This window comes from Neotamlana sargassicola (genome assembly GCF_020523965.1).
Lineage (GTDB): Bacteria > Bacteroidota > Bacteroidia > Flavobacteriales > Flavobacteriaceae > Neotamlana > Neotamlana sargassicola.
Genome location: NZ_JAJAPX010000002.1, coordinates 288,356 through 403,698 on the forward strand (window position 1 = coordinate 288,356; position 115,343 = coordinate 403,698).

The following is a 115,343-nucleotide window of genomic DNA, read 5'->3' on the forward strand; positions in this document are numbered from 1 at the left end:
TTGTTACTTCTAATTCCGTTTAGTTTAACAGCAGTAGCTTGGGGGCATTGGTTATTAGGGTTTCAAGTAAATATTTTGTCGCTTTTGGGTATTATAGCCTTAATAGGAATTATGGTTAACGACGGATTGGTGTTAATTGGTAAGTTTAATGCCAATTTAAAAGAAGGTATGAACTTCGATTTAGCACTATCTGAGGCAGGAAAATCTAGGTTTAGAGCTATATTTTTAACATCATTAACAACTATGGCTGGTTTGGCGCCATTGTTACTTGAAAAAAGTAGACAAGCCCAATTTTTAAAACCTATGGCCATCGCCATATCATTTGGTATAGGTTATGCTACTGTTTTAACATTATTAGTGTTACCGCTGTTTTTATCGTTTAGTAACAGTATAAAAAAGAATGCAAAGTGGTTATATACAGGAGATAATGTAACTAAAGAAGAAGTAGAACGCGCTATAAAAGAGCAAAATGAAGCCCATGAACACTAAGTTTTTATATATTTTATTATTGTTTTGCCCAATTTTAAAGGCTCAAGAGTTATTAACGCCAAGTAAGGCCGTTAGCTTAGCTTTAGAAAATAATTATGGAATAAAGGTGGCTAACAGTAACTTAGAAATTGCAAAAAATAATGCCGATATTTTAAATTCAGGTTACTTGCCAACCCTTACAGGCGTTGCAGGAGGTTCCATAAACAAGCAAAATTCCGAAGGTCAATTAGCTAGTGGAGAAGTTAGGGTAGCTAACGGTGCCGAAACTAGAAATTACAATGCCTCTGTAAATTTAAATTATACTTTGTTTGATGGTTTAGGGCGCATGTACGATTATAAACAGTTAAAACAAACACGTGATTTAACCGAATTGCAAGCCCGCGAAACTATAGAAAATACCATAATTCAATTGTTTGCTGTTTACTATAGTGTTGCCGAGTTAGAAGAAAACACCAATGCGATTAAAGAAACCCTGCAAATATCTAAAGAAAGGTTAGTTCGAGCTCAATATCAGTTTGATTATGGGCAATCTACAAAGTTAGAAGTATTAAATGCCGAAGTAGATATAAATAACGACAGTATTAGTGTTATGAATTCGAATCAAGAATTAATAAACTTTAAGCGCGATTTAAATCTAGTTTTAGGGAATAGCATTACCGAAAATTTTAATGTAGATACCACCATTAATTTTAACCAGTTGTTAAATAAAGACGAATTATTTAATAAAGCAAAAACCTATAATAATAGCTTGTTACAATTAAATAAAAGTATTGAAATTAATAAGTTAACTGTAAAATCTGAAACATCGGCCTATTTACCAACCATTGGTTTAACAGGTAGTTACGGTTGGAATGAAACTACAAATAATAGTCCGTTGGCTTTTGTGCTTCAAAATACGAATACTGGTGTATCTGGCGGAATTAATTTAACATGGAATTTATTTGATGGTGGTAGCACCATAACAAGTGTAAAGAATGCCAAAATTAATCTTGATATTCAAAATATTCAAAAAGAAGAATTGCTTGTAACTTTAGAGCGGGATTTTAACAACGCTTGGGACGATTATCAAAACAAGCTAAATATTTATCATTTGCAAGAAGCTAATATTGCGACTTCGCAAAATAACTTCCATAGAACTCAGGAAAAATTTAAACTTGGGCAAGCAACGTCTATAGAGTTTAGGCAGGCGCAAATAAATTTATTAAACGCAGAGTTAACGAGAAACAGTGCCAAGTACGATGCCAAAATAGCCGAACTCCAATTGTTGCAATTAAGTGGTGAAATATTGAATGTTAACTTCTAAAAACCAGCGAAATACTCGTTAAAATACAGTTTATCTTAAAAATATGTATTTCAACGATGTTAAAATGTTAAAATTTAGTGGTGTTTGTCGGAAATATTAACAATTAATCGAGGTCTCTTGTATCTTCGTAGTGTGTTAATCCAAATCTAACATCTATGAAAACTTTAAATTTAACTTTCGCCTTTATTTTTGCAACCTTTTATTCGTTTGCAAATGTATCAACTTCAGAAAAAGAAGCTTTATTAGCTATTTACAATGCAACCAATGGTTCACAATGGAACGTGACTTGGGATTTAAATGCATCTGTTTCCAACTGGTACGGTGTAACTATTGAAAACGATAAAGTGGTAGAATTAAATTTACAGTTTAACAATTTAGAAGGTGAGTTGCCAAATGAAATTGGAAGTTTGGTTAATCTTAAAAAAATCAATCTTGGTTTTAATAAAATTTCAGGAACTATTCCTAGTTCAATTCAAAATTTAGAAGAATTAGTTAATTTAGAATTGTTTATGAATAGATTTGAAGGTGAAATTCCAGTAGAGTTAGGGAGTTTAACTAAGTTAGAATCGTTAAAGTTATACAGTAACCAATTAACAGGCGAAATACCATTAAGTTTAATGGATTTAGTTAATTTGAAAGAATTGTTATTAGGTAGTAACTTTTTAACTGGAGAAATACCTTTAGAAATTAGTGCGCTAGAGAAATTACAAAAGTTAAGTTTAATGGATAACCAAATGTATGGTGAAATTCCAGTTGAATTAGCACAACTAAAAGATTTAGAAGAGTTACTATTATCTACAAACCAGTTTACCGGTGATATGCCAATGGAGTTTTTAAGTCACCAAAAGTTAAACACAGTAATGGTAAGTGATAATAATTTAAATGAAGAATACGTTACAATATCGGGTAAAAACCCGCCTGCATTAGGTGTTTTACAAATAGAGAACGCAACGGCAACAATGGATATTGAAAAAGAATAATTTAAAAGTATTTTATGGTAAAGGTAGTCATCAATTTTTTTGATGACTATTTTTTTTACCTTTATTTAATGTTGGAACAATTTTTTACATGTCCTTATTGCTGGGAAACTATATCTATGTTATTAGATACTTCTGTTTCGCGGCAAACCTATATTGAAGATTGTGAAGTTTGCTGTAACCCAATACAAATCGAAACTAATTTTTTTAATAAGGAACTTATAGATTTTCAAGCATCTAGCATAGAGCAGTAATATTTTTTTAAATTTATTATTGTAGAATGTAAAAAGGATTGTATATTTGCAGTCCGAAACAATTTGGTCGGCATTATGAACCGAAAGTTAGAAGCTAAGAAAAGTTGTTAAAGGATTTATATCGCGGGATAGAGCAGTAGGTAGCTCGTCGGGCTCATAACCCGAAGGTCACTGGTTCGAGTCCAGTTCCCGCTACTACTTTAAGGAGATTCAGAAATGAGTCTCCTTTTTTTATGGGTTTAGTTTTTTAATACCATAATTTATTAATTTTCTCGTTGCTACAAATTAATAGCTTCGCTTAAGCTATCAAATCAATACATACCCAATAAAATGTAGTATTCAATAGTCCTCAAAAACCTACATTTCATTTATTTCATACAGTTTATAATTCGCATTATTTTATATTTAACTAGGTTAAATAAATTATTTCATTATATTTGGTACACCAAATTGGCGCACCAATTTTATTTTAAATAAAAGTCTATTAAGGGTGTTGCTTATATCAACTAATAATTAAATGAGAAACAATGAGTTATAGTGTTTTTTTTAAGTCTTTAAAATTAAGTGTTTTCCTTAGTTTGCTAATTTGTTTTTCTAGTTGTAAGGATTCCGAAAGAAAGGTTCAACTAAAGTTAAAGGAAAAGAATGCTCATAAAGCCATATATCCAAGCGACGTTATTCCTTTTATGGATAAATGGAAAATTCTGCTTGGTGATGGTACTAAATCCGATTCATTAATTGGTTATGCCAAAAGCGATTTTTTTTATGTTGAAAAAGATGGAGAGACCAATTGGGTGGTTTATAAAACACCAAATTCAGGTATAACATCCAGAACTTCAAGTAATACCAGAACCGAACTTGGTGAAAAAAGACATTGGATTCCAGAAACGGGCGGGAAGTTAACAGGAACTTTAAAGGTTATGCATGTCTCTACATCTGGAGATGCGCGAGTAGCGGCTTCATACTCTGTTGTTGTTGGGCAAATTCATAGCGATGAAGGTCATGAAAACGAACCGTTAAAAATATTTTACAAAAAATTTCCAGGGCATACAAAAGGGTCGGTATTCTGGAATTACGAAATTAATACAGCAGGAGATAATGCGAAGCGTTGGGATTTTTCTACTGCTGTTTGGGGTAACGATATGTCTGTGGTTGGTAAAACTGCAGACACCTACCCGGACGAGCCAGAAGATGGTATTGCACTTGGTGAAACCTTTAGTTACGAAGTAAATGTGCACCAAGGTATTATGTATTTAACTTTTACAAGCGAAGGCCATGAAACCGTTAAGTTTACAAAGAATTTACTAAAATCGGATTTTGCAACTAAAGCAGATATTCCAGAACAAATTTTAAACTTATATGCGCCTATTGAACGCGATGGCATTGAGCGCGATTCGGCTTACGCAGGAGAAATTCAATATTTTAAACAAGGCGCTTACAACCAAACCAACGGAAAAGACCCAGAGAAAAATATAGTTTGGAGTACAGGCTCAGAAACATATGGCGGCGATATTGCAAAACAATATGAAAACGGTTGTTATGCCGAAGTTTGGTTTAGCAATGCCACCGTTGGCCCAAGTGAAGCACCATAATTAACATAGGTATGAATACTGTATTTTATGTTATGGGTGTGTCTGGTTCTGGAAAAAGTACCGTAGGTAAGCTATTAGCAGAATCTTTAGAAATACCATTTTTTGATGGTGACGATTTTCATCCGAAGGAAAATATAGAAAAAATGAGCAGCGGTATTCCTTTAAATGATGATGACAGACAAGGCTGGCTATTAACGTTAAATGATTTAGCTAAAAAGGAGTTAAAACAAAATAGTTGTGTTATTGTTTGTTCGGCTTTAAAAGAAAAATATAGAGAATTGTTAAGTACAACTATTGAAGCTCATGTTAAATGGATTCATTTGGTTGGTTCATACAATCAAATTTTAGATAGAATGAATAAGCGCGAAAATCATTTTATGTCATCAAGCATGCTTCAGTCGCAATTCGATACATTAGAAGCGCCCGAACGAGCCATAAATGTGGATATCAATTTAAACCCAAACGACATCATAAAACATATTATAAAACAAATTTGAATTTAAAATTAAGCAATCTTATATAAGTCACCACCTTATGTCTGCTTAAAGTTCAAAAAATAACCAACAAACTAAATAAGTATAACATGTCTGAAACTGTTCAAAAAAAATCACTTTTAAAAAAAATAATAGCCCTGGTACTAAGTTTTGGTCCGGGTATTTTTGCAATAGGTTATACTATTGGAACCGGAAGTGTAACATCGATGATAGTAGCCGGAAGTAAGTACAATATGCAATTACTTTGGGTGTTATTACTAAGTTGTTTGTTTTCTGGGGTTTTAATGTTTGTATATGGTAATTATGCTTTAATAACAGGCGAAACGGCTCTTTATGGTTTTAAAAAGCATTTAAAGTACGGAAAAGCTTTAGCGATATTAATTATTGTAGGCATTACATTTGGGCAATGGAATTCCTTAATGGGTATTTTAGGAATTTCTTCCAATATTATTTACGAAATATTAGCTATAAATTATCAAGGTTTAGAAGGCTTAAAATACGAAACCGTTTTAGTTACCGCTATTGTAATTATTGTTGTTTTCTATTTACTAATGTTAGTTGGTAAGTACACGTTTTTCGAAAAAATACTAGTCATTTTTGTTACTTTAATGGGGCTTTCGTTTGTATTGTCCTTGTGTTTAGTGCAACCTTTACCACTTGATGTTGTTAAAGGCTTAATCCCTTCAATTCCTAATGTACCCGACGGTAAAATGTTGGTGGCGGCTTTTGTTGGAACAACTATGGCAGCGGCTACATTTTTATCTAGACCTTTATTTGTTAAAGGAAAAGGGTGGACAATTAGTAATTTAAAAGATCAGAAAAAAGATTCTATTACTGCAGCTATTTTAATATTTGTAATTAGTGGCACTATTATGGCAGTAGCTGCAGGCGCACTATTTTATCAAGGTAAAGAAGTAAATCATGTTTTAGATATGGCAAATACTTTAGAGCCTGTTGCTGGTAAATGGGCGGTAACTATTTTCTTTTTTGGCGCCTTAAGTGCAGGTTTGTCATCTATTTTTCCATGTTTGTTAATTGCTCCTTTATTAATAGCCGATTATCAATCCGGCGAGCTCGATACCAACTCTAAGCAATTCAGGATAATTACAGCAATTGCTTGCTTGGTAGCTTTAATTGGTCCTGCTTTTGGAGCAAACCCTATCGAAATTCAAATTCTATCACAGGTGTTTAATGTGTTTATATTGCCATTGGTGGTATTAGGCATTATTCTAATGGTAAATAATAAAAAAATAATGAAAGAATATAAAACATCGTTAGCCATAAATATTGGTTTATTTGCAGCCTTGTTTTTTTCATGCCTAGTGTCGTATACAGGTGTGGTAGGAATTATGACTAAATATTTTTAAAAAAACTTAAATGAAAACTAAACTTAAATTTTCTTTTTTAGCTCTTGCTTTAATCGTCCTTATTTCCTGTAATAAAAAGGATGAAAATAGTAGTTCAAATGATGTGTTGGTAAACGATTTATCGGAGTTTAACAATGCCGTAAAACAAGCAAAACCAGGAGATGTTATAACATTAGCTAATGGTGTTTGGAAAGATGCAGAACTAGTATTTGAAGGTAGAGGAACCAAAGACAAACCGATTACGTTAACCGTTGAAACTAAAGGAGAAGTTACCTTAGAAGGCAATTCAAACTTACAACTTGCAGGCGAATATTTAATTGTAGATGGCTTGGTGTTTAAAAACGGATATACACCAACAAATGCTGTAATTTCTTTTAGAAAAAGCCGAGAGGAAATGGCAAACAATAGCAGATTAACCAATTGTGTTATCGATAATTATAATAATCCAGAACGTCAAGTGCAAGATTATTGGATTACTATTTATGGTAAAAATAATCGAATAGACCATAACCATATTGTCGGTAAGAAAAACTTAGGGGTAACTATGATTGTTGGTTTAGATACCAAGGAGAGCAGAGCCAATCATCATAAAATAGATCATAATTATTTTGGCCCAAGACCAACTTACGGGAATAATGGTGGAGAAACTTTAAGAATAGGAACAAGTCATCATGCTTTAGAGAACTCGAATACACTAGTAGAATCTAATTATTTTGATAGAACCAATGGCGAGCATGAAATTATTTCGAATAAAGCTTGCCAAAACACATTTAAATACAACACATTTTTTGAGTGTACAGGAACCTTAACCATGCGTCATGGAAACGAAACCTTAGTAGATGGCAATGTATTTATTGGTAACGGAAAACCAAGCACAGGTGGAGTTCGTGTAATAAACGAAACACAAACGGTAATAAATAACTATCATATTGGCTTAACAGGCTACCGCTTTAGAGGCGCTTTTGTAATGATGAATGGTGTGCCTAATTCGCCACCAAATCGTTATGTTCCGGTAATCAATTCCAAAGTTAATAATAACACATTTATAAACTGCGACCACATTCAATTATGTGCAGGTAGCGATGCCGAACGAAGTACAGCTCCAAAGACGTCCGAAATTTCTAATAATGTGTTTTATCATGAATCTAAGTCCGATTTGTTTACCGTTTACGATGATATTAGTGGAATAACATTTAAAGATAACATTTTAGGAAATAATTTAAAACCACTTTTAAAAGATGGATTTACAAATGCCGAAATTAAATTAGTAAAAAACGATCAAGGGTTTTTAATACCAACATCCAATGCGATAAAGCCTATTTCAATTAGTCCAAAAATTGCAACAAAAGAAAATACTGGCGTTTCGTGGTATTCAAAAGATGATGAGGCTGTTGCGTTAAATTCGGGAAGTATAATTAAAGTCAACCCCGGAATTAATACCTTATACGATATTGTTAAAACATCGAAAGCGGGTGATATTATTGAGCTAGAAGAAGACGGAGAGTATTTAATAACTAAAGCGGTTACAGTAAATCATCCGTTAACTTTTAAAACAATAGGAGAGAAAAAGGCAACTATTTTATTTGAACGTATGATGGCTTTCGAAATACAAAATGGAGGAAGTTTAGAATTAGAAAACGTGTCGTTCGACGGATCAAAATCACCCGACTATGCAGGTAATTCGGTAATAAGTACCAGTAAAAACTCCATGATAGAAAATTACAAGCTTTTTATAAATAATTGTGAGTTTAAAGATATGGTTGTAAACCACTCTTTTGATGTGCTTCGTGTTTCAAAAGGCACATTTGCCGATACAATAAGCATTCAAAATTCAACATTTAAAAATATTTCAGGTCATATCGCTGCTTTAGATAAAGAAACTGATGATATTGGTGCATATAACGTAGAGTATTTTATAATGAAAAATAATGTTGTAACAGATTTGCAAGGGGCTGCTTTAAGGTTGTATAGAGGTGGTAAAGACGAAAGTACTTTTGGCCCATTTTTGGAGGTAGACCATAATGTTTTTAATAATGTAGGTTTTGGTAAAAAGAATAAATATGATGCCGCCATGTCACTTTATGGTGTGCAAGTAAATACTATTGAAAACAATATTTTTAATAATACTAAGGCTTTAAATATGCATTTAGTGGTTGGAGAACCCATAGTAAATGTTGTTAATAATAACTTCTATAAATCTGATAATATAATTGTCACAGGCGATCAAAAATATAACGTTAAAAATAGCTGGAATTATAATCCTGAATTTAATAAAAACAGTTTTCAGCTTAACGAAAATTCGCCGTTAATAGGAAAGGCGACAGATGGCTCCAACTTGGGAGTTTTAAAAAATTGATAATATAAGTTTAGTTTAATATTGGTTTTAATCCTAGGGGTTTATTTTTTGTAAATCTCTAGGGTTTTTGATTTATACGGGTTAATTAATTGATTTTTAGTTTTTTATAAAAGTTAAAAATTTCATAAAAAAATTTTGAAGCTATATTTTAAAATCATATATTTGGTGCACCAATTTGGTGTGCCAGTTTGGTGTACCAAATAAATTAAAACTAAAAACTAAATTAAAGTAAGATATTATGAAAAAAAACTGCACCTGAAGAATTCACTTATAAGCCCAATTTTTTTGGCTAAGTGTAATTTGAATTACCTTCTATTTTTTTGTGTTAAAAATAAAATATCAGACTCCTAAAAATAATTGCGAGTTCAATAGATTTTAATTTGAATTAACAAACAAGAACAATTTAAAAATTACTAATAACTAAATAAATCATTAAATGAATTTGAAAATGAAATTAAGCTTATGGCTAATTTTGGTATTTAATATATCAATATTTGCGCAAGTCGGATATCAAATATCCGGAGTGGTAATAGACGAAGCGGGAATGCCAATTCCTGGAGTGAATGTTATAGTTGCAAACACCACAACTGGTACAGCAACCGATTTTGATGGTCAGTTTCAACTGGCGGTGTCGAACGGAGACGTTTTAAAGTTTTCTTATATAGGTTACATTAGTCAAAGTGTTAACGTAACTGGGCAAAAATCAATTGAAGTAACATTAAAAGAAGATGCCAGTACTTTAGACGAAGTAGTGGTTGTAGGTTATGGAGCTCGTAAAAAATCACATTTAACAGGAGCTATTGCAAAAGTTGGTGGAGACGAGGTAGCGGCGGTACAGGCTGCTCGTGTAGACGATGCTTTAGCAGGTAAGTTACCAGGGGTTTTAATTCAAAACCAAAGTGGTGAACCAGGAGCCGATCCTAAAATTCAAATTAGAGCTGCTTCTTCAGTATCTGGAGATTCTAGTCCTTTAATTGTGGTAGATGGTTTTCCTATTTCAGGAAGTTTAGCAACAGTAAACCCTAACGACATTCAAAGTATGGAAGTGCTTAAAGATGCTGCTTCTGCTGCTATTTATGGGTCGCGTGGTGCAAATGGGGTTATTTTAATTACTACTAAAAAAGGTAAAGCAGGTAAAACAACTTTTAGTTATAATGCCTACACAAGTTTTTCTAGTAAGTATCGCGATAATTTATTATTAACTTCTGGTGAATGGGCAGATATTATAGATACGAATATTGCAAACGGAACGTTCGATGTTTCTGAAGTGGAACAAGATGTACCTGGTTTAATAGATTATAGAATTAATGCTTATAGAAATTCTCCAGATGTTGTTGCTGTTGAAGATTGGTTATTTCAAAACGGACATACGCAAAGTCATGATTTTAGCATGAGTGGTGGTACTGAAAATGTGAATTTTTTCGCATCAATGGGGTATCAAAACACCGAAGGTATTGTGCAAACGCAAGGGTTTGAAAAATTAAATGCAAGACTTAATGTTGATGCTAAATTAGGTGATAAGTTTAAAGCGGGTTTAAGCTTTAATGGTTTTACTTCAGATAGAGATATAGTTGCTCACGATATGAGAGATTTAATGAGGGCTTACAGTATTTCTCCAATTTATCATACAGAAGAATCTATAGCATTTGTACAACAATTAGATGCACAAGCAACTGCTTTAGGGTTAAATAGACAATGGTTTAGTGATGGTGACGATTATACGACTGTTACTGATCCAACAACTTTCGATGCTGGTGCCCGAGGAACTTTGGGGCTAGAGCCATCGAGTATATTCGATTTACAACCAGGAGATTTTGCACACGATTGGCATTATGGTAGACGTGGTAATGGTATTGGTGGTTCTGGTGATGCTGGTCCTGCAGCAAAACTAGATAATGCAAAGCAATGGCAAAAAACCTATTATGCGAACATTAGTTCATATATCCAATACGAAATATTAGAAGGTTTAACCCTTAAAACCGTATTAGGTGGAGATTTAAACGATACTCAAGATTATTACTACCAAGGTGTAATTGCAGATTCAAGAGAACGTTTAAACCAAACTGATTTAGACCAAACCGATTTAAAACGTTTTTCATACTTAAGTGAAACTACTTTAAGTTATGCAAAAGTATTTGGTAAGCACGATGTTTCTGCTGTGGCAGGTTTCGAATTTCAAAATACTTATTTTAAAGGAACTTCTTTAAACGCTACAAACGTGCCATTTGGAGATATCATAAACTACAATTTATTAGCTCCAGAAGATATTACAGTAACCGAAAGAGACGAAACTAGAACCAGACGCAGTGTTTTTGGTAGAGTTAACTATGCTTACGATAACCGCTACTTAGCTTCTGTTTCTGTAAGACGAGATGGCGATTCAAGATTTGGTGTTAACAAACGTTTCGAAACATTTCCAGCACTTTCTGTAGGTTGGAACGTTCATAACGAAGCGTTTTGGGGAGACGATTTTGCAATGAGCTTATTAAAATTAAGATTTAGTACAGGTTCTTTAGGTACTACGTCATTCTTAGGGTCTTACGATTCTTTAAGTTTATTATCAGACACCAGCACTACAGTATTTGGTACGGCTTATTTATTACCAGATAATGTAGCTAATCCAGATTTAACATGGCAAACTAATACAGAAACTAACTATGGTATCGATTTAGGTTTTGTTAACAATAGATTTCGTTTAAGTGTAGATTACTATACTTCAGATATTGAAGATATGCTAATTAACCAAAGTGTTTCAGAAGTTTTAGGAACACCTTCAATTGTATTAAACACAGGAGATGTAAGAAGTTCGGGTGTAGAATTTGAAGCATCTGCAAGTATTGTAAATACTCAAGATTTCTCATGGAGTGTATCTGGAAACTTATCTACTGTTAATACAGAAATTACAGATTTAGGAGGTTTAGAGAGTTTACCGGATCAAATTTACGGACAAAGTGGTAGAGGGCCAGTATTTAGAAACTATGTAGGTGGAGAAATTGGTGAAATGTGGGGTCTAGAAACTATCGGCGAAGTAGAAATGGAACATGTTTACGACCCTACAGCTAATATAGGAATTACTAGTGGCGAATATTATGTTGTAGATCAAGATGGCGATGGTGATATCGATTCTGATGATTATGTTAAAATTGGTCAAAATACACCAGATTTTTACTGGGGTTTCAACACGAATTTAAGATATAAAAACTTTGATTTAGCAATGCAATTCCAAGGAGCTCAAGGTGGTGATGTTTATAACATCGATCCATTATATTATAACTCTCAATGGGGTGGAAGACTACGAGCAAGTTTTGATGCAGATAATGATGGTATTGCCGATCATAACGGACAATTTTATGACAGAGCTCGTGACCAAACAGATGCTTTAGTTCAAGATGCGTCGTATATTGCACTTCGTAATATTACCTTAGGGTATACCATTAACTCGCAATTAATGAGTAAAATTGGTGCTAGTTCGGCTAGAGTTTATGCCGCTGCAACGAACCTTTTATATATCATGGCAGATAATTATACATCATATAACCCAGAGGGTATTAATATGAGTGGTAGTGATTACGCAGGACCAACAACTTCGGGAACTCAAGTAGGAGAAAGCCCAGTAGTAAGAAGTTTTACACTTGGTTTAAACCTTAATTTTTAATTAAAAAAAAATGAAAAGAATATATATCATATTATTAGCATCGCTAGTACTTACTACAGCGTGCAACAACGATTTGGACCAGTTTCCAGATAATATTGCAAGTTCCGACTCTTTAACTAATTTTGAAAGTGTTTTATACGCTGCATATTTTTATCAATTAGGAGGAGCAACACCAATGGCGGTAATGGGCGATTTTAGAGCAGATAATGCCTTAATGCAAGAGGCTCCTTATACAGACTTCGATGAGTATAACTCGAGTTTAGTGTCAATGGAAGATCAATTTTTTGGTCCTTTTTATACAGCAATGTATAAGTCTATTTTAAGTGCAAATATTGTTATTGAAAACTCAGAAGATAGTTCTGATATTGCAGAAGCTAAGTTTTTACGCGCCTTATCTTATTTTAAATTGGTTCGTGTATTTGGTGGTGTAACTATAAATTTGTCTGATGCTCCAAGTACAACAGATACCTCTATTTTAGAAAGAGCTTCATCAGCCGATGTTTATGCTCAAGTAGTTGCAGATTTAATGGATGCTATTGCTGGTTTAGACAATTCTGAAATTTCAACCGGGCGTGCATCGCAACTTGCAGCACAAGCTTTATTAGGAAAAGTGTATGTGCAAATGGGAGAATTTGGTAGTGCAGAAACCTATTTAGCGGCAGCAGTAAATGCAGCATCTGGAGCTGGAATAAGTTTACAAGCAAGTTTCTCTGATATTTTTGGTTCTGCCAACGATTTAAATTCTGAAATAATTTTTGCTTCTCAAGTATCTAGTTCTATAGCAGATGAATACACGTTTGCTTCAGAGTTTACCGATTGGTATTCTGGTGGCGATACGAAATCGCAACAACCGTTAGATTCAGATTTAGCAGATGCTTTCGACGCTGCTGGAGACACAACCAGAAAAGATTTAACCATCGATGGAGCAACTTGTATTAAGTACGGGGGTGCCGATCCAGATCAAGATTGGATAGAATTAAGATTAGCAGATGTAATCTTGTTATACGCAGAAACTTTAAATGAAAATAATAATGCTTCAGGTGCACAATCTGCAACTATTTTAGCATTGTTAGATGATATTAGAACACGTGCCGGATTAGCCAGTTTAGTGGGTACGGCAACCTCACAAGATGACGTAAGAGATGCTATTTTAAACGAAAGACGTTTAGAGTTAGCTTTCGAAGGTCAACGTTGGTTCGATTTGGTAAGAACAGGAACAGTTAACGAAGAAATGGGAGAAACAATTAGTAGCGATTATTATCTATTCCCTTTACCTGTTTCAGAAATAAATTCAACAAACGGGGTAATAACTCAAAATTCGGGTTATTAGACTTGAAAATTTAGCTTGATTTATTTTAGAATATCGAGTTAGTTTAGTTTTTATTGGCTAGCCAGCATTGTTATTGTGGTTTTTGTTGGTTAGCCTTTAAATTTAGCTTTGAATTCCATTAGAATTTGAATAGTTTTACTTAATTTTAACTGGTGTACCAATTTTATTTGTGTTCCAATGAATTTAGAGATTATATCTAAAAATGAAAATCAAGAGATAACGAGTAGAGTAAATAAAATTATTGCTCAAATTAGTGATTTAATAAGTCAGAAACATTTACAGCCAGGAGATAAACTTCCAGCTGAAAGAATTTTGGCAGAAAAATTTGAAGTAAGTAGAAGGTCTTTACGAGTTGCGATTTTAAAATTAGAATCTTACGGAATTTTGGTTTCCATGCCTCAAAGTGGCACTTTTATAGCTAATATTGGTTCTATTGCTATGCAAGGAATGATTGAAGATATTTTAAGTTTGGGTCTTCCAGATTTTAAATCTTTAGTCGAAACAAGAATTTTGTTAGAACTTAAGGCAGTTAGGTTAGCGGCATTAAGACGAACTGATGATGATTTAGCAAGAATAAAAGAAGCTTTAGATGCTCATGAAACAAAATTGCGATCTGGTGAAGATGCCGTTCAAGAAGATTTATTATTTCATTTAGCTATTGCAAAAGCAAGTGGCAATGTTACCATGAATAAAATTATGATTGGTATAACACCTCAAATAATTGTTGATTTTAAAAAGTATCATAAAGATTATGACTCACTAGACGAGTTAAGAATTATAGAACATGCTGAGATTTATGAGGCTATAAAAGAAAAAAATCCGCAACTAGCTAAAGATAAAATGAAAAAACATTTTGCAATGTTATATAAATATTGTTACGATATTGCCGAGGATGTATTTTAAAATAAAAAGTAAAACAATTCAATTTATAAAATAAGAAATGGGAAAATTAGATGGTAAAGTAGCTGTAGTAACTGGTGGAGCAAGAGATATAGGTCGCTCTATTTGTGTGAAATTAGCACAAGAAGGCGCCAAAGTAGTTGTAAACTATTTAAACAGCGAAAAAGATAGAGATACAACTTTAGAGGCTATTAAGGCTGTTGGAGGCGAAGCTATTGCAGTTTATGGCGACGTAACTAAACAAGCAGATATCGATGATATGGTTGCTAAAACTAAAGCTGCTTTTGGCGATAAAGTGGATATTTTAGTAAATAATGCTGGTGGTTTGTTTGGTAGAAGAACAGCCGAAGAATTAGATGAAGATTTTTATAACCTTGTAATGGGAGTTAATTTTAAAGGAACTGTTTTTGTTACTCAAGCTTTTAAAGCTTTAATGAGCGAAGGTGCATCAATAGTAAATTTAGCTTCACAAGCAGGTCGCGATGGCGGTGGTGGAGGTTCGGTGTTATATGCTGCATCAAAAGGTGCGATTATGACATTAACTCGTAACTGGGCTAAAGAGTTCGGGCCACAAGGTATTCGTATAAACGCAGTTTGCCCTGGGTTAATTGGAACAAAATTTCACGACGATTTTACACAAGATGAAGTTAGGGTAAAAGTGGCTGGTGCAACACCGCTTAGAAGAGAGGGACAGCCAAATGAAGTTGCCGATTTGGTGGCTTATTTAGCTAGTGATGAAGCATCATTTCTTACAGGAAATAATGTAGATATTAATGGTGGTTTAGCATTTAGTTAATTTCTGTAATTATCTTTTTTAAAAGCCCGATAAGTATTTATAGCTTATCGGGCTTTTTAATTTTATAGGTATAGACGCTATGCCAATAAGTGCGTGCCGTTCGATAGCTCTACAAAATATACAGAACATGATTTTTTAAATGTATCTTCATATTTTTTGGAAGTGTTGGTTAAAAAAGAGTCACATTTATCTTTATCAATTAAGTTTATGGTACAACCGCCAAAGCCGCCTCCCATCATTCTAGCACCAATTACAACATTGCTAGCTTTAGCTTCATTAACTAAGAAATCTAGTTCGTTGCAGCTAACTTGATATTGTTTAGATAGCCCTTCATGCGATTTATACATAAGTGCACCAAGTAATTTTAAATCGTTGTTTTGCATAGCTAAAGAAGCTCGTTGAGCACGACCATTTTCCTGAATTACATATAATGCTTTTTGATAGTTTTCTTCAGATAAATTAGATTTAATAGTATTTAAATTATGTTCTGAAGCATCTCGTAAAGCACTAATTTTTAATTGTTTTGCAACGTCTTCACAAACGGTGCGTCGGTCGTTATATGCACTGTCAGACAAGCTATGTTTTACATTAGTATTTATTAAAACTAACTGATAATTGTTAAAATCGATTTTAAAAGGTCTGGCATTAATAGATCGGCAATCTAGCAGTAAAGCATAGTCTTTTTTACCAAACATACTGGCGTATTGATCCATGATGCCGCATTTTACACCAACGTAGTTGTGTTCTGCTTTTTGAGAAATAAAAATCATTTCTTCCTTTGTAAGCCCAAGATCAAATAGGTTGTTTAAACCAAAAACAACACTGTTCTCAAGTGCTGCCGACGATGACATACCAGCGCCAGCAGGAATATCCCCTTTAAATATAAGGTTGAAATTTCCAATTACTTTATTTAGTTTTAATAATTCAGCTACAACGCCTAAAACGTAATTTTCCCAGCTTCCTTCTTTTAATGGACTAATATTGCCTATTTCAAACTCTATTTTTGTGTTTTTATCTAAGGCAATAGCTGTACAAAAATTGTTGTTTGTTTTATTTATTGCAGCATAAATACCCTTGTTTACAGCACCAGGAAAGACAAAACCTTCATTATAATCGGTATGTTCGCCGATTATATTTATTCTGCCAGGAGAAAAAATTAAAACAGGTTCTTGATTAAACGTTTTATTAAATTCTTGATTTACGTGGTTAATTATGGCATTGTTCATTTTAAAAAATAAATTAGTCGATGGTGATAGTCCATGTTATTTGTTCGCTTTGGTCTGGGCCTAAAAGTTGTAAACCTATTTGGTTATTAAAACTGTTAGAAACGCCTGTGGTAGGCTCAATAGCAATAGTATTAGGTGCAGGTGGTGTATAAATTTGTAAAAAATTTTGTTTAGCATTGCTGTTAAATTGTAGTTTGTAGGCGGGTGTTTTAAATACAATTTCATCGGAATTTAAAATCCAACAATCATCTAAGGTTTTATTTTTAATTTTAAAATCGGTTTCAGGAGCAGGTTTTACTCCAGAGGTTATGTTGCGATCGTCTAGTTCAATTTTTTCTAAACTGTTAAACGAAATATTACTTTGGTATAAATTTTCACTTGAAAAATAAGGATGCCAACCTAAAGTAAACGGAAAAGTGTTGTTGCTGGTATTTTTAATAATTACGTTTAAACTTACTGTTGTTCTTGTAAAAGTATAGGTAATAGTAATATTATAAGTATATGGAAAAGCTGGGTGTTTTTCCATTTCGGAATAAAGAAGTACAATATGAGCTTCGTTTTCTGAGGCCTTTGTACTTACGATATTAAAGGTTTTATTAAAAACTAATCCGTGTAATGCATTATTATTTTTGGGTTCGTTAATGTCGAATTTATATATTTTACCTTCAAATTTATATTCGCCGTCTTTAATTCGGTTTGCAAACGGAAATAAAATTGATGAAGCGTAGGTGTTCTCATATTTAAGTGGAGCTAAATCCTTTATAATTTGGTTTGCGTTTAAGGTGCATTCTTGTAAACTTGCACCATCGTTTAAATTTATTTTAGCAAATAGTTTTTTATTAGAATGTGCTATTTCTAATATATTTAGAGTTTTATTATGAGAAATTTGAAACATTATAAAGAGCTTCTTAAAATTAGTTGATTTGGGTTTTCTATTTGATTTTGCTCCTTATTTAAAATCATTTCGGCTAAACGTTTGCCCATTTCATTAAAATCTGTAGATATTGTAGTTATTCCGCCTTCTACGAGCTCTTTTAATAAGGTGTCGTTATATGAAATGATGCCAACATCTTTAGCAAGTGAGAGGTTGTTGGATTTTAATTTTTTTAAAATTCGCAGTAAATTTTTATCGTCGGGAATGATGTATAGTTCGCCTTTTTCAGGCGTTTTTTCTAGCAAGGTGGTTTCAATTGAATAATTAAAATCGTGTGCTTCACAAAAATTAATGAAACCATTAATCATACCTTCCGGTTGTTTAGATTTGGTGTTTACTAAAATAAAATGGTTGTATTTTAAAAGAAGTGTTTTAGTTTCATTTAAATTATTAAAAATCGCTTTTTCAAAATTTTGATAGATAGATGGGTAGCTGGACAAATCTTCGTGAAGTTGATCGAGTATATAAACTTTGTCGCTCGGTAAGTTTTTTATTTCTTTATTCGAGTTTTTGAAATTTGCTGGCATGATTACATAATAGTTGTAATCACCTTTGTTATCTTTTATTAATTTTTTAAAAATTGATCGGTTAAAATGATGAAAATAGATCTCAACTTCAATACTATCTTCAAGATGTTTTAAAAAAGAATTGTATAAATCTTCTTTAAATGAATTAAGCTCATCAAACAACAAAAATATTTTTTGAGTTACAGTAACTTGATCGCTAGAAACATAATACCCTTTACCAACAACAGATTGTATAATGCCTCTATTTTTTAATTCGTTAAAGGCCATTAAAACGGTATCTCGAGATAGCTTGTTGTCGTTTTTAATTTGATTTATTGAGGGTATTTGGTCGCCTTTTTTTAGATCGCCCGAAACTATTAATGCTTCAATAGTATTAATAATTTGTTTGTATTTGGGTGTCCCTATTTTCTTTTTAATTTTAATCATAGTGCAGGTTGCAAATCTATAAAATATTTTCAAATCAACCAACTAGTTGGTACTGGTTGGATTTTTAAATTTATTTACTATATTTGCATTACTAATGTTTTTAACAAAAATTTAAGTATTCTAATTTATTAGCGGTAATTTTTGTTATTATTTAATTTAAATATTCTTAAAAATATAAAATTCTAAAAATAAAGGCGTTTGGGTTTTAATGATTTTAACCGATAAAAATATTGTTTCAAGATTAAAAAAAGGCGACTTTGCAGCCTACAAAGTAATGTTCGAGAAGTACTATAAGCCATTATGTGTTTATGCTTTTAAGTATACAGATTCTTATGCTTTGTCTGAAGATATTGTGCAAGACTTTTTCGTTAAATTTTGGGATGATAAACTGTATTTAAAATTAAATAAAAAAATTGGACCTTACTTGTACACTTCAGTAAAAAATAATGCTTTACAAGTTTTAAAAAAACAAAGAAAATTTCACTTTCACGATATAGAAAATGAGGTCGATAAATTAATCACGGTTGAAAATTTTGAAGTAAATAGTCTTGTTTCAGAATACGATAAACTTCATAAAGAGGTAGAGGCTTTGCCTTTAAAATGCCGAGAGGTGTTTAAAGCTATTGTTTTAGATAACCAAAAATATAAAGATGTTGCTTTAAAAATGGGTGTAACTGTAAATACGGTAAAAACCCAGCATTCAAGGGCATTAAAGCAGCTTAGAAACTCACTAGGCTAAATCAAAATAAACTTTTTTTAAAAAAAGTTTAAATTCTTGTCACCCATTTTCACTGTTTAGTAATTATATTAATATAAAATAGTTTTAAGTTAATATAGTATAGTTTCGTGCAAGAGTTTCCTCCACATATTTTTAAGTTAGTTACATCTTATATTAATAATAGTATTAGTAATAGAGAATTTGATGAATTAACGAAATGGATTAATCATAGTCCAGAAAATAGGCAGCTTTTTAAAGACTATTTATACCTGTACAAAAAATCCCGAAGTTTAAAATTTGCAGAATCGCTCGATACAGATAAGGCTTGGAGTAAAACTATCGAAAAATTACAAACGCCAAACGCTTTAAAAATTGAACAAGAAACAAAGCATAAAATAACGAAATCGGGCTTTAAATTTCTTCAAATTTTAAAATATGCTTCAATTTTGGTGGTGTTTATCACGACTGGTTTTTATGTTTATAATAATAATTTTAGTTCGCAACCCGATACTGTAAAAGAATTAAATCAAATTACGCTTCAATTAGAAAATGGAGATATTCAAGTGCTTACAGACGTAAAGGATGAGCACTTATTAAATTCTAAAGGTGAAATAGTAGGTGAGCAAAAAGGGAATAAGTTAACCTATTCTAAAATAAAAAATCAACAGGAGTTAATTTATAATACGCTAACCATACCGTATGGTAAACATTTCGAGATTTCTTTATCCGATGGAACAAAAGTTTATTTAAATGCTGGCTCATCATTAAAATACCCGGTTAACTTTATAAATGGAAGCGAACGAAAAGTGTTTTTAACTGGAGAAGCTTATTTTGATGTAGAGAAAGATGCTAAACATCCGTTTATAGTAAATTCAGGAGAAATGAATGTTAGAGTTTTGGGTACAGAATTTAATTTATCATCGTACCCTGAAGATAAAAACATAAAAACCGTATTGGTAGAAGGAGCAGTAAGTGTTTATAATGCAGAAGATGCTTACACGTCAAGTTCATCTACTAAATTAAGTCCAGGTTTTAAAGCTTCATTTAATAAAGGGAGTAAAACGGTTTCGGTAAAAAAAGCCGATTTAGATATGGAAACCGCTTGGGTAAAAGGAAGAATAATTTTTAGAAAAACCTTGTTTAGCGACATTATAAAAAAATTGGAACGACAGTATAATGTCTCTATCGAAAATAATAATCTCGAAATTGGTAATCAGCGATTTGCAGCGTCGTTCGATAACGAAACTATTGAAGAAGTTTTAGAGTCGTTTAATACTAACTTTAATATTGATTATACCATAAAAGAAAATAAAATAATAATCCATTAAAATTTTAATTGCCTATGATGTAATTAACTGAAAATTAATTTCAAATAATAATAACTATCTCCTTGGAATGCGCGAGTGTAGTCCAAAAAAAAAACGGAAGATACTACCAATATCTCCCGAATTTTAAGCGTGTAGTTATTAAAGTAATTAACCACACTAAACCGACAACTAAATTATGAAAAAAGTATTTAAGCATAAAAGGCTTTGCCCTTTTGTGTTAAAAATTGATTTAAAAATGAAACTTACCGTACTTCTTGTATTTGTTACTTTGTTTCAACTTCAAGCTAAAGAAACATACGGGCAAAAAACTAAGATTTCCTTAAACTTAACCCAGGTAAGTATTGAGCAGGTATTTAATGAAATTGAAAAACAAACAGAATTTAAGTTTTTATATAATTATAATGACACAAATTATGATAAAACAATTTCTATTAAAGCAAAAAAAGAACAGGTTGACGCTATTTTAAAGCGCATTTTAGTAGGAACAAACGTTACCTTTAAAGTTCTGGGAAAACAAATTATTTTAAAAAAGGCCGACAGCAATTCCTTGGGGGCTTTAAAAAATACTAAAGCTAGAGCAAGCTCCTCGACTAATGTTGTTCAAGATATCACCATTTCGGGTACTATTGTAGACGAAGGAGGTTTGCCATTACCCGGCGTAAATATTATTGTTGAGGGTACAACTACAGGAACACAATCCGATTTTGATGGAGAATACGCCCTAAAAGCAAAAAAAGGTGCTGTTTTGGTGTTTTCTTATGTTGGTTACAAGTCTCAAAAAGTAACGGTAGGGAATTCCAGTACTATTAATATCACCTTGATAGAAGAAGCCGGTGTTTTAGATGAGGTTGTTGTAATTGGGTACGGTACACAGAAAAAAGTAAATTTAACTTCTGCCGTTCAAATGGTAGATATGAAAGATTTGGAAAATAGGCCTGTTAAATCGTTAACAGAAATGCTAACAGCATCAGTACCTGGGCTAAATGTAACAATAAATTCTGGTGCACCTAATGCAGAACCGAGCTTAAATATTCGTGGGTTTACAGGTATTAATGCTTCAGCAGCTCCATTAGTATTGATTGATGGGGTGCCGCAGGACATTAGATTTGTTAACCCTAACGATGTAGAAAGCATATCGGTGTTAAAAGATGCAGCAGCTTCGGCCATTTATGGGTCTCGTGCACCAAATGGGGTAATATTAATTACTACAAAATCTGGTAAAAAAGGTCAAGGCATGCAAGTTAATTTCAGTACAACTTTAATTACAAGTTCTCCTATAGGACTACCAGATCCTCAAGACAGTAATTTGGATGCCATACATAGAAATAATAGAAGATATAATTCGCAACAGGCGCCACTATTTACCGATGAGGCTATAGAACGCATGAGGCAGTATATAGCAGGTGAAATAACCACTACAAATATTATTTTGCCTAACGGAAAATACGGAAGTGTTTACGAATATAATGCCAATAACAATCATTACGAGACGGGTTTTAGGCAAAACGTATTTAATAGACAAAACAATTTAAGTCTTAGTGGGGGAAGTGAAAAAACCACCTATTTTGCAAGTCTAGGAGCAATAAATAATCAGGGAGTATACAATGGACCCAACGATTGGTTAAAAAGATATTCCTCTTTAATTAAAGTAAACACAGATGTTACAGATTGGCTCAGCATAGGAGCGAGTTCAAAATATGGTAGGCAGATAGTGAATAGACCAAATATTTGGAATCAAGGGCAAAATGATGGTTCTGTGTTTAATTTGTTAGGGTTTATTGGGAGCTTACCGGATTATGACGATAATGGATCTCCTAACGAGTTTTCTATTGTACCTAATTTAAACGGGCTTTCGGGTGGCGTACATAACACTATAGACGATTTATGGCTAACAGGTCAGTTTACTTTAAAACCTGTTAAGGGGCTTAGCATAAAAGGCGATTATAGCTGGAATGTAAATAATCAGCTTACTACAGATACAGAAACTGTTTTTGGAAGCTATGATGCCGATGGAACACCAAAAAATAGTAGACGTAGCCCACCTGTCGATAAAATAGAAAAGACCGCTAGAAACCAAACTTATCATAACTTAAATTTAGTTGCTACATATAAACTGAATTTAAAAAATCACGATTTTACTGCATTGGCAGGATATAACGAGGAGTTATTTAAAAACAATACGCTTTCAGCAGGTAACTCTTTGTTTTATACACAAACCACACAATCTATAAGTACCACCTATGGAGATAGTCCATTTGCCGATGATACTATTTATGCATGGGCAACCAGAGGGTACTTTGGACGATTAACCTATAATTATAAAGAAAAATATTTACTCGATTTTAACGCCCGTTACGATGCGTCATCAAAGTATTCACCAGAAACTCGTTGGGCATTTTTTCCATCCGTATCAGCAGGGTATAATATAGCGAAAGAAAATTTTTGGCCATTAAAAGATGCGGTAAGTATGTTTAAGATAAAAGGTTCTTGGGGTAAGTTGGGTAATAATTCTGCTGGAGGTAATTATACGTATTTGCCAACTTTGGGGACTAATAGTCAAACACCAGTACTGCTAGATGGTGGTAAATTACCATACGTTACTATGCCTGGTATTTTGTCTTCCGATCTTACTTGGACAAAACCCAGAACAATAGGTTTTGGTTTAGAAATAGCTGCGTTTAATAATAGGTTTACATTAGAATACGATTGGTATCAAAAAACGATTTATGATCAAATTGGTATAGCAGAGCAATATTCGGAAGTGCTAGGAACTAATCCTCCTAATAGAAACAATGCAGTTTCTGAGACACGTGGTTGGGAATTTAGTACAACATGGAGAGATAGAGCATTTAATATTAAAGAATCTCCACTTAACTACAGTATACGCGCAGGAATTTCAGATTATATAGGTTATGTGGTTAAATATGAAGGAAGCGATTCTGGTTTAAGAAACCAATGGACACCAGGACAGGTGTTTGGTGAGTTGTATGGATGGACAAGCTCAGGCATTGCTCAAAATTCTGAGGCCTTCCAATCGCAAGCACTTTGGAGAAATGGCTGGTTTTACCCAGGAGATATCCTGTATGCCGACACTAATGGTGATGGCTTGGTAAATGATGGCCAAGGTGGTTATTGGTATGCTCAAGGCGATCGTAAACTTTTAGGGCATAATTATGCGCGTTACCGTTATAATATTGCCTTAAATGCTAGCTGGAAAGGTTTTAGTATTTCAGCTTTGTTCGAAGGTGTGGGGAAACACACAAAGTATTCTAGGCAGAAGTTTTCGTATGGAGACAGAAACTTTTCCTCGGTACAAAACCAAGAGCGTGGTTATTGGAGTTTAAATAATCAAGATGCTTATTATCCGCGTGCTTACCATACAAATATAAATAATGACTACTTAAGGCTATCTAATGATCAATACGCCCTCAACTTGGCACACCTAAGAATAAAAAATGTTAATTTGAGCTATAGCTTACCTAGTGAGGTGCTTTCAAGAATTGGACTTCGAAACCTGTCTATTAATGTTAGTGGAGAGAATTTGGGTATGGTTTTTAATAAATCCAGAATAAAAGAATACGATCCTATTCAAATTGCAAACGATTTCCTAACCTATCCGCCATCGCGTATATTTTCTTTAGGTGTAAACGTAGGAATTTAATAATAAAAAGCAAAAACAATGAAACTAAAAATTTTATATACATTAGTAATTACAGGTTTGTTTTTTTCAATAACGGCCTGCGACGAAGAATTTCTAGACAGATATCCAGAAGATTCTATGAGTGATGCTACATTCTTTACAAAACCTAGCGATTTCAAAACATATGTAAATGGGTTGTATAGTAGTGTTTTAGGAGCTAGACATGTTACAAGCGCTGGCGAAAATGGTACCGATAATTTTTTAATGGAAACAACCGGCGGTAACGAAATGAAGCATTCTGAAAGTGGTGCTGCCGATGAAACAAATAACACCTGGAATAACAACTACGACAATATTCGTAGAGTTAACTATGTGTTAAATAGTATAGATAAATTGGAAGCCAGAGACGAGGAAGCTGATCAATATATAGGGGAAGCCTATTTTATTAGAGCATGGCATTATTTTACTTTACTTCAAACTTTTGGTGGTGTACCATATATTGACGAGGTATTAGGGACTGATAGCGAAGCGCTTTTTAAAACAAGGGACAGCCGTGATTTTATTGCCAGCAAAATTATAGAAGATTTAGATATGGCAATAGAACTTATGAATTGGAAAAATGAAGGTTTTGCTGTTGCGCCTCGTATAAACAAAGAAAGTGCTTTAGCTTTTAAAACAAGGGTAGCTTTGTACGAAGGTAGCTGGGAGTATTACCACGGAAGAAAAAATACACTATTTAAAGTAGAAGGTAATGACGGTCTAGACTTTTTGCGTGAAGTTGTTGATGCCGGAGATTTATTAATTGCCCACCAAGGAGACAATATTGATAAAGGTAGTGCAGGTTTTGAGTATTGGGACCTCTTCAACCAACAAGATTATAGTAGCCACGAAGGTGTGTTTTTGTACAAACATTTTGATATTCTTTTGGAGGTGTCTTCCCATCATAACGGAGGTATTGTTTCGTATTCGGGAGGATTAACTAAAGATGCCGTGTATAATTATTTAATGGCAGATGGTAAGCCTGAAGCTGTTTCTAGTGAAACTTACGATTATACGCAATTGAGTAGCCTTATTGCGTCCAGAGACCCTAGATTGGACCAAACTATTTATTCACCAGCAAGGGGTAATTTTTATGATATAATGAGTCAATATTTTGTGCCGGCCGAAAATACTACGAAAGGACCTTATCAAGATTTGACTAATTCCTTTACTGGTAGAGGAGGATACAAAGTATGGAAAGGCATGCTTGCCCACCAAGGTAACCGATCTGGAGATCAGCAAGATGAAATAATGATTCGCTACGCAGAAGCATTATTGAATTATGCAGAAGCAAAAGCTATTTTGGGAACCATTTCACAAACCGATATTGATAAGACAGTTAATGTGATTCGAGACAGAGTAGGTATGGTTGATTTAAATATAGGTGAAGCCAATAGTTGGAGTGTTACTTATGATGTTTCGGACGGGTACGATCCTGCAGCTGCTAACATTTTGAATGAAATACGCCGCGAACGTCGTGTTGAATTAATATTGGAGAATTTTAGAAGAATGGACTTAAGACGTTGGGCTATTTATGAAGATGTTGTAAACGGGAATAAGCCAGTAGGAGCTTATTACCAAGAATTTGAAGATTTTTGGAATGATGATGCACGTGTACTTGCAGCGGGATATGATCAATCTCAGTTGGCTAGTCTTAGGTTAACCTTAGGAACTAACATTGACATTACCGGTGAAGATATTAATCCGCTTTGGAGAAATGCAGATTTCACCCCTACGGGAAGAGGTTACTATATCGACCCAGATAGAGATTACTTACAATCTATTCCTAGAAATGAAATTAATTTTTATGAAACCGAAGGCGGTGTAATTCTAGAGCAGAACCCAGGCTGGTTCTAGCCTTTTGTATAACTTAAAATATAAAAAAAATGAAAAATATAAAGATTCAATTCGGGATTCTATTAGTTGCTTTGGTGTCACTTTGTTCATGTGAACCACGCATTGAAATGGATATGGAACAATGGGGTGATAATTCTCTTATTACCAACGTCCAAATAATGAAACTTGAAACACAGGATGGTGTTAAATTGGAAGAATATTATGTTGATGAAACAACTTTAACAGGTACAAGAAGAGTAGTTGTGTCTTCTGGTGCGGCTGCAGTGGATGAAGAGACACATACGGTTACAGTAAACTTAAGGGCCGGTGAAACTATAACAGGTTTAGCATTTTTAATTTATCACTACGGAACCAAGGTAGAACCTCTAAATGGGGCTCCAACAGCAGGTATTATTGGTGATTTATCCACAGGGCCGTATACTTACCGCGTACATTCTGCAGATGGCAATTTTACAGACTGGACAATAACTGTTAATCAGTTGTAATACAGAATTTAATTCTTGAATCATTTATTATAGAGTTTAGTTAGTAATTAGTTTTAAGGTGGAGATGTGTAAGCTGTAAGCTTACAGTCTCTTCCTTTTTAATGAACCTGATGAAGTTATAATTACAGATATTCATTTTTTGGGCTTATAATAGCTTGATAAGTGTTATTTCAATTTTTTTTTAAAAACAGAACTTTAACGATACAATATGTCGATTAATTTAATTTACAAGAGTTTAAAAATAGCGTCGTGTCATGCGTTAGTTTTACCAGTTTTGTTTTTGTTTTATGGTTGTTCGCAACCGTCAAAAAATATAGAAAAAACACCAAATTTCATTATCATTTTTACAGACGATCAAGGTTATGGCGATTTAGGATGTTTTGGAGGAACCCACCTAAAAACACCGCACATCGATAACATGGCTTTAGAAGGTACAAAGCTAACTAGTTTTTATGTAGCAGCGCCATTGTGCACACCGTCTAGAGCGGCATTAATGACAGGAAGCTATCCCAAAAGAATTGGTATGGCTAAACGCGTATTACTTGCGGCAGATTCATTAGGGTTAAACCCAAATGAAATTACAATAGCAGAGGTTTTAAAAACTGTGGGTTACAAAACGGGAATGTTTGGTAAATGGCATTTAGGAGATCAGCCAGAGTTTTTACCAACAAAACAAGGTTTCGATGTTTTTTTTGGTATTCCATATAGTCATGATATACATCCGTTTCATCCAAATAAAAAGAAGTACAATTTTCCTTCGTTGCCTTTATTAGATGGAGATGTTGTAATTGAAGAGGATCCGGAGGCAGATTATTTAAATAAACGAATCACCGAGAAAGCGATTAGTTTTATAGAAGAAAACAAAGACAATCCGTTTTTTGTTTACCTGCCACACACTAGTCCGCACAGACCGTTATTGGCTTCTCCAAAATTTATGAAAGATGCGCCAAATGAAATTAAAGAAATTTTAAAAAATGAAGAAGGAGTAGATTATAAAACTAGAGATAAAATTTATCCGCAAACCATAGCTGAAATCGACTGGTCTGTAGGACAAATTTTAGAAACCTTAAAAAAGCACGGTCTCGATAAAAATACCTTTGTAATTTTTACATCAGATAATGGGCCAAGTGTTGGTAGTGCTTTTCCTTTAAAAGGAAGAAAAGGGCAGACATTCGAGGGCGGAATGCGCATGCCAACCGTTGTTTGGTGGCCTGGTGTAATTCCTGCAAAAGCAGCAAATGATGAGGTTGTTACAGCTATGGATTTGTTGCCCACATTTGCGAAGCTAAGTGGTGCACAAATTCCTAATGACAGAGTTATAGACGGGAAAGATGTTTTTAAGGTTATTCAAGGGAAAAGTAAAACCCCACACGAGTACTTTTTTTATCATAGTAAAGGTAATTTGGAAGCAGTTAGGTCTGGTAAATGGAAGCTTCGTATATCAGGAAAGCAGTCGCCAGCACTTTATAATTTAAACAACGATATTGGAGAAACTACTAATGTTATAAAATCGAATCCAGAAATTGAAAGCAAATTGCGCTTAGCTATTAATGATTTTGAGAGTGAAATTAAAAATAATACTAGGCAAGTAGGCTATGTTAAAAATCCACAACCACTAATGTTAAAAACCTACTAGACCCTACTGGTTTGATATCTTTGTTTATATTTGTTATAATTACTCTTGACCAACCTAAATTATTTAAATAATAAACTATTTAAAAAATGAATAAAATTTTGTTATCTCTTATGTTTGTAATGGCTTTAGTTAGTTGCAAACAATCAGACTTATTGGAAATAACTGCGCCAAATGGCAAGCTTAAAATTGTTTTTAATAATGATGATAATCAGTTAAAATACAACCTTTACGAGGGCAATAAGAATATTATTTTAAATTCTGAAATCTCATTATTTCAAGAAGTAAACGTAGAGGTAACCAACGTTGCGATTAAAGAAGTTAATGACACTTGGAATCCTGTTTGGGGGCAATTCAGCGAAATAAAAAATCATTATAACGAGCTCGAAGTTTCTTTAAAATATCAAGGCACGCCAGCAACCCTTTTTGCGAGGGTTTATAATAAAGGTATCGCTTTTCGATTTAAGACCGAAAACAATTCAACGGCAAATAACCCCGTTTTATTTATGGAATACAACATGCCAGAAACAAGCGGCGTGTATTCACCTGCCGGAGAGGGACAACCTTACGGACCAATTGCTATTTCAAAATTAGGAGATCCGAAAGAAAATGGTAAAAAAAATAAAATAAAAATGCCATTGGTTATCGAGCATCCGTCTAATAAATATCTGTCACTTTTAGAATCCGATTTAATAAGTGCACCTGGGTTCGATGTTATTAACTTTACTTTAAATAAGGAAACGAATACGCTGGTTTCAAAAAATAATTTTAATGCCGATGGAAGTCAAATTACAACACCTTGGCGAATTATTCTTGTTGAAGATAAAGTAGGTGATTTACTCACTAACACCATTCCATTAAATGTGGCAGAACCAAATAAACTGGACGATACGTCATGGATTAAACCAGGAAAAACGTTGTGGGATTGGAGAGTTCATGGTTTTACAGCAAAGGATGGTTTTACCTATGGAATCGATAATGAAAGCTACTTCCGTTTTATCGATTTTGCTGCCAAAAACGATATCGAATATTTTTTAATTGATGATGCATGGTATACTAAAGTTGAACCTGGTAAAATGACCATGTCCAACAAATTAGATTTAGAAAAAGTAGCCGATTATGCCAAAGAAAAAGGCGTAGAATTAATTCTGTATTACGATCGACGTCAAGGAAATTACGGAGATGAAGCCTTGTTTCCGTATTACCAATCTTTAGGAATGAAAGGTATAAAATATGGCTTTATGGGCACCAATGTACCTTTTACTCGAAATGCTATTAAAATGAGTGCTAAAAGCAATTTGCTAATAGATTTTCATGACGGACCAGTACCGTTTACAGGAGTTACAAGAACATATCCTAACGCCATTACCAAGGAGTTTTGCCATGCACAACAAGATTCTAGACGTGCGTTTACGCCTAAAACATTTATTAGAATGGCTTTAATAAATGCGCTTCAAGGCCCTTTAGATATGAACAATGGTATTTTCGATATTTCAAGTGTTAATGCCGGCGAAAGAGAAAAAGGACCAAAAAAATTAAATTCATTACAAACTACGGTTGTTGCAGAAGCGGCTAGAACATTAATAATTTTTAGCGGACTGGTATGTATTCCAGATGCTCCCGAAGCCTATACAGAAAAACAAGATTTATTCGAATTTATAAAAGAAATGCCTGTTGGAAAATGGGACGAAACCAAAATATTGCACGCCAAAATGGATGCGTATATTTCTACGGCAAGACGACAAGGCGACGAATGGTTTATTGGCTCCGTGCATAACAATGGTGGCACGCTCGATATTGCTTTTGATTTTTTAGATGATAATAAAAACTATAAAATCACCTATTACGAAGACACCAAAGAAACCAATAGCAAAACAAATCCTGAAGCTTACAAAATTAGGACCGAAACTATAAAAAAAGGAGCTATAGTTAAAGCAACCATGGTTGCGGGTGGCGGACATTGTATGTGGGTAAGACCGGAATAAAATTTTAGATATTTAAAGATGAAAATTAGTAGTAGCTTTTTTATAGCCTTGGCAATAGTATTGTTTTCTTGTAAAAACGAAAATGGGCCGCAAATTCAAACAAATAAACCCAATATATTATTTATTGTGGTAGACGATTTGGGTTATGCCGATTTAAGCGTAATGGGAAGTAACTATTACGAAACACCAAACATTGATGCTTTGGCAAAAGCAGGAAATATATTTACCAATGGCTATGCTACTTGTGCAGTGTGTAGTCCGTCGCGTGCTAGTTTGTTAAATGGCCAATTTACAGCAAGACACGGCCTTACCCAGTTTGAAGGTGCGCCTTACGGTTTAGAATGGAAAAAGAAAAACAGACATACAAAATTGCTGCCACCAAATTACAAACACCATTTAAGTCATAGCGATGTTACTTTGCCAGAAGCATTAAAGGAACAGGGTTATGCTACTTTTTTTGCTGGAAAATGGCATTTAGGAAGTGAAAAACAACATTCGTTACCTACAGATCATGGTTTCGATATAAATAAAGGTGGTTACGAAAGAGGCGGACCTTATAGTGGTGGTTATTTTTCACCTTTTAATAATCCGTATTTAGAAGATTATGAAAACGAAAAAGGCATGTCGTTTTCTATGAAGCTGGCCAAAGAAACTTCAAAATTTATAGAAAAAAATAAAGATACTACGTTTTTAGCATACTTGTCGTTTTATGCGGTGCATTCGCCTATTCAAACTACAAAAGACAAATGGAGTAAGTACAGAAACAAAGCAGAAAAACTGGGCATTGCGGAAAAAGGTTTTGCAATGGAACGCATTTTGCCTGCAAGACAACATCAGGATAATCCTGTTTATGCCGGTTTAATTGAACAAGTTGATGATGCTATAGGAACGGTTCTAAAAACCTTAAAAGAAAATAATTTAGATAAAAATACTATTGTGGTATTTACGTCGGATAATGGTGGAGTAACTTCTGGCGATGCCTTTGCAACAAATCAATTAATGTTGCGAGGTGGCAAAGGTTACCAGTGGGAAGGCGGTTTGCGTGTGCCTTATTTTATTTATGTGCCTTGGCTTGAACAAAACGGAGCTCTTATAGAAACACCTGTTTCTGGAGCCGATTTGTACCCAACATTGTTAGATCTGGCAAATATTCCTTTAAAACCAGAACAACATGCCGATGGTTTGAGTTTAAAACCATTATTAAACGGAAAAGACATAGAAAACAGACCCTTATTTTGGCATTATCCACATTATGGAAATCAGGGAGGCGAACCAGTTTCAATAATTAGAAAAGATAACTGGAAATTAATTCATTATTGGGAAGATAATCATGTGGAATTATATGATTTAAATGCAGATTTAAAGGAAAACAGCGATGTTTCTCTGCAAAATGAAGAAAAAACACAAGCGATGCACCACGAATTAATGGCCTGGTTAAAATCTATGAATACCCAATATGCAACTCAGGACCCAGAATGGGACGTGCTTGCACGCAAAAAACGTTTAGAAAACCACCGAACTAAATTAATGCCAAAGCTAGAACGTAAACGAAAAGAAATGTTGAGTAAAGAGTGGCAACCAAATGCCGATTGGTGGGGTAGCGAAATTACAAACAATTAATATCTATGAAGTTTTATAAGATATTTATAGTGCTGTTTTTATTGGTTAGTGTTTTTGCTAAGGCACAATCCAACGAACAACCTAATATTATTTTAATTTATGCTGATGATTTGGGTAAGGGCTTACTAAGTCATTACGGCCAAAAAATAATTAGCACACCACACATCGATCAATTAGCTCAAGAAGGTATTACCTTCGAAAATGCCTATTCAGGGATGGTATGTGCAGCTTCAAGAGCATCGTTAATTACAGGTTTAAGAGATTGTCGTCCCGATAATTTTCAAGTTACCCAAGCAGGTATTTATAAAAAAATTAGTACCGGTGTGTATACCAATAATGATATTCAGAATATGCTGAATACTGTTTTAACACCACCAAGTAGTGAAGCCGTTTTTTTAGGTGAAGTAGCGCAAAAACAGGGGTATGTAACAGGGCAATTTGGTAAGTTAGAATGGGGTTTTTCCGCTTCACATAGGCAAATGGAAAGACATGGATGGGATGAGTATTACGGATATTTAGATCATGTTAGAGCACACGGGTTTTATCCGCCATTTTTGTTTAGAAATGGAGAGGTAGAATATATTCAAGGAAATACCCATACAGATTGCGGTAAAACTAAAGAAAACGAAACCCAAGAAAAATATAAAGAACGTTGGAATATGGAAGGTAAAACCGTGTATTCTCAACATTTATTTATGAGTAATGTGTTGCGCTTTATTAGCGAAAATAAGGCGAAACCCTTCTTTTTATATTTTCCAACACAGTTGCCTCATGGCCCAGTTTCGGTGCCTGCTGTTCATCCAGATTTTGCCAATAACCCAGAACTAACAGCCATCGAAAAAGAATATGCTTCCATGGTTAAAATGCTCGATGATAATGTGGGGCAAATCATGGCACATTTAAAAAATTTAAAAATTGACGATAATACCTTAGTCATTTTTACTTCAGATAATGGACATGAAATTTATTATACCCAAGAGGGACGAACCTACAAACCTTATAAAAATGTAAATTCAGGTGTTAAGTTCGATGATTTAGAACATAAGTTTTATAGCAATTTAGGAGGCGATGTGTTTAATGGAAATGGCGGTCGAGCCGGATTAAAACGAAGTAACCTACAAGGCGGTATTCAAGCGCCATTAATTGCACGTTGGCCAGCTAAAATTAAAGCAGGTAGAAAAAGCGATTTGCTGGTTGCTAATTACGATTTTCTGGCCACTTTAGCCGATGTTACTGGTTTTCAAGATGTGTCTGAAACCGACGGTATTTCATTTTATAACGAACTTATTGGTCAGAAAAATAACAAACAGCATGATTACTTGGTTTATGCCTCGTTTATTGGCCCTACAATAATTACCAACGACGGTTGGAAATTAAGAACTCATTTACCACAAAACACCCTTGAGTTATACTATTTACCAGAAGATTTTAAGGAAGAAAATAATTTGGCCGAAAAATTCCCCAAAAAGGTAAAAGCTCTAAAAAAAGAAATGTTGAAGGCTTGCAATGGCGATTTAGAAAATGGTGTATTCACCTTCAAGAAAAACTCAATAAATATCGAAAAAATGGCTCGGAATAAGCCCTAATCAAACAATTACTGAATTTAAACTAAATAATGACACCACCACTAAAATCCTTAAAATCCTTTCTTAAATATACTAGCTTAATATTAAGTTTTAGTTGCTTTTTCATGTCTTGCAATACGCAACAAGAAAACAGAACTTCTCATTTAAAATTATGGTATCAACAGCCAGCAAAATCTGGAGCCTTATCGAATGCAGCCATTGTAAAACGAAACGATCTGGAATGGTTAAAAGCCCTACCTATTGGGAACGGCTCGTTAGGAGCAATGGTTTACGGCGATGTAAATAATGAACGGATTCAGCTAAATGAAGAAACCATGTGGTCTGGTGGTCCTAGCGACAACGATAATCCCGAAGCGTTTAATGCCTTAAACGATATTAGAAATCTTCTTTTTGATGGTAAATACAAAGAAGCTACGCACTTAACAAAGGAGACTCAAATTTGTAAAGGTGCAGGTACTGGGCTAGGTAAAGGTGCTAACGTGCCTTTTGGGTGTTTTCAAACCTTAGGCGATTTGTGGCTAGATTTTGAATCTACTGGTAGTTTTGAAAATTATCATCGTGAATTAGATTTAGATGAAGCCGTAGTTCGAGTAAGTTATTCTCAAAATGGAGTCGAATATCAACGTGAATATTTTGTAAGTTATCCCGACCAAGCACTTGTGGTAAAATTATCAGCCAATAAACCACAAAGTATTTCTTTTAAAAGTACTTTAACACGGCCAGAACATTATCAAACAAAATCTACAGCAAATGAATTGGTTATGCAAGGAGCGCTTTCTAATGGAAGTGGAGGAAAAGGTCTGGAATATATTACCAGATTATCAGCCAAAAATAAAAATGGAACGCTCAATTTTAATAATGGATTTCTTGAAGTTAAAAATGCTGACGAAGTGGTGTTGTACCTAACGGCGTCAACAAATTACAAATTAAGTTACCCAGATTTTAAAGGAAGACTATACGAGGAAATATCAGCGAAAAATCTTAAAGATGTTCAGCAAAAAGCATACGAATCTGTTTTAGTTTCGCATGTTAACGACTATCAAAAGTATTATAATAGAGTGCAATTAAAATTGACATCTAGTTTAGATACGATTCCAACCGATTTACGTTTAAAAACATTTAAATCTAATAATAAAAAATCAGATTTACATCTGGTTGAATTATTGTATCAATACGGTCGATATTTACTAATATCTTCGTCCAGACCAGGAACTTTACCCGCCAATTTACAAGGTATTTGGGCTAACGAATTGCAAACACCTTGGAATGGCGACTACCATACCGATGTTAATGTACAAATGAATTATTGGCCTAGCGAAGTTGCTAATTTAGGAGAAATGCATTTGCCGCTTTTTAGTTTAATGGAAATGCTGCAAAAACCAGGAGCCAAAACTGCAAAAGTACATTATAATGCAAACGGTTGGGTGGTGCACCCTGTAACAAATGTTTGGGGGTTTACAGCGCCAGGTGAAAAGTCCGATTGGGGAATGCATGTAGGCGCAGGAGCGTGGTTAACTACGCATATCATGGAGCATTATTATTTTACTTTAAATGAAGATTTTCTTAAAAGTAAATTTCCTGTTTTAAAAGGTGCTACACAATTTTATTTAGATTGGTTAATACCCGATCCAAAAACTAAAAAATTAATTTCAGGGCCATCGGTTTCTCCAGAAAACAAATTTATAGCGCCCGATGGTAGCATGAGTAAAATTTGTATGGCGCCTGCACACGACCAACAAGTTATTTGGCAATTGTTTCAAAATTATATTGATGCTTGCAATGCGCTAGGAATTCAAGATGATTTTTTAAACGCTGTAAAACAAGCTCAACAACAATTACAAGGCCCTCAAATAGGTGCCGACGGTAGGTTGTTAGAGTGGAACGAAGCCTTCGAAGAAATTGAAAAAGGCCACCGACACATTTCCCATTTGTATGCATTACATCCAGGTTTTCAAATCGATTTAAAAGAAACTCCAGAACTAGCCAATGCCGCTAAAAAGTCTTTAGATTATAGAATTGAACATGGCGGTGGCCATACAGGTTGGAGTTCAGCTTGGTTAATTAATCAGTATGCGCGTTTAGGTGATGGTGATAATTCAGAAAAAAGTTTAAAAACCCTCTTATCCAAAAGAATTAGTTACAATTTATTTGGTCAACACCCACCGTTTCAAATCGATGCCAATTTTGGGGCTACCGCAGGTATTTCAGAAATGTTATTACAAAGTCATACCGGAGAAATTCGATTACTTCCGGCATTACCAAGCCATTGGAAAAATGGAGAAGTAAAAGGGTTGTGTGCTAAAGGTGGCTTTGTAGTGAATTTAAAATGGGAAGCAGGCATGTTGATAGATGCCCAAATATATTCCAAAAAAGGAGGGATGGCCAAAGTAAAATATAAAGATAAAGTTATAAATATAGAAACTGAGGTGGGTCAAAAAATTCAATTGCCACTTTAGCCATTATTAAAAATCATTAAAGGATGAAAACATTTCTTGCACTAATAATAGTCTCTTTTACGGTATTGATGAATGTGTCGTGTAAAGAAAAAAGTAATGAAAAGGTTGAACCAAGTTTGCCTAATTTTGTCATTATTTTTACTGATGATCAGGGGTATCAGGATGTGGGCTGTTTTGGAGCGGAAGGATTTAATACGCCTAATCTTGATAAAATGGCCGATGAAGGAATGAAACTCACCAGTTTTTATGCGCAAACGGTTTGCGGCCCATCCAGAGCTGCTTTAATGACTGCCAGTTATCCCTTAAGAGTTAAAAGAGAAAACGACCCTGCCGTTCCACATCCCGCCATGTCGCTTTCTGAAGTTACCATGGCGGAAGTATTAAAGGCTCAAGGTTATAAAAGTGGCATTTTTGGAAAGTGGGATTTGGCAGGAAGGATTGAATTTAACCCCAATCTTAATCCAGTAAATCAGGGATTCGATACTAGCTTGGTTTGGGGACCGGGAGGGCATTCTGACCGTTCCAATCTTTATGATGGAGAGAAAATGATTGGACAAATTGATGATAAGTCGTCATTGACTAAACTTTATACCGATAAGGCTATAGATTTTATAAAAAAAACAAAAGAACCTTTCTTTCTTTATTTGGCGCATACCATGCCACATACGCCGCTTTTTGCTTCCAAAAATTTTAAAGGAAAAACAAAAGAGGGGCTTTATGGTGACGTAATTGAAGAAATAGATTTTAATGTTGGCCGTTTAATGGAAGCTCTTAAAGATCAAGGTATAGATGAAAATACCTATGTAATTTTCACCAGTGATAATGGTCCGTGGTGGATTAAGGGAGACGATGGTGGCCATTGTGCGCCATTACGCGGCGCAAAAACGAGTGCTTACGAAGGCGGGCTTCGTGTACCGTGTATTGTTCGCGCACCAGGCAGAGTACCGGCGGGAGTCACTTCAGATTTGGTTACTTCCACTATCGATTTGCTTCCTACGCTAGCCAAAATCGCCAATGCAGAACTTCCCGCGGATAGGGTTATTGATGGTGTGGATATTTCCGAAGTGCTTCATGGAAATCAAAAGAAATTAGAACGTTCTTTCTTTTTCTATCAGCATGAAACCTTGCGAGCTGTAAGAATGGGCGACTGGAAGCTCTTCATTCCAGGCGATAGTTTAAAGGGCAAAATAGTTAAACGCTGGCCGCAACACGTAGCTCCAGAAGACCGTGCGCCGATTCAGGAAATCGTGCTGTACAACTTAAAAGAAGATATAGGTGAAACTACCAATGTGGCGGCGCAACATCCTGAAATTGTAAACAAGCTATTGAAGCAAATTGAATTTATAAAAGATGATTTAGGTTACGATGATGTGATTGGTAAAAACTCAAGAAAATCTGTTTACAAGAAACCATAATGTCACAAAAGTTTAGAAAAAATATGAAGCTTTTAAAGTAAATTTTAACCAAGTTAAGTTGTGCATTCCTTATGCTTTGGGCTTTTAAAAGTTAATGATATTTATGAAGCTTCAAAAATAATTCATTCTGATTATTGAATAGTAAATGATGATGTATACTAAACTAAAAAAGGATATGAATTATAAGCGGAGTACATTTCAGAATTTATAAAGTAAGCTATGTGCAACTGAGATAAAAGATTATGATAAACAAAAATTAAAAATTATAACAAACACATCACAACAAACTCATTAAGATGAAACAACTGCTATTTTTCTTATTGTCCTTTTCAATAATAACAATGCAAGCTCAAAAGGCCGATGCAAATCCAAACATCATTTATATTCTAGCCGACGATTTAGGTTATGGCGATGTCAAGTGTTTTAATCCGGAAGGTAAAATTCCAACACCAAATTTAGACGATATGGCAGCGAATGGCATCAAGTTTACCGATGCGCACACTTCGTCGGCAGTTTGTACACCAACACGTTATGGTATTTTAACGGGGCGTTACAATTGGCGTTCAACATTAAAAAAATCGGTACTTGGTGGGTTTTCAAAGTCTTTAATTAAACAAGAACGAACCACAGTTGCCGAAATGTTAAAAACACAAGGTTACACAACCGCTTTTATTGGTAAATGGCATTTAGGTTGGGACTGGACTATTCAAGAAGGCGCCGATGAATCCGCTAGAAACAAATGGGACGCTCAACTCGCTGTAGATTATACCAAGGCCGTGAAAAACGGACCATCAACTCATGGTTTCGATTATTCATTTGGTTTTTGTGGCTCGCTTGATATGGCGCCTTATGTGTATGTTGAAAACGACATGCCAACTATGGTGCCAACCAAAACAACTATTAACGTAGACGAAAAAGGCTTTTGGCGAAAAGGCCCAACTTCCGATGATTTCGACCATACCAATGTGCTTCAAGATTTAACCAACAAAGCGGTTAGTTATATTAGTAAAGCATCAAAAAAGAAGCAACCTTTCTTCCTATATTTTCCATTACCAGCGCCACATACGCCAATTTTACCAACAACTGAGTTTCTTGGAAAGAGTAATACCAATATGTACGGTGATTTTGTAATGCAGGTAGACGATGTGGTACGACAAATTAGAGAAGCGCTTAAAAAACAAGGCGTTTCAGAAAATACATTATTGGTTTTTACTAGCGATAATGGTTGTTCTCCAAGAGCTAATTTCGATGAACTAAAAAAAGTGAAGCACAACCCAAGCTCGGAGTTTCGAGGTGCCAAAGCCGATATTTTTGAAGGCGGACATCGCGTGCCTTTTATAGTGGAATGGCCAAAAGAATCCTTAAAGAATACCTATTCTGATAACACCATTTGTACTACCGATTTCTTCGCTACCTGTGCCGACATTACTAAGTTTAAATTAAATGATAATGAAGCTGAAGATAGCTATAGTATGCTACCATTAATTACTGGGACAAGCGATAAAAATATTCGTGAGTATACTGTGCATCACTCCATTAATGGGTCGTTTGCAATTAGAAAAGATAGTTGGAAGCTCATTGTTTGTCCAGGTTCTGGCGGATGGAGTTACCCAAGACCACAGGATATAAAAAGCGAAGCCCTTGTGTTGCCAGAGATGCAATTATATAATTTGAAAGCCGATAGAGGCGAAACTAATAATTTAATTGGTGCCTTTCCAGAAAAAGCAGCTGTGTTAAAAGCAGCACTCAAGAAAATTATTTTAGATGGCAGAAGCACTAAAGGTAAAGTTCAAAAAAATGAAGGAATGGATGACTGGAAACAGATAGAACCAATTATTAATTAAGCGCGCTTTAAACGAATAAATAATCCAATGAAAAATATAATACTTAGTGTTTTATGCATAACCTGCTTACTGTCTTGTAAGGAGCAAAGCGGTGCAAAAAAGCAAAATTCAAGTTTTGATGTATTTCCCGAAACGTTAAATCTATCCGCTTTAAACAAAAATGGAGTTATAACGGTTTCTAAACAAGAATTAACACCAGATTCTACAGGAGTTATTGCAGAAATACCATTGGATTTTCCAGAATATAATCGTGGTATTTACTACCGCCCATTTTCAAAAAAACTAGCGGCCGGTAATAGAGTAGAACCACTTTGGTTTAATGATATTGCCGAATTAGATGGTTACAAACACCAAAAACCAAGAATGGATAGCCATATAAATTTAGGTGCGTTTATGATGCTTCAAAAAGCAAATGGGGACTATTTAGCGCTTCTGCCTTTAGTGTCAAACCGAATTGGTAATACGTTTTCTATTCACAATAATAAAGCATTTTTAACGGTGGCAACCTATGGTGCGGCATCCGAAAATGTTGCTGTTCCATTAATAAGTTACGGACAATCAAATAACCCTTACGAAGCAGCTAAAATGGCTTGGGAAGGAGCGATGAAAATCGATAATGTAAAAGAAAACATTAATTGGCGCTCTCAAAAAGAGTATCCCGAGGCCTATAATTATTTAGGCTGGTGTTCATGGGAACATTATAAGCATAAAATTGATGAAAATAATATGTTGAGTGCTTTGAATGGCTTAAAAGAAAGTGCTATTCCGTTTAGATGGATGTTGATTGATGATGGATATTTAGACCATAAAAACGGAGCATTATTATCGTTTGGGGTAGATAAAAAGAAGTTTCCAAACGGCTGGGAACCTATCACCAGTCAAAAGGACGAAAAAATAAAATGGATGGGTATTTGGCGCAATTTTAACGGCTATTTTGGAGCTGTATCGCCAGAGCATAACATGCCTAGTTTAAGCGAACATTTGGCAGCGCGAAACCCAAGTGGTAAAAGAACAATTTTAACACCAAAAATTTCAGAAGCATCGGCCAACGCCTTTTTCCATGAAATGACAAAAAATACCAAAGACAATGGTTTCGATATTATTAAAGTCGATTTTCAATCAGATAATTTCAGAAATAACGAAGGAGCTAGTAATGCTATTTTAGGTGTACATCATAACAATATAGCCTTAGAAGAAAATTGTAAAGACAAAGATTTAATGTTGCTAAACTGCATTGCACAACAAAATTTTAATGTGTTTAATCACAGGCATAGTGCACTTATCCGCGGAAGCGTAGATTATAAAACTACAAAAGATAGGTTAGATGTTACTTTTGTTCAAAATTTTGCCAATTCGTTTTGGTTGGGGCATACACATTGGTTAGACCAAGACATGTTTTATGCAAATTTCGAAGAAACCGCCCAATTAATGGCAGTAGCTAGAGCCATGTCTGGAGGCCCTATTTATCTTTCTGATGTGCCAGAACATATCGACGATGCCGTTTTAAAACCTTTAACTTACAGAGATGGACGCATTTTAGGCACCTTGGCACCAGCTGTTCCTTTACCGGAAAGTTTAATGCAAGATCCTTATTTCGACGGGAAAGCCTTTCGAGTAATTGCACCGTTAAAAAACCAAACTGCGGCTATTATGGCAGTCAATTTAAATCAAGATGATAAAGAAGTTTATACGCAAGTTTCTTTAAAAGATTATGCTTTTGCTGGAGGAATGATTCAGCCTTACGTGGGCTTATGGCAAACACCAAAAGAAGGAGTTTTGTTGTACGATTATTATAACAAAACCGTACAAGTTTTAAAAGACGATTATTCATTTACATTGGCATCAAGAAAAGAGCGTTTGCTATTGCTAAACCCTATTAAAAAAGGTTGGGCAGTTATTGGTCGTCCAGATAAATATTTGTCTGCTGCTACTTTTAATTTGTTAGAAGTTGAAGAAAATAAAATTAAGATAAAAATGGTTGAAAATGGCGATTTGTTATTGTGGACAAACGGTAAAACACCACATTCTGAAAACTTTGAATTTACAGCACAGCAAGATGGTTTGTGGTTTGGGAAATTAACAACACCAAAAGCCGATAAAAATTATACCATTAGCACAAAAGTAGACTAGATAAAACCTAATGAAACATTTAATATCCATAACCATTTTATTGTTTTCTGTAATTCAAGTTCAGGCGCAATTTTTACTAACTTACGATGAACCAGCCACTGGTTTTTCTGAAGCGCAGCGCAATGACTACCGAAAACCAGGATACATGCAAGAGGCTTTGCCTCTGGGCAACGGGCGTTTAGGCGCAATGTTTTCTGGCGGAATTGCCGAAGAGCATATCATGCTTAACGATATTACATTATGGATGAACGCTAAAAGAGGTTTAAATGAAGTTGAACAATCCGGAACAAGAATAGGCGCTTATAAAAACTTCGATAAAGTTCGTGAAGCCTACCGTACTGAAAAATATGGCACTACCGAAGGAAGTATGGAAGCCATGTCTACAAAATATCTAAGTAGCGAGCAACCTTTGGGTAATTATGCGCCATTTACCGATGTATTTATTACAACCAATCATAATCCAAATGAAGTTTCAAATTATACACGCTCGTTAAACGCCTTTACAGGAATTGGCTCTGTAAATTATAGTATTGGGAAAGCTAATTTTAAGCGCGAATATTTTTGTAGCTATCCAAATGATGTGGTTGTTATGCGCTATAGCGCTCAAAATGCAACTATAAACCTAAGTATCAAAGCAAGCTCATTACATAAAATTACCAGTTTAAAGGCTGATGGTAATCTGTTAGTTTTAAATGGTGAAGCTGCTATGGAAAACGACCCGATTCAGTTTCAAAAAAGAGTTTATGTTGATGCTGGTAAAGCTAAAATAACAGCCAATAATAACGGCGAGTTACAAGTTGAAAACGCCAAAGATGTAAAAATTTATATTTCGGCTTACACCGATTATTTGCCAGATTATCCAAGCTTTAAAGGACGAGATTTTGAGGCCGATGCCGAAAAAACTTTAGAAAAAGCGTTAAACTTAGGTTACAATGCGCTTAAAAATGCACATGTAAAAGATGTGTCTAGTTTAATGGATAATTGCGAGTTTAAACTAGAATACAAACCGTTAAACTTAACCACCGACGAGTTAATTAAAAATGGCCCGAGTTTAGAGTTAGAAAATCTATATTTTAATTACGCGCGTTATTTGCAGTTAAGTTGTTCTAGAAATGCAGCAGTACCATCGAATTTGCAAGGTTTGTGGAACGGACATTTAAAACCTGCATGGAACGCCGATTACCATACCGATATTAATTTAGCCATGAATTATTGGATGGTTGAAACCGCCAATTTACCAAGTTCGTTTGCACCTTATGTGTCTTATTTAAAAACCATTGCAGAGTCTGGTAAACACACCGCCAAAGAATCTTTTGGAATAGAGCAAGGATGGAGTATGGGACTTAACGGAAATGTATTTGGGTTTACAGCGCCTAATGTTCATGGTCGCCGAATGCAACAATCGGGTGCTTGGTTGTGCCAAAATTTATTCGAGCATTATGCTTTTAGTAAAGACAAAAAATATTTAGAAGACGTTTATCCAATATTAAAAGGAGCCGCCGAGTTTTACATGGAGTTTTTAGCGCCTTGGAAAGATGGTTCTTTAGTAGTATATCCAACTTGGTCTCCAGAAAATGCCTATTTGGTAAAAGCGTTTGGGAAATTAAATAAGCAAGCATACGGCGCCTCTTTCGAGCAGCAATTGGCACTTAATTTATTTACCGATTGTATTGAGGCTTCAATAGTTTTAAATAAAGATGAAGCGTTTCGAGCAAAACTTAAAACCATCATTCCGAAGTTAACACCCCAAAAAATAGGACAGTACGGTCAAATTCAAGAATGGCCAGAAGATTGGGACAGTCCAACAGATCAACATCGCCATATTTCACATTTAATAGCTCTACATCCCGGACGCGATTTTTCGCCGTTAACTACACCTGAATTAACCAATGCGGCTTTGGTAACAATGAAACACAGAGGAGATATTTCAACCGGTTGGAGTACGGCGTGGAAAACTAATTTTTGGGCACGATTGCACAATGGAGATAAAGCACACCAATTCTATCAATTTTTAACGTCAAAACGCGCATATTCAAATTTGTTCGATTTTCATCCACCGTTTCAAATCGACGGTAATTTTGGTGGGGTTGCTGGTGTTTGCGAAATGCTATTGCAAAGTCATTTACGAAGCGTTAATAATTCAGCAAAACAAATAGAACAGGCTGCTTTTGTAGGGTATCAAAATAAACCAAATTCTAATCATTTTATACCTAAAACACCTCATGATAATATCGCAAATGCACCATACATTTTACATCTATTACCCGCTTTACCTAGTGCTTGGCCTAACGGAAGTGTAAAAGGTTTAAGAGCACGCGGAGGATTGGAAGTTGATATAACTTGGGAAGACGGAAAATTAACTGAAGCTAAAATAACTGCAAAAACCAATACTAGTTTTAGAATTTATTCAGAAGGAAACTTATCTCAAGTTTTTAGTTTGAATAAGGATGAAGTTAAAGTTTGGAAATCTAAATAGAAAAATAAATTTATGAAGAAAGCATTTTTATTAATGGGTACACTTTTAATGTTTTGGTCCTGTACTACCAAACCAAAAATTATAGCTTGTGTTGGCGACAGTATTACTGCAGGTGCCAGACATAAAAAGCAAAGTGTAACGGCTTATCCTAAAGTTTTAAGTGATTTGTTAGGCGATGATTATTCGGTTGTTAATTTAGGTAGAAGTGGGGCAACGGCTTTAATTAATGGTAATTTACCGTATTGGAATTGTAAAGAGTTTTCGAATGTATTTGCTGTAAAACCAGATATTATTACTATTAAATTAGGCACAAACGATTCTAAACCACAAAACTGGAACGCCCGAGACTTTAAAGAAAGTTATCAAAGTTTAATCGATACGTTTCAAACTATGTCATCGTCTCCAAAAATAGTTTTGTGTTTACCTGTTCCAGTTTACGAGCATAGTAAATTTTCTATTAACGGCGACATTGTAAAACAAGAAGTTATTCCAATTATTAAGGCTTTGGCAACAGAAAATAACTTATCCGTAATTGATTTATATGAGCCTTTTATTGATAAAGAAAAATTGGTTCCAGATGGTGTTCATCCCGAAGAAGAAGGTGCCGCTTTAATGGCTAAATTAATTTCAAAAAAACTACAATAATCATGACTAAACTAAACCAACTAAAGATATTATTTTTATTAATTATTGGAACTGTCACTGCCCAAAGCGAACAATTAAATTGGCCGGTTTTAAAAACGTACGACCAAGAGCATATTCAAAAAATAAAAATGCCAATTGGCGGTATAGGAACGGGCACAATTTCATTTACAGGTCGCGGTGGTTTTGAGGATTGGGAAATTATGAATCGCCCCGCCAAAGGGTTTAATCCAACTTTAGAAAATCGCGGACCAGTAAAACAAAAAGGACCTTTTTTTGCAATTTATGTTGAAGACGGACAAGGCAAAAAACAAACAAGATTATTGGAAGGGCCACCAGACGAATCGAATTATGAAGGGGCTTGGGGCGCCTATTCTAATCAGCATGGGTTACCGCGATTTAGCAACGCGTCTTTTAAAACAGCATATCCTTTTGGCCAAGTATTGTTAAGTGATGAAAGTCTTCCAGTTGAGGTGGTTGTTGGCGCGTTTAATCCTTTAATTCCAGGAAATATAGACGATAGTAGTATTCCTATGGCTATTGTAAACTATAAGGTGAAAAACATTAGCGATAAACCTATATCGATATCTATTTCAGGAAGTATTCAAAATTTTATTGGGTTTGATGGTACACGAGGAAAAGCCATAAAAAATGTGAATAATATTCGTGAAGAAAAAGGGGTAAAAGGGATTCATTACACAACCGAAGGTGTAGATCCTGAAAGCGAACAATGGGGCACAATGAGTTTTGTGTCGTTAAACAATGGCGAAACCAGTTACCGAACAGCATGGCAAGAAATGAAAAGTCGTTGGGACAAAAAGCGACTAGATTTTTGGGACGATTTTAGTGCCGATGGTGTTTTAGAAAAAAGAGAAAATAAATCGGCTAACGCGCCAATGGGTTCTATTGCGGTAAAAAATACCTTAAAACCAGGGGAAGAAAGAAATTTTCAATTTTTAATTAGTTGGCATTTTCCAAACAGACAAACTTGGGATAAACCAGGATTTCAAAAGCATATAAAAGCCACTGTTGGCAATTATTACACCACAAAATATAACGATTCGTGGGATGTTATTTTAAAAACATTGCCGCGTTTAAACACTCTAGAAGATAACACGAAAATCTTTGTAAACGCTTTAATTAAAAGTGATTTTCCAAAGGAAATTAAAGAATCGGCGTTATTTAATTTGGCGCATTTACGTACACAATTAGCTTTTCGAATAAAAAGTGGTCACGTATTAGGTTGGGAAGGGCTTTTTGATACGCACGGGTCTTGTTTTGGGTCGTGTACACACGTTTGGAATTACGAGCAAACAACGCCTTTTTTATTTGGTGAATTAGCAAAAACCATGCGCGATGTAGAATTTGGTTATGCTACAGACGACCAAGGCTTAATGAGTTTTCGTGTGTATTTGCCTTTAGAAGAGGGCCAGAAATGGGGAAAAGCTGCTGCCGACGGACAAATGGGAAGTATTATGAAGTTTTACCGCGATTGGCAACTTTCGGGTGACAATGATTTCCTTAAAAAGCATTGGCCAATGGTTAAAAAATCACTTGAGTTTTGTTGGATTGATGGTGGATGGGATGCTAATAAAGATGGTGTTATGGAAGGCTCGCAACACAACACCATGGATGTGGAGTATTTTGGACCAAATCCGCAAATGGGTTTTTGGTATTTGGGAGCGCTTAAAGCTACAGCAGAAATGGCTGATTATTTGGGAGAAAAGCAATTTGCTAAAACCTGTAGGGGGCTTTATAAATCGGGTTCAAAATGGATGGACGACAATCTATTTAATGGGGAATACTATGAGCAGCATATTCAACCACCAATGTCGGTTAATAATGTAGCCGAAGCACTTATTGGCGCAACAGGCTCTACTAAAGGTGTCGATTATACGTCGCCAGATTATCAATTAGGAAAAGGTGTTTTGGTCGATCAGTTAGTTGGGCAAGTATTTTCTCATATCGTAGGGTTGGGGTATTTAGCAAAAGAGGAGCATATTAAAAAATCGTTGGAATCTATTTTAAAGTATAATTATGTAGAAAATATGGCTTCGCATGCCAATTTTCATCGATCGTATGCTCTTGGCGACGAGTCGGCCTTATTAATGGCGGCTTACCCAGGAGAAAGACCAGAAAAACCATTTCCGTATTTCACCGAAGTCATGACAGGTTTTGAATATACAGCAGCCGTTGGAATGCTTCAAGAAGGTTTAACAGACGATGGTTTGTTATGTATTAAAAATATCCGAGATCGTTACGACGGTAAAAAAAGAAGTCCGTTTAACGAAGCCGAAGCTGGCCACCATTACGCCAGAAGCATGATGGCTTGGGCAGGTATTTTAGCAGTTACCGAGTTTCAATATTCTGCCATAGATAAATCTATGACGTTTACATCAAAACCAGGAACATATTTCTGGAGCAATGGCTACAGTTATGGAACTTGTGACGTGAAAAATAAAGAAGCCTTGTTAACTGTACTTTATGGAGAATTGGAACTAGAACGCTTCACTTTAAATGGTGTTGGAACTAAAAAAATAAAAAAAGCACTTATAAAATCAGGAGAAACATTTCAAATTAAAATATAAAACCAATGACAACTAAATTTAAAACGAATTTGTATTTACCATTAGCCGGAATAATTTTCATTTTCATGGTGGCTTGTGGAAATAAAAAAACGAAGACAGAACCATTGTCTCAGGAAATAATTGTAAAAAAGGAACCTGTAAGTTTCACCTATTCTGAGGTTACAGGAATTGGAAAAGATTCGGTTTATAACCGAAGAGATCCAAGTGATATTATTAAGGTGAACGATACATATTACGTGTATTACACAAGAATGGACAAGCCTGTAAGATCTGGGTATTGGGGCACTATTTGGTATGCTACTTCAACCGATGAAGGGCATACATGGAAAGAACAAGGTATGGCATTAGGTTTAGGCGAAGAAGGCGCTTTTGATAGTCACTCCGTTTTTACACCAAATATTTTAGCTTATAAAGGAAAATATTACATGTATTACACAGGAGTACAGCCAACTCCAGGAAATCCTAACAAAAAATTTGAAGGAAACAGCACTACAGACTTTACAGCCATAGGTGTAGCAGTGGCAGATAGTCCTGAGGGCCCTTTTAAAAGACCTAAAAACAATGTGGTAATTGCTCATAGTGAGGTATCGTCGGATTTTGATAGTTATCGCGTTGACGATGCAAGTTTATTAGTAAAAGACGAAAAAATATGGTTGTATTATAAAGGACGTTGTATTGAACATGGAAAAGAAGGGCCAAAACGTACGCAAATGGGAGTGGCTATGGCTAATAACCCAGAAGGACCATTTAAAAAATACGATCATCCTTTAATAGAAAAAGGGCATGAAGTGTTAATTTGGAATCAAGACGGAGGTGTTGCATCGCTTGCGTCTTTAAGTAAATCCATTCATTGGGCTGAAGATGGTTTAGACTTTAATCCGCTTCAAGAAAATTTGGAACATATTCCTATGGCTCCAGGTTTATACAGACCACATTTACAAGATGGAAATACGGCAAGTGAAATACCTGGTTGGGGAATTTGTATGCGCCAAAGTAAAGGCGAAGCACATTTGTTTCGATATGAAATTAAGAATTTAGATTAGTAATATTTAAAATCATGCTAAAAATACCTTCATTGTTACTAGTTATTTTAACAATTATGTTACATGTTAATTGTTCTAATAAAAAAAAAACAGCTACTCATGTAAAAACAACGTCAGTAGAAAACAATAGTATTCCTTTAACTATTGGAACTTACACGAAAGAATCGAGCGAAGGTATTTATCAAGCAGATTTTAATACTGAAACAGGAGAAATATCGAATTTAAAATTACTGGTAAAAGTTCAGGAGCCATCATTTTTGGAATTAACCAAAGATAGAGAAAAGCTTTATGCTGTAAGTGAAATAGATGAAGGAAAGCTTAGTGTTTTTAAAAAGGACAAAGACGGAAGCTATGAGTTAAATCAAGACATTTCAACCGAAGGTTCTACGACTTGTCATGTTACACTTAATAAAGATGAATCACTTGTTTCTGTAGCAAATTACCGAAAAGGAAGTGTTACAGTTTATAAAAATAGTAGTGATAAACTTGAAATTTTAACATCATTTAAGCACGAAGGTTCTAGTGTACATTTTAGACAAAAAGTATCACATCCGCACAGTACTTATTTTTCAAAAGACGAAAAATATATTTACGTGCCAGATTTAGGAACAGATGAAATCCTTTCTTACCCTATTGTAAAAGGAGTACCCCAAAAAGGTAAAGTAGCCATTAAAATGAATCCTGGTGATGGGCCAAGACATATGGCTTTACATCCAACAAAAAATATGTGGTTTGTGGTAGGAGAGATAAGCAGTGTTGTTTGGACTTTACTTCCAAAACCAGATGGAACTTTTGAAGTGATTGATCAACAAAAATTATTGCCTAATGGATTGAAAGGAAGAAGTACAGCTGCTGATATTCATATATCTCCAAATGGAAAATATTTATATACTTCAAATAGAGGACATAAGGATGGTTATCACTGTATTTCAGTTTTTAAAATTTTAGATTCTGGAAAACTAGAATTGAAAGGGCATGTAAGTACAGGAATTAATCAACCTAGAAATTTTACCCTTTCACCCGATGGTCAATTTTTATTAGTTGCCAATCAGTACGGAGATAATATTATTGTATTTAAGGTAAAATCCGATGGTATGTTAGAATTAACAGAACACACTGCAAACATAAGTATGCCAGTTTGCTTAAAGTTTTAAAAGATATAATTTAATGAAACCTATAAAATTAGTTTGCTTTATACTTTTGTTTTGTGCGCTACAGGTGATGAGTGCACAACATACATTAAAGGTGCTTAATTTTCAGGCAGACAATGGGTTTCAGCATGAGTCTAAAAAAATAGCTTTACAAATGATTGAGGATTTAGGAGAAACTAACCATTGGCAGGTTGTTACTTCTATTGATGCGGCATATATCACAGCTAAAAATCTAGCTACTTTCGATGTTGTTGTTTTTAATAACAACTGTGGAAATAAAGGGCCTATTTTTTCAACAGCACAATATTTAGTTTTACAAAATTATATTAAAAATGGAGGTGGTTTTGTAGGGATTCATTGTGCAGGTGCTATATGGAAAGAAGAAGTAGCATTTCAAGAATGGTATGAGAAACTAATAGGAACACGATTAGAAAAACATCCTAAAGTACAGCAGGCAAAATTGTTAGTAGAAGATAGTACACAAATAGCAACAAGTCATTTACCTAAAGAGTGGTTTCTTACAGATGAATGGCACACCTTTTCATATAATCCTAGAAAAAAGGTAAATGTGTTACTGTCTTTAGATGAAGATTCTTATTCAGGAACTCCAAAAATGCAAGGCGATCATCCTTTTACTTGGTATCAATATTTTGATGGAGGTCGTTCATTTTTTACATCATTAGGCCATACAATCGATATTTATAAAAACGAAAACTATCAAAAACTAATTAAAGGAGGGATTCTTTGGGCCTCCGGACAAACAGAAAAAGAATTAAAACTACCAGTACAAAAAGACTTAATGGTAGATTTAAATCCAGATGAAGGTATTACAATTGAAAAAGGAAATAGGATAAGTTCATGGAAAAACAGTATTCAAAATAATGCGGTAACTGCTTTTAACAAACAAAACAAGGGAAGAAAAATAGCTAATTCTGGTATGCCAAGATTAAAAATGAACGTTCCTGAATTAAATGGCCATAACAGTGTAGTATTTCACCGTCAAGAATTAGTAAATAATCAAGAAGACGCTTTTGATCATTTAACCCAAGGTAGTGGGTACACATGGTGTGCAATATTATCTGTTTATCAACAAGTACCAGGAAAACCAGGTGTCAATTCTTTTTTTGGAAATTTAAGAAATACAAATATTGATAAAAAAGGGAGTTACGAAGGTTTTTGGGCTGGTTTGAGTGATGAAAATCTAATTTGGATGGGATCCAGGAATACGCTTGCAAAAGGATTATGGAATAAAAATAGTCTGCACCTAATAAGTTCAGAACCTTTAAAAACAGCTAAATATTATTTGGTTATAGGTAGAATGCAAGCGGGTAAAGAAAATTCAAAAATGGAGTTATTTATAAATTCAATTACCCCTGTAGCTGAAGGTTTTTTTCCTGTGAATAATAATGGAAATCCATCAAAAATGGTAATAGGTCAAGAGAGAGATGCTACCAATCATCCAGGGCACGAATCTTTTGATGGAGAAATTGCGAGATTTTTAATTTATGAAAGACCACTGTCGAATAATGAATTACAAAATACAATAGAATATTTAATGAAAACTTACAATATTAAAAAATGAGAAATTTGAAACATATACATCAATTCATCATTGCAGTTTTGGTATTTACGTATGTCAACGCTCAAGAAAATCAATGGCCGGTATTAAAGCATTACGATCAGGCACATACAGATAGAATTGCTATGCCAGTTGGAGGTATTGGTACAGGAACGGTTTCATTAACAGGACGAGGCGCTCTGGAAGATTGGGAAATTATGAGTCGTCCGGCTAAAGGATTCAACCCAAAATATGCGGGAGTAGCTGTAATTAATAGAGCTCCTTTTTTCTCAATTTATTATAAAGAAGCAGAAAAAGAAGCAAAAGCTTTGCTTTTAGAAGGTCCTGTACCTGCTAAATATGATGAAGGTTTTTATGGGTCTAAGGCACCTAATCACGGATTGCCTCGCTTTTCTGAAGCTACTTTTCAAACAGCTTATCCCTTTGGACAAGTGTTGTTAAAAGATAAAGAAGTACCTCTACAAGTAACTGTTGGAGCATTTAATCCCTTAATTCCAGGAAATGTAGACGATAGTAGTTTACCTATGGCTGTTTTAAGTTATAAAGTAAAAAATACTAGCAGTAAACCTATTACCATTTCTTTAGCAGGTAACATTCCAAATTTTATTGGATTTGATGGTACTAATGGAAAAGCTTATCAAAATATAAATACGTATAAGTCCGAAAATGGCATTAAAGGAATTCACTACACAGCTGGTAAAGATGTGGATAAAGAAAGTATGCAGTATGGAAGTTTTAGTTTAACTACCAATAGCACTGGCGAAATATCGTATAGAACTGCATGGCAACCAGGAGAATGGGGAAACAGTACGCTGGAGTTTTGGGATGATTATACAGATGATGGATTGCTAGAGGAAAGAACCTCTGCTCAAAAAAACAACATGGGTACTTTGGCGGTGAAAACAACCTTGGCTCCAAATCAAGAAAAGGACATTCGTTTTTACATTACTTGGCATTTTCCAAATAGAGCGGCATGGAGAAATAATAAAGAAAATGTAGGGAATTTTTATGCAACACAATTTAAAGATTCTTGGGAAGTAGCACAAAAACACGTGGCTAGAATTCCTGAGCTAGAGCAAAAAACGAAAACGTTTGTTAAGGCATTTATCAGTAGCGATACTCCTGAAATTATAAAAGAAGCAGCCTTGTTTAACTTGGCACATTTTAGAACGCAGTTGGCATTTAAAACCAAATCGGGATATTATTTAGGATGGGAAGGAATAAAAGACAATGAAGGTAGTGGTGACGGTACCTGTACGCATGTTTGGAATTACGAACAAACCATTCCTTTTTTGTTTGGTGATGTGGCTAAAAATATGCGAGAGGTAGAATTTCAATATGCTACCAACGAACAAGGATTGATGTCTTACCGTATTCATTTACCATTAAAAACCAAAGGAACCAATTTTGGATTGGCAGCTGCCGATGGGCAAATGGGAAGCATTATGAAGTATTACCGAGAATGGCAACTTTCTGGTGATGATGAATTTTTGAAAAAGAATTGGAGCAATGTTAAAAAAGCAATGGAGTTTTGTTGGATTCCTAAGGGTTGGGATCCTGATAAAGATGGCGTGATGGAAGGAAGTCAGCACAATACCATGGACGTAGAATATTACGGGCCTAATCCGCAAATGGGATTGTGGTATTTAGGAGCCTTGCGTGCTACCCAAGAAATGGCTAGTTATTTAGGAGATAGAAAATTTGCTAAAACATGTAAATCACTTTACAACAATGGTTCGGCGTGGATAGATGAAAATTTATTTAATGGAGAATATTATGTGCAAGAAATTGTACCACCTATGCATATAGATAGCATTGCTAAAGGATTGATTCGTGTAAAGAGACGTTTGGTGGCAGATGATCCTCAATATCAATTAGGTGAAGGAGTTTTGGTAGATCAATTGGTAGGCCAAGTGATGGCTCATATTTTAGATTTAGGATATTTGGTAGATAAAGAAAATATCAAAAAAACCAACGAATCTATTTTAAAATACAATTATAGAGACAACTTAATGAAGCACCCTAATTTTATGCGTTCGTATGCCTATGGTAACGAATCTGCATTATTAATGGCCGCTTATCCTAATAAAAGACCCAAACAACCCTTTCCTTATTTTACCGAGGTAATGACGGGGTTTGAGCATACAGCAGCTGTAGCTATGATTTACGAAGGTCAAGAAGCAGATGGATTAAAAACCATTCAAGATATCAGAAATCGTTACGACGGTAAAAAAAGAAACCCATTTAACGAAGCGGAGTTTGGTCATCATTATGCACGTAGTATGATGGCTTGGGCAGGGGTGTTGGCAACTTCTGGTTTCCATTATTCTGGAGTAGAAAAATCAATGAGATTTACAGCTAAACCAGGAAAATATTTTTGGAGTAACGGTTATAGCTGGGGAACATGTGAGGTAGAAAATAACAAAGCAACACTAACTGTTTTGCACGGACAATTAAAATTGAAAACTTTTGAGTTAGAAGGAGTAGGTGAAAAGAAATTTAGAGAGAAAACTATTCAAAAAAATGAAAGTGTAACCATAAAAATATAACATGAAAAATAATATTTACATAGCCTTAGTTTTTTTGTGTACAATTTTTGTCGTTAATGGTCAAGAGCAAGAAAATAAATGGCCTGTTTTAAAAACCTATAAAGGAGAATATTTAACCAAAGTAGCCATGCCTTTAGGAGGTATTGGAACAGGAACGGTTTCTTTGGGAGGTAGAGGAGATTTACGTGATTGGGAAATAGCTAACCAAGGGGCTTTGGGATGGAAACCAGTATTTAATTCTGGAAGAGGAGGTATTAATATCGCTCCTTTTTTTGCCATTCGAACTAAAGCAACTCAAGGAGATACACAAATTAGATTGCTCGAAGGCCCTCTTTCTACAAATAATTTAGATGGAGATTGGGGAAGTAACGAGTTGAATAGTGGTTTTCCTCGTTTTGGTAATTGTGAGTTTCAGGCAGCGTATCCATTGGCAAAAGTTCAGTTGAGCGATGAAAATAGTCCTGTAAAGGTTACTTTAAAAGCTTTTAACCCAATGGTTCCTGGAGATACTAAAACAAGTAGCATGCCCACGGCTATTTTAAAATATGTTGTTAAAAACAAAACAAATGAAGCCATTGAAACCACAGTATTAGGTGCTATTCCAAATTTTATTGGTACAGATGGATGGGGAGGAACTTCAAAAGGAAATAAAAACACTTTTAAAAAAGAACAGAATTTCACCGGTATTTTTATGGAGAACAAAAAGGTAGACACTCTAAATGGAAAATGGGGAACCATGGCTCTTACAACACCCGAAACAAAAGGAGTAAGCTACCGTACGCAATGGAGTCCACGTTTAGGATGGAATGGGTCGTTAATTGATTTTTGGGATGACATAAATGATAATGGAGAACTAGAAGAACGAAAAGGTGAGTACCCAGGAAACAAACCAGCTACACTAGCCATAAAAGCTAAAATACCTGCTAATAGTACAAAAGAGTTTGTATTTGTGTTAACATGGAATTTTCCGTACCGATTGGCTTGGGAGGCTCAATTTAATTATGGTGAACATCCGCCAATTAAGAATCATTATGCTACTGTATATAATAATGCTTGGGATGTTGCTAAAGAAGTTATTCCAAATCTTCCTGTTTTAGAAAAAAGAACGGTAAAGTTTGTGAATGCTTTTGTAGATACTGATGTGCCAGAGGTGATTAAAGAAGCAGCACTATTTAATGTTGCCAATTTACGTTCTCAAACTGTTTTTAGAGACGAAGATGGTTACACATTTGGTTGGGAAGGTACTGGAAGCGTAAAAGGAATTGCCATCAACCCTAAAGGAGCAGCAGCAGGATGGGGATTTGGATCTTGTACACATGTTTGGAATTACGAGGTTACCACACCTTTCTTATTTGGAGATGTAGCCATGAGTATGCGAGAAGTTGAGTTTAAATATGCTACCGATCTTCAAACGGGAAATATGGCACACAGAGTTAGAGTCCCTATAAAAACAGAAGAACATAGCAGAAGAAAAGATGCAGCCGATGGGCAACTAGGGTGCTTAATGAAAATGTATAGAGAATGGCAATTATCTGGAGACGATAAAAAATTAAAAGAATTGTATCCATATATAAAGGCTGCTATGGAATTTGCTTGGAAAGATAGTGGTTGGGATAAAGATGCCAATGGTGTGTTAGAAGGAAAACATCATAATACCATGGATGTAAACTATATTGGCCCTAACCCACAGATGCAAACTTGGTATTTGGGTGCATTGCGTGCCACAGAAGAAATGGCTCTTAAAATGAATGATAAAGCATTTGCAAAAAAATGTAGAGCCATATTTAAAAGTGGTAGTGATTGGACAGATAAAAACTTGTTTAACAGTGAGTATTACATACAAAAAGTGCCTAAGCCAACAGATTATCAAATTGGAGAAGGAATTCTTGTCGATCAGTTGGTAGGTCAATACATGGCACATATTTGTGATTTAGGGTATTTGTTAGATAAAAATAATATGAAGACCACCCTAAAAACCATCAAAAAATATAATTGGAAAGAAGATTTTAATAACCATTTAAGTACGTTTAGAAGTTATGCTGTAGGAAACGAAAAAGGATTGATTATGGGATATTACCCAAAAGGTAAAAGAGAAGCTCGTCCTTTTCCTTATTACAGTGAAGTAATGACAGGTTTTGAATATAGTACTGGTGCGCATATGTTATACGAAGGCATGGAAAAAGATGGGTTAGAAGTGTTTACTGCTGTTAGAAATCGTTACGATGGTAAAAAAAGAAATCCATTTAACGAAGGCGAATTTGGGCATCGTTATGCCCGTGCTATGGCTTCTTATAGTGGTTTGTTAGCCTATACTGGCTTCCATTTTTCTGCTGTAGAAAAATCAATGGAATTTACGTCCAAGTCAGGAAAATATTTCTGGAGTAATGGTTATAGCTGGGGAACATGCCAGGTAAAAAATAATGAAGCAATTGTAACCGTGCTTTCAGGAAAAATAGAATTAAAAAGTTTTACGCTAAACGGTATAGGAACCAAAAAACTAAAAGGAAAAGTAATTGATGAAAATGAAAGTTATACCATAAAACTATAAAGAATATGAAAAAAATAACCAAAATATTAATGCTGTCAATTTTTGTAATTACAGCGATAGCTTTCAGTAAAAAGAAACAAAAAGTATTAATTATAGGAGATTCTATATCTATAGGCTACACAACTTTTGTAAAAGAAAATTTAAAAGAAGTTGCTGAGGTTGTACACAATCCAGGAAATGCACAACATACGGGTAAAGGTTTAAAGAATATTGAAAATTGGATTGGTGATGAACAGTGGGACATCATCCATTTTAATTGGGGATTGTGGGATTTATGTTATAGGCATCCAGATTCTAAAGTTCAAGGAAAAAGAGATAAAGCCAATGGAACTATTACTTTTTCTATAGAAGATTACGAACGTAATTTAAGAGCTATTGTTAAAAAAATAAAACAAAAATCTAATGCTAAATTAATTTTTGTAACCATCTCTTATGTGCCTACAGAAGAAGCAGGAAGATATGTAGAAGATGCTATTAAATACAATAAAGTTGCACGTAAAGTAATGCAGGAAAACGATATTGAAATTAATGATATCTATAAAGTTTCTAAAAAAATACATCAAAAACACGGAAAAGGAAACGATGATGTGCATTACACCAAAAAAGGGTACCAAGAATTAGGGAAACACATTTCTAATTTTCTAGAAAAAAAATTAAGGTAGATGAAACTAAACTTAAAATATTTACTGATAACAGTACTGTTAAGTACCTATGGTTTTGGTCAAAATACTAAAAATACCAAACCCAATTTGGTCATCATATTTACAGACGATCAAGGATATGGAGACTTACGTTGTTTTGGTGGACAACATGTTTATACGCCTAACATCGATCAAATGGCAAATGAGGGAGCAAAATTAACTAGTTTTTATATGGCATCTCCACTATGTACTCCATCCAGAGCTGCATTAATGACGGGGTCTTATCCTAGAAGAGTAAGTATGGAGCCACCTTCTAGTTTAACCGTAGATTTGCCTAATGTACCTAAAGGGAAAAAATTTCCTGTTTGTTTAGCTGCCGATGGAAATGGATTAAACCCTGATGAAGTTACGCTTGCAGAAATCGCAAAATCTGTTGGGTATAGTACCGGAATGTTTGGAAAATGGCACTTAGGAGATCAACCTGAATTTTTACCTACTAAACAAGGTTTTGATGAGTTTTTTGGTTTGCCTTACAGTCATGATATTTCACCAAAACATCCAAGACAACAATTTTTTAAATTTCCATCACTTCCTGTTTTAGAAGGTGAAAAAGTAATAGAATTAGATCCTAACAAGGATAATTTAACCAAAAGAGTTACACAAAGAGCTGTTCAATTTATTAAAGAACACAAAGATGAAAATTTCTTTTTATACGTGCCACACCCAATTCCGCATGGACCTCTAGCGGCTTCAAAAGAAATTAAAAAAGAGTATGCAAATCTGTTAAAAAGTGGCGTGAAAGCAGATGATAATATTTACTCAACGGCCATTTATGAAATTGATTGGTCGGTAGGACAAATATTACAAACTTTAAAAGAACAAGGTATTGACGATAATACCATTGTGCTATTTACCAGTGATAACGGTGCTGCCAACAGAAAAGGTTCTACAAAACCTTTAAGAGGTCATAAAGGACAAACTTTAGAAGGAGGAATGCGTGTACCTACGGTAATTCGTTGGCCAGCAAAAATTAAAGCCGGAATTGAAATTGATGAACTATTAACAAGCATGGATGTACTGCCTACTTTTGCAAAATTAATAGGAGCAAAATTGTCTAAAAACACCATTGATGGAAAAGACATCATGCCAGTGCTTACAACAAATGCAAAAACACCCCATGAATATTTCTTTTATTCTCATTGGGGAACTTTAGAAGCAGTAAGATGGGGCGATTGGAAACTAAGAATTGTAAAGGATGAAGCAGCACTTTATAACTTAAAAACGGACATTGCCGAAAAGAACAATGTCATACATCAGTATCCTAAAATAGTTGCACAATTAAAAAAAGAGATGCAAAAATTTGAAAAAGAAATGGAAAAAAATGCACGTCCTGTTGGGCATGTAGAAAATCCTAAACCATTAACAAAATAATATATTTAAAAATGATAAAAAAGCTAGTTTTATATAGTGTACTAATCTTGTCTCTTGGCTCATGTACGGCTCAAAAAGAAAGCAGCAAACCTAATTTTATCATCATCTTTACAGACGACCAAGGGTATCAAGATTTGGGTTGTTTTGGTTCTCCAAACATTAAAACACCTAACATAGATAAAATGGCATCAGAGGGAATGAAGTTTACTAATTTTTATGCTCAAACCGTTTGTGGACCATCAAGAGCGGCATTAATGACGGGTTCGTATCCTATGCGAAATGCACGTAATGATAATGGCGATAATCCGCATCCTAAATTAGCATTGAGCGAAGTTACCATTGCTGAGGTGTTAAAACCCTTGGGTTACAAAACAGCTATGATTGGAAAATGGGATTTGGCAGGACATAACCCAGAAAAATTTAATCCAGATTTATTACCCATGCATCAGGGTTTCGATGAATCTTTCTTAACTCCAGGAAGTAACGATGCAAGAGTACATTTAATCAGAAATAATAAGTTGGTAGAAAAGAATGCAGACATGTCTACATTAACAAAAAGATATACCAACGAGGCTATTAGTTTTATCGACAAAAATAAAAAACAACCTTTTTTTCTATATCTAGCGCACACCATGCCACATACCAAATTAGCTGTTTCAGATGAATTCAAAGGAACATCAGAAGGTGGTTTGTACGGTGATGTTATTGAAGAAATAGATTACAATGTTGGGAGAATTTTAAATCATTTAAAACAAACAGGGTTAGATGAAAATACCTATGTAATTTATACAAGTGATAATGGGCCTTGGTGGATTAAAAAAGAGCACGGAGGACATGCAGAACCTTTACGAGGAGCAAAAACATCGGCTTGGGAAGGCGGATTTAGAGTTCCTGCCATTGTTCGTGCACCGGGAAAAGTACCAGCTGGAAAAACATCAGAAAATATAGTAGCTACTATAGATTTGTTACCCACCATTGCAAAAATTGCTGGAGCCACGCTTCCAAAAGATAGAGTGATTGATGGGGTAGATGTTTCAGAAATTATTCATGCGATATCAACCGAATTGGATAGACCATTTTTTTACTACCAACATCATATTTTACGTGCTGTTAGAAAAGGGAAATGGAAGTTGCATTTACCGCATCAACCTAAAACTAATTCTATTGTTCATAGAAAATGGCCAATTCATAGTGCTCCAAAAGATAGAGAATTGTTTACCAAACCTATGCTATACAATTTAGAAACAGATATTGCAGAAACTACCAATGTTGCAGAAGAAAATCCAGAAGTGGTTAAAGAATTACTACAACTGCTAGATTGGGCAAAACAAGATATTGGAGATATAAATAAACGTGGAACAAATGCGAGACCCGTTGGAAATGAACCTTATCACACACCAAATAATTTGATACCTCTTAACTAAAAACTAATAATTATGAATTTTAAAAAATTAAGCATCCTATTACTGTGTTTATCCGGTGTAATATTTAAAGCTTCTTCACAAGAAAAACCCAACATCATCATTCTATTTGCTGATGATTTAGGGTATGGAGATTTAGGCTGTTACGGAGCACAAGATGTACAAACTCCTAATATTGATGAGTTGGCCAAAGAAGGGTTGAGATTTACCGATTTTCAGGTAGCATCCTCAGTTTGTAGTCCGTCAAGAGCAGCATTACTTACAGGTCGTTATCCTATGCGAAACGGATTTCCTGTGGCTCAAGGAAAAATAGAAAAACACAAAGATTATGGTTTGCATCCTGATGAAGTTACCATTGCCGATGTGCTTTTAAAAGAAAAGTATGCAACATTAGCTATAGGAAAGTGGCATTTAGGATTTAATGAAGGACACCAGCCTACAGACCACGGATTTCAGCAGCACTATGGTTTGCAATCCAATTGGCATACAAGTCATCCAGATTTAGACGATTTGTACCACAACGGAAAAGTAATAAAGGAAAACGTTGCTTTTGAAACTTTAATTGGAGATTATACCAATAAAGCCATCGAATATATCGAAGAAAATAAAGAGAATCCATTCTTTATATATCTAGCTTATCATTCGGTGCATTCACCTATCAAACCTAGCAAGGAATTTATTGGAACATCTAAAGGAAGTTTATACGGAGATTACGTTCAGGAGTTAGATTATCATGTTGGTAGATTAACTCAAGCACTTACAGATAAAAAGTTAGATGAAAATACCATTGTAATTTTCTTGTCAGATAACGGGCCAGCTATTTGCCATTTTGGAGGTTCGGCAGGAGCATTAAACGGAGGGAAATACACCACTATGGAAGGAGGTTTCCGTATTCCAGCCATCATCAAATGGAAAGGGAAATTTGCAACTGGAGTAAACGATACGTTTTTATCATCTATGGATGTATTACCAACATTGACTTCTATAGTTGGAGCAGAACTACCAAAAGATAGAGTTATTGATGGAAAAAATATCACTTCAATTTTAAAAACAGGAAAAGGCGAAACACCACATAAGTATGTGTATTACTATAACGGTATCAACTTGCAAGCTATTAGAAAAGGAAAATGGAAATTGCATTTGCCAAGAACTTCAGAAGATCAACCTGTTTGGTCTAAAAACAAAAACGAAAAGCCGTTTAACGGAACTAACTTAAAGAATATTGGTTGTAAAGGATTAATCGCATTAAAACGTCCGTTATTGTTTAATTTGGATTTGGATATGGGCGAACTCACAGACATTTCTAAAAAACATCCAGAGGTTGTAAAAGAGTTGCTAAACGAAGCAGAAAGAGTAAGAAAAGAATTAGGAGATATTGATGTGATAGGAACAGACCAACGTGTGCCTCCGTTTGAAAATATTCAAGAGAAATACTAAACACTAAAATAAGAATTATGAATTTTCATATTAACAAATTAAAACTGAGTTTTTTAGGAGGTTTATTTTTTTTGATTTTAGGTTGTGCAGAAACCAAATCAAAATCAAAGACAAAAGAAAATACATTGCCAAACGTTGTTTACATTTTGGTAGATGATTTAGGTTATGGCGATTTAGGGTGTTACGGCGCAACCAAAGTAAAAACACCTAATATTGATAAACTTGCCAACCAAGGAAAAATGTTTACAGATGCACACTCAGCTTCTGCGGTATGTACACCTTCGCGTTATGCTTTGTTAACAGGGCAATACCCAATTAGAGGGAATAATGGCAAAGGCATCTGGGGACCAGCTTCTGTACCGTCGGAATTATTAATTGATACAGAGCAAATTACCATTGCCGATGTATTTAAAACTAGTGGATACAGTACTGCTGCTTTAGGAAAATGGCATTTAGGGTTTAAAACAGGTGAAAATGACTGGCAAGAACCTTTAAGTCCAGGGCCAAATAATTTAGGTTTCGATTATTATTATGGAGTGCCATTGGTTAATAGCGCGCCACCTTATGTTTACGTTGAAAATACCCGTGTGGTTGGCGGAGATGAAAAAGACCCGTTAGTTTTTATAGGAAGAGGTAAAGAAGGTGTCACGCCTATAACGCCAATTCCGCCTGAAGCATCACAGAGAACACCTAATATGTTTAAAGGTGCGGTTGAGGCACATAAACTGTACAACGATTATACTGTAGGCGAAGTGTTGGCTGATAAAGCTGTAAATTGGATTACGGAAAAAACTACAGGGGAACATAAAAATCCGTTCTTTTTATATTTTGCAACAACGCATATTCATCATCCATTTACTCCAGGAACGAATTTTCAAGGCAAAAGCGATGCAGAATTGTATGGCGATTTTATTCAAGAACTAGATTGGATGGTTGGTCAAGTCACTTCAACACTAGAGAAACAAGGCGTTGCAGATAATACGCTAGTAATTCTAACAAGCGATAATGGCGCTATGCTAAATTTAGGCGGTCGTAATGCAGTACGTGCCGGACATAAAATTAATGGCGATTTGTTAGGCTTTAAATTTGGTGTATGGGAAGGCGGGCACCGTGTGCCATTTATAGCAAAATGGCCAGGGAAAATTAAACCAGGAACCGTATCTAATCAATTAATTTGTAATGTAGATATGTTGGCAACATTTATGGCGGTTACAGGGCAAAATCCGAACAGTTTAGAAAATTCAGATAGTGAAAATGTATTGGAAGCATTTATAGGAGCTCCAAAAGAAAATATTAGAAACCAATTATTGTTGGCTCCTAAAAGTAAAAAACACCTGTCTTTACGAAAAGGAAAATGGATGTACATTCCTGCTAAAGGAAGTGGCGGTTTTGGTGGGTCAAAACCACATCAGCATGCTTGGGGTGGAGCAGCAGCGGTAAATTTTGTAGGCGGAAAAAACAGCGACATGGAAAACGGAAAACTAAAAGAAGATGCGCAAGTGGCACAATTGTATAATTTGGAAAACGATAAATATCAAACCACCAATGTGTACAATCAATTTCCTGAAGTGGTTAAAGAAATGGAAAGCATTTTAGATACTTACAGACCTAAAAACTAATATATAGATATGAAAAAAACGGTTCAAAATATTGGAATTTTAATGCTTTTGTTGGGATTAATATTTTCTTGTAATCAAAAAAAGAAATCAGAAAAAGAAAACCATGCTGCAGATACAGCTCCACACCAAAACCAAAAAATTGAAGGTGCTACTTATGGTGACGATGTAAGTTTTATGAAAAATTATATAGAACTTATCGAGTTAACAGATGCTAATAATCAATCTAAAGTTGCCGTTTCGGCGGCATTGCAAGGTCGCGTTATGACGAGTTCTGCCGATGGAAAATCTGGTAGAAGTTACGGTTGGATTAATAGTGAGTTGTTTGAATCTAAAGAAATCCAAGAACACATAAACGTTTACGGAGGAGAAGAGCGTTTTTGGTTAGGGCCAGAAGGCGGACAATACTCTATCTTTTTTAAAAAAGGAGCTGAGTTTACTTTAGATGATTGGTACACGCCAAAATTAATAGATTTAGAACCTTTTGATGTGAAAAATGTATCGGCGACTTCGGCTACGTTTACCAAAAAAGCATCTTTAAAAAATTATTCAGGGTTCCAGTTCGATATGGAAATTGAAAGAGAAGTGTCTATCCTTTCTAAAGATGATATTCAAAAGCAATTAAACCTTTCAGAATTATCTAATAATTTAAAAACGGTTGCATATCAAACTAAAAATACCCTTACCAATATCGGTACAAAAGATTGGAAAAAAGACAGCGGTTTATTGTCTATTTGGTTGTTAGGTATGTTTAATCACTCGCCAAATACCACTATTGTAATTCCTTATGTTCAAGGAGATGACGCTAAATTAGGGAAGGTAGTAAACGACACGTATTTTGGAAAAGTACCAGCAGAAAGATTGGTGGTAAAAGAAAATGCCATTTTCTTTAAAGGCGATGGAGAATACAGAAGTAAAATAGGTTTAACACCAATGCGAGCAAAGGATATTGCAGGGTCTTACGATTCAGCCAACGGAATTTTAACCATCGTAAAATACAACAAGCCTAAAAATGTTACAGATTACGTAAACTCGATGTGGGAAATTCAAGAAGAACCTTTTAAAGGTGATGTTATTAATGCGTATAACGATGGCGCACCAGAACCTGGAGCTAAGCCATTAGGGCCTTTTTACGAGTTAGAAACATCGTCTCCTGCACTGGCTTTAAAGTCGGGTGAAAGTGGAACACATATTCAAACTACGTTTCACATAGAAGGAGATGAAATAATATTAAATCCTATAATTCAAGAGCTTTTTGGAGTGACTATTAACGATATAAAAACGGCATTTAATTAAATATTCGGGTATGAATTCTTTAAAATTCAAATTAATTACAATTGTCTTTATATTCAGCTTAATTTTTTCTGAAAGTGCTTTTGCGCAGTTTGAAAATAAAACAACTATTATAGGTTTGGTTACAGACGAAAATAATAATCCCATAGATGGTGCATTTATTGAAGCTAATGGAGAAGGCACAAAAACTAAGTCTAACGGAAAGTTTTTGCTAAAGTTACACACAATAAATTCTGAAAAAACAATTTTTAGTGTTTCAAAACTCGGGTTTAAAGAACAAAAAGTAAAAGTAAATACAGCAAAATTAGCTAATGGTTTAATAATTCAATTGTTTCCCGATGGGAATAAACTGGCTAAATACCAAATAGAAAAAGTCAGTATAGAACCCGAAGTACTTTCAGTAATGAAAGAAAAATGGGGCGATAATTTTATACATGCTCAATATCCTAAGCAATTTTTAAATCACATCATTACGCTAAAACCTGGAGAAAATGTTCAAGCCGCTATCGACAAAGCTAATGAAAGTGGTGGCGGAATTGTGTACTTAACCGAAGGAATCCATACTACAGATAATTTAAAAATTAAAAGTAAAGTAACGCTTTGTGGAGCAGGAAGAAGTAAAACCATTTTAAAACACACGGGTAAAGATCATTTTATGGATCAGGCAGTACAAAAACTTACCGATGTTGTGTTTAAAGACATCACTTTACAAGGCGGAGAAAACACAAAAAGCGGGTTGAATTTACGCGGGCAAAACGATGATAGACACGAACGTTTTATGTGGCAAAATGTAAATATTACGGGTATCAATTCCCACGGAATTGGTATTAGCCGTGTGAACCATATAATTATGGACAATAGCCATTTTCAACACAATGGACTTAAAGGGAGTTTGCACCACAATGTATATTTTTTATTTGTAAGTTATGTCTTGCAGTCCGATTGTGATATGTCTAATCCTGCAGAAGGTAAATCAAATAAATACACTTCAACTTCCCATTTACTTACCCAACGTTGTGTGATGAAAAATGGAAAAGGAAATGGAATTCAAGCCGATAACGACCAAGGCGGTTATTTGTTTTTTCATAAACATCATTTGTCAGGATTTAAAAGAGTAGCCATGTGGTTCCCTTGCGAAGAATATTATAACAAGTTTCATTATACCGAAGACCCTAAATGGGTGCCTCAAAACGTGATTTTAAATCGTTGCGAAGTTATCAATAATGGTTATGGAGCCATGTGGAGAATTGTAAGGGGAAAGTCCAACGTCATCAATAGTTATTTTGATAATGAAAAAATTGATATGGGACTTTTAAAATGTAATGTAAAAATGGATAAAAATAGTGTGTTTAAAAAAGGCCATGCCTTTTATGAAGATGTAGAAGAGTGGCCAAAAGATTTAAAATTACTAGGGTAGTTGAACATACTTTAGAAAAAATAAATATGAAGATGAAAAATGGACTAGTTGTTATTTTAAGTGTTTGGTTTCTATCGGCTTGTGCCCAAGAAAAAAAGCCAAACATCATTTTTATTATGGCCGATGATTTGGGTTGGCAAGATGTGGGTTTTATGGGTAGTAATTGGTTTGAAACGCCAAATTTAGATGCTTTAGCCAACGAAAGCATGGTGTTTACAGATGCTTATATGTACCCAACATGCTCGCCTTCAAGAGCGGCTTTGTTAACAGGAAAACAGTCTTTTAGAACAGGTGTTTACACTGTTCCTGTATTAGAAAAAGATGATAATCAGCATCATATATTTTCACGTTGGACAGTTGGTTTGGAACACACCATGTACGCGCAACCGTTAAAAGAAGCTGGTTATAAATCCATTCACTTGGGTAAATGGCATCTAGTAGGACCTAATCCTAAGGAAGAAATAGATTATCCATTCGAAAAACCGTTGAGACAACCTAATAATGGAAATTTAGATTGGTTGCAAGAGCATCAATCAGCAGAAATTCAACAGTATTATCCAACAGGAAAAGGCTTCGATGAAAATGTTGGAGGTACATGGTGGGGCGATCCTGCTCGTGGATACAAAAAAGGCTATAAAGCGGAGAGTGGTGGCTACAAAGCTCCTTTTAAAAATCCGTTTATAGAAGATAAAAAAGATGATGAATGGTTAACAGATAGGTTAACAGATGAAACAATCAATTTTATCAAAAGAAATAAAAACAGACCATTTTTTGTAAACCTGCATTACTACGCACCGCATAGACCAACAGTTCCTAGAAGCAAGGAACAATACCAAAAATTTTTAAACAAAACTCCAGACTCTGTTACCGGACAAGGTGAAAAAGGATTAGAAGAAATAGCGGGTTATGCCACTATGATTGCTTCCATTGATGAAAACGTAAAACGCATTTTCGATTATTTAGATGAACAAGGTTTACGAGAAAACACCATTGTTATTTTTACATCAGACAACGGATTTAACGGTTTGCAGAGTAATACAAATAGCTTAAGAGGAAATAAAGGTACTGTTTACGAAGGAGGAATTCGCGTACCCGCATTTGTAAACTGGAAAGGCAAAGTAAAGGCCGGAATTTCAGAAACGCCTATTTGTGGAATGGATTATTTTCCAACGTTTTTAGACTTGGCTAATGTTAAAAATTATGAAGGCATTTTAGATGGAGAAAGTATTGTGCCTTTGTTAGAAGAAAAACGTTTCGCAGAGCGTTCCCTGTTTTGGCATCTGGCGAGCAACACCTACAAAAATCAACCATGTTCCATTATTAGAAAAGGTCATTGGAAACTCATTCAGTTTTTAAACGATGGAAAAGTGGAGTTGTATAATTTGAAAGATGATTTAAAAGAAACTGAAAACTTAGTTTCGGTAGAAAAGGAAGTTTCAGAAGCATTGTTATTAGAGTTAACATCTTGGAGAAAAGAAAACAAAGTGCCATTGCCTCCGGCTTCAGTATTAAAATTTTAAGCAAAAAATAATGAAAAAAAGTGTTTTAATAGTAATCCTGTTGTCTTTAGGAGTGTTTAAGGTTTATTCGCAATCTAAAATAAAATCGAATACAGTTAACTATACAACAATTAACGGACTAGAACGTGACTCCAACGGCTATATCCGTCGGGATAATAGCGATATTATTAAAGTAGATGGTTTGTATTATGTGTGGTACTCTAAAATGAGACAATTTGTACCCAATTTGCCAGTAGCTTCAACTATATGGTACGCTACATCTCCAGATGGGTTTACTTGGACAGAAAAAGGGGAGTGTATTGCAACTGGTAAAAAAGGAAGTTGGGATGATGATTTTGTTTTTACTCCAGGTATTCTTGTGGCTAATGATAAATACTACCTTTTCTATACTGCTATAAGTACAGTTAAATCGGAAAATGGACTTACAAGCCAAGATACAGCAATTGGTGCTGCGGTTTCCGATTCGCCAAATGGACCTTGGGAAAAACTCCCCTCGAATCCAATTCTTTTGCCTAGTGAAGACCGAAATGATTTTGATAGCCATCGTATTGATGACTCATGTTTAATTGTTCGAGATGGAAAATTTTGGTTGTATTACAAAGGACGTCAGTGGGGTAAAGCACCAACAGAAACTAAAATGGGAGTGGCTATAGCAGAAAACCCTGAAGGACCTTATATAAAACACAAAGAAAATCCACTTGTAGAGGGAAGCCACGAAGTTTTGGTTTGGCCTCAAGGAACAGGTGTTGGAACCATGGTAGGGATGAAGTTAAAGGGCAAAAAATCAATTCCATTTTACCAAATGTATGCCAAGGATGGTATTCATTTCAAAAAAACATATCAGATAGATAATGATAATGCACCATGGGCTCCTGGAGCGTATCGTCCAGAAGCTTTTACAGATAGTGATAAAGGACAGATAATAAAATGGGGCTTACATATTGGAGGAGCTAGACCTAATTTGTTTTTGGAAAGATTTGATATTACAAATTAAATGCTTATTTGAACTAATTTAAGAAAAGATTGATTTTATGAAAAGTAATACTTTTAAATTGAGGTTTTTAGCAAAAAAAGTACAACTGGTCGCACTATGTTTTTTTATAAGTCAGTTGGCATTTTCAAAAGAAATATATGTTTCTGTAGTAGGAAACGATTCTAACGAAGGTTCAATAAATCAACCTTTTGCGTCTATAAATCGTGCTGTTTCCGAAGCTAAAAAAGTAATAGGAAAAGAAGCTGTTACCATTTGGATGAATGAGGGAACGTACCATATTTCTGAAACATTGCTGTTAGATGCATCTTTTTCTGGAACGGCTCAATATCCTTTTACAATTTCAGCAGTACCAGGAGCAAAAGTAACCATAAAGGGTTCTAAAGTGTTGGATGGTTTACTGTGGAAGGAATTTAAAGATGGGGTTTACGTTGCACAAGTACCAAAAGGTCTTGAGTTCGATCAAATTTTTGTAAACAACCAACGTCAAGTTCGCGCACGTTTTCCTAACTATGATTATCAAAATCCATTGAGAGGAGGGAATGGATATCTAAAGGTTACAGGAGGAACCGATAGGCGATTTGATGAATGGTTTAGCTACAACCCCAATACGTTTACACAAAAAGAATGGAGCCAACCAGAAACCGGAATTGTGCATGCCTTTCAGAGCCATAATTGGGGTAATATGCAGTATCGTGTAAAATCAATAGACAGAAAAAATAATAAAGTGTTTTTAGGTGAAGGTGGTTGGCAGTTGCAACGTAAATTTGGAATTGGAGGAACAGGTGAAAAGGCATCTTGGTTTTATATTGAAAATATTTTTGAGGAGTTAGATGTTCCTGGTGAATGGTTTTTAGATACAGAGCATAATTTGCTGTATTACTATCCTGCCGCAGGTGTAAATCTTCAAGAATCGATAATTGAAGTTCCTTTATTAAAAGACTTAATTCAATTAAAAGGAACATCTCAAAATCCTGTAAAACACATCACAATAAAAGGCATAAACTTCACGCATTCCACACTAACATTCATGGAAGATTATGAACCAGTAGCACGAGGAGATTGGGCGATTCATAGAGGAGGCGCTGTTTTTATGGAAGGTGCCGAAAATTGTAATATTGAAGATTGCAACTTTGAATATTTAGGAGGAAACGGCGTATTTATGTGCAGTTATAACCGAAATAATGTGGTTAGAAATTGTCGTTTTGTGCATACTGGTGAGAGTGCCGTTTGTTTTGTAGGGTCGCCATCGGCAGTTCGTTTCTATCAAACATGGGACGACTGGGAAATTAAGGGTAAAGATTGGGACGATATGCGAAAAAACATGGATTTAAAACCTGGACCTAAATCTCCAGATTATCCTAAAAACTGTGTGGTAGAAAATAGCATCATGCACGATTTTGGCGATTTCGGTAAACAGGTAGCCGGTGTTTACATTTCTATGAGTCATAAAATTAGGGTGTCTCATAACACCATTTATAATTGTCCGCGTGCAGGAATTTGTATAAACGATGGGACTTGGGGCGGTCATATTATTGAAAACTGTGATATCTGGGAAACCGTTCGTGAAACAGGGGAACATGGTCCATTCAATTCGTGGGGTAGAGAAAGACAATGGCGATTTGGAAGCGGTAGTGACGAGCATTTTCTGAGAGAATACACAAAACTAGATGCCATAGATGTTACAATTCTTAGAAATAATAGAATTGCCAATTTCCGTAAATCTGTAAGTGCAGGAAATTGGACGATTGATTTAGATGATGGTTCTTCTAATTATGAAATTTATAACAACCTAAATTTAGGATCAACCATAAAACTTCGTGATGGCATGTACCGAAAGGTTTACAATAACATAACTGTAAGTGCAGTACCGTTGGGCTGGCATGTATGGCCAAAAAAGTCGTTTGATGAGGTGCATCATAATATTTTTGTTATTTCTGGAGCTGTTCCAGGTAAAACAAAACCAACAGAACAGTTTATTCGCGCTATAAGGTTACCTAGCGATGTCTCATGGAGTAATAATTACGATTATAATTTATACTGGAATGTGAACGAACCAAACAACCCTAAAATTGCCGAAAATAAATCTATGGCTGAGTGGCAGGCTCAAGGGTACGATCAAAATGCTGTAGTGGCCAAACCTTTGTTTAAAAATCCAGAAAAAGGAGATTACAGCGTGCAAGAGAATTCTCCTGCTTTAAAACTAGGCTTTAAAAATTTTCCTATGAATGAATTCGGACATCAAATGACTCGAATTGTTCCTTACGGAGGAAAATTTTCTAATAATGTTGAAGTTGAGCTTAAGGCAGATAAACGTATGGAAAGCGGCGGAAGCCTTCATTTTACAGTAGATGGTTCTGAACCGACAATACATTCACCTGTTTATGAAGCACCTTTCATATTAAAAAAATCTACTGTTTTAAAAGCCAAAACATTTGATGCAGATGGCAATCCTATAGGTTTTACTCAAAAAGCAATATTTAGGAAAGTAGACCAAGTTGAACACCCAAGCTGGTTTCAAACACTGCTTGATGGTAAGTACAATCAAAGAGTTACTGCAGTTGAAAAAAAGGCCGCTGTTGAAGAAATTTACGGAGCCATAATGGTTGATATTGCAGACGACCCAGATTTAATTGATGCTTCGGGAGGCTATAACTACGGATGCTTCATAAAAGCTATCGATCCACAAAAAGGATTAGCACTAATACAATCTGGATTATCAAAAGAATGGGTAATACAAGCAGTAAATGATGAAAAAGTTGAAAATATTTCAGATTTAAAAAAACTATTGAACAAATACCGAGGAAAACAAATTCATATAACGGCAGTTAGAAATTATTTAACCAAACAATTTACTATAACAACCACTAAAAACGAATAAGATGAATATTAAAATAACAAAAGCATTAGCTATTGCTCTTTTTGCAAGTATAATTTCTTGTAAAGACAATAAACAGGAGTCAGTTTCTGCAAATTGGATAATAGATTCTCAACAAGACTGGCAAAATAGTACAGATCAACTTAGTAATGTTGAAATTAAAAATGGCAAATTAGAGCCAACATCTAAAACTGCAAGCTTTAAAACCATCTTTAAAAAGTTTCGTAAAAAACAAGCTGTACAGGCGGTTACGTTTTCGCAATCAAACGAATGGCTCAATTGGCAGCCAATACAAAATATTGGGCCTTCTAATTTAGCCGATGCGCCTGTAACATTGCAGTTGGGCGCTGGAAATTATTGGATGTTTGGCAGGTATACTAAACCTAAAAAGCAAGATGGTTTCCAGGCAAAGGATACCGTTTTACAGGGTTTTAATACGAATTTAAAAACAACACCGTTTAAAAATCAGTTTGATGCTCCTGGAGGATTAAAACTGAGTTTAGGAGGTTATCATGCGTGGCAAAGTACCGATATGGTAAATTGGGTACATCACGGGCCAGTTTCAGAAGAATTTTCAAAATGGGTTACTACTGCAGAATATGTAGACGGGAAACTGTATTTGTATTACGATTTTCCAAACGACCAAGATCCACATCTTTATATAGACGATAATTTAACCGATGGCGTACCTGGAAAAAATATGGGTATGGTGTTTAACGATGTTACTCATGGGTCTGATTGTGCCGTAATTCGCGATTTAGATGGCAATTTTCATTTAATAGTTGAAGATTGGTCGCCTATTAACGCATCTACTCATGCCTGGGATTCTCCTTTAGCAGTTCATGCGGTAAGTAAAACAGGCACCGGCGATTTTAAAGTTTTAAACCCACCGGTTGATGAGCGAACAAACCCTACAGGAAAAACGGCCGAGTATGTCCATCCGCATTGGCATAAAGAAGCTCCAGATAGGTTTCCTGCAAAAGTAGCCAATGAAGATGTGCCACAGCACCGCGTAAAAAAAGGACAAAAAAGGGCTTACGGTAAATATGAAATTCATTCGCCAGAGCAAAATGCTTATGGAGATTGGGCTTCAATATCAATTGGTGGTCAATATTACTTATTTGCAGATTTCGATCCAGCAAACGGGCATGGCAGAAAAGATATGAGTGTAGCTTGGTTTACGTCTAGCGATATTAATAAACCGTTTGAATTTTGTGGAAACATTGGTCAGGGGCATCCAGATCCAGATATTATGTTTGCCGAAGGAAAATTTTATTTGATAACACAAATGAATACAGATTATGTGAGTGATGGACCTTGGGTTGAAACTGTAGAGGCAAGAATAGGTATAGATACCAATAATAATGGTGAAGTTGATACTTGGAGCGAATGGCAACCGGTTAAAGAACAGTACAATTATATTGAAGATTTTGCGAAACAGGTAGAGCGTATTCCGGCGTCTTTAAATGTGTCCGATTTACCTGAAGGTTACGGGTTTCAGTTGGAAGTTAAAATCTCTAATGCTTCGAAAAATATGTCAAAACCAGTGTTAGATAAGTTGGAGGTTTTATTTTAGATATGCTTGATAAAAATGAATAAAAAAATATCGAGGTTTTATGAGCCTCGATATTTTTAATTTCTGCTTGTTCTTAGAGTTTATTCGTAAATTTTATTTTTCAGAATAACACCATTATTGTTTAAAGAACCGTCGGTTAACGATATGGTTCTCCAGCTATCATACAAAACAAGTCCGTTAACACCTGCACTAATAGCGGCATCGATACGAGTAGCTCGATCTGAAAAAGCAGCGTTGTTATTTACTTCAGAGTCCCATACAGGTAAATCTCCTGCGGCTTCAATAAAACCTGGCCAGCTGTCGTGGTTAAAACCTAAATTATGTGTTGTAGCAACGGTAATATATTGTTTTATATCGGTTTGCGTAAGCATTAAGGTTCCAGCAGGAACACCCCAAGTGCAAGGGCCTATTAACTCCGCACCGTTAACGTTATTGTGTAAGGCACTGTAAATTTCGTTTATTTGAGCAGTGCTCCAACCTACGCCAGGTCTTCCATCTTCGTTAAAAGGTGTAATCCAATCTACTTCATATTGGGTGGCGAATTCTTTAATTCTATTTATTACAATTTGTGTTGCTTCATCGTTACCCAAAACCGATGGACCTGCAGCGCCTTGGTTATTAGGGTCTACAACAGTGCCATGTAATACTTTGTTAGCAATTCGTTGAGCGCCTTCCCACAGGGCAGGATTAGCCATTATTTTAAATCCTTCGGCTTTTGCTCTAGTATAGAAATAATCGAACATTTCTTCGTTTGGGTTTTCACCTTCAGGGAAAATAGTAATTCTTATACCTTGTACGCCTAACGCTTTAAAACCAGTTAATAAGTTCTCAACTTGAAGTGTTGTTGATAAAGAATTAAGTATTTGAGCTTGTTTTATATCACCTAGCACAATTTGTAGGTTTCCTGCGAAATCTCCGTTATCAATTTCTTCCACTTCTTCTTGAGGAAATAAAGGAATTAATTCGTCGGTATCTACACCGCCACAAGATAGGGTGAAGGAAATAAAAGTTATTAAAAATATTTTTGCCATATTATATTTAGTTGATAGTTTCATTTTGATAATATTTTTTATTTAACATTTAGAAATGCCGTTTGATTAAAAGTGAAAACATCGGAGTTTGTTCGGGCTTCCTTTAAAATTTGTTCCATTTCTTTTACAATTTCAGGGTGCTGAGCCGCTATGTTGTGTTTTTCTCCAATGTCTGTTGAAAGGTCGTAAAGTTGAATTTTCGACTCTCCTTTTTTAAGTACATTGTATTTTACAGCTTTCCAGTTGCCTTTTCTAACGGCTTGCCTACCACCTCTTTCATGAAATTCCCAATACAAATAGTCGTGATTTTTTTGTGAATTTGTATCGCCTATAAGTGTAGGTAAAAATGAAATTCCATCGATATTATCTGGAGTATTCGTTTCTGCAATATCTGATAACGTTGGGAATACGTCCCAAAAAGCGGATATGTGGTTTGTTTTAGTTCCTGGTTGTATTTTACCCGGCCAAGAAGCAATCATTGGAACACGAATGCCGCCTTCATATAAATCTCGTTTAAATCCTCTTAATTCGCCATTACTGTTAAAGTATTCTGGATCGGCACCACCTTCTTTATGTGGCCCATTGTCGCTGGTGAAAATAATTATAGTGTTGTCTTCTAAACCAAGTTCTTTTATCTTGTTCACAATTTCACCTACTTGGTTATCAAGTATTTCTACCATTGCAGCGAAAGCAGCGTGAGGTTCTTTTTGAGATTCATATGCGCCCTGTCTATACTTTGGGCCATCATCGGTCCCGATATAAGGTGTTTCAGGATTGTATTTTCCGCTATGTGCTTTTAAAATGTTTTCTGGTGCGGCCAATTCTGCATGAGGAATAACCGAAGCAACATAGGCAAAAAATGATGTGTCTTTATTTTTTTCTATAAACTCTATTGTTTTTTCATGGATAAGTTTAGGCGCATAAGTGCCTTTTAAATGTCCTTTGTTTTTTTGTAAAACTATCGAATCGTTATTATGCCATAAATGGTGGGGGTAGTAGTGATGGCCTAGTCTTTGGCAGTTATACCCAAAAAAGGTATCGAAACCTTGGAGAGTTGGATCACCTTCAGATTTTGGAAAACCGAGTCCCCATTTACCAAATGCTCCAGTTTTGTAACCAACTTCTTTTAATTGTTCTGCAATGGTAAACGTTTGGTCTGGTATTGGGTGTTGGCCTTCGGGTTTTATTTCTTTATTTCCTCTAATGGCAGTATGGCCAGTATGCATACCTGTCATTAATGCCGATCTGGATGGGGCGCAAACCGTGCTGCCAGAATAGTGTTGGGTAAATAACATACCGTTTTGAGCAAGCTTATCTATGTTCGGTGTGTTAAATTTAGTTTGCCCATAAACACCTACGTCACCGTAACCTAAATCGTCTGCTAAAATGTAAATAATATTAGGTTTTTTTTCTGTTTTACTGTTTGGCGTAACGGGATTAACGTTTTTATTAGATGAATTACAGCAATAAAGAAGCAGTGTAATTAATAAAAATAATATGTTTTTAAATTGATACATACGCATGTTAAAAAATGTATTTAAAATTATCTATAGCCGTTATTGGTAGGGTCTGTATTTAATAAATTAGGGTTTAGTAAAAGCTCTTGTTGAGGTATTGGAAGTAAAACGTGTTTTTCTTGAATGTTCGCTCCCGGGTTGTTCCAAGCTCTGTGCTCAACAGTTCTAACAACATCTAAAAGAATTCCCCAGCGAATTAAATCCATTTTTCTATGTCCCTCGGCCGCAAGTTCAAATTTTCTTTCGTCGTACATAGCTTCTCTAAATTCTTGTTGCGATAATCCAGACCAAGGTTTGTTTGGCTCGAAAGCACGTTCTCTTACTTTGTTAACATATGCATAAGCACCATTTGGCCCGTTTAATTCGTTTTCGGCTTCTGCCGCCATTAAATAGATGTCTGCTAACCTAAAAACGATATAGTTTTCGCTGTGGTTTTCTCTAGGAGACGTATTGTTTAAATTCCAGTTTTTGCGGTAATATGGGAACGATAATTGAAAACCTAGATATTCTGTTACAATGGTTGCATCATATCTTAAATCGTCTGGATCCCAATTTGCTTGGTCTGCAATTTCAGGTAAAGGTATGGCCCAACCATAACCTGTCATATCTTGATCGATTTCTCCAAGTGCGTTAAATAATAATTCCCAATTAGCTAACCCATCAGGATTATTAGTTGTTGGAACGCTATTTCTATCGGCGGGTTCATCTCTTAACCTTGGGTTATAATCGTCTGTTCTGTTTGTGTCTAAATCGCCAATAACAGGATCTGTAGTAAAATCTACAACAAAAATATGTTCTGCGTTATATTGATTGGTTATGTCTGTTTGGTCGAAAACATCGGCAAAATTGTCGAGCAAAGTATGTGGTGAATAGTTTATTATTTCGTTACATGCATCTAAAGCAGGTTGCCATTCTTCATCAAACAAATAGAGTTTTGCTTGCAAAGCTTTTGCAGCCCATTTAGTGGCTCGACCAAGTTCGTCATCGCTATATGTTGATGGTAAAAGGTTATAGGCTTCTTCTAAATCTACTTTAATATCTGTTCTAATCGTTTCTTTCGCAACGCGTTCTAAAACTGCCAGTTCGCTTAATGGTAGTAGCTCTCTAAAATAAGGTACATCGCCCCATAAATTTGTTAAATGGTAATAGGCTAAGGCGCGCATAAATAGAGCTTCTCCCATCACTTGTTCTCTAATATCTTCGGTTAAACTTTCATTGTTATCAACTCTATCAATAATATCGCAAGCATTTCTAATTAATTCATAAAGGCTACCCCAAACACCATTTCCATCGGATACGCCCTCGTTAATTAAGTAGTTGTGAATGTTAGCATTAACGTTTCTACTTGGTCCTACAACATCGGTACCGCTAACTAAATAATCATCGAGTCCTCTGGTTCTGTAAAGGTTTCCTCGGTGCAATATTCTATATAGGCCGTTCGAGGCTAAAATGGCTTCACTGTCGTTGTTGTAAAAGTTGCCAGTAGTTAGTAGCCCTCTTGGTTCTTCTTCTAAAAACGAATCGCAGGCAGTTAACAAAAGCACTGCAAAAACTAATATGTTTTTTATAATTATAGACTTTTTCATTTGTAAATTTTTAAAATTCAACTTTTAATCCTGCCAAAATACTTCTTGAGTACGGGAATTGACCCGATGCAAATCCTTGAGAAACAGAACCGAAACCAGATCCTGCAGAAAAATTATTTACTTCGGGATCTCCTAGGCTAAACTTGGAAAATAATGCAAGGTTGTTACCGGTAACATATATATTCATAGATTTAAATACATTTTTAAGGCTTGTTTGTTTTACCGGTATATCGTACGATAATGAAATAGACTTAAGTCTTAAAAACGAGCCGTCTTCAACGTTTACGGTACTGTTTGGATTAAAAACAGATGTGGATGTTCCAGCTCTTGGTACATCGGAAACTTCGTTTACCCCTTGAATCCATCGGTTTAAAACTCTGGTGTCTAGGTTTTCTTCACCTCTTCCGTAAAAGGATGTTTGAGTTCTTACATTAAATACTTCGTTACCGTATGAACCTTGGAAAAAGACATCTAATGCAAGGCTTTTGTATGTAAAAGTATTTCTTAAACCGCCAAAAAAATCGGCTTCGGGGCTTCCTATAATGCTATAATCTAAATTGTTTATTGTACCGTCTCCATTTAGGTCTGTATATCTTGGACCGCCTAAAAAAGAGCGCCCAATTCTATTGTCATCTATAATTTCCTGTGCGTCTTGGTATGTTCCTAAGTATTCGGCACCAATAAAAGCGGGGAATGGTTGTCCTACAATTAATGCAGCCGAAGAACCGCCTTGGTTTCCAGTAGATTGTAGTGTGATAAAATCTTCACCTCCAAGTTCTAAAACTTTACTTCTGTTAGCCGATAAGGTTAGTGAAGTACTCCATTGAAAATTTGGTGTATTTATGTTAACAGAATTTAGCAAAAATTCTACACCTTGATTTTGAACACTACCTACATTTCTTAGTTGGCTGCCTCCAGCTGTGTTTGGTACGTCTTGAGATAAAAGTAAGTCTTTAGTTACTTTTTTGTAATAACCTGCCTCGAAATTAATTCTGTTTTTTAGGAAGCCAACTTCTAAACCAAGATCTAATTGCTCTGTAGTTTCCCATTTTAAACCAGAAGAAGCTGGAGCTCCTAAAATTACAGCAGAACTTAAGTTTTCGTTAAACGTAGTAAAGGTGGGCGAAAACCTGTCGAACGAGTTGTAGGCAGAAACACCTTGTTCCCCAACAATACCAAAACTACCTCTTATTTTTAGGTTGTTAATTAAGCTTTGGTTTTGCATGAATTTTTCTTCATCAATGTTCCAAGCAACACCTGCCGATGGGAAAAATGCGTATTTATTTCCATCTTCGAAAACAGAAGAGCCATCGTAACGTCCTACTAAAGTTAAAACGTATTTTTTATCGAATGAGTAGGTTAAACGACCTAAAAAAGATGCTAAAGTTCTTTGTGAATATCCAGAACTTACTAAGTATGTTTCTGGGTCCGAACCAATTTCTAAACCATTAAATTCTAATACATCAAATGGAAAACCTTCGGCACTAGCCGATGAAGATTCGCTAGTATCCTTTTGCCAAGTAAAACCGCCTAATAAATTAAAGTTATGTTTGCCAAATTCTTGTTTAAAATTTAAGGTGTTTTCTTGAAGAATACTTTTACTGTTAGTTATTTGTACTCTACCATAACCGCCCTCATTATTGTTTAATAAACGTTCTGGAAGGGCACCAGGTAAATATTGGTTGTTTTTGTAAAAATTTAAACTTGCTCCAACGCTAGATTTAAATGTTAAACCTTTTAAAACTTCGTATTCTATATAAGTGTTAGCTATTATGTTTGTAACCAAGTCGTGATCTACTCGTAATTGTATATCTGCTTCTGGGTTACGTTGCAAGGTTCCACTTATTGGGTTTGTTCCTGTAAAGTTGCCATCATCATCATAAACTGTTCTTACCGGTAAAACATTTTGTACTATTTGAGCGTAGTTTACTTTATTATTCTCTTTGCGTTGTCCGGTAATATTTAATCTAAATCCTGTTTTAAATTTATCCGAAATGTCATAATCAAGATTGCTTCTAAAAACAACTCTTTCTAACCCAGATCCTTTAATAATACCTTCTTGATTAAAATAATTAATTGAAGAATAGTAATTTACATTTTCGGCATTACCAGAAACCGATAAATCTACGTTTTGTTTAATTCCAACTTGTGAAACTAAGTCAATCCAATCTGTGGTTTCTACAGCGTCTGGGTCGCTATATAAAAGCGGCAGAGTTTCGTCTGTAAGGCCAACAGAAACTGGAATTCCATTTACATCAACCGTGGGCCCAGGCGTAAATTGAGATCCTTCGTTAACGTATCTTATGTAGTCGGAACCACCAAGAATGTCAATTTTATTCGTAAGTTCTTCAACGCTAGTGTAAACGTTTAGGGATATGGTTGGTTTTCCAGGTTTTAATCCTTTACCATTTTTTGTACTTATAATTACAACCCCAGAAGCACCTCTTGTTCCATAAATTGCTAATGCTGTTGCATCTTTTAATATTTCAATAGATTCAATATCATTAACATTTATATTATTTAGGTTAAATCCGGTGCCCACAATAAATCCGTCTATTACAAATAGCGGGTTGTTATTACCGTTAATAGAGCTATTTCCTCTAATTCTTATTGTTGCACCAGAACCTGGAGCACCGTTGTTTGATGTAACTTCAACTCCGGCAGCACGACCTTGAAGCGCTTGGTCTACTCGTGCAACAGGTTGGTTTTGTAGCGCATCGCCATCAATAGATGCTACAGCCGAAACCAGTTCCTTTTTACTACTAGTACCATAACCAATTACAACAACTTCGTCTAAAGCTTGGGCATCTTCTTGCATAATAATGCTTAAATTGGTCTTGTTGCCAATAACTATGGTTTGTGTAATGTAGCCTACATACGAAAACTGTAACTCGGTTGTGGTAGATGTTTTAATAGAGAAGTTTCCATCGAAATCGGATGTTGTTCCAGCAGAGGCACCTTTAATAACTATGTTAACCCCTGGTAGCGGAACATTATTTGCATCGGTAATGACTCCATATATTACTTTCTGTTCTTGGGCTTGAGTAATCCCAATTATGCCAGAAAACAACATAATAATTATAAATTTAAAATTCATAAAATCAGTTTATTTAGTTAGTAATAAAATTTAGGTAAATGTAGTAACAAGCGTTTTATTAAATATCTTAATTAAAGTATACAAATGTTGCAAAACACCTAATTTTTGGCATTTTACATTCAATGTACTTTTATCTAGTATGTTTGTTTTTGGGGGTTAATATAGGTAGATGGTTTTAATGAGGCTCTATGTTTTTTAGCTGTTAACATTGTTTTGCAGCTGTATTTCTTTTTAATAAATAAAATGATGAAAATGCCTTTTGCAACATTTTTACACCTTATTAGAAACACGATAAACACCTCGTTAATGTTCTTTTTTTAGAAATTGGCATTCATTAAAAAGACTAACTAAAAGATTTAAACTAAATTATTATGACAATTAAAAAACTATGTAGTTACGCGTTTATAGTATTAATGGTTGTATGCTCTTGTAGTGATGATGTTAATGTTATAGACTACACTGAGTTTGATTCGGTTTTAGCAGAGGCAAAAAATGCAGCCGATGTATCAAAGGAAGGAGAATCAAACGGAGATATAACTATTGGCGCAACGGTTATTTTGGAAGCTGTAATTGCTCAGTACGAAACTTACAGAGAAACTGCTATAAACCAAGGTACTTTAGATATTGCAACCAATAAAATAAGCGCCGCTTTAGATACTTATTTAAATAGTATAGTTATTATTGATGGTTCTAGCCTAGAGTCTACAATAACGAGTGCGCAAACGTTACATGATAATGCAGTAGAAGGTATTTATCCCGGAGAGTACGAGGTTGGCTCAAAAGCTACTTTACAAGCGGTTATAGATGCTGCCTTAGTAGTTTCTAATAATACAGAATCGACACAAGCTGAAATCAACACAGCGCTTGCCAATTTATTAGTAGCTATAAATGCTTTTGAAGATGCCGAAAACCCACCTTTAGATTTTACGAATTTAGAAGCTGAAATAACCGGAGCACAAACCTTACATGATGCTGCCATTGAAGGTACTGCAATTGGAGAGTATGCGGTAGGTTCGAAAGCAACTTTGCAAACAGCAATTGATGCTGCACAAAGTGTAGTCGATACTACAGAGCTTTTGTCGCAAGCCGATGTTGATGCTGCTTTACAGACTTTACAATCGGCAGTAGAAGATTTTAACTTAGCAAGAGTTGGTGGCCCAGATAGAGATATAACCCAACTTACGGCAACCATTGCAAACGCACAAGCAATACATGATGCAGCCGTGGAAGGTACAGAACTAGGAACTTATCAAATTGGTTCTAAGGCTATATTGCAATCGGCTATAGATGATGCTCAAGCTGTTGCAGACGATATTTCAACCGGACAAACAGTTGTAGACGATGCCGAACAAACTTTACAAGACGCAATTGCTGCTTTCGAGGAAGCGTTGCAAGGTGTTTATGTTGTTAGTTTAGGAGGTGCAGATTATATTGAAACACCAACATTTCAAGGAATAGCGGGTGCTGCCGAACGTACTATGGAAGCTTGGATTAAAACCGATCAATCTACAGCAACTACAACCTTAATTCTTTCATGGGGAATTAATGCCAATAGAGAAAAATGGGACATGAGAATAAACTCTGGTTCGTTAAGAATTGAATATAGCGGTGGTGGCGTAAATGGAACTGCTACTATAAACGATGGTCAATGGCATCATGTGGCCGTTGTTATGTCTGCTAGTTTAGATATAGAATTGTACGTAGATGGTGCTTTAGATGGTTCTGGTGCCGCAACTGGAATTATTTCATCAACAGCAAACAATTTTAATATAGGAAGAAGCACAGGACAGCCAGATCGCCATTTCTCTGGTTTAATTAGCGATGTGCGTATTTGGAGCGTTGCCCGTACAGCTTCTCAAATTGCAGATAATAAAGATGTACGTTTAACAGGTAGCGAAACTGGTTTAACGGGTTATTGGAAGTTAAATGATGGTAGTGGCACGTCGGCTGCAGATTCTGGACCGGCTAATCATACCGGTAATTTTGTAGGAAATCCTATTTGGGAAAAAATAACTTCTGGTTTGCCTTTTTCTAATTAATACGAGATTAAAAACATAAAATTAAACCTAAAATAGAATATTAACGCATATTCTATTTTAGGTTTTTTATATTTAGTCTTGAAACCAACCACTAAAGAGACCTGTATTAATTTATTATGAAACGCTACTTACTGCTTTTTTCTATACTTATTTTATTTTTTAAAGGATTTTCACAAACTGCCGCATCCTCATTTTTAGAGCTTAAAATTGATGGCGTGAGTTTTAACAAAAAAACCAATGTTATTTTTGAAGATGATTTAGGTTTTTTATGGTTAGGCACCAATAATGGTCTTTTTCGATATGATGGCCATAGTTTAAACGAAAATGTATTTAATGTTTTTGATGAAAATTCTATTCCCAATAATAATATTAACTCGATAATAGAGGATGATTTTGGTAATTTATGGTTGGGCAGCGAAAGTTACTTAATAGCTTATAATAGAAAGCAAAATATTTTTAAAGGGTTCTATAAGGATAAAAGTTCTAAAATACTTGGGAAATCGGCCAACGGAACCATTTGGGCTTTTGTTCAAAAGGTAGGCTTAATTAAAATAAAATCAAATAATAAAGTTGAAGCCGTAACGCTAGACTCGAATATTAATTACAAAAAAAATAATGCTCAAAACCAAATTGCAGGCGCTACCATATATAGTTATTTGCAGGATGATTTTGGTAGAAATTGGTTTACATCATCAAAAGGAGTTTTTATTTTAGATGAATCTGAAACTATAATAAACTCCAATCTCAATGATAAATTATTAACCTTTAAAAAAGGTAAAAACAATACCATACTTGCATCAACCGAAAACGAGATTAAAGTTTTAAAGTATTTTAAAAACTCTACCGATTTAAAAATTTTAGAAACCTATAATTCAGGTCATTTTTTTAAGGACGAAAATATTACATGTAATATAAATTCATGTTCTACCGAAAATAAGGGAGATGTTATTTGGTTAGGTACAAATATTGGATTGTTAAAAGGAGAAAGCGGAATTAATGGGTATCAATTTTCATTATTTAAAACCTATTTGCAAAAAAAGGAAAATTTAAGCAATCAAATTAATACATCGTTAATAGATAGGTATAATAATCTGTGGGTAGGCACCCAAAAAGGGGTTAATAAACTTATAGGGAAAGCCAATATTTTTCAAGAGATATCAATAAATACAGATTTAGCCAACGTTTTTGCGACTTCTATTTTACCAGAAAATAAAAATCAAATACTTGTAGGGTTTAGAAACAAAGGTTTATATCGGTATAATTTTAAAAATAAGACCACTAAAAATTTGTTTAATGCTACAGGAGAGGTGTCTTTTTTAAAAATAGATTCAATAAATAAAATGTTGTTTTTAGCTGTAGGTAATAAATTATTGAAAGCCGAAAATTACAGTCCAAAAAACTCCAGAATTACTCTGGATACCATAAAAAAATATAGTAACCCAATTAAGGATGTAGTAATTGTAAACGAAAACAGTATTTGGGTTGGTATGTGGAGCAAAGGAATTGATATTGTTGTTAACAGAGAAAAAACTTTATTCGAAAAAAAAGTTATTTCAACCTTAGCCAATAACAATGTGTTTGTAATGCATTTAGATAAAAAGCAAAATATTTGGATAGGAACCAGAGGCGAAGGTCTTTTTAAAGTGAATATTAAAAACCAAACGCTTAAACATTTTACCCCGAGTTTAAAAAACGGTTTATCTTCAAATGCAATTTTATGTATTAAAGAAACAAAAGATGGAAATATATGCATTGGAACCCGTGGCGGTGGATTAAATATTTATAGCGAAACCAAAACAGATCAAATAAAAATATTTAATAAAAATAATGGGTTATTATCGGGTACTATTTGCAGTATAGAAGAAGACAAAAAAGGAAATTTATGGTTAAGTACCTTAGCTGGAGTTTCTCACCTAGATTTGTCCACTCAAAAAATAAAAAACTTCGCAGCCGATGAAGGTGTAAACCATCGCCAGTTTACGTTTAACGTGCAAAATTCGTTTCAAGATCACTTATTTTTTGGGTGTTTGGGAGGCTTTTACATTGTAAATACAAATAACTTTAAAGAAACTAGCTTATTAGCTAATACGGTAATTACCGATTTTTCAATATTTGGGAATGCTGTTAACGATAGCTTAATTCAAAAAAACAATGCCATCATTAAGCATAAGTTACGAAATAACGAAGTTATAGAGTTACCGTACAACCAAAACAACTTAGTTATTAAATTTTCGTCTTTAGATTTTACTTCGCCCAGTAAAAACAAATTTGCCTATAAACTAGAGGGTGTAAACGATTTTTGGCTAAATACCGATGCAACAAACAGAAATGCTAATTATAATAATTTGCCTCCTGGAACTTATACGTTTATGGTTAAAAGTACAAATAGCGATGGTGTTTGGAATGATAAGCCAGCGCAATTAGCATTTGCCATAACACCGCCAATTTGGAAAAGTAATACCGCCTTTTTGTTATATGCAATTTTAGGTGTTTTTAGTATTTGGTTGGCGTGGTATTTAATTAAAAATTGGTATAGATTAAAGAAAACTTTAGTGGCAGAGACCGTAAGTAGAGAAAAGGATAAAGAGCTTCATAAAATGAAAATGACTTTTTTTACTGATGTTTCTCATGAGTTAAGAACACCTTTAGCATTAATTCAAGGCACTATAGAAAAAGTGGTTAAAGAAAAAAAGTTTGAGCTCAATCCAATGTCGTCACAACGTATTTATAATAATACACTCAGGATGCAACGACTTATAAATCAAATGTTGGATATTAGAAAATTTGATGAAGGAAAATTAAAGCTAAATATTTCAAAAAACGATATTTTAACAGATATAAAAATTATAAAAAATGCCTTTAACGATTTTGCTAAAATTTATGAAATAAAATATGAGCTTAATACAAGTTTAACAGAAGCAAATGGTTGGTACGATGTCGATATTTTAGAAAAAATACTGTTCAATCTTTTATCTAATGCATTTAAATATACTAAGGAAAAAGGAGAAATAACATTAAATGTAGAGTTGATAAAAGATTTGAATTCAAAAAAAGAATTCGCGAAACTTCAAAAAGGAAAATATATTAAATGTTTAGTAAGAGATAACGGTGTAGGAATACCAGAAAAAGATTTAGATCGTATTTTCGATAGGTATTACCAAGCCACAAAAACCTATACAAATCAAATTCCCGGAACAGGTATTGGTATGGAGCTTGTTCAAAAATTAGTGGAGAGACATCATGGTTTTATATCGGTAGCGAGCGTAGAAAATGTTTTTACAGAATTTGTGTTTTATTTACCGTTAGATAAAAATAAATATCAAAAAAGTGAACTTTTAGAAAAAGGCATGCCTTTAAAGAAAAACTTTATAAAAAATTCTGAATACCAGGTAATTGAAGAGGTGTCTTCAGAATTTGATGCAAAATCAAACGCTAAAAACACCCATAAACCTAAAATATTAATTGTTGAAGATAATCCAGATTTAAGGCAAATGCTAAAGGATGAGTTGAGTAATTCATATAATATAATTGAAGCCGAAAATGGTCAAGAAGGGTACAATATGGTTTTAAAAGAAAAACCGCAATTAGTAATAAGCGATGTTTTAATGCCAATAGAAGATGGAATAAGTATGTTAAAACGACTAAAAAATAATGTTGAGGTTAACAATATTCCAGTATTTATGCTTACCGCCAAAACAGCAAACGAAACAAAAATAGAATGTGTAAGTCTTGGAGCAGAAGATTATATAGAAAAACCGTTTAGCTTAGAGTTTGTAAAATGGAAAGTTAAAAATGCCTTGGTAACCAGAAAAATTCTGAAAGAAAAATTTAGTAAAGTCATTACGGCAAAACCTTCAGAAATCGAAATAGAATCGAGCGACGAAAAATTTGTTAAAAAACTAATTAAAATTATTGAAGATAATATAGACGACAATTTACTTAGTGTAGAGTTTTTAGCTTCGGAGGCAGGTATGAGTCGCGCCAATTTGTACCGAAAATTACAAGTTATTGTTAACGATACGCCTGTTAATTTTATTAAAAAAATAAAGTTAAAACGAGCGGCTCAATTACTTGAACATGGAGATTTGTATATTTCGGAAATAGCTTACATGACAGGATTTAATAACCAAAAATACTTTAGCAAATGTTTTAGTAAAGAGTATAACATGAACCCAACACAGTATGTAAAAAAATATGCTAGCTCCAAATCTTCAAAAAGTATCCAGGAGTTATAAGTTGCTTTATTATCGTTTTTTATAACATATTTGAAACATTTTTACCCTCCTTTTTGGAGTTTGTATTTTTACTTTTAACCATCTAAACCACAAAATAAAACATGAAAATTATTATTCAAGTTATCCTTGTTTTTTTTATCGGGATACCCTTTAGTTTTAGTCAGCAAACCAAAAACACAGCAAATCAAATTAAACCTTGGGAAGACCCTCAGGTATCAGGAATAAACAGGTTACCGGCAAAAGCAACATCGGTTTCTTATGCAACAGCAGACCTAGCAAAAACAGCTAAGTTTAACAACTCAAAAAGAATCATGTCCTTAAACGGCGATTGGAAATTCTCTTGGGCTGCAGTTCCAGAAAAAGCACCAAAAGATTTTTTTAAAACTGATTTTAACGCAAAAGATTGGAAAACCATTCCAGTTCCTGCCAATTGGGAGCTGCACGGTTATGGTACCGCAATTTATACCAACATTACCTATCCATTTGTTCCTGTAGAACCACCCTTTACGCCAGAAAACGACAACCCAACCGGGTGTTATCTAACCAGTTTTAATGTTCCAACTAATTGGAAAGACATGCAAATAACCCTAAACTTTGGCGGTGTAAGTTCTGCATATTACGTATGGATAAATGGTAAGCAAGTAGGGTATAGCGAAGATAGCATGTTGCCTACGCATTTCGATGCAACACCGTATTTAAAAGAAGGCGAAAATACATTGGCTGTAAAAGTATTTCGTTGGAGCGATGGTGTGTATTTAGAAGATCAAGACCATTGGCGATTAAGCGGAATTCACAGAGATGTATATTTAACCGCCGCACCAAAAGTACAGTTATACGACTTTTTTGTAAAAACAGATTTAGATGAGAATTACGAGGATGCAGAATTACAAATTCGTCCAAAAATTAAGGTTTTTGATGGTGCTTCCCTAGAAGGTTATGTTTTAGAAACCATGTTGTTCGATGATAACGGAACCCCAGTTTTAGAAACTCCGTTAACAATAAATGCAAAAAAAGTATACAACGAAAAATATGAGCAGCGAGGTAAACCCAACTTTGCCATGTTAAAAGCACAAATAAAAAACCCAAAAAAATGGAGTGCAGAACAACCTAATTTATACACTTTGGTGTTTACTTTAAAAGATAAAGAAGGAAATGTAGCAGAGGCTAGAAGTACCAAAATTGGCTTTAGAGAAATAGAGTTTAAAGATGGTGAATTATTTGTAAATGGTGAATCTACGTTAATGTACGGCGTTAACAGGCACGACCATAGCGCACTTACAGGAAAGGTGGTTTCAGAAGAATTGATGTTAAAAGATATTTTATTAATGAAGCAGTTTAACATTAACGCTGTTAGAACATCGCATTACCCGAATAATGAAAAATGGTACGAGTTGTGTGATGAATATGGTATTTATGTTATGGACGAAGCTAACTTAGAAACGCATCATTTAGGAGGAAAACTAAGTAACGATGCCTCTTGGTCTAGTGCTTTTTTAGAAAGAGCTGTAAGAATGGTAGAGCGCGATAAAAACCATCCATCTGTTATTTTTTGGTCTTTAGGAAACGAGTCTGGTTCTGGGTTTAATCACGCTACCATGGCTAATTGGATGAGAAGTTACGACGACACCAGAACGGTGCATTACGAAGGTGCCCAAACCACTGGCGGAAGACATAAAATTGAAGATGAAATTTTTAAAGACCCAGGTTATGTGGATATGATTAGTAGAATGTACAACCCTATTGAATATATGGTGAAAATGGCTAATTTGGAAGATGATGGTCGCCCCGTAATTTGGTGTGAATATGCACATTCTATGGGGAATTCAACAGGGAATTTGTTCGAGTTTTGGGATGCCATTAGAGCAAACAAACGAATGATTGGTGGTTACATTTGGGATTGGGTAGACCAAGGTTTGTTGCAAAAAACCGAAAGCGGTGAAGACTATTTTGCATTTGGTGGCGATATGGGTGATACAGCCATTAATTCAGGAAATTTTTGTTTAAACGGTATTGTAGATCCGGTAAGAAAACCTAAGCCGGCTTTATGGGAATGTAAAAAGGTTTTTCAACCAGTAGAAATAACAGCCAACGATATTTTAAGTGGTTGGGTTGAGGTTAAAAACACTCACGATTTTATCAATTTAAATCAGTTTAATATTGAATTCAAATTACAAAAGGATGGCGTTACAATTAAGGAAGAAGCAGTAAATCCTGTAAATGTGCTTCCAAATCAATTAGAAAAAATTAAAATTCCGTTTAAGTTACCGAAATTAAAAGAAGGTTCAGAATATTTTGTACGCGTAAGTTTTAAACTAAAAGAAGCTACAAAGTGGGCAGCTAAAGGACACGAAATTGCTTGGGAGCAACTTTCTATTCCTAATGTTAAAAATACATCAGAAATAGATTATTCAAAAACTCCAAAATTAACGGTAAATGAATCTAAAATTATAGGAAAAGATTTTAAAATAGAATTCAACAGTAAAACAGGAGAATTAACTTCTTTTAAATTTAAAAATGAAGAATTAATTCACGGCGCCTTAATTCCAAATTTTTGGCGACCAATTACCGATAATGATAGAGCCGGAGCGAGAACACCTAAATTGTTGAAAGTTTGGAGAAATGCACACAAAAATAAAAGTTTAGAGTCTTTTGATGTAAAACAAATCAAAGCAAATCAAGTTGAGGTAACTACAAGTTATTTGTTGAAAGATGTAAATGCTGTATTAAAATTAAATTATACTATTTATGGCGATGGAACCATAAACGTAGAAAATATTTTCGATGTAGATGAAGCTTCAAATTTACCAATATTACCTAAATACGGTATGCAAATAGAAATTCCAAAAAGCTTTGATGCATTTACCTATTTTGGTAAAGGGCCGCATGAAAATTATAACGACAGAAATTTATCTGCCGATGTAGGGTTGTATACAGAATCTGTTGAGAACGATTACCACATGTACATTCGTCCGCAAGAAAGTAGCAATAAAACAGAAGTGCGTTGGTTTACCTTAACTAATAAAAGCGGAAAGGGTATTAAGGTTACAGGTTTGTCAAATAATTTAAGTGTTAGTGCATGGCCTTACACCGCAAAAAATATAGAAGATGCATTACATACTTATGACCTTAAGAAAGCAGATTTTATTACGCTAAATATAGACCATAAACAAATGGGTGTTGGAGGAGACGATAGTTGGTCTCAAAAAGCATTGCCACATGAGCAATTTAGGGTTCCAGCTAAAGATTATAGCTATAGTTTTAGCATAAAACCTATTAAATAATATCAAATGTTACAAATCCTACTTATTAAAGTGGGATTTGTTTTTAGATAATAATTCATCAACTATAAAGCATAATTACAAAGCGCATTGTTAATGAAATTTTTTATAAAACTATTTCACAAGCAAAACCATCTGGCATACAATATTGTAAATGGTTGGTTTTATAGCCAGATACAACATTTTATACCCCTAAATTATACAATAGAGCAACGTAATCTTATTTATCATTAGGTAATTTTAAACACAACTAATTAAATAAGACAAATACAATGAAGAAAAAAACTACTTTTTTAGCAATACTATGTATAATAATTTTTGGTTGGGTGGAAGCTCAAACTCTAATAGCGCATTATAATTTTGATAATAGTTTAAACGACGAAACTTCAACCTATAATTTATCGGCTTCTTCCGGTTTTACGCCAACCTTTGTAACTGGTCAGGATGGTACAGCTAATGGCGCAGTAACAGGGTTTGCATCTCAAGACTTTTTATCCACGGCATCAAATTTTGAAATTGATGGAAGCGAACCGCGTACAATGGCTGCATGGATTAATGCTAATTCGTTACCAGGTTCTGGTCAAGCAATAGTGGGTTTAGGAGAACAATCGCAATATAAACGATGGACTTACGGAACTCTTGGCGTACGGTCGAGAATAGAAATAAATGGAAAAGGGTTTAATGTGCCTTCTCCAGATTTTGTTACAGGAGTTTGGTACCACGTAGCTGTTACTTTCGATGGTACAACGGCTAAATTATACGTAAACGGAGAATTAAAACAAACAAATACTACTTGGGCAGTTGTAAATACCACTTCAGCACCTTTAAAAGTAGGTAACGATTACAATGCGGTTTCCCCTGCATTGTCAACAAGAGGTTTTCAAGGCGCCATAGACGATTTACGCATTTATACCGGAGCAGCAAATGACGCCTTTATATTAAGCTTATACAATAATACCGTTTTAAGTGTTAATAATAGAAATGATGTTTCAACTTTTAAAGCATTCCCTAACCCTGTTAAAAACAGGTTGTATTTTTCTTCAAATGAAATAGCTTCGGTAGAAATTTATAACTTATTAGGAGCTAAAGTTATAGCAAGCAAGGTGAGTAATGGTATAGATATGAGCCAGTTGAAACTAGGAATTTATTTATTAAAATGTTTTAATTCCAATAACGAGGTTGTTGGCACAATTAAAATTACAAAAAACTAAATAATATATAAGTTCAGCAATTCAATATCATGGTTCTGCCATTTTAAAAATGAAAATTTCAATAACATTTTTCCTATTATTTTCTGTATTTACATCCTGTGCTAATAAAAATAAAGATTCGCATGCAATCAAAGAAAATTTAAATAAACCAAATATCATTATTATCAATCTAGATGATTTGGGTTACGGCGATTTAAGTTGTTATGGAGCTACAGAAATAAAAACGCCAAACATCGATAAACTAGCGAACAATGGGCTTTTGTTTACTAATGGTTATGCTACATCGGCAACATGCTCACCTAGTAGGTTTTCATTATTAACAGGTGTTTACCCGTGGAGAAATAAACGTGCTAAAATTCTAGCTGGCGATGCGCCTTTGTTAATAGATACTGCGCAACAAACATTACCTAAATTGCTTAATAAAGCGGGTTATAATACCGCAATAATTGGAAAATGGCATTTAGGTTTGGGGTCGGGACATGTAAACTGGAATAATACAATTACTCCAGGACCAAATCAAGTTGGGTTTAATGAATCCTATATTTTAGCCGCTACTCAAGATCGCGTTCCTACGGTTTATATTCATAATGGTAATGTGGTTAATTTAGATAAAACCGATCCTATTCAAGTAAATTACAAAAAGAACTTTTTAGGAGAACCAACCGCTCTTTCTAATCCCGAATTAGTTACAATGAAATGGCATCATGGGCACAATAATAGTATTGTTAATGGTATACCAAGAATTGGATTTATGAAAGGTGGAGAAAATGCTAAATGGAGCGATATTGATATGGCAGACCATTTTTTAGGTAAAGCTAAAGATTTTATAAAATCTAATAAAAACACCGATTTCTTTTTGTACTACGCCATGCAGCAACCGCATGTACCACGAACTCCGCACCCTCGGTTTGTTGGTAAGTCTGGAATGGGACCTCGTGGAGACGCTATTTTGGAGGCCGATTGGTGTGTTGGGGAGTTGTTAAAAACCTTGAAAAATCTTGATGTTTTAAACAATACGCTTATTGTATTTACCAGTGATAATGGGCCTGTGTTAAACGACGGTTATTTTGATGAAGCCGAAGAAAAATTAGGAAAACATGACCCTAAAGGTGGTTTGCGTGGTGGGAAATACAGTCTTTTTGAAGCTGGTACAAGAGTTCCTTTTATCACATATTGGCCTGGTGTTATTAAATCTGGAGTGTCTCAGGCTTTAGTATGTCAAATAGATTTATTAGCATCCTTGGGTTGCCTTGTAGGAGAAGAAGTAAATGCAACGGACAGTAAAAATATTTTAAAAGCATTTACTGGTAAATCAAACCAAGGACGCGACCATTTAATAATCGAAGCTAAATCTCGAACCGCTTTACGAAGCGGAGATTGGGTCATGATACCTGCATATAAAGGAAATCCAATAAATAGCAAGGTAAATATTGAAACTGGAATTTTGCCTAAATATCAACTTTACAACCTAAAAACAGATAGGGCGCAAAAACATAATCTTGCCAGCGAAAATCCAGAAAAATTAAATGCAATGATAAAAATTTTTAAAAACCTAAAATCGTAGTTAAAGCTTGGTTTTTAGGTTCGTTTTTTGGGCTTGTAAAATACTTTGTAGAAATCTAATTGTCGGTAATACAATAAAATGGGTGATACGTAGCGAAATAATGAGAGCAGGCCAAACCATAAATAATTTAATTTATAAAAAGTAAAATGAAAATAATTTTAATGAAACCAAAAGCATTCAGGTATTTACTATTATGTTTATTGGTATTGCCAATAGGTTTATTTTGCCAAAACAGTAAGGTCTTTTTAGTAATCGGGCAATCTAACGCAGCAGGTCGTGGTGAGTTACCAGATCCGCTACCAGAATTAAATAATGTTTTGGTTTTAAATGGTGCTGGCAAGTTTGAAAAAGCTACGCCTGCATTAAATATATATTCCACCATACGAGACCAAAGCAAAACACAAGGCTACAATCTTGGATACACTTTTGGACAAGCAATGCATGATAATATTGGAGAACAAATACATTTGGTTGTTAATGCTAGGGCTGGTTCTTCAATTGATGCATGGGAAATTGGAGCTTCACAAAATTATTATGGAGAGGCAGTTGCCAGAACGCATGAAGCATTACAAGAGTTAGGATCTGGCGCTCAATTAGCTGGAATAATATGGCATCAGGGAGAATCTAATTATGCGCGTACAACCTATATAGCCCAACTTTCGGCAATAATTGAAGGTTTTAGAACCGAATTTGGTAATCCTAACTTACCATTTATAGCAGGCGAAATATCATATGAAAACAAAAACTATTTAAATTTTAATTACGATTTAATAAGCAATCTAACCAGTTCGGTTTCAAATACCGAGGTAGTAAGTGCCGAAGGTCTTACCACTGTGCCAGAAGATGATATTCATTTTAATGCGTTGTCTCAAAAAATATTAGGCAATCGATATGCGGTAAAAATGTTGCAAATGATGGGATACACTAATATTAACGTTAATATTCCTGAACCAGATACTAACGGAATTACTCATTTTATCCCAGACCCTAGTAGGGAATATTACATTCAATCGGTAGCAGGTAAGCGGTTAGCAGCAAATGGAAGCAATAATTTTGCAACAGCCGAAGCCCCAACAGTTACGGGTAATACAGTAACTTGGAAATTTATAAATAGTGGAGATGATGGACTGTATCATGTAGAGTTGGCCTCTGGAGGAAACAGACCTAGATTGCAATCTAATAATAGCGGAACTGCGACAATGCAACCAACGAGTTCCTCGGGAAGTTGGACAAAGTTTATTATCGAGGAACGTACTTATGGCGAAGGCGTTTATCATATTACTGCTCCATTTGGCTCCGATGGGGAAAGGCGCTTATACCTCGATTCAACTAACGGAACTGCTGGTATGTACGCACTTAGTAATGAGGGCGACGAATCTACTTTCTCCATTGTTGAAACAAATTCGCTTTCTGTTAATAAGGTTGCAAATGTGAGTTTTTCTAGTTTCCCCAATCCATTTGCAGATAGGTTTACTATTAAAGGATTAAACCCAAGTATAATGGTTAAAGAAGCTAAAGTGGTAAATTTGAATGGAAATATTTTGAAGGTTCCAGTAAGTATAAATAGAAGTGAAATTCAAGTTTATGCAGAAAATTTATCGGCTGGAGTCTATTTAGTACTATTAAAAACGGATAAAGGTAACTTTACCAGTAGAGTTATTAAAAATTAGCTTTTTTGTGTTAATCAATAATTACAATGATTAAGTTTTTTTGTTCTACATGTATTATAATTAGTGTCTTTTCTATTGGAATGGCACAGGAAAACGCGTTAAGTTTATTAGATAGTAATAGGCTTGAAAGATCTGGAAGTAATCACCTTGTTAAAGTTGAAATTGATGCCTCCCAAACTTATCAAACCATTCATAATTTTGGGGCGTCCGATGCTTGGTCTATTCAATTTGTTGGGAAAAACTGGCCAGAGTCATCAAAAAAGCAGATTGCTGATTTACTTTTTAGTAGAGCATTAAAAAAAGACGGTAGCCCCAAAGGAATAGGGCTTAGTGCTTGGCGATTTAATATTGGTGCAGGTAGTATGGAGCAAGGTGAAGCCAGTGATATTAAAAACCAATGGAGGCGCACAGAGAGTTTTTTAGATTCGGTTGGTAATTATAATTGGAATGCCCAATCTGGACAAGTTTGGTTTTTAAAACAGGCGCAAAAAATGGGCGTAAATAACTTTGTAGGGTTTGTAAATAGTCCGCCAGTCCATTTAACAAAAAACAATAAAGCTTTTTCTCAGGATGGATTATCGGCAAATATTGGTAGTGAGAATTATTCAAAATACGCTCAGTTTCTTGTAAAGGTTATTCAAGGCATAAAAGAAAATGCAGGTGTAAAACTAAATTATGTTAGTCCGTTTAACGAACCGCAATGGAAATGGAAATGCTGTAACCAAGAAGGTTCGCCATGGAATAATGATGAAATAGCGACAATGACCAAAATACTAAATGATTCGTTAAGTAAACAGGGCTTGGAAACCAAAATAGAACTTACCGAAGCCGGACAAATCGATTATTTATTTAGTGATTTTAAAGATGAAAATAGAGGAGACCAAATCAATGTGTTTTTTAATCCATCATCTAAAAATTACTTAGGCAATTTAAGTCATGTTGCTAAAAAAGTGGTTGGGCATAGTTATTTTAGTACTTGGCCTACCGATAGGTTGGTTAGAACCCGAAAATTATTGGCTCAAAAAATTGAAGAAACCAATTCAAATTTAGAGTATGGGATGAGCGAATATACCTTGCTCGAAAATAATGAAGAAGTAAAGGGTAAAGGGCGCGATTTAGAGATGGCTCCAGCATTATATATGGCACGCGTTTTACATGCCGATTTAACTATTGCCAATGCAACATTTTGGCATTGGTGGTTAGCGGTTAGCCCGTACAACTATAAAGATGGTTTAATTTACATCGATAAGAAAAAAGATGGAGGCGAAATATTCGAGTCTAAGTTGTTATGGACCTTAGGGCATTATTCAAGGTTTATTGAGCCAGGAATGATTAGGATTGGTACAGATTACGCTTCAGATGTACCAGAACATGAAAAAATTAATGGTTTGTTGTGTTCTGCTTATCAATCTAAATCTGGAAATAAAATAGTTTTGGTGTTTACAAATCAATTAAATGAGGATAAAATAATTCAACTTTCAGGTGTGTCAAAGCAGTTTGAAAAAATGAAGCTGTATATAACATCAGAATCGCCACATGATAATTTAAGATTTATTGGAGAATACTCAAAAAATCAAACAGTTTCCCTCCCAAAAAGATCACTAATAACCTGTGTTTTCGAAACCAATTAATAATTATAATTAATGTTATATTTTTTAGCTGCAAAATTTAGAAAGGTGTTTAACAGGTTAAGTGTATTTAGCCTTTTCGTTTGTGTTTTTTCATGCTGTGCTTTTGCCCAAAGAGAAACCATTAATTTTGATGCAGATTGGAAATTTATTCAAGAAGATGTTACAGGTGCTGAAGCCAGCGGTTTTAATGATGATTCTTGGCGAATTTTAAACTTACCGCACGATTGGAGTATTGAAGGCGAATATAGCGAAAACCATCCTATGGGAGCGCAATGTGGATATTTACCTGCTGGCATTGGGTGGTACCGAAAAACCATAAAAGTGCCCGAAACCTGGAAAGGGAAACACATTGAAATAGCTTTCGATGGTGTTTTTATGAATAGTACCGTTTGGGCCAATGGTGAAAAATTAGGCTTTCGGCCTTATGGTTGGATATCTTTTGATTATGATATTAGCGAAATTGCTCAAAAATCAGAAACCATAACTTTTGCAGTTCGGGTAGATAATGAAAAACAACCATCGGCACGTTGGTATACCGGCAGTGGTGTTTATGCACATACTTGGATACAGGTTAAAAACAAAACGCATATTGCAAAAAACAGCACTTTTATAAAAACAAAAGGCAATCAAGTTTTTGTAAATGGTGAGTTGTACGATAAAACTAAAAAGCTCAAAAATGCTGTTTTAAAAATATCTATTATCGATAAAAATGGGGAAACTGTTGCTAGCACTAAAATTAAAGTACAACTTAAAAAGTCCACCAAATATCAACAAGAATTAATTATTAAAAACCCAAATAAATGGTCGCCACATACACCATATTTGTATACTTTAAAAACGGAATTGATTGGTGGAAAAAGCGTGTTGGATGTTGAGCAAATTAAATTTGGAGTTCGAGATATAGAGTGGAAACCAGAAACGGGCATGTGGTTAAATGGAGAAAACGTAAAACTTCAAGGCGTTTGTAATCATCAAGATGCAGGGGCTTTAGGAGCAGCGGTTCCCGATAAAATACTTCGTTTTAGAATTCAGCAGTTAAAAAATATGGGAGTAAATGCAATTCGAACTGCCCATAACCCACAAACGCCGCAATTTTATAATATTTGTGATGAATTAGGTATGTTGGTAATGGATGAGATTTTTGATGGCTGGAAGAAAAAAGCAAAAAATGATTATGGCGCACATTACTTTAATACCTGGTGGAAACAAGATTTAACCGATTGGATTAAACGCGACAGGAATCATCCATCAATAGTTATTTACAGTGTAGGCAACGAAACTGGCGGAAAAATAGGAGAGGATTTGGTTAAAACATGTCATTTATTAGATCCAACAAGACCAGTAACTTCTGGACATTCTGGTTCTGAGTTTATGGATGTTTTAGGGGTTAATGGAAGTAGCGAAAAACAAGGTTTTTTAGAAAAACTTGAAGAGAAACAACAAGGAAAGGTATTTATTGGAACCGAAAACACGCATACATGGCAAGTGCGTGGATATTATAGAACAAAAACATGGTTTCGAGATGGGTTTCCTAGCAAAAATCAAAGGCCTTATGAGTTGCCAGATTTAACTAAAAACGAAGTGTTTACTCACGATTGGGTTGATGCTTCTAAAAGAAAAAACCGAAAGCAAATTTTTAATTCTAGTTACGATAATGCCACAGTTAGGGTGTCTTCTCGATTAAATATTGCGCAACTTCGAGATATTCCGGCTTATGCGGGTTCTTTCCGTTGGACAGGTCATGACTATATTGGAGAAGCAGGATATGTGCACGGCGGCTGGCCATTTAAAGCCTTTATGGGTGGGGCTATAGATTTGGCAAATTTCGAAAAAGATTTGTATTATCTCTATCAAAGTCAATGGACTTCAAAGCCAATGGTTCATGTATTGCCGCACTGGACACATCCAAAAGTGCCACTAGGCACAGAAATTCCGGTTTGGGTTTATTCCAATTGCGATGAGGTCGAGTTGTTTTTTAATGAAACGTCCCTAGGAAAGTTAAAACCAGGCAAAACATGGAATAGCATGCAATGCCAATGGATTGTAAAATGGCAACCAGGAACCTTAAAAGCGGTTGGGTATAAAAATGGGAAGGTTATTTGTGAATCTATTGTAAAAACGGCCAATCAGCCTTCAAAAATTAAGTTGTCTGTTGATGGAGAACCGTTTCAAAATAAAGCTGACGATATTGTTCAGGTACGTGTAACTACCACAGATGATGATGGTACCATGTATCCTTACGGCGAAAACAGAACCTATTTTAATGTTCTAGGACATGGAAAAATTAAAGCTTTAGATAATGGAAGCCCTGTAGATGTTGAACAACATGTAGGGCCAAATAATCGCAAAGCCTTTTATGGATTAACCCGCGCATATATTGAAAGTACAGATGCTTATGGTAGTATTAATATTTTGGCTAGTTGTATTCTCGGTGAAAAAAAATTAATCACCTCAAATTTGGTAAGTATCAATTCGCAAATTTTAAATTTAAGAGGCGAATCTATCAATCCGAAAATTGACATTTTCTATACTTTAAATGGAGAAACACCAACAATTAACGCAACGCCGTATACAGGAAGTTTTAAAATAGATTTAGAAACTACGGTTAAAGCCTTAATTGTTTTAAACGGTGAACCTATTCAGGTTTTAGAAGAAAAATTTGGACGAAATGAAGGTTTTACCTGGAATGCATCAACCGTCAACGAAAGTTCAACAGGGGAGCAGGCTGAAGATGCAACTATTGTTAAAGGCACAATTCAAAATAAAATAAAAGGTTTTAATGGCTCTGGTTATGTGGTTTTAAATAAAAAAGGAGCTGCCTTGTCTTGGTATTTAGAAAATGATGGAGCAGAAGGTGTAGTTGATTTATCGATTAGGTATAAGGCTTCAAAAAATGAATCTGCCTTTCTAAAAGTCACGGCAAACAATAAAATTGTTGAAGAAAAATTAGAGCTAACAAATCATTTAAATACAACTAAAGATTGGTATATTTTTACTATTCCTATACCATTAAATCGAGGGGCGAATAATATTGAAATACAAGCACTTTCAGATAAAATAATTATGATTGATGAAATAGAAATAAAATAATATTAATTCAATTTTTTCATCTAATCATCAAAATTAAAAAAGATGATATGTTTATTGTAAAGGGCTCCGTTTTAGGTGTAATAAGCAAATAAAGTATTAGGTTTTGTAAAATTTGTAGTTGATTAGCGCCATATTTTATAACATATTTGTTACCAATACTTTTACCACCATTTCGAAAATAATTTCGAATAAAACCAATAAACTAAACTAATGGAGAATCAAACTATTCACTACAATACTTAATTACTAAAATTAATACCTTAAAAGTATATTTTTTATAAGATAGAGTAATCTAAAGTTTTCAAAAAATCATCTTTTTATAGTACAGGAATGAGCTGTATTATATCTAAAAACTTTTGGTTTACTTGAAAAAGGATGTATCAGTAATTTAGTAATGAATTATATGTACATATTTCTGGGTAATAATAACATATCAATTAGGTTTTTCTTTACTAAAATTGTTTTTCACCACAACCCGATTTAAAATAAATGAAAAAAACATTAAAAATAGCAGTTATTATCACAATTATTTTACTGGTATTGGTACTTGTGCCTTTGTCTGGAAATGGCGATAATAATTTTCTTTTCTTTTTAGGACGATTTCATCCTTTAATATTGCATTTGCCTATAGGCGCACTAGTCGTTTTGTTTTTCATGGAAATTATTAATGCCAAAAAACCAGAATTACATTTAGATGCGGCATGTAATATTCTACTTTGGTTTTCGGTATTAAGTTTTATTCCAACAGTAATATTTGGTTTGCTTTTAGCGTCGAGCGGAAATTATAATGATGCTGCACTTAGCAAACACCAATGGTTGGGTTGGTTTACGGCCGTAATTTGCGTTTGGTTGTTGGTTTTACGTCGTAAAAAGCCGAAAAAATCTACTAAAAACGTCAGTAAAATTTATAAAGTATCATTGTTTGTAAATGTTGTACTGTTGTCGCTTGCGGGACATTTTGGAGGTAATTTAACACATGGTTCTAATTATTTAACCAAGTACATGCCACAGCCATTAAAATCGGTTTTAGGTGTAAACGATTCAGAAAATTATTTAGCCATAAAAGGCATAGATTCTACTTCCGAAGACGCCATTTATTTTAAAAACAATGTAAAACCAATCATGCAAAAGCATTGTTATAGCTGCCATGGCGAAAACAAGGAAAAAGGCGGTGTGCGTATAGATGTGTTACATTGGGACATGGTAAATGGGCCCGATGCCGAAGGGTGGCACTCGGCTTTAGATATGATAAACTCTGGAGAAATGCCTCCAGAAGATAAGCCGCAATTAACCACCGAAGAACGCCGCTTGGTAGTCGATTGGATGACCGAAAATTTAGAACACGCCGCAATAGCAAAACAAACCGAAAATAAAGGTGTAATGCGCCGTTTAACTAAAAAACAATACACTAATTCATTAAATGAATTGCTTGGTGTGCATGTTAATTTTGGTGATGTATTGCCAGACGACGGAAAATCGAAAATGGGTTTTACCAACAACGGTAATATTTTACAAACCTCGGCATTGCATATCGATTATTATCAAAAAATTGCAAGAGAAGCACTCGATAAAGCCATTGTTTTTGGCGAAAAGCCAGAAGCTAAACGTTATAAAGTTACTATTGGTAAAAATAGTAGCGATGGTAAAGTTGGTGCCGAGTATGGCGGCTATCAAACTGCATCTGTAAATAATACCGATTTTTTAATTGATATTTTAGATGAATACGGCAAACCTATTTATGGAAATACCGAAGCCGAAAAAGATTCAATAAAAGCAACCAAAAACAAAATAGGTTTAGGAATGCGTGGTTCGGCAAGTAACCGTTACAGCGTTGTAAAAGAAGGGATGCTTTTAAACGCTGCTTTACCCGCTACAGAAAAAGCTCCAAAATCGTGGCAAGGGCCTTCACCAAATTTAAAATTGTTAGTAAAAGAAGACTTTCCAAGAAATGGCGATTTTGTGTTTCGAGTAGAAGCTTCTCGTGGTTATTTTTCAGCTTCCACCGAAAAATTAATCGATTTAAAAGAAAATATACCTGCTAAATCATCAACCGAAGCCATTCATATTTCAGCAAAAAAAATAAAAAGACCAAAAGGATTAATAAAGAATAAAACATACTTGATGCCAGATAATGTAGCGGATAATGTGCGCGCTAACTTCACGTATGTTATTCCAAAATCTGGGTTTTATCAAATAGATTTAGTGCATCCGTATGCTTCAGATGATGCTATGCCGTCGTATCAAATTAGTTTATTAGGTAAAAAGAAGGCTGGCCGCATTAGTAAACGTTTGTACATGGATGAGGCTCTGGCTAATCAAAATCAAGTGGTAACACCTGTTACTTTGGCGTATTTATCCGAAGGAAAACATAATGGATATATTGGCGGTAAATTTTTTGTTGGGTTTAGCGATATTGTAATTACGCCTTTACCAGATAACGATCCGTTGCCTAAAATGCTAGCGGAAGAAGCGAGACAGAACAGCTTAAAATATGAAGCTGTAAACCCATCAATTCAAGCCTTTGCAGGCACACGAACAGACGATGGAATGGATTATAAAATTTTTGATAAATGTGTTGATGTTACAGCGCCATTTGGAGAAACACAACTATTTGAATTTAAAGGTCGATTAGAAAATTTACCTATTCCGTTGGCAGGAAACCAAGTAAGTGGCGATTTAGCAAACATGCTAACCGTAGGCCTTTGGAACAACCATTTAGTGAAAGAAAATAGCCAAACAGGACCGCCGTTACTCATAAAATCTATTGAATTTGAAGCGCCTTATCATCCAGTTTGGCCACCAGAAAGTCATACTAATATATTTTTCGATTCACCAAATAAAGAAAATAAAGTGGTTTACACGAAGGAAGTACTTAATCGTTTTATGGAAAAAGCGTTTAGGCGATCGGTAAAGCCAGAAGAATTAAATCGTTACTTCGATTTTTGGAATAGTATAAAAGATGATTTCGATAGGTATGAAGACGGTGTAAAGGAAGTTTTAGTAGCCGTGTTATGTTCACCAAACTTTATTTATTTGTTCGAACCAGAGCCAAAGGAAAATGAAGATCCGGTTGAAGATGAGTTTTATTTGGCATCTCAACTATCGTATTTTCTTTGGAATTCTCCACCAGACGAAACTTTAACACGTTTAGCTGCAGAAGGCGATTTACACGACGACATCGGCGAGCAAATTGAGCGTATGGTAAACGACTCGAAAATCACTAAAATGATAGAGGCTTTTACTTACGAATGGTTGCGTTTAGATAGGCATCAAGCCATGGATACCGACATTAAAAAATACAGCGATTACACCCGATTTGTTAAGCAGGATATGGCAAACGAAACTTATGCGTTTATGCATCATGTTTTAAAAAATAATATGAGTATTTTAAATTTTATAGATTCCGATTTTGCTATGCTAAACCAAAATTTAGCAGAATTTTATGGTATCGAAGGCGTAAAAGGTCATGAGTTTAGACCCGTAATGTTACCCGATAGCTTAAATCGTGGTGGTTTATTGTCGCAAGGTGCTTTTTTAAACGGGCATTCCGATGGTGTACAAGCGCACCCCATAAAACGAGCTGTTTGGCTTAAAGAAAAAATACTTGGCGATACACCGCCACCGCCACCACCAAATGTGCCGGAACTTGATCCAGAAACGCCTGGTTTTGAGGATTTAACTTTAAAAGAACAATTGTTTTTACATCGTAATAAAGCAGCTTGTTTAGATTGCCACCGTAAAATTGATCCGTATGGTGTGGTTTTCGAAAATTACGATGCCGTGGGTAGATTTAACTTAACTGCAAAAGAAAAACCTATTGATTCGAAATCGACATTACCCGATGGCACAGAGGTAGAAGGCGTTCAAGGGATTAAAGATTATATTTTAAAATTAAAAACAGAAGATTTCACAAGGTCGTTAGTTGAGCATTTGTACGCTTATGCTTTAGGGCGCGATGTTAGTTTTGCCGACCAACAAGAAATCGATAGAATAGTGGTAGAAGTAGTTGAAGACGATTTTCGTTTTCAAACGGTAATAGAACAAATAGTTTTAAGTCCGGCGTTTTATAAAAAAGAACAAAATTGGTTTAATAAAATTTTTGGATAATGAGTAAAAAACCTTGGCATTTAGATCGACGAACCTTTTTAAAAGGTTTAGGCGTAGCATGTATGTTACCTTATTTTGAAGGTATGGCAATGAGTAGTGTTTCTAAATTTTTTGAACCAGAAAAGCCTAAGCGACTTTGTTTTTTATATTTCCCAAATGGCGTTGGTTTACCTCCAGAAAACAGCGCGTATCACAAACAATGGAATTGGTTTCCGTTGGGCGGTGAAGGTAGCGACTATACACTTACAAAATCGTTATCTCCCTTAGAAAATTACCGAAACGATATTTCAATTATGGGTGGATTGAGTCACCCGTATAGCCGACAAGTTTTAGGGCATATTGCGGGCGATACTTGGCTTACTGGAGGCGATTTACGAGGCGAATATAAAAACAGTATTTCGGTCGATCAGGTGGCAGCAAAAAAGTTAAGTAGATATACCAGATTCCCATCGTTATCATTATCAACCGATGGTGGCGTTGGTTATAAATCAAGAGTTTCAACCTTGTCGTTTAACGATTCCGGACGACCAATTCCTTCAGAACATCGTCAGCGCGAAATTTTCGAACGTTATTTTTCTCCAAATGGTGGAGGTTCTTCACAAGAACGAAGAAAAAGTCTGCATCAAGGCAAAAAAATAGTCGATTTGGTTTTAGAAGATAGCAAAAGCCTTCAAAAGCGATTAGGTGCAAACGATAAGCAGAAGTTAGATGAGTATTTAACCTCTTTAAACCAAGTAGAAGAGCAGGTAAAACGAAACGAAAAATGGTTAGATATTCCTTTAAAAGAATTTGACGCGAGTTTAATAAATTTAGATGTCGATCCTACGTCGGCACCCGAAGATTATGTGCGTTCTATGATGGATTTAATGGTGTTAGGTTTTCAAACCGATGCAACTCGCGTTATTACCTATATGATGGCTCGCGAAGACGGTATGGGCTTTGGCGATAATTTCCCAAAAATTGCTTTAAAACTTAAAGGACATCATAGTATTTCGCACGATAAAACCACAGGTCATTGGGAAGATTGGGGGCGTTTAGACCAATGGTACGCCAAACAATTTGCTTATTTTATTAATAAAATGAAAAATACCAAAGATGAACACGGTTCTTTATTAGATAATACGTTAATTCTTTACGGTAGTGCATGTAGTTCTACACACAATGCGCGAAATTGTCCTTTAATCTTAGCAGGCGGAAATAATTTGGGCGTTAAACATGGCGCTTATACTAAATTTAATGAAAAAGAGGTGCCGTTATCTAACCTATATGTTAGCATGCTTAATAAAGTAGGCGTTTCTACCGAAACGTTCTCGGATAGCACAGGTGTGTTGCCTTCCATAATATAAATATCATCCAATTAAAATATTAAACTAAATGACCAACCAAACTAAAACACCAATAGTTAGTAAAGCGCTATTGTTTCCATTTATTGTAATTACTTCGCTATTTGCCCTTTGGGGAATTGCTAACGATTTAACCAACCCAATGGTTTCTGCATTTAAAAAAGTAATGCCAGAATTGTCTAATATTCAGGCATCATTGGTGCAGTTTGCTTTTTACTTCGGATATTTTTTTATGGCCTTACCGGCAGCTTTATTTATTAGGAAATTTAGTTACAAATCGGGAATTTTATTAGGTTTAACATTGTACGCAATTGGCGCATTTTTATTTTATCCTGCAGCTAAATATGAAGAATATAATTATTTTTTAGTGTCGCTTTGGGTTATTACTTGCGGTTTGGCTTTTTTAGAAACCACGGCGAATCCGTTAATTTTAGCTTTAGGCGATAAAAAAACAGCAACGCAGCGGCTAAATTTAGCACAAGCATTTAATCCGGTTGGTTCGTTAACAGGGATGATTATTGCGCAGGTTTTTGTGTTAGGCGCACTGCAATCGGATGATTATACTACCGATGCGTACAACGCTTTATCATCAAACGAATTGGCGGCTATTCGAGAAAATGATTTAGGTGTAATTAGTGTGCCTTATTTAAGTTTAGGTGTTTTGGTGTTAATAATTATGGCTATTATATTTTTTACAAAAATCCCGAAAACCCCAGAAGCCGATAAAATGGGCTTAAAAAAGTCGTTTTCAAAACTATTTGCCAATAAAAATTATGTAACGGGTGTTTTAGCACAAGCTGCATGTGTGGGCTCTCAAATTATGTGTTGGACGTACATTTTTCAGTATGTCGATAATTTAAATGCAGAAATGGGATGGAATATTACCGCGACAAATTATAACATTGCTGCGATGATTTTGTTTTTGTCTGGTCGATGGATTGGCACAGGATTAATGAAAAAGGTTAATCCGCCAAATGTTTTGGCTTTGTTTGGTTTTTGTGGGGCACTAGCCAGTATTGGGGCTATTGTTTTACCAGGAATGGCTGGATTAATTTCGTTGGTCGCTATTTCAGTATTTATGTCTATAATGTTTCCAACAATTTATGGTATTGCTTTAAAAGATATGGGCGATGAAGCCAAAATAGGTTCTGCAGGTTTAGTAATGGCTATTGTTGGTGGTGCTTTAATGCCGATAGCTCAAGCTGCTATTTTAGATTTGGGTGGCGATGGTTTTAACGATTTAAATATTTTGGGATACATTCCAGAAGTTAATGCCTCGTTTATTTTACCAGCACTTTGTTTAGCTTTTGTTGGCTATTTTGGGTATAGAAGCAGAAAAGCTTAATTAATTTTAATATCGATTGTTGCATTGATATTGATAAAATGTTTATTGCATGAAATAAAAAAAACGGCTGCAAATTAATTTGCAGCCGTTTTTTTATTTTAGGAAATTTTAATGGTTAATAACCAGGATTTTGTAACAAGGCATCGTTTAAACCCGTTTGCGATGTTGGTAATGGGAATAAGTAATTTTCTCTAGTGAAATTTCGTGTTGATTCTGGTTGAATAACTAAACATTCACGTTCCCCAACTCCCGTTGTAGTACTTTCTGGGCTGTAGCTGTAAACACCTGGAGTGTATAAAGCATCGTTACCTTCGTAAACAGTGCCCTCTATAACTGCACCATATACAGCTTCTCCTAATTCAGCTTCAGCAATGCCCCAACGTCTCAAATCTGAGTAGCGTGAAGATGATTCAGCATATAATTCAATAGCACGTTCTCTTCTAATTTCGGTTTCAATGTTCATATTATTAGCCGTTAAAAATGCATTGGTAAGTGGAGGTAAACCGGCGCGTTCTTTTAATAAATTAATAGAAGCATTCATTTGTGCATCGGTTAAAGTTCCGTTTAATTCGTATAGGGCTTCGGCATACATTAAATATACTTCTGCTAAACGAATTAATGGTATATCATAACTCTCTGTTTGTGTCGCTCTGTACGCATCTGCAGTTCCCCAGTTCCAGCTCATGAATTTAGAGTTAAAATACCCAAAGTTGTTTGTTCCATTTAAAAGAACATCACCAGTTTGTGGAATTTCTCCAAGAGCTTCATGGTGTGTAAAATAGGCTCGCATTCTTAAATCTCTGTTTTGAAACTCGTCTTGCGTATCGTAATAGCCTTCAAATAAATCGGATTCTGAAATTGGTAAACCGTCTGTACATAAAAACAAGTCCATCATTTTTCTACTTGGTCTTAATCTGCCATTGTAAACATGACTTACCAAGGTATTGGCCTGTCTAAACGTAAAATCGTATTTGCCGTATAAAATAAACTCTTTATTGCTTGCTTTGTCTAAACCAGCAGGATTCGATCCACTATCTTCAAGATTGAACAGAAAATTATGGGTTAAGCCATCTAAAACATCATTGTAATTCCAAAGTTCGAAACTTGATGAATTCATAACAGCCTCCGTTAGGGTTACTACTTCTTCAAAATACGGTGTTATATTTGCAGCATCATAACCAGCACTTCCAGCTCCAGAGCTTACCCCATCTCCATCGGTGGTAGTACCTACATATTTCATCCAAGTGGCTTCGTGTAATAAAACTTTGGCTTTAAAAGCCATAGCAGCTTCTTTACTTATTTTTCCTTTATCTTCTGAAGCAATGTTAGCTTCCAATGGTAAGCCTGCAATGGCATCATCTAAATCGGTTAGTATTTGCGCTACTACTTCATATCTGCTGTTTCGTGGTGCATATAATTCTTCTGAGTTTACATCGAGAGAACGTGTTACAAGTGTTACGCCACCAAAACGTTGTACTAAAAAGAAATATTGAAACGCTCTGTGGAATTTTGATGCCGCAACATACTCAATAATACTTTCTGTGCCAGAATAAGATTCTGCACGTTCAAGAAGTAAATTAATGTCTCGAATGTATTCATATGCGTCTGTGTAATAGTCATCATCAACAGGTGCTAAAATTTCACCTCTTCCGTATTCTTGCATATCACCGCCTTCAAAATAGCCTACTAAGTCCGAGCCATGATCGGAATAAATACCTTGGTCTCCCCAGCCAGTTAAATAAGTGTAAAACCTGTTAGAACCAGATAAGAAATGTTCTGCTTCATTGTAATAAACATCATCTGTAATTGATGCTGGTGGTGTTAGGTCAATAAACTCATCTTCACACGAAGTAAAAACCGCAAAGATGCATGGTATTATTATATATAAAATCTTTTTCATTTTTAAGTGTGTTTTTAATGTTATAAAGAAACTTTTAAACCTAATGCCCAAGTTCGCATGAAGGGATAGGTAGCATTGTTGGCTCCTGCCTGAGATTCTGGATCGTAACCGTCTTTTACCTTTGTAAATTCAAATAAATCGTTTCCTGAAAAATATATTCTAACCAAATCAATGTTAGTATTTGATATTTTTAAATCGTTAATATTATAGCCTACGATTAATGATTTTAAACGCACATAACGGTTGTTTTGCTTCATGAAATCTTTGTTAATGTAATTCCAGTTAGCCACATTGCGTTGGGTTGAAAGTCTCGGGAATTCTGCATTTGGGTTATCTTCTGTCCAGGTTCTTCCTAACCAAGTCGCCGATTGGTTTTGCCATACTTGCTGAAATGGTGCTGCCCAATATCCAGTTCGAACTAAATTTTGGTTTAAAACGCCTTGAAAGAATGCGCTTAAATCCCAATTTTTATATTTTAAATCGAAATTAAATCCAAATACATGATGTGGTGAAGAGTCTCCATGATAGGTTAAATCGTTAGTATCTATAACGCCATCTCCATTGCTATCAACAATTCTTGTGTCTCCAGGAACTAAACCTGCGGCTGTACCTTGTGTAGGCAAAATGCCCCCTGAGTAAGTTGCGTAATACTCGTCTACTTCAGCTTGGTTTGCAAAATAACCATCGGTGTTATATAGGTAATACGAGTTAATCGGCTTGACTAAAATGTTTTCATCATCATCTACGCTATTTAAACCAGCAACAATTGCTTCAGCACCATCATATTGGGTTATTTCGTTTCTAGAGTCGCTCATATTTGCAGCTACACTAACATTTAAATCTCCAAAGTTTCCACGCCATCCAATTTGGAACTCCCAACCTTTATTCACTAAAGTTCCTGAATTGGTTAAAGGCGCTCCGGCACCTAGTATGTCCGGATAAACCAAGCTCACAAGCATATCTCTATTTTGTTTTTCAAATAAGTCTAAAGAACCAAATACAGCGTTATTAAATAATTTAAAGTCCATACCAATTTCTTTATTAACTATGCGTTCCCATGAGGTGGTATCGCTAAATAAATTGCTGGCGCGAGAGGTTTCTTGTTGCCCTGCATTGGTTTGACCAAATACGGTTGTGCCAAAGCCTACGGTAGATAGGTATCCAAAATTCCCAAACCCAGAGGTACTTCCTAATTCGCCATAACCACCACGTAGTTTTAAAAAGGAAAGAATATCGCTATTATTTAAAAAGTTTTCTGCACTAATAACCCAACCACCAGATATACTAAAGTAGTTAGACCATTTTTCTCCATCTGCAAAACGAGACGAACCATCTCTTCTTCCTTGAAGTTCTAATAAATATTTTTCTTTATAGTCATAGTTAATACGACCAATATATCCAAAAGCGCCCCAGGTATTTCCTCCACCTTCGGTTTCTATACTTTGGTCTGTTGCTCCTAAATTTAAATCGTAAACACCGTAATCTACAAAACCGGTTCTTCTGGCTCTTAATGCATTATTAGTGTTTTTTTCTGCTTCTATCGCTAAAAGTCCAGAAAGGTTGTGGTCTCCAAAATTGTTGTTATAATTTAATGTAGCTTTATAATTTTTATAGGTTACATTTCCAGTTTCTTCTTCAATGTACGTATTACTTGGGTCTCTTATATACGTAGCGAAATCCCCTTGCCAGCTATATAAAGGTGCTGCAAGCGCATATTCTTGGTCTTCACTATTTTGCCTAGTTACAGAATAAGAACCTGTAATATTTAAATTATCTGTTAGTTTGTACTGTGCTTGTGCGTAAATTTTTAATTGCTCGTCTATAAAATTTTGACGTCCGCCATCAATAACTTGCGCGATAGCATTTCTGGCTCCTGTAATGTTAACACCACCAAAAACTGAGTAATATTGTCCTAAATCGTTGTAAGCAGGGAACAAAGGGGCATCGTAAGCAGCAGCTTCGCGAGCTAAACCACCAGTTGGTCCAGATATATGACGATGAAAATATGAAACATTAGTTGTTAAACTTAGTCGTTCGCTAATGTTTAAATTGTAGTTTAAAGAGAAATTGTAACGCTCAGATGAATCGTCGGCAACTTTTAAACCACCTACGTTATCATCATAACCAGCAGAAAGACGAAAATTACTTTTTTCAGTGCTTCCAGATACGCTTATGTTATGCTGTGCAGAATAAGAGTTTCCAAAAAGGTCGTCAAAACGGTTACCTTCTGCTAACCAAACTCTACCATTAATAGGTAAATCGTAGTAACCTTCTTCTCCGGCCGCTATTCTTTCAAGTGTTTCATAGTCGTTCCAGAAAAAATATCTTGGGCTTTTTCCTGCAGCTAAATCTGAATCTACAGCAGCAAGGTAAATGTCTCCGTATTCTGTCATGGTTGGTGTTGGTGGTCTAATACCAATTGTTCCCATTCTCATAATGGTACTAACATCTACCTTTACATCACCTTTACCTTTTTTAGTGGTAACTAAAATAACACCACCAGCAGCTCTAGAACCATAAACCGATGCCGATCCACCTTTTAAAACACTAATGCTTTCTATATCGTTTGGGTTCATTTCATTAAACGCTGAAGCGTTTAAGGCAGGAACACCATCAATTACTATTAAAGGTGAAATTCCGTTAATAGAAGAAGCGCCTCGAATTAAGAAGTTGATATCTTCATTTCCTGGTCTAGATGATGTACGTGTAACTACTAAACCTGGTGTTCTACCTTGTAATGCAAGAGCAGGACTACCAACAGCTAAATCTTCAAAAGCTTCAGCTTTAACTTGTTCTACAGCTCCAGTTAAGGTTTCTTTTTTTGCGGTTCCGTAACCAACAACTACAACTTCATCTAAAGCAGAGACATCAGATTCTAATGTAACATTAACGGTGCTTTGGTTACCTACCGTAACTTCCTTGGTTACATAACCAATGTACGAGAAAACCAGAACATCATTGTTAGATGAAACTGTTATGCTATAGTTTCCATCGAAATCTGTAACAGCACCGTTTGATGTGCCTTTTACCAAAACATTAACACCTGGAATGCCCATTTGGTCGTCTGCACCGGTTACGGTACCTGTTATTGTTTTGTTTTGTGTAATAGTTGGGTCTGGGTTTGCGTAGGCTTTACTGGAAAGCGTGCAAACAAAAAGGCTAAAAATTCCAAAGAGTAGTATTGGATTTTTTATAAGTGCCCGAATTTTAAATTTGTTAGTCATAAAATAGTTAATTTTAATTAGTTTCTGTTGTTTTCCTTGATTAAGGAATTTAGGACATAATTTGTTAAGACAATATTAAATAGATTCTACAAGCTTAATTTTAAATTATAGCCGAACTAATATAAATTATGATGCATTTACGCTTAAATTGGTGTACCAGTGTTGGTTATGTATCATTAAAAAACTGCTTTTAAATTGCGATTATTTGATTTTTTATACGCTGTATTTGAGAATTTTTTAAAGAATCTAGCAATAAACTAACCCTGAATGGATATTAAAAGTTTTTTAGAAAAATATGAGGATTTCGATAAATGAACCATAATTTATAGCTTATGGATAATAATTTAACACTATTAATAGGGCTTATTTATAACATTGTATTGTCGAAAACCAAAAATTAATATGAATATAATTAAGTCATCCTTAGTAATAGCATTTTTAATGATGCTGTCTTGTAATTCTACAAAAAAAGAAGCTGAAACCAAAATAGAAGAAACTGCCTTTACGTTTGAAGATGTTTTGCAGAAAAATGTAACGAAGCTAGAAAAAGTTTCAATAGGATTGGCAAAAGCAGATAGCTTACCAAGAAATATAAAAGGAGAAAATACGAATTGGGGATTTGTTAGTTACACAGATTGGTGTAGTGGATTTTGGCCTGGTACATTATGGTATGCCTATGAGGCTTCAAACAACGAAGAGCTAAAAAAGCAAGCAGAACGATTTACAGATCCATTAAAACCAATTGCGTATACCCCAGCCGACAACCATGATATTGGTTTTATGATGTATTGTAGTTATGGTAATGGTTACAGATTAACAAAAAATGAGGCTTATAAAGACATTTTATTAGCAGCTGCCGATACATTGGCGACCTTATATAACCCAAAGGTTGGAACTATTTTATCTTGGCCTAGCCAAAAGCATAAATTCAAATACAATACTATTATTGATAATATGATGAATTTAGAGCTTTTGTTTTGGGCTGCCAAAAATGGGGAAAATAAAGGGTTATACGATATTGCTAAAAGTCATGCCGAAAAAACCATGAATCATATTGTTAGAAAGGATAGTGCGGTTTATCATGTGGGATCTTTTGATGAAGAAACGGGTGAGTTTTTAAGAGGTTATACACACCAAGGTTATGCACACGAATCGATGTGGGCTAGAGGTCAAGGTTGGGGTATTTATGGGTTTTCCGTAGCCTTTAGAGAAACTGGAGAACAAGCCTTTTTAGATACTGCAGAAAAATTGGCGAATCATTATATGAATCGTTTACCAGAAGATAAAATTCCTTATTGGGATTTCGATGACCCTAATATTCCTGAAGCTCCAAAAGATGCTTCTGCAGCGGCTGTGGCAGCATGTGGTATGATTGAACTGTCTCAATTGATAAAAGACGAAAACAAAAAAGAAAAGTATTTTAATGCTGCTGTAAGTTATGTTGAAGAATTATCGTCTTCAAAGTATTTAAGTGGAGATAAAAATCAAGCTTTATTATTGCATTCAACAGGGCATTTCCCTAAAAATTCCGAAATAGATGTACCCATTATCTATGCCGACTATTATTACATGGAAGCCTTGTTAAGATTAAAGAAATTACATGCTAAGACCACGAAAAGTGAATTAGCATTAAAATAAGTATTTGAGTTAGTTAGTTAAAAAGCACTTATAAAACAGGTTTGTTTTTAAGTGCTTTTTTTATGTGTAAAAGTTATGTTTAGTCTAGTTTTTTAGGCTAACTTTTAAAGGGTTGTTTATTTGCTTTGCAAATTTAGTTAGATAGCTCTCCCACGCTTCAGGTGTTGGGTACTGCGCGGCCTCTTTCCATGCAAAACCGGCATAATATACTACCGTGTTATTTTTCACTTTAAGTTCTGCATAAGCATTACTTAAATCGATAGCTTCGGTATCGTATGTTTCGTAACCTAAAAAAGTTCCTTTTTCTGCTACAATGGCGGTGCCAATTTCGGAATCGGCATGAGGTTGCCAATAGCTTACCCATCCATTTTCTTTGTTTCCGGTTACTTTACCATCTTTTTCATGCAAGGTTAATCCAGCCGAAATAGCATCGGTTCCTTCTATGTGAGTTGTGAATTTAGACAAATTACTTCCCAAATCTAAACTTATAACTTTAGATTCTTTAATGCGTTTTTCCCCGGCATCCCACGACTCATATTCTAAATAAAAACTAGTACGAATTGGACCGGTGGTAATAGTGCGCCATTTCGTATAGTTTTTAGATAGGTGATAGGTTGTGTCTTCTTTTACAGCAATGCCACCAACACCTCTGCTGCTTCCTACATGGAAATTATCTAAACCTTCTGGAGATGGCTCGTGATAGGCACCAGGTCTTTCAGAATTTTTTTTATACCAATTGTTAATTATTGGGTATTCTACTTTTTTTAACCAAGCATCAACTCCGCTTGATAATGTGCCACCCTTTACACCGTCTTCAACCATTTTTTGTGCTACTGGTCCGTAAACACGAAATGCTACTTTGTTATTTTCCCAAGTATAATCGTCGGTGCGTTCTGGAACAAATCTAGAATAGCAAAGAGCTTCTGCTTTAGGTTTTTCGGCTTCAGTTATAGTTACAATTTGGTATGTAGTTTCACTATTGGCTTCAACTTTAGGTTGAAATAAAATTTCGTCCATGTTACCATCGCCATCGGTATCTACAGTTTGTGTTACTTGTAAAGTTCCAGTTTCTGCATTTTTAATTCCAATCGTGTTTAAATCTTCAACATTTAAAAACGATTTTGTTAGTTCTACAGTTTCGTGCGATCGCTCAAAATCTAAATTATTTTTAACGATAATTGATTTGATATTTTCTTTTTGATTACAAGAAGAAAAAATAGTGGCGCAAAATGCGCCAGCTATAATTAAGTGTTTATTCATAATATGTTTAGTTTTTGTTTAGTCTTCGTTTGAAGGTTTTCCAATAGTAGCTAAAATTCCGCCATCAACATAAATTACTTGTCCGTTTACAAAGTCGCTAGCTTTTGAGCTTAAAAAGATAGCTGCGCCTTGTAAATCGTCTGGGTCGCCCCAACGCGCTGCAGGCGTTCGGTTAACAATAAATTCGTTAAATGGGTGGCCATCTACTCGAATTGGTGCCGTTTGGCTTGTAGCAAAATAGCCTGGACCAATACCGTTGGTTTGTATATTATGTTTAGCCCATTCTGTTGCCATGTTTTGGGTAAGCATTTTTAGCCCGCCTTTTGCAGCAGCATAAGCGCCAACCGTATTTCTACCTAATTCACTCATCATAGAGCAAATATTAATAATTTTACCTTCTTTACGCTTTATCATGCCTTTTACAACATGTTTAGACATTATAAAAGGGCTTACTAAGTCTACTTTTATTACGGCTTCAAAATCTTCAACTTCCATATCTTCAAGCGGTGTTCTTTTAATAATTCCCGCATTGTTTACTAAAATATCGATGTTTCCAACTTTCTTTTCAATGGCAGCAATGTTTTTAATAACCAAAGCTTCATTGGTTACATCAAATAAATAGCCATATGCCTTTATGCCTAGAGCTTTGTAATATTCTACTGCTTTATCTAGTTTTTCTTGCGAAGACGCGCCATTAATAACTAAGGTTGCACCGGCATTTCCTAAACCTGTAGCCATGGCTTGACCCAAACCATGTGTACCGCCAGTTACTAAAGCTACTTTTCCTGTTAAATCGAATAAGTTTACAGACATATTTGCTTATTTTAATTCGTTAACTTTACAATGGTCCATATCACCATAGTCTAAATTTTCACCGGCCATTCCCCAAATAAAAGTATAGTTGCTTGTTCCAGCACCCGAGTGAATAGACCATGCTGGAGAAATTACTGCCTGATTGTTTTGCATCCAAATGTGTCGTGTTTCCTGTGGTTGTCCCATAAAGTGACATACGGCTTGGTCTTCTGGAACGTCGAAATAAAAGTAAACTTCCATTCTTCTATCATGTACGTGTGCAGGCATGGTGTTCCAAACACTTCCCGATTTTAGTTCGGTCATTCCCATTTGCAGTTGGCAAACATCTACAACACTATTTACAATGTATTTACGTAAGGTTCTTGCGTTACAAGTTTCTGGTGCACCAAGTTCCACTACTTCAACATCGTTAATACCAATTTTTTTAATAGGATAAGCTTTGTGGGCAGGAGTAGAGTTGATGTAAAACATAGCAGGTTCGCTGCTCGATTTGCTTGAAAAAACAACGTTTTTATTACCTTGACCAACGTAAAGAGCTTCACGATTGTCTAAATCGTAGGCTTCACCGTCAACTGTAATGGTACCAGCACCTCCAATATTTATTACACCTAGTTCGCGTCTTTCTAAAAAGAATTCTGCTTTTAGAGGATCTATAGTATCGAGCGATAAATCGCCTTTTACAGGCACTGCACTTCCAGAAATAAAGCGGTCAAAATGAGAATATACCAAGTTTAACTCATCGGCACGCATTAAATTATCAATTAAAAACTCGTCTCTTAAACGGGTTGTATCGTACGATTTAACATCTTGTGGTGAAGCCGCGTATCTTACTTCAAAATTATTTTTCATTTTTATCTAGTTTTAATGATTTGTATAGAATTACGATCAAAATTTAAGTATGTAAAGATAAGAAAATTTATTAAAATGCAATCGATTGTATTTTTGCTATATTTGTTGATTGTAAAGTGAAATTAAATTTGAGATTTTGAACAATAAGCCCACCATTCACGATATAGCAAAGGCCTTAAACATAAATAGCTCTACGGTATCTAGAGCTTTAAACGATAGCCCTCGGGTTACTTTAAAGACTAAGGAAAAAATTTTGAAAAAGGCCGAAGAATTAGGTTATAAACGGAACGTTTTGGCATCTAGCTTACGTAAAAACGTTACCAATACTTTGGGAGTAATTGTACCACGAATTTCTAGGCATTTTTTTTCGTCGGCAATTCAGGGTATAGAGGAAACAGCTTATTTAGCGGGTTATAATGTAATTATTTGCCAGTCCTTAGAGCAGCTGGAACGCGAACAAAGTATTGTAAATGGCTTGGTGGAAAAACGTGTTGATGGGGTTTTAATTTCAATTTCGATGGAAACCTTAAATTATCAACATTTAGAAATAGTAAAAAATAGCAATATACCGCTAGTATTTTTCGACAGGCACTGTAATGAAGCAGGAAATAGCAACGTATTAATTGATGATTTTAAAGGCGGATTTGATGCAACCGAACATTTAATTTTGCAAGGAAATAAAAATATAGTGCATTTTTCTGGTCCCAACGAATTGGAAATATACAAAAACCGATTAGCAGGTTATAAAGCAGCATT

The 115,343-nt window shown here is 34.9% G+C and carries 69 protein-coding genes and 1 tRNA gene (2 of these 70 running past the window's edge); 58 read left to right on the forward strand and 12 right to left on the reverse strand.

Annotation, left to right across the window (positions count from 1 at the left end; genetic code table 11):
• The 13 genes from LG651_RS06115 to LG651_RS06175 all read left to right on the forward strand — a co-directional run.
• A protein-coding gene (locus tag LG651_RS06115; protein ID WP_226695248.1) for an efflux RND transporter permease subunit crosses the window boundary here: on the forward strand, positions 1-489 show its end. The gene continues 2,709 nt to the left of window position 1, outside the view; 489 of the gene's 3,198 nt are visible here — the last part of the coding sequence; its start codon lies beyond the left edge, outside the window; the stop codon is at positions 487-489.
• Positions 479-1,792: a TolC family protein gene (locus LG651_RS06120; protein WP_226695249.1), complete on the forward strand. Its 1,314-nt coding sequence runs from the start codon at positions 479-481 to the stop codon at positions 1,790-1,792. Before LG651_RS06115 ends, LG651_RS06120 begins: the two co-directional genes overlap by 11 nt.
• 155 nt (positions 1,793-1,947) lie before the next feature.
• Positions 1,948-2,772 (forward strand): Two component regulator three Y domain protein, encoded by an 825-nt coding sequence (locus LG651_RS06125; RefSeq protein ID WP_226695250.1) that lies wholly within the window; start codon positions 1,948-1,950, stop codon positions 2,770-2,772.
• 68 nt (positions 2,773-2,840) lie between these two features.
• Positions 2,841-3,023, forward strand: coding sequence for a CPXCG motif-containing cysteine-rich protein (locus LG651_RS06130; protein WP_226695604.1), 183 nt, complete (start codon positions 2,841-2,843; stop codon positions 3,021-3,023).
• Positions 3,024-3,145: 122 nt separating this feature from the next.
• Positions 3,146-3,218: transfer RNA gene (locus tag LG651_RS06135), tRNA-Met, on the forward strand.
• A gap of 332 nt (positions 3,219-3,550) precedes the next feature.
• On the forward strand, positions 3,551-4,615 hold the full coding sequence (locus tag LG651_RS06140) for a polysaccharide lyase family 7 protein (protein WP_226695251.1): 1,065 nt from the start codon (positions 3,551-3,553) through the stop codon (positions 4,613-4,615).
• An 11-nt stretch (positions 4,616-4,626) separates the two neighbouring features.
• Positions 4,627-5,112: a gluconokinase gene (locus LG651_RS06145; protein WP_226695252.1), complete on the forward strand. Its 486-nt coding sequence runs from the start codon at positions 4,627-4,629 to the stop codon at positions 5,110-5,112.
• Positions 5,113-5,198: 86 nt separating this feature from the next.
• Positions 5,199-6,476: an Nramp family divalent metal transporter gene (locus tag LG651_RS06150; protein WP_226695253.1), complete on the forward strand. Its 1,278-nt coding sequence runs from the start codon at positions 5,199-5,201 to the stop codon at positions 6,474-6,476.
• Positions 6,477-6,486: 10 nt separating this feature from the next.
• Positions 6,487-8,832, forward strand: coding sequence for a polysaccharide lyase 6 family protein (locus tag LG651_RS06155; RefSeq protein ID WP_226695254.1), 2,346 nt, complete (start codon positions 6,487-6,489; stop codon positions 8,830-8,832).
• 448 nt (positions 8,833-9,280) lie between these two features.
• Positions 9,281-12,487, forward strand: coding sequence for a SusC/RagA family TonB-linked outer membrane protein (locus LG651_RS06160; RefSeq protein WP_226695255.1), 3,207 nt, complete (start codon positions 9,281-9,283; stop codon positions 12,485-12,487).
• A gap of 10 nt (positions 12,488-12,497) precedes the next feature.
• Entirely contained in the window at positions 12,498-13,817 is a 1,320-nt protein-coding gene (locus LG651_RS06165; RefSeq protein WP_226695256.1) for a RagB/SusD family nutrient uptake outer membrane protein, read from the forward strand.
• 177 nt (positions 13,818-13,994) lie between these two features.
• Positions 13,995-14,720 (forward strand): FadR/GntR family transcriptional regulator, encoded by a 726-nt coding sequence (locus LG651_RS06170; protein ID WP_226695257.1) that lies wholly within the window; start codon positions 13,995-13,997, stop codon positions 14,718-14,720.
• A gap of 37 nt (positions 14,721-14,757) precedes the next feature.
• Positions 14,758-15,513 (forward strand): SDR family NAD(P)-dependent oxidoreductase, encoded by a 756-nt coding sequence (locus tag LG651_RS06175; protein WP_226695258.1) that lies wholly within the window; start codon positions 14,758-14,760, stop codon positions 15,511-15,513.
• Between the two features lie 77 nt (positions 15,514-15,590).
• Here LG651_RS06175 and galK read toward each other — a convergent pair whose 3' ends face one another.
• From galK to LG651_RS06190, 3 genes are read right to left on the reverse strand one after another with little or no spacing between them, the layout of a single operon-like run.
• The gene (gene galK, locus LG651_RS06180) at positions 15,591-16,739 is read right to left on the reverse strand and encodes a galactokinase (protein ID WP_226695259.1); all 1,149 of its coding nucleotides are present in this window, start codon (positions 16,737-16,739) and stop codon (positions 15,591-15,593) included.
• A 13-nt stretch (positions 16,740-16,752) separates the two neighbouring features.
• A complete protein-coding gene (locus LG651_RS06185) occupies positions 16,753-17,634 on the reverse strand; it encodes an aldose 1-epimerase (RefSeq protein ID WP_226695260.1) in 882 nt (293 codons plus the stop codon).
• Positions 17,634-18,626, reverse strand: a complete 993-nt coding sequence (locus tag LG651_RS06190) for a GntR family transcriptional regulator (protein ID WP_226695261.1) — start codon at positions 18,624-18,626, stop codon at positions 17,634-17,636. Before LG651_RS06190 ends, LG651_RS06185 begins: the two co-directional genes overlap by 1 nt.
• Before the next feature lie 208 nt (positions 18,627-18,834).
• Between LG651_RS06190 and LG651_RS06195 the strand changes: the two genes are divergently transcribed.
• The 32 genes from LG651_RS06195 (at position 18,835) to LG651_RS06350 (ending at position 72,159) form a co-directional block, all read left to right on the forward strand.
• On the forward strand, positions 18,835-19,365 hold the full coding sequence (locus tag LG651_RS06195; RefSeq protein ID WP_226695262.1) for an RNA polymerase sigma factor: 531 nt from the start codon (positions 18,835-18,837) through the stop codon (positions 19,363-19,365).
• A 107-nt stretch (positions 19,366-19,472) separates the two neighbouring features.
• Positions 19,473-20,672 (forward strand): FecR family protein, encoded by a 1,200-nt coding sequence (locus tag LG651_RS06200; RefSeq protein WP_226695263.1) that lies wholly within the window; start codon positions 19,473-19,475, stop codon positions 20,670-20,672.
• A gap of 175 nt (positions 20,673-20,847) precedes the next feature.
• Positions 20,848-24,333 carry a TonB-dependent receptor gene (locus tag LG651_RS06205; RefSeq protein ID WP_226695264.1) on the forward strand — a complete coding sequence of 1,162 codons (3,486 nt, stop codon included), beginning with the start codon at positions 20,848-20,850 and terminating at the stop codon, positions 24,331-24,333.
• Between the two features lie 18 nt (positions 24,334-24,351).
• Complete coding sequence (locus LG651_RS06210) at positions 24,352-26,208, forward strand: RagB/SusD family nutrient uptake outer membrane protein (RefSeq protein ID WP_226695265.1); 1,857 nt, start codon at positions 24,352-24,354, stop codon at positions 26,206-26,208.
• Between the two features lie 158 nt (positions 26,209-26,366).
• On the forward strand, positions 26,367-26,693 hold the full coding sequence (locus LG651_RS06215; protein ID WP_226695266.1) for a DUF5018-related domain-containing protein: 327 nt from the start codon (positions 26,367-26,369) through the stop codon (positions 26,691-26,693).
• A 208-nt stretch (positions 26,694-26,901) separates the two neighbouring features.
• Positions 26,902-28,329, forward strand: coding sequence for a sulfatase family protein (locus LG651_RS06220; RefSeq protein ID WP_226695267.1), 1,428 nt, complete (start codon positions 26,902-26,904; stop codon positions 28,327-28,329).
• Between the two features lie 86 nt (positions 28,330-28,415).
• Positions 28,416-30,311 carry a glycoside hydrolase family 97 protein gene (locus LG651_RS06225; protein WP_226695268.1) on the forward strand — a complete coding sequence of 632 codons (1,896 nt, stop codon included), beginning with the start codon at positions 28,416-28,418 and terminating at the stop codon, positions 30,309-30,311.
• An 18-nt stretch (positions 30,312-30,329) separates the two neighbouring features.
• Complete coding sequence (locus LG651_RS06230) at positions 30,330-31,931, forward strand: sulfatase (RefSeq protein ID WP_226695269.1); 1,602 nt, start codon at positions 30,330-30,332, stop codon at positions 31,929-31,931.
• Between the two features lie 5 nt (positions 31,932-31,936).
• Positions 31,937-33,517: an arylsulfatase gene (locus LG651_RS06235; protein WP_226695270.1), complete on the forward strand. Its 1,581-nt coding sequence runs from the start codon at positions 31,937-31,939 to the stop codon at positions 33,515-33,517.
• A 104-nt stretch (positions 33,518-33,621) separates the two neighbouring features.
• Entirely contained in the window at positions 33,622-35,973 is a 2,352-nt protein-coding gene (locus LG651_RS06240) for a glycoside hydrolase family 95 protein (protein WP_226695271.1), read from the forward strand.
• Positions 35,974-35,996: 23 nt separating this feature from the next.
• A complete protein-coding gene (locus tag LG651_RS06245) occupies positions 35,997-37,388 on the forward strand; it encodes a sulfatase family protein (RefSeq protein ID WP_226695272.1) in 1,392 nt (463 codons plus the stop codon).
• 296 nt (positions 37,389-37,684) lie between these two features.
• The gene (locus tag LG651_RS06250) at positions 37,685-39,232 is read left to right on the forward strand and encodes a sulfatase family protein (protein WP_226695273.1); all 1,548 of its coding nucleotides are present in this window, start codon (positions 37,685-37,687) and stop codon (positions 39,230-39,232) included.
• 27 nt (positions 39,233-39,259) lie between these two features.
• On the forward strand, positions 39,260-41,362 hold the full coding sequence (locus LG651_RS06255) for a Sip1-related alpha-galactosidase (protein WP_226695274.1): 2,103 nt from the start codon (positions 39,260-39,262) through the stop codon (positions 41,360-41,362).
• Between the two features lie 10 nt (positions 41,363-41,372).
• The gene (locus LG651_RS06260; RefSeq protein ID WP_226695275.1) at positions 41,373-43,838 is read left to right on the forward strand and encodes a glycoside hydrolase family 95 protein; all 2,466 of its coding nucleotides are present in this window, start codon (positions 41,373-41,375) and stop codon (positions 43,836-43,838) included.
• A gap of 12 nt (positions 43,839-43,850) precedes the next feature.
• Positions 43,851-44,483: a GDSL-type esterase/lipase family protein gene (locus tag LG651_RS06265; protein WP_226695276.1), complete on the forward strand. Its 633-nt coding sequence runs from the start codon at positions 43,851-43,853 to the stop codon at positions 44,481-44,483.
• Positions 44,484-44,485: 2 nt separating this feature from the next.
• Positions 44,486-47,068: a GH116 family glycosyl-hydrolase gene (locus LG651_RS06270; protein WP_226695277.1), complete on the forward strand. Its 2,583-nt coding sequence runs from the start codon at positions 44,486-44,488 to the stop codon at positions 47,066-47,068.
• 5 nt (positions 47,069-47,073) lie between these two features.
• Positions 47,074-48,111: a family 43 glycosylhydrolase gene (locus tag LG651_RS06275; protein ID WP_226695278.1), complete on the forward strand. Its 1,038-nt coding sequence runs from the start codon at positions 47,074-47,076 to the stop codon at positions 48,109-48,111.
• Positions 48,112-48,125: 14 nt separating this feature from the next.
• Positions 48,126-49,265 carry a lactonase family protein gene (locus tag LG651_RS06280; RefSeq protein ID WP_226695279.1) on the forward strand — a complete coding sequence of 380 codons (1,140 nt, stop codon included), beginning with the start codon at positions 48,126-48,128 and terminating at the stop codon, positions 49,263-49,265.
• A 13-nt stretch (positions 49,266-49,278) separates the two neighbouring features.
• Positions 49,279-50,844: a ThuA domain-containing protein gene (locus tag LG651_RS06285; RefSeq protein ID WP_226695280.1), complete on the forward strand. Its 1,566-nt coding sequence runs from the start codon at positions 49,279-49,281 to the stop codon at positions 50,842-50,844.
• Positions 50,841-53,390, forward strand: a complete 2,550-nt coding sequence (locus LG651_RS06290) for a GH116 family glycosyl-hydrolase (RefSeq protein WP_226695281.1) — start codon at positions 50,841-50,843, stop codon at positions 53,388-53,390. The genes LG651_RS06285 and LG651_RS06290 overlap by 4 nt, the downstream gene beginning before the upstream one ends.
• Before the next feature lies 1 nt (position 53,391).
• Complete coding sequence (locus LG651_RS06295; RefSeq protein ID WP_226695282.1) at positions 53,392-55,938, forward strand: GH116 family glycosyl-hydrolase; 2,547 nt, start codon at positions 53,392-53,394, stop codon at positions 55,936-55,938.
• A 5-nt stretch (positions 55,939-55,943) separates the two neighbouring features.
• Positions 55,944-56,600, forward strand: coding sequence for an SGNH/GDSL hydrolase family protein (locus LG651_RS06300; RefSeq protein WP_226695283.1), 657 nt, complete (start codon positions 55,944-55,946; stop codon positions 56,598-56,600).
• Positions 56,601-58,010 (forward strand): sulfatase family protein, encoded by a 1,410-nt coding sequence (locus LG651_RS06305; protein WP_226695284.1) that lies wholly within the window; start codon positions 56,601-56,603, stop codon positions 58,008-58,010.
• An 11-nt stretch (positions 58,011-58,021) separates the two neighbouring features.
• A complete protein-coding gene (locus LG651_RS06310; protein ID WP_226695285.1) occupies positions 58,022-59,434 on the forward strand; it encodes a sulfatase family protein in 1,413 nt (470 codons plus the stop codon).
• A 12-nt stretch (positions 59,435-59,446) separates the two neighbouring features.
• Entirely contained in the window at positions 59,447-60,868 is a 1,422-nt protein-coding gene (locus tag LG651_RS06315) for a sulfatase family protein (protein WP_226695286.1), read from the forward strand.
• Between the two features lie 17 nt (positions 60,869-60,885).
• Positions 60,886-62,487 (forward strand): sulfatase family protein, encoded by a 1,602-nt coding sequence (locus LG651_RS06320; protein WP_226695287.1) that lies wholly within the window; start codon positions 60,886-60,888, stop codon positions 62,485-62,487.
• A gap of 9 nt (positions 62,488-62,496) precedes the next feature.
• Complete coding sequence (locus LG651_RS06325) at positions 62,497-63,780, forward strand: DUF6786 family protein (protein ID WP_226695288.1); 1,284 nt, start codon at positions 62,497-62,499, stop codon at positions 63,778-63,780.
• A gap of 10 nt (positions 63,781-63,790) precedes the next feature.
• Positions 63,791-65,194, forward strand: a complete 1,404-nt coding sequence (locus LG651_RS06330) for a carboxypeptidase-like regulatory domain-containing protein (protein WP_226695289.1) — start codon at positions 63,791-63,793, stop codon at positions 65,192-65,194.
• Positions 65,195-65,226: 32 nt separating this feature from the next.
• Positions 65,227-66,714: a sulfatase gene (locus tag LG651_RS06335; protein ID WP_226695290.1), complete on the forward strand. Its 1,488-nt coding sequence runs from the start codon at positions 65,227-65,229 to the stop codon at positions 66,712-66,714.
• Between the two features lie 10 nt (positions 66,715-66,724).
• Positions 66,725-67,708 carry a family 43 glycosylhydrolase gene (locus LG651_RS06340; protein ID WP_226695291.1) on the forward strand — a complete coding sequence of 328 codons (984 nt, stop codon included), beginning with the start codon at positions 66,725-66,727 and terminating at the stop codon, positions 67,706-67,708.
• Between the two features lie 37 nt (positions 67,709-67,745).
• A complete protein-coding gene (locus LG651_RS06345; RefSeq protein WP_226695292.1) occupies positions 67,746-70,586 on the forward strand; it encodes a right-handed parallel beta-helix repeat-containing protein in 2,841 nt (946 codons plus the stop codon).
• A gap of 1 nt (position 70,587) precedes the next feature.
• A complete protein-coding gene (locus LG651_RS06350) occupies positions 70,588-72,159 on the forward strand; it encodes a glycoside hydrolase family protein (RefSeq protein ID WP_226695293.1) in 1,572 nt (523 codons plus the stop codon).
• Between the two features lie 80 nt (positions 72,160-72,239).
• Here LG651_RS06350 and LG651_RS06355 read toward each other — a convergent pair whose 3' ends face one another.
• From LG651_RS06355 to LG651_RS06370, 4 genes are read right to left on the reverse strand one after another with little or no spacing between them, the layout of a single operon-like run.
• On the reverse strand, positions 72,240-73,214 hold the full coding sequence (locus LG651_RS06355; RefSeq protein WP_226695294.1) for a hypothetical protein: 975 nt from the start codon (positions 73,212-73,214) through the stop codon (positions 72,240-72,242).
• A 14-nt stretch (positions 73,215-73,228) separates the two neighbouring features.
• The gene (locus tag LG651_RS06360; RefSeq protein ID WP_317197712.1) at positions 73,229-74,707 is read right to left on the reverse strand and encodes an arylsulfatase; all 1,479 of its coding nucleotides are present in this window, start codon (positions 74,705-74,707) and stop codon (positions 73,229-73,231) included.
• A gap of 26 nt (positions 74,708-74,733) precedes the next feature.
• Positions 74,734-76,293, reverse strand: coding sequence for a RagB/SusD family nutrient uptake outer membrane protein (locus LG651_RS06365; RefSeq protein ID WP_226695296.1), 1,560 nt, complete (start codon positions 76,291-76,293; stop codon positions 74,734-74,736).
• A 10-nt stretch (positions 76,294-76,303) separates the two neighbouring features.
• Positions 76,304-79,390 carry a SusC/RagA family TonB-linked outer membrane protein gene (locus LG651_RS06370; RefSeq protein WP_226695297.1) on the reverse strand — a complete coding sequence of 1,029 codons (3,087 nt, stop codon included), beginning with the start codon at positions 79,388-79,390 and terminating at the stop codon, positions 76,304-76,306.
• Between the two features lie 371 nt (positions 79,391-79,761).
• Here LG651_RS06370 and LG651_RS06375 point away from each other — a divergent pair, with 371 nt between their 5' ends.
• From LG651_RS06375 to fucP, 11 genes are all read left to right on the forward strand, one after another.
• Entirely contained in the window at positions 79,762-81,429 is a 1,668-nt protein-coding gene (locus LG651_RS06375) for a LamG domain-containing protein (RefSeq protein WP_226695298.1), read from the forward strand.
• Between the two features lie 116 nt (positions 81,430-81,545).
• Positions 81,546-85,664 carry a hybrid sensor histidine kinase/response regulator transcription factor gene (locus tag LG651_RS06380; protein ID WP_226695299.1) on the forward strand — a complete coding sequence of 1,373 codons (4,119 nt, stop codon included), beginning with the start codon at positions 81,546-81,548 and terminating at the stop codon, positions 85,662-85,664.
• A gap of 101 nt (positions 85,665-85,765) precedes the next feature.
• Entirely contained in the window at positions 85,766-88,945 is a 3,180-nt protein-coding gene (locus LG651_RS06385; protein ID WP_226695300.1) for a glycoside hydrolase family 2 TIM barrel-domain containing protein, read from the forward strand.
• A gap of 269 nt (positions 88,946-89,214) precedes the next feature.
• Positions 89,215-90,153 (forward strand): LamG-like jellyroll fold domain-containing protein, encoded by a 939-nt coding sequence (locus LG651_RS06390; RefSeq protein WP_226695301.1) that lies wholly within the window; start codon positions 89,215-89,217, stop codon positions 90,151-90,153.
• Between the two features lie 49 nt (positions 90,154-90,202).
• The gene (locus LG651_RS06395; protein WP_226695302.1) at positions 90,203-91,717 is read left to right on the forward strand and encodes a sulfatase family protein; all 1,515 of its coding nucleotides are present in this window, start codon (positions 90,203-90,205) and stop codon (positions 91,715-91,717) included.
• 146 nt (positions 91,718-91,863) lie between these two features.
• Entirely contained in the window at positions 91,864-93,387 is a 1,524-nt protein-coding gene (locus LG651_RS06400; protein WP_226695303.1) for a sialate O-acetylesterase, read from the forward strand.
• A gap of 26 nt (positions 93,388-93,413) precedes the next feature.
• Positions 93,414-95,018, forward strand: a complete 1,605-nt coding sequence (locus tag LG651_RS06405; protein ID WP_226695304.1) for a glycoside hydrolase — start codon at positions 93,414-93,416, stop codon at positions 95,016-95,018.
• A 12-nt stretch (positions 95,019-95,030) separates the two neighbouring features.
• Positions 95,031-98,108 (forward strand): glycoside hydrolase family 2 TIM barrel-domain containing protein, encoded by a 3,078-nt coding sequence (locus LG651_RS06410; protein WP_226695305.1) that lies wholly within the window; start codon positions 95,031-95,033, stop codon positions 98,106-98,108.
• A 489-nt stretch (positions 98,109-98,597) separates the two neighbouring features.
• On the forward strand, positions 98,598-102,215 hold the full coding sequence (locus tag LG651_RS06415) for a DUF1592 domain-containing protein (protein WP_226695306.1): 3,618 nt from the start codon (positions 98,598-98,600) through the stop codon (positions 102,213-102,215).
• On the forward strand, positions 102,215-103,561 hold the full coding sequence (locus tag LG651_RS06420) for a DUF1552 domain-containing protein (protein ID WP_226695307.1): 1,347 nt from the start codon (positions 102,215-102,217) through the stop codon (positions 103,559-103,561). The genes LG651_RS06415 and LG651_RS06420 overlap by 1 nt, the downstream gene beginning before the upstream one ends.
• Before the next feature lie 28 nt (positions 103,562-103,589).
• A complete protein-coding gene (fucP, locus tag LG651_RS06425; protein WP_226695308.1) occupies positions 103,590-104,903 on the forward strand; it encodes an L-fucose:H+ symporter permease in 1,314 nt (437 codons plus the stop codon).
• Between the two features lie 115 nt (positions 104,904-105,018).
• On the opposite strand, the gene LG651_RS06430 is transcribed toward fucP, so the two are convergent.
• Both LG651_RS06430 and LG651_RS06435 read right to left on the reverse strand, forming a co-directional pair.
• Positions 105,019-106,803 (reverse strand): RagB/SusD family nutrient uptake outer membrane protein, encoded by a 1,785-nt coding sequence (locus LG651_RS06430; protein ID WP_226695309.1) that lies wholly within the window; start codon positions 106,801-106,803, stop codon positions 105,019-105,021.
• Positions 106,804-106,823: 20 nt separating this feature from the next.
• Positions 106,824-110,027 carry a SusC/RagA family TonB-linked outer membrane protein gene (locus LG651_RS06435; RefSeq protein WP_226695310.1) on the reverse strand — a complete coding sequence of 1,068 codons (3,204 nt, stop codon included), beginning with the start codon at positions 110,025-110,027 and terminating at the stop codon, positions 106,824-106,826.
• Positions 110,028-110,429: 402 nt separating this feature from the next.
• On the opposite strand from LG651_RS06435, the gene LG651_RS06440 reads away from it, so the two are divergent.
• Positions 110,430-111,665 (forward strand): glycoside hydrolase family 88 protein, encoded by a 1,236-nt coding sequence (locus LG651_RS06440; RefSeq protein ID WP_226695311.1) that lies wholly within the window; start codon positions 110,430-110,432, stop codon positions 111,663-111,665.
• An 84-nt stretch (positions 111,666-111,749) separates the two neighbouring features.
• Here LG651_RS06440 and LG651_RS06445 read toward each other — a convergent pair whose 3' ends face one another.
• From LG651_RS06445 to kduI, 3 genes are read right to left on the reverse strand one after another with little or no spacing between them, the layout of a single operon-like run.
• Positions 111,750-112,925 carry a DUF4861 family protein gene (locus LG651_RS06445; RefSeq protein WP_226695312.1) on the reverse strand — a complete coding sequence of 392 codons (1,176 nt, stop codon included), beginning with the start codon at positions 112,923-112,925 and terminating at the stop codon, positions 111,750-111,752.
• A gap of 18 nt (positions 112,926-112,943) precedes the next feature.
• Positions 112,944-113,738, reverse strand: a complete 795-nt coding sequence (locus tag LG651_RS06450; RefSeq protein ID WP_226695313.1) for a gluconate 5-dehydrogenase — start codon at positions 113,736-113,738, stop codon at positions 112,944-112,946.
• 6 nt (positions 113,739-113,744) lie between these two features.
• On the reverse strand, positions 113,745-114,587 hold the full coding sequence (gene kduI, locus LG651_RS06455) for a 5-dehydro-4-deoxy-D-glucuronate isomerase (RefSeq protein ID WP_226695314.1): 843 nt from the start codon (positions 114,585-114,587) through the stop codon (positions 113,745-113,747).
• 136 nt (positions 114,588-114,723) lie between these two features.
• On the opposite strand from kduI, the gene LG651_RS06460 reads away from it, so the two are divergent.
• Positions 114,724-115,343 carry the 5' portion of a LacI family DNA-binding transcriptional regulator gene (locus tag LG651_RS06460; RefSeq protein ID WP_226695315.1) on the forward strand. 400 nt of this gene lie beyond the right edge of the window, so only the first 620 of its 1,020 coding nucleotides appear in the window; it begins with the start codon at positions 114,724-114,726; its stop codon lies beyond the right edge, outside the window.

Coding starts and splice junctions, on each gene's coding strand:
- LG651_RS06120 (WP_226695249.1), top strand. CDS start 479: ATGAACACTAAGTTTTTATATATTTTATTATTGTTTTGCCCAATTTTA.
- LG651_RS06125 (WP_226695250.1), top strand. CDS start 1,948: ATGAAAACTTTAAATTTAACTTTCGCCTTTATTTTTGCAACCTTTTAT.
- LG651_RS06130 (WP_226695604.1), top strand. CDS start 2,841: ATGTTGGAACAATTTTTTACATGTCCTTATTGCTGGGAAACTATATCT.
- LG651_RS06140 (WP_226695251.1), top strand. CDS start 3,551: ATGAGTTATAGTGTTTTTTTTAAGTCTTTAAAATTAAGTGTTTTCCTT.
- LG651_RS06145 (WP_226695252.1), top strand. CDS start 4,627: ATGAATACTGTATTTTATGTTATGGGTGTGTCTGGTTCTGGAAAAAGT.
- LG651_RS06150 (WP_226695253.1), top strand. CDS start 5,199: ATGTCTGAAACTGTTCAAAAAAAATCACTTTTAAAAAAAATAATAGCC.
- LG651_RS06155 (WP_226695254.1), top strand. CDS start 6,487: ATGAAAACTAAACTTAAATTTTCTTTTTTAGCTCTTGCTTTAATCGTC.
- LG651_RS06160 (WP_226695255.1), top strand. CDS start 9,281: ATGAAATTAAGCTTATGGCTAATTTTGGTATTTAATATATCAATATTT.
- LG651_RS06165 (WP_226695256.1), top strand. CDS start 12,498: ATGAAAAGAATATATATCATATTATTAGCATCGCTAGTACTTACTACA.
- LG651_RS06170 (WP_226695257.1), top strand. CDS start 13,995: ATGAATTTAGAGATTATATCTAAAAATGAAAATCAAGAGATAACGAGT.
- LG651_RS06175 (WP_226695258.1), top strand. CDS start 14,758: ATGGGAAAATTAGATGGTAAAGTAGCTGTAGTAACTGGTGGAGCAAGA.
- galK (WP_226695259.1), bottom strand. CDS start 16,739: ATGAACAATGCCATAATTAACCACGTAAATCAAGAATTTAATAAAACG.
- LG651_RS06185 (WP_226695260.1), bottom strand. CDS start 17,634: ATGTTTCAAATTTCTCATAATAAAACTCTAAATATATTAGAAATAGCA.
- LG651_RS06190 (WP_226695261.1), bottom strand. CDS start 18,626: ATGATTAAAATTAAAAAGAAAATAGGGACACCCAAATACAAACAAATT.
- LG651_RS06195 (WP_226695262.1), top strand. CDS start 18,835: ATGATTTTAACCGATAAAAATATTGTTTCAAGATTAAAAAAAGGCGAC.
- LG651_RS06205 (WP_226695264.1), top strand. CDS start 20,848: ATGAAAAAAGTATTTAAGCATAAAAGGCTTTGCCCTTTTGTGTTAAAA.
- LG651_RS06210 (WP_226695265.1), top strand. CDS start 24,352: ATGAAACTAAAAATTTTATATACATTAGTAATTACAGGTTTGTTTTTT.
- LG651_RS06215 (WP_226695266.1), top strand. CDS start 26,367: ATGAAACTTGAAACACAGGATGGTGTTAAATTGGAAGAATATTATGTT.
- LG651_RS06220 (WP_226695267.1), top strand. CDS start 26,902: ATGTCGATTAATTTAATTTACAAGAGTTTAAAAATAGCGTCGTGTCAT.
- LG651_RS06225 (WP_226695268.1), top strand. CDS start 28,416: ATGAATAAAATTTTGTTATCTCTTATGTTTGTAATGGCTTTAGTTAGT.
- LG651_RS06230 (WP_226695269.1), top strand. CDS start 30,330: ATGAAAATTAGTAGTAGCTTTTTTATAGCCTTGGCAATAGTATTGTTT.
- LG651_RS06235 (WP_226695270.1), top strand. CDS start 31,937: ATGAAGTTTTATAAGATATTTATAGTGCTGTTTTTATTGGTTAGTGTT.
- LG651_RS06240 (WP_226695271.1), top strand. CDS start 33,622: ATGTCTTGCAATACGCAACAAGAAAACAGAACTTCTCATTTAAAATTA.
- LG651_RS06245 (WP_226695272.1), top strand. CDS start 35,997: ATGAAAACATTTCTTGCACTAATAATAGTCTCTTTTACGGTATTGATG.
- LG651_RS06250 (WP_226695273.1), top strand. CDS start 37,685: ATGAAACAACTGCTATTTTTCTTATTGTCCTTTTCAATAATAACAATG.
- LG651_RS06255 (WP_226695274.1), top strand. CDS start 39,260: ATGAAAAATATAATACTTAGTGTTTTATGCATAACCTGCTTACTGTCT.
- LG651_RS06260 (WP_226695275.1), top strand. CDS start 41,373: ATGAAACATTTAATATCCATAACCATTTTATTGTTTTCTGTAATTCAA.
- LG651_RS06265 (WP_226695276.1), top strand. CDS start 43,851: ATGAAGAAAGCATTTTTATTAATGGGTACACTTTTAATGTTTTGGTCC.
- LG651_RS06270 (WP_226695277.1), top strand. CDS start 44,486: ATGACTAAACTAAACCAACTAAAGATATTATTTTTATTAATTATTGGA.
- LG651_RS06275 (WP_226695278.1), top strand. CDS start 47,074: ATGACAACTAAATTTAAAACGAATTTGTATTTACCATTAGCCGGAATA.
- LG651_RS06280 (WP_226695279.1), top strand. CDS start 48,126: ATGCTAAAAATACCTTCATTGTTACTAGTTATTTTAACAATTATGTTA.
- LG651_RS06285 (WP_226695280.1), top strand. CDS start 49,279: ATGAAACCTATAAAATTAGTTTGCTTTATACTTTTGTTTTGTGCGCTA.
- LG651_RS06290 (WP_226695281.1), top strand. CDS start 50,841: ATGAGAAATTTGAAACATATACATCAATTCATCATTGCAGTTTTGGTA.
- LG651_RS06295 (WP_226695282.1), top strand. CDS start 53,392: ATGAAAAATAATATTTACATAGCCTTAGTTTTTTTGTGTACAATTTTT.
- LG651_RS06300 (WP_226695283.1), top strand. CDS start 55,944: ATGAAAAAAATAACCAAAATATTAATGCTGTCAATTTTTGTAATTACA.
- LG651_RS06305 (WP_226695284.1), top strand. CDS start 56,601: ATGAAACTAAACTTAAAATATTTACTGATAACAGTACTGTTAAGTACC.
- LG651_RS06310 (WP_226695285.1), top strand. CDS start 58,022: ATGATAAAAAAGCTAGTTTTATATAGTGTACTAATCTTGTCTCTTGGC.
- LG651_RS06315 (WP_226695286.1), top strand. CDS start 59,447: ATGAATTTTAAAAAATTAAGCATCCTATTACTGTGTTTATCCGGTGTA.
- LG651_RS06320 (WP_226695287.1), top strand. CDS start 60,886: ATGAATTTTCATATTAACAAATTAAAACTGAGTTTTTTAGGAGGTTTA.
- LG651_RS06325 (WP_226695288.1), top strand. CDS start 62,497: ATGAAAAAAACGGTTCAAAATATTGGAATTTTAATGCTTTTGTTGGGA.
- LG651_RS06330 (WP_226695289.1), top strand. CDS start 63,791: ATGAATTCTTTAAAATTCAAATTAATTACAATTGTCTTTATATTCAGC.
- LG651_RS06335 (WP_226695290.1), top strand. CDS start 65,227: ATGAAAAATGGACTAGTTGTTATTTTAAGTGTTTGGTTTCTATCGGCT.
- LG651_RS06340 (WP_226695291.1), top strand. CDS start 66,725: ATGAAAAAAAGTGTTTTAATAGTAATCCTGTTGTCTTTAGGAGTGTTT.
- LG651_RS06345 (WP_226695292.1), top strand. CDS start 67,746: ATGAAAAGTAATACTTTTAAATTGAGGTTTTTAGCAAAAAAAGTACAA.
- LG651_RS06350 (WP_226695293.1), top strand. CDS start 70,588: ATGAATATTAAAATAACAAAAGCATTAGCTATTGCTCTTTTTGCAAGT.
- LG651_RS06355 (WP_226695294.1), bottom strand. CDS start 73,214: ATGAAACTATCAACTAAATATAATATGGCAAAAATATTTTTAATAACT.
- LG651_RS06360 (WP_317197712.1), bottom strand. CDS start 74,707: ATGTATCAATTTAAAAACATATTATTTTTATTAATTACACTGCTTCTT.
- LG651_RS06365 (WP_226695296.1), bottom strand. CDS start 76,293: ATGAAAAAGTCTATAATTATAAAAAACATATTAGTTTTTGCAGTGCTT.
- LG651_RS06370 (WP_226695297.1), bottom strand. CDS start 79,390: ATGAATTTTAAATTTATAATTATTATGTTGTTTTCTGGCATAATTGGG.
- LG651_RS06375 (WP_226695298.1), top strand. CDS start 79,762: ATGACAATTAAAAAACTATGTAGTTACGCGTTTATAGTATTAATGGTT.
- LG651_RS06380 (WP_226695299.1), top strand. CDS start 81,546: ATGAAACGCTACTTACTGCTTTTTTCTATACTTATTTTATTTTTTAAA.
- LG651_RS06385 (WP_226695300.1), top strand. CDS start 85,766: ATGAAAATTATTATTCAAGTTATCCTTGTTTTTTTTATCGGGATACCC.
- LG651_RS06390 (WP_226695301.1), top strand. CDS start 89,215: ATGAAGAAAAAAACTACTTTTTTAGCAATACTATGTATAATAATTTTT.
- LG651_RS06395 (WP_226695302.1), top strand. CDS start 90,203: ATGAAAATTTCAATAACATTTTTCCTATTATTTTCTGTATTTACATCC.
- LG651_RS06400 (WP_226695303.1), top strand. CDS start 91,864: ATGAAAATAATTTTAATGAAACCAAAAGCATTCAGGTATTTACTATTA.
- LG651_RS06405 (WP_226695304.1), top strand. CDS start 93,414: ATGATTAAGTTTTTTTGTTCTACATGTATTATAATTAGTGTCTTTTCT.
- LG651_RS06410 (WP_226695305.1), top strand. CDS start 95,031: ATGTTATATTTTTTAGCTGCAAAATTTAGAAAGGTGTTTAACAGGTTA.
- LG651_RS06415 (WP_226695306.1), top strand. CDS start 98,598: ATGAAAAAAACATTAAAAATAGCAGTTATTATCACAATTATTTTACTG.
- LG651_RS06420 (WP_226695307.1), top strand. CDS start 102,215: ATGAGTAAAAAACCTTGGCATTTAGATCGACGAACCTTTTTAAAAGGT.
- fucP (WP_226695308.1), top strand. CDS start 103,590: ATGACCAACCAAACTAAAACACCAATAGTTAGTAAAGCGCTATTGTTT.
- LG651_RS06430 (WP_226695309.1), bottom strand. CDS start 106,803: ATGAAAAAGATTTTATATATAATAATACCATGCATCTTTGCGGTTTTT.
- LG651_RS06435 (WP_226695310.1), bottom strand. CDS start 110,027: ATGACTAACAAATTTAAAATTCGGGCACTTATAAAAAATCCAATACTA.
- LG651_RS06440 (WP_226695311.1), top strand. CDS start 110,430: ATGAATATAATTAAGTCATCCTTAGTAATAGCATTTTTAATGATGCTG.
- LG651_RS06445 (WP_226695312.1), bottom strand. CDS start 112,925: ATGAATAAACACTTAATTATAGCTGGCGCATTTTGCGCCACTATTTTT.
- LG651_RS06450 (WP_226695313.1), bottom strand. CDS start 113,738: ATGTCTGTAAACTTATTCGATTTAACAGGAAAAGTAGCTTTAGTAACT.
- kduI (WP_226695314.1), bottom strand. CDS start 114,587: ATGAAAAATAATTTTGAAGTAAGATACGCGGCTTCACCACAAGATGTT.